At 51.6% G+C, this 112,819-nt stretch carries 107 protein-coding genes, 6 tRNA genes and 1 pseudogene (1 of these 114 running past the window's edge); 58 read left to right on the forward strand and 56 right to left on the reverse strand.

The features are described from left to right. Positions 1-203, reverse strand: partial view of an arsenate reductase (glutaredoxin) gene (gene arsC / locus FCN78_RS03735; RefSeq protein WP_077658799.1) — the 5' portion only. 154 nt of this gene lie to the left of the window's left edge; 203 of the gene's 357 nt are visible here — the first part of the coding sequence; it begins with the start codon at positions 201-203; its stop codon lies off the left edge, out of view. Between the two features lie 23 nt (positions 204-226). Then, positions 227-1,726, reverse strand: coding sequence for a beta-barrel assembly-enhancing protease (gene bepA / locus FCN78_RS03740; protein ID WP_077658800.1), 1,500 nt, complete (start codon positions 1,724-1,726; stop codon positions 227-229). A 125-nt stretch (positions 1,727-1,851) separates the two neighbouring features. On the opposite strand from bepA, the gene FCN78_RS03745 reads away from it, so the two are divergent. The 3 genes from FCN78_RS03745 (at position 1,852) to FCN78_RS03755 (ending at position 4,703) form a co-directional block, all read left to right on the forward strand. Next, entirely contained in the window at positions 1,852-2,070 is a 219-nt protein-coding gene (locus tag FCN78_RS03745; RefSeq protein ID WP_069361117.1) for a sulfurtransferase TusA family protein, read from the forward strand. A gap of 10 nt (positions 2,071-2,080) precedes the next feature. Then, positions 2,081-3,160 (forward strand): AI-2E family transporter, encoded by a 1,080-nt coding sequence (locus FCN78_RS03750; RefSeq protein ID WP_069361116.1) that lies wholly within the window; start codon positions 2,081-2,083, stop codon positions 3,158-3,160. 106 nt (positions 3,161-3,266) lie between these two features. Continuing rightward, positions 3,267-4,703, forward strand: coding sequence for an FAD-dependent oxidoreductase (locus tag FCN78_RS03755; protein ID WP_077658801.1), 1,437 nt, complete (start codon positions 3,267-3,269; stop codon positions 4,701-4,703). Positions 4,704-4,781: 78 nt separating this feature from the next. Here FCN78_RS03755 and bcp read toward each other — a convergent pair whose 3' ends face one another. Further along, positions 4,782-5,252, reverse strand: a complete 471-nt coding sequence (gene bcp, locus FCN78_RS03760; protein WP_046073724.1) for a thioredoxin-dependent thiol peroxidase — start codon at positions 5,250-5,252, stop codon at positions 4,782-4,784. A 267-nt stretch (positions 5,253-5,519) separates the two neighbouring features. On the opposite strand from bcp, the gene dapA reads away from it, so the two are divergent. The 3 genes from dapA to purC are packed head-to-tail and all read left to right on the forward strand — an operon-like array spanning position 5,520 to position 8,214. Further along, complete coding sequence (dapA, locus tag FCN78_RS03765) at positions 5,520-6,398, forward strand: 4-hydroxy-tetrahydrodipicolinate synthase (RefSeq protein WP_077658802.1); 879 nt, start codon at positions 5,520-5,522, stop codon at positions 6,396-6,398. A gap of 15 nt (positions 6,399-6,413) precedes the next feature. After that, complete coding sequence (gene bamC, locus FCN78_RS03770; protein WP_077658803.1) at positions 6,414-7,442, forward strand: outer membrane protein assembly factor BamC; 1,029 nt, start codon at positions 6,414-6,416, stop codon at positions 7,440-7,442. Between the two features lie 58 nt (positions 7,443-7,500). Beyond that, the gene (gene purC, locus FCN78_RS03775; protein ID WP_069361112.1) at positions 7,501-8,214 is read left to right on the forward strand and encodes a phosphoribosylaminoimidazolesuccinocarboxamide synthase; all 714 of its coding nucleotides are present in this window, start codon (positions 7,501-7,503) and stop codon (positions 8,212-8,214) included. A 69-nt stretch (positions 8,215-8,283) separates the two neighbouring features. On the opposite strand, the gene FCN78_RS03780 is transcribed toward purC, so the two are convergent. From FCN78_RS03780 to FCN78_RS03795, 4 genes are read right to left on the reverse strand one after another with little or no spacing between them, the layout of a single operon-like run. Then, positions 8,284-8,478 carry a DUF2897 family protein gene (locus tag FCN78_RS03780; RefSeq protein WP_077520278.1) on the reverse strand — a complete coding sequence of 65 codons (195 nt, stop codon included), beginning with the start codon at positions 8,476-8,478 and terminating at the stop codon, positions 8,284-8,286. Then, a complete protein-coding gene (locus FCN78_RS03785) occupies positions 8,466-9,161 on the reverse strand; it encodes a M15 family metallopeptidase (protein ID WP_077658804.1) in 696 nt (231 codons plus the stop codon). Before FCN78_RS03785 ends, FCN78_RS03780 begins: the two co-directional genes overlap by 13 nt. Continuing rightward, positions 9,161-10,294: a succinyl-diaminopimelate desuccinylase gene (dapE, locus tag FCN78_RS03790; RefSeq protein WP_069361109.1), complete on the reverse strand. Its 1,134-nt coding sequence runs from the start codon at positions 10,292-10,294 to the stop codon at positions 9,161-9,163. Before dapE ends, FCN78_RS03785 begins: the two co-directional genes overlap by 1 nt. Before the next feature lie 38 nt (positions 10,295-10,332). After that, positions 10,333-10,677 carry an ArsC family reductase gene (locus FCN78_RS03795; RefSeq protein WP_077485435.1) on the reverse strand — a complete coding sequence of 115 codons (345 nt, stop codon included), beginning with the start codon at positions 10,675-10,677 and terminating at the stop codon, positions 10,333-10,335. Positions 10,678-10,901: 224 nt separating this feature from the next. Here FCN78_RS03795 and FCN78_RS03800 point away from each other — a divergent pair, with 224 nt between their 5' ends. Then, complete coding sequence (locus FCN78_RS03800) at positions 10,902-11,180, forward strand: winged helix-turn-helix domain-containing protein (protein ID WP_025740011.1); 279 nt, start codon at positions 10,902-10,904, stop codon at positions 11,178-11,180. Here the strand turns inward: FCN78_RS03800 and FCN78_RS03805 are convergent. Together FCN78_RS03805 and FCN78_RS03810 are read right to left on the reverse strand one after the other, a co-directional pair. Then, positions 11,177-11,557: a DUF1499 domain-containing protein gene (locus tag FCN78_RS03805; RefSeq protein WP_158014675.1), complete on the reverse strand. Its 381-nt coding sequence runs from the start codon at positions 11,555-11,557 to the stop codon at positions 11,177-11,179. The genes FCN78_RS03800 and FCN78_RS03805 overlap by 4 nt on opposite strands. Positions 11,558-11,622: 65 nt before the next feature. Next, positions 11,623-11,967, reverse strand: coding sequence for a DUF2956 domain-containing protein (locus FCN78_RS03810; RefSeq protein WP_077658806.1), 345 nt, complete (start codon positions 11,965-11,967; stop codon positions 11,623-11,625). 121 nt (positions 11,968-12,088) lie between these two features. On the opposite strand from FCN78_RS03810, the gene FCN78_RS03815 reads away from it, so the two are divergent. Further along, positions 12,089-12,538 carry a DUF2919 family protein gene (locus FCN78_RS03815; protein WP_158014611.1) on the forward strand — a complete coding sequence of 150 codons (450 nt, stop codon included), beginning with the start codon at positions 12,089-12,091 and terminating at the stop codon, positions 12,536-12,538. 68 nt (positions 12,539-12,606) lie between these two features. Here the strand turns inward: FCN78_RS03815 and crr are convergent, their stop codons facing one another. The 5 genes from crr to cysZ form a co-directional block, all read right to left on the reverse strand. Further along, on the reverse strand, positions 12,607-13,116 hold the full coding sequence (gene crr / locus FCN78_RS03820; protein WP_069361104.1) for a PTS glucose transporter subunit IIA: 510 nt from the start codon (positions 13,114-13,116) through the stop codon (positions 12,607-12,609). Positions 13,117-13,155: 39 nt separating this feature from the next. Then, positions 13,156-14,883 carry a phosphoenolpyruvate-protein phosphotransferase PtsI gene (gene ptsI, locus FCN78_RS03825; protein ID WP_069361103.1) on the reverse strand — a complete coding sequence of 576 codons (1,728 nt, stop codon included), beginning with the start codon at positions 14,881-14,883 and terminating at the stop codon, positions 13,156-13,158. A 50-nt stretch (positions 14,884-14,933) separates the two neighbouring features. Beyond that, the gene (ptsH, locus tag FCN78_RS03830) at positions 14,934-15,191 is read right to left on the reverse strand and encodes a phosphocarrier protein Hpr (protein ID WP_069361102.1); all 258 of its coding nucleotides are present in this window, start codon (positions 15,189-15,191) and stop codon (positions 14,934-14,936) included. A gap of 317 nt (positions 15,192-15,508) precedes the next feature. After that, positions 15,509-16,477 (reverse strand): cysteine synthase A, encoded by a 969-nt coding sequence (gene cysK / locus FCN78_RS03835; protein WP_069361101.1) that lies wholly within the window; start codon positions 16,475-16,477, stop codon positions 15,509-15,511. Between the two features lie 170 nt (positions 16,478-16,647). Then, entirely contained in the window at positions 16,648-17,406 is a 759-nt protein-coding gene (gene cysZ / locus FCN78_RS03840; RefSeq protein WP_077658807.1) for a sulfate transporter CysZ, read from the reverse strand. Between the two features lie 309 nt (positions 17,407-17,715). Between cysZ and zipA the strand changes: the two genes are divergently transcribed. The 3 genes from zipA (at position 17,716) to gltX (ending at position 22,390) form a co-directional block, all read left to right on the forward strand. Continuing rightward, positions 17,716-18,678, forward strand: coding sequence for a cell division protein ZipA (gene zipA, locus FCN78_RS03845; RefSeq protein WP_069361099.1), 963 nt, complete (start codon positions 17,716-17,718; stop codon positions 18,676-18,678). 111 nt (positions 18,679-18,789) lie between these two features. Beyond that, a complete protein-coding gene (ligA, locus tag FCN78_RS03850) occupies positions 18,790-20,799 on the forward strand; it encodes an NAD-dependent DNA ligase LigA (RefSeq protein ID WP_077658808.1) in 2,010 nt (669 codons plus the stop codon). A 166-nt stretch (positions 20,800-20,965) separates the two neighbouring features. Continuing rightward, positions 20,966-22,390, forward strand: a complete 1,425-nt coding sequence (gene gltX / locus FCN78_RS03855) for a glutamate--tRNA ligase (RefSeq protein ID WP_077658809.1) — start codon at positions 20,966-20,968, stop codon at positions 22,388-22,390. A 72-nt stretch (positions 22,391-22,462) separates the two neighbouring features. On the opposite strand, the gene FCN78_RS03860 is transcribed toward gltX, so the two are convergent. Next, positions 22,463-23,713 (reverse strand): uracil-xanthine permease family protein, encoded by a 1,251-nt coding sequence (locus FCN78_RS03860; RefSeq protein WP_077456927.1) that lies wholly within the window; start codon positions 23,711-23,713, stop codon positions 22,463-22,465. A 260-nt stretch (positions 23,714-23,973) separates the two neighbouring features. On the opposite strand from FCN78_RS03860, the gene FCN78_RS03865 reads away from it, so the two are divergent. After that, a complete protein-coding gene (locus FCN78_RS03865; RefSeq protein ID WP_077658810.1) occupies positions 23,974-25,134 on the forward strand; it encodes a DUF2066 domain-containing protein in 1,161 nt (386 codons plus the stop codon). Between the two features lie 96 nt (positions 25,135-25,230). Here the strand turns inward: FCN78_RS03865 and FCN78_RS03870 are convergent, their stop codons facing one another. From FCN78_RS03870 to miaB, 6 genes are all read right to left on the reverse strand, one after another. After that, positions 25,231-25,809, reverse strand: a complete 579-nt coding sequence (locus tag FCN78_RS03870) for a lipid-binding SYLF domain-containing protein (protein ID WP_069361094.1) — start codon at positions 25,807-25,809, stop codon at positions 25,231-25,233. Between the two features lie 73 nt (positions 25,810-25,882). Then, positions 25,883-27,448 carry an apolipoprotein N-acyltransferase gene (lnt, locus tag FCN78_RS03875; protein ID WP_077658811.1) on the reverse strand — a complete coding sequence of 522 codons (1,566 nt, stop codon included), beginning with the start codon at positions 27,446-27,448 and terminating at the stop codon, positions 25,883-25,885. Further along, positions 27,435-28,307 (reverse strand): CNNM family magnesium/cobalt transport protein CorC, encoded by an 873-nt coding sequence (gene corC / locus FCN78_RS03880; RefSeq protein ID WP_069361092.1) that lies wholly within the window; start codon positions 28,305-28,307, stop codon positions 27,435-27,437. The genes lnt and corC overlap by 14 nt, the downstream gene beginning before the upstream one ends. An 18-nt stretch (positions 28,308-28,325) precedes the next feature. Next, complete coding sequence (ybeY, locus tag FCN78_RS03885) at positions 28,326-28,796, reverse strand: rRNA maturation RNase YbeY (protein ID WP_077456919.1); 471 nt, start codon at positions 28,794-28,796, stop codon at positions 28,326-28,328. After that, on the reverse strand, positions 28,793-29,878 hold the full coding sequence (locus tag FCN78_RS03890; protein ID WP_167483326.1) for a PhoH family protein: 1,086 nt from the start codon (positions 29,876-29,878) through the stop codon (positions 28,793-28,795). The genes ybeY and FCN78_RS03890 overlap by 4 nt, the downstream gene beginning before the upstream one ends. A 54-nt stretch (positions 29,879-29,932) precedes the next feature. Further along, positions 29,933-31,357 (reverse strand): tRNA (N6-isopentenyl adenosine(37)-C2)-methylthiotransferase MiaB, encoded by a 1,425-nt coding sequence (miaB, locus tag FCN78_RS03895; protein ID WP_046073700.1) that lies wholly within the window; start codon positions 31,355-31,357, stop codon positions 29,933-29,935. A gap of 283 nt (positions 31,358-31,640) precedes the next feature. Between miaB and FCN78_RS03900 the strand changes: the two genes are divergently transcribed. After that, positions 31,641-32,801, forward strand: coding sequence for a 2-octaprenyl-3-methyl-6-methoxy-1,4-benzoquinol hydroxylase (locus FCN78_RS03900; protein ID WP_077658812.1), 1,161 nt, complete (start codon positions 31,641-31,643; stop codon positions 32,799-32,801). A gap of 27 nt (positions 32,802-32,828) precedes the next feature. After that, the gene (locus FCN78_RS03905) at positions 32,829-33,440 is read left to right on the forward strand and encodes an HAD family hydrolase (RefSeq protein ID WP_077658813.1); all 612 of its coding nucleotides are present in this window, start codon (positions 32,829-32,831) and stop codon (positions 33,438-33,440) included. Positions 33,441-33,501: 61 nt separating this feature from the next. On the opposite strand, the gene FCN78_RS03910 is transcribed toward FCN78_RS03905, so the two are convergent. The 8 genes from FCN78_RS03910 to lolB all read right to left on the reverse strand — a co-directional run bounded on the left by FCN78_RS03910 (position 33,502) and on the right by lolB (position 38,398). Beyond that, positions 33,502-33,576: transfer RNA gene (locus FCN78_RS03910), tRNA-Gln, on the reverse strand. Between the two features lie 17 nt (positions 33,577-33,593). Next, positions 33,594-33,680 (reverse strand) — tRNA-Leu (locus FCN78_RS03915). 50 nt (positions 33,681-33,730) lie between these two features. Then, a tRNA-Met gene (locus tag FCN78_RS03920) sits at positions 33,731-33,807 on the reverse strand. Positions 33,808-34,077: 270 nt separating this feature from the next. Further along, the gene (gene ychF / locus FCN78_RS15825; protein WP_069361086.1) at positions 34,078-35,169 is read right to left on the reverse strand and encodes a redox-regulated ATPase YchF; all 1,092 of its coding nucleotides are present in this window, start codon (positions 35,167-35,169) and stop codon (positions 34,078-34,080) included. Between the two features lie 24 nt (positions 35,170-35,193). Beyond that, on the reverse strand, positions 35,194-35,784 hold the full coding sequence (gene pth / locus FCN78_RS15830) for an aminoacyl-tRNA hydrolase (protein ID WP_046073696.1): 591 nt from the start codon (positions 35,782-35,784) through the stop codon (positions 35,194-35,196). Between the two features lie 193 nt (positions 35,785-35,977). Next, positions 35,978-36,925, reverse strand: coding sequence for a ribose-phosphate pyrophosphokinase (locus FCN78_RS03930; protein ID WP_046073862.1), 948 nt, complete (start codon positions 36,923-36,925; stop codon positions 35,978-35,980). 32 nt (positions 36,926-36,957) lie between these two features. Then, the gene (gene ispE, locus FCN78_RS03935; RefSeq protein ID WP_077658814.1) at positions 36,958-37,815 is read right to left on the reverse strand and encodes a 4-(cytidine 5'-diphospho)-2-C-methyl-D-erythritol kinase; all 858 of its coding nucleotides are present in this window, start codon (positions 37,813-37,815) and stop codon (positions 36,958-36,960) included. Beyond that, the gene (gene lolB, locus FCN78_RS03940; protein ID WP_077658815.1) at positions 37,808-38,398 is read right to left on the reverse strand and encodes a lipoprotein insertase outer membrane protein LolB; all 591 of its coding nucleotides are present in this window, start codon (positions 38,396-38,398) and stop codon (positions 37,808-37,810) included. Before lolB ends, ispE begins: the two co-directional genes overlap by 8 nt. Before the next feature lie 298 nt (positions 38,399-38,696). Between lolB and hemA the strand changes: the two genes are divergently transcribed. From hemA to FCN78_RS03990, 10 genes are all read left to right on the forward strand, one after another. Continuing rightward, positions 38,697-39,956 (forward strand): glutamyl-tRNA reductase, encoded by a 1,260-nt coding sequence (gene hemA, locus FCN78_RS03945; protein ID WP_077658816.1) that lies wholly within the window; start codon positions 38,697-38,699, stop codon positions 39,954-39,956. 11 nt (positions 39,957-39,967) lie between these two features. Further along, positions 39,968-41,056, forward strand: a complete 1,089-nt coding sequence (gene prfA / locus FCN78_RS03950; RefSeq protein ID WP_069361082.1) for a peptide chain release factor 1 — start codon at positions 39,968-39,970, stop codon at positions 41,054-41,056. Then, positions 41,056-41,901, forward strand: a complete 846-nt coding sequence (gene prmC / locus FCN78_RS03955) for a peptide chain release factor N(5)-glutamine methyltransferase (protein ID WP_077605528.1) — start codon at positions 41,056-41,058, stop codon at positions 41,899-41,901. Before prfA ends, prmC begins: the two co-directional genes overlap by 1 nt. 31 nt (positions 41,902-41,932) lie before the next feature. Further along, positions 41,933-42,316 (forward strand): SirB2 family protein, encoded by a 384-nt coding sequence (locus tag FCN78_RS03960; RefSeq protein ID WP_069361178.1) that lies wholly within the window; start codon positions 41,933-41,935, stop codon positions 42,314-42,316. A gap of 2 nt (positions 42,317-42,318) precedes the next feature. Continuing rightward, entirely contained in the window at positions 42,319-43,128 is an 810-nt protein-coding gene (locus tag FCN78_RS03965; RefSeq protein WP_077456901.1) for a SirB1 family protein, read from the forward strand. 31 nt (positions 43,129-43,159) lie between these two features. After that, positions 43,160-44,011 carry a 3-deoxy-8-phosphooctulonate synthase gene (gene kdsA / locus FCN78_RS03970; RefSeq protein WP_069361079.1) on the forward strand — a complete coding sequence of 284 codons (852 nt, stop codon included), beginning with the start codon at positions 43,160-43,162 and terminating at the stop codon, positions 44,009-44,011. 254 nt (positions 44,012-44,265) lie between these two features. Further along, positions 44,266-45,612, forward strand: coding sequence for a Na+/H+ antiporter NhaC family protein (locus FCN78_RS03975; RefSeq protein WP_077658883.1), 1,347 nt, complete (start codon positions 44,266-44,268; stop codon positions 45,610-45,612). 272 nt (positions 45,613-45,884) lie between these two features. Beyond that, a complete protein-coding gene (ushA, locus tag FCN78_RS03980) occupies positions 45,885-47,558 on the forward strand; it encodes a bifunctional UDP-sugar hydrolase/5'-nucleotidase UshA (protein ID WP_077658884.1) in 1,674 nt (557 codons plus the stop codon). A 98-nt stretch (positions 47,559-47,656) separates the two neighbouring features. Continuing rightward, complete coding sequence (gene ybaK / locus FCN78_RS03985) at positions 47,657-48,130, forward strand: Cys-tRNA(Pro) deacylase (protein WP_077658817.1); 474 nt, start codon at positions 47,657-47,659, stop codon at positions 48,128-48,130. A 17-nt stretch (positions 48,131-48,147) separates the two neighbouring features. Beyond that, a complete protein-coding gene (locus FCN78_RS03990; RefSeq protein ID WP_077599564.1) occupies positions 48,148-48,765 on the forward strand; it encodes a LysE family translocator in 618 nt (205 codons plus the stop codon). A 70-nt stretch (positions 48,766-48,835) separates the two neighbouring features. On the opposite strand, the gene smrA is transcribed toward FCN78_RS03990, so the two are convergent. Beyond that, the gene (gene smrA / locus FCN78_RS03995) at positions 48,836-49,420 is read right to left on the reverse strand and encodes a DNA endonuclease SmrA (protein WP_077658818.1); all 585 of its coding nucleotides are present in this window, start codon (positions 49,418-49,420) and stop codon (positions 48,836-48,838) included. 145 nt (positions 49,421-49,565) lie between these two features. After that, complete coding sequence (locus FCN78_RS04000; RefSeq protein WP_046073685.1) at positions 49,566-49,703, reverse strand: DUF3149 domain-containing protein; 138 nt, start codon at positions 49,701-49,703, stop codon at positions 49,566-49,568. 308 nt (positions 49,704-50,011) lie between these two features. Between FCN78_RS04000 and FCN78_RS04005 the strand changes: the two genes are divergently transcribed. The 3 genes from FCN78_RS04005 (at position 50,012) to FCN78_RS04015 (ending at position 50,525) form a co-directional block, all read left to right on the forward strand. Further along, positions 50,012-50,103, forward strand: a tRNA-Pro gene (locus tag FCN78_RS04005). A 53-nt stretch (positions 50,104-50,156) separates the two neighbouring features. Then, positions 50,157-50,233: transfer RNA gene (locus tag FCN78_RS04010), tRNA-Pro, on the forward strand. Between the two features lie 215 nt (positions 50,234-50,448). Beyond that, positions 50,449-50,525: transfer RNA gene (locus tag FCN78_RS04015), tRNA-Pro, on the forward strand. Between the two features lie 53 nt (positions 50,526-50,578). Here the strand turns inward: FCN78_RS04015 and FCN78_RS04020 are convergent. Both FCN78_RS04020 and FCN78_RS04025 read right to left on the reverse strand, forming a co-directional pair. Then, positions 50,579-51,016 carry a DUF411 domain-containing protein gene (locus tag FCN78_RS04020; RefSeq protein WP_077658819.1) on the reverse strand — a complete coding sequence of 146 codons (438 nt, stop codon included), beginning with the start codon at positions 51,014-51,016 and terminating at the stop codon, positions 50,579-50,581. A 12-nt stretch (positions 51,017-51,028) separates the two neighbouring features. Continuing rightward, positions 51,029-53,971 carry a cation transporter gene (locus FCN78_RS04025; protein ID WP_077658820.1) on the reverse strand — a complete coding sequence of 981 codons (2,943 nt, stop codon included), beginning with the start codon at positions 53,969-53,971 and terminating at the stop codon, positions 51,029-51,031. 103 nt (positions 53,972-54,074) lie between these two features. Between FCN78_RS04025 and cueR the strand changes: the two genes are divergently transcribed. Beyond that, the gene (gene cueR, locus FCN78_RS04030) at positions 54,075-54,536 is read left to right on the forward strand and encodes a Cu(I)-responsive transcriptional regulator (RefSeq protein ID WP_077658821.1); all 462 of its coding nucleotides are present in this window, start codon (positions 54,075-54,077) and stop codon (positions 54,534-54,536) included. A gap of 3 nt (positions 54,537-54,539) precedes the next feature. On the opposite strand, the gene FCN78_RS04035 is transcribed toward cueR, so the two are convergent. From FCN78_RS04035 to tesA, 3 genes are all read right to left on the reverse strand, one after another. After that, entirely contained in the window at positions 54,540-55,394 is an 855-nt protein-coding gene (locus FCN78_RS04035; protein ID WP_069361174.1) for a thioredoxin family protein, read from the reverse strand. Between the two features lie 432 nt (positions 55,395-55,826). After that, positions 55,827-56,654, reverse strand: coding sequence for an SDR family oxidoreductase (locus FCN78_RS04040; RefSeq protein ID WP_077599615.1), 828 nt, complete (start codon positions 56,652-56,654; stop codon positions 55,827-55,829). A 29-nt stretch (positions 56,655-56,683) separates the two neighbouring features. Continuing rightward, a complete protein-coding gene (gene tesA, locus FCN78_RS04045) occupies positions 56,684-57,298 on the reverse strand; it encodes a multifunctional acyl-CoA thioesterase I/protease I/lysophospholipase L1 (RefSeq protein ID WP_077658822.1) in 615 nt (204 codons plus the stop codon). Here tesA and FCN78_RS04050 point away from each other — a divergent pair. Together FCN78_RS04050 and FCN78_RS04055 are read left to right on the forward strand one after the other, a co-directional pair. Beyond that, a complete protein-coding gene (locus tag FCN78_RS04050) occupies positions 57,297-57,983 on the forward strand; it encodes an ABC transporter ATP-binding protein (protein ID WP_077520248.1) in 687 nt (228 codons plus the stop codon). The genes tesA and FCN78_RS04050 overlap by 2 nt on opposite strands. Further along, positions 57,973-60,414, forward strand: a complete 2,442-nt coding sequence (locus tag FCN78_RS04055; RefSeq protein ID WP_077658823.1) for an ABC transporter permease — start codon at positions 57,973-57,975, stop codon at positions 60,412-60,414. The genes FCN78_RS04050 and FCN78_RS04055 overlap by 11 nt, the downstream gene beginning before the upstream one ends. 129 nt (positions 60,415-60,543) lie before the next feature. Here the strand turns inward: FCN78_RS04055 and FCN78_RS04060 are convergent, their stop codons facing one another. After that, positions 60,544-61,440, reverse strand: a complete 897-nt coding sequence (locus tag FCN78_RS04060; protein WP_077520246.1) for a TIGR01777 family oxidoreductase — start codon at positions 61,438-61,440, stop codon at positions 60,544-60,546. A 226-nt stretch (positions 61,441-61,666) separates the two neighbouring features. Here FCN78_RS04060 and FCN78_RS04065 point away from each other — a divergent pair, with 226 nt between their 5' ends. The 5 genes from FCN78_RS04065 (at position 61,667) to FCN78_RS04085 (ending at position 66,547) form a co-directional block, all read left to right on the forward strand. Next, positions 61,667-62,392 (forward strand): DUF1538 domain-containing protein, encoded by a 726-nt coding sequence (locus FCN78_RS04065; RefSeq protein ID WP_069361069.1) that lies wholly within the window; start codon positions 61,667-61,669, stop codon positions 62,390-62,392. Then, positions 62,389-63,171: a DUF1538 domain-containing protein gene (locus tag FCN78_RS04070; protein ID WP_069361068.1), complete on the forward strand. Its 783-nt coding sequence runs from the start codon at positions 62,389-62,391 to the stop codon at positions 63,169-63,171. The genes FCN78_RS04065 and FCN78_RS04070 overlap by 4 nt, the downstream gene beginning before the upstream one ends. Before the next feature lie 9 nt (positions 63,172-63,180). Beyond that, entirely contained in the window at positions 63,181-63,531 is a 351-nt protein-coding gene (locus FCN78_RS04075) for a P-II family nitrogen regulator (RefSeq protein ID WP_025674528.1), read from the forward strand. Further along, a complete protein-coding gene (locus tag FCN78_RS04080) occupies positions 63,528-63,950 on the forward strand; it encodes a CBS domain-containing protein (protein WP_077658824.1) in 423 nt (140 codons plus the stop codon). Before FCN78_RS04075 ends, FCN78_RS04080 begins: the two co-directional genes overlap by 4 nt. A gap of 221 nt (positions 63,951-64,171) precedes the next feature. After that, positions 64,172-66,547: a DUF4238 domain-containing protein gene (locus FCN78_RS04085; RefSeq protein ID WP_077658825.1), complete on the forward strand. Its 2,376-nt coding sequence runs from the start codon at positions 64,172-64,174 to the stop codon at positions 66,545-66,547. 340 nt (positions 66,548-66,887) lie between these two features. Here FCN78_RS04085 and FCN78_RS04090 read toward each other — a convergent pair. Then, a pseudogene (locus FCN78_RS04090) lies at positions 66,888-67,088 on the reverse strand (addiction module antidote protein); the annotation flags it as partial. 186 nt (positions 67,089-67,274) lie between these two features. Beyond that, a complete protein-coding gene (locus tag FCN78_RS04095) occupies positions 67,275-68,816 on the reverse strand; it encodes an MFS transporter (RefSeq protein ID WP_077658826.1) in 1,542 nt (513 codons plus the stop codon). A 346-nt stretch (positions 68,817-69,162) separates the two neighbouring features. Between FCN78_RS04095 and FCN78_RS04100 the strand changes: the two genes are divergently transcribed. The 5 genes from FCN78_RS04100 to FCN78_RS04120 all read left to right on the forward strand — a co-directional run bounded on the left by FCN78_RS04100 (position 69,163) and on the right by FCN78_RS04120 (position 73,968). Continuing rightward, positions 69,163-69,474, forward strand: coding sequence for an ArsR/SmtB family transcription factor (locus FCN78_RS04100; RefSeq protein ID WP_077658827.1), 312 nt, complete (start codon positions 69,163-69,165; stop codon positions 69,472-69,474). 384 nt (positions 69,475-69,858) lie between these two features. Next, positions 69,859-70,770, forward strand: a complete 912-nt coding sequence (locus FCN78_RS04105; protein WP_077658828.1) for a beta-keto acid cleavage family enzyme — start codon at positions 69,859-69,861, stop codon at positions 70,768-70,770. Then, positions 70,767-71,723, forward strand: a complete 957-nt coding sequence (locus FCN78_RS04110; RefSeq protein WP_077658829.1) for an L-carnitine dehydrogenase — start codon at positions 70,767-70,769, stop codon at positions 71,721-71,723. Before FCN78_RS04105 ends, FCN78_RS04110 begins: the two co-directional genes overlap by 4 nt. Then, positions 71,723-72,184 carry a thioesterase family protein gene (locus tag FCN78_RS04115; protein WP_077649095.1) on the forward strand — a complete coding sequence of 154 codons (462 nt, stop codon included), beginning with the start codon at positions 71,723-71,725 and terminating at the stop codon, positions 72,182-72,184. Before FCN78_RS04110 ends, FCN78_RS04115 begins: the two co-directional genes overlap by 1 nt. Positions 72,185-72,213: 29 nt before the next feature. Next, entirely contained in the window at positions 72,214-73,968 is a 1,755-nt protein-coding gene (locus FCN78_RS04120; RefSeq protein WP_235607540.1) for a BCCT family transporter, read from the forward strand. 141 nt (positions 73,969-74,109) lie between these two features. Here the strand turns inward: FCN78_RS04120 and FCN78_RS04125 are convergent, their stop codons facing one another. Continuing rightward, positions 74,110-75,081, reverse strand: coding sequence for a GlxA family transcriptional regulator (locus FCN78_RS04125; protein WP_077658831.1), 972 nt, complete (start codon positions 75,079-75,081; stop codon positions 74,110-74,112). A gap of 271 nt (positions 75,082-75,352) precedes the next feature. Between FCN78_RS04125 and FCN78_RS04130 the strand changes: the two genes are divergently transcribed. Together FCN78_RS04130 and FCN78_RS04135 are read left to right on the forward strand one after the other, a co-directional pair. Then, positions 75,353-76,726: a hemolysin family protein gene (locus FCN78_RS04130; protein ID WP_069361058.1), complete on the forward strand. Its 1,374-nt coding sequence runs from the start codon at positions 75,353-75,355 to the stop codon at positions 76,724-76,726. Continuing rightward, positions 76,723-77,739, forward strand: a complete 1,017-nt coding sequence (locus FCN78_RS04135; RefSeq protein ID WP_077658832.1) for a CNNM domain-containing protein — start codon at positions 76,723-76,725, stop codon at positions 77,737-77,739. Before FCN78_RS04130 ends, FCN78_RS04135 begins: the two co-directional genes overlap by 4 nt. 124 nt (positions 77,740-77,863) lie before the next feature. Here the strand turns inward: FCN78_RS04135 and metQ are convergent, their stop codons facing one another. The 3 genes from metQ to metN are packed head-to-tail and all read right to left on the reverse strand — an operon-like array spanning position 77,864 to position 80,436. Beyond that, entirely contained in the window at positions 77,864-78,679 is an 816-nt protein-coding gene (gene metQ / locus FCN78_RS04140) for a methionine ABC transporter substrate-binding lipoprotein MetQ (protein WP_069361056.1), read from the reverse strand. Between the two features lie 46 nt (positions 78,680-78,725). After that, on the reverse strand, positions 78,726-79,412 hold the full coding sequence (locus FCN78_RS04145) for a methionine ABC transporter permease (protein ID WP_069361055.1): 687 nt from the start codon (positions 79,410-79,412) through the stop codon (positions 78,726-78,728). Next, complete coding sequence (gene metN / locus FCN78_RS04150) at positions 79,402-80,436, reverse strand: methionine ABC transporter ATP-binding protein MetN (protein ID WP_077520233.1); 1,035 nt, start codon at positions 80,434-80,436, stop codon at positions 79,402-79,404. The genes FCN78_RS04145 and metN overlap by 11 nt, the downstream gene beginning before the upstream one ends. Positions 80,437-80,683: 247 nt before the next feature. Between metN and FCN78_RS04155 the strand changes: the two genes are divergently transcribed. Continuing rightward, entirely contained in the window at positions 80,684-81,322 is a 639-nt protein-coding gene (locus tag FCN78_RS04155; RefSeq protein WP_077456717.1) for a LysE family translocator, read from the forward strand. Between the two features lie 7 nt (positions 81,323-81,329). Here the strand turns inward: FCN78_RS04155 and FCN78_RS04160 are convergent, their stop codons facing one another. From FCN78_RS04160 to FCN78_RS04170, 3 genes are all read right to left on the reverse strand, one after another. Beyond that, the gene (locus tag FCN78_RS04160) at positions 81,330-82,469 is read right to left on the reverse strand and encodes an amidohydrolase (protein WP_077658833.1); all 1,140 of its coding nucleotides are present in this window, start codon (positions 82,467-82,469) and stop codon (positions 81,330-81,332) included. Positions 82,470-82,598: 129 nt separating this feature from the next. Continuing rightward, positions 82,599-84,746, reverse strand: a complete 2,148-nt coding sequence (gene pta, locus FCN78_RS04165; RefSeq protein ID WP_077600122.1) for a phosphate acetyltransferase — start codon at positions 84,744-84,746, stop codon at positions 82,599-82,601. Between the two features lie 105 nt (positions 84,747-84,851). Continuing rightward, on the reverse strand, positions 84,852-86,048 hold the full coding sequence (locus FCN78_RS04170; protein WP_069361050.1) for an acetate kinase: 1,197 nt from the start codon (positions 86,046-86,048) through the stop codon (positions 84,852-84,854). A gap of 355 nt (positions 86,049-86,403) precedes the next feature. On the opposite strand from FCN78_RS04170, the gene yfbV reads away from it, so the two are divergent. Beyond that, the gene (gene yfbV / locus FCN78_RS04175) at positions 86,404-86,853 is read left to right on the forward strand and encodes a terminus macrodomain insulation protein YfbV (protein WP_046073658.1); all 450 of its coding nucleotides are present in this window, start codon (positions 86,404-86,406) and stop codon (positions 86,851-86,853) included. A gap of 117 nt (positions 86,854-86,970) precedes the next feature. On the opposite strand, the gene FCN78_RS04180 is transcribed toward yfbV, so the two are convergent. The 3 genes from FCN78_RS04180 to FCN78_RS04190 form a co-directional block, all read right to left on the reverse strand. Then, positions 86,971-87,939 carry a ChaN family lipoprotein gene (locus FCN78_RS04180; RefSeq protein ID WP_077658834.1) on the reverse strand — a complete coding sequence of 323 codons (969 nt, stop codon included), beginning with the start codon at positions 87,937-87,939 and terminating at the stop codon, positions 86,971-86,973. A 15-nt stretch (positions 87,940-87,954) separates the two neighbouring features. Continuing rightward, positions 87,955-88,782, reverse strand: coding sequence for a 23S rRNA (guanine(745)-N(1))-methyltransferase (gene rlmA, locus FCN78_RS04185; protein ID WP_077658835.1), 828 nt, complete (start codon positions 88,780-88,782; stop codon positions 87,955-87,957). Between the two features lie 130 nt (positions 88,783-88,912). After that, on the reverse strand, positions 88,913-89,413 hold the full coding sequence (locus tag FCN78_RS04190) for a YfbU family protein (RefSeq protein WP_077456705.1): 501 nt from the start codon (positions 89,411-89,413) through the stop codon (positions 88,913-88,915). Positions 89,414-89,613: 200 nt separating this feature from the next. On the opposite strand from FCN78_RS04190, the gene FCN78_RS04195 reads away from it, so the two are divergent. Then, positions 89,614-90,261 carry an energy-coupling factor ABC transporter permease gene (locus FCN78_RS04195; RefSeq protein ID WP_077520338.1) on the forward strand — a complete coding sequence of 216 codons (648 nt, stop codon included), beginning with the start codon at positions 89,614-89,616 and terminating at the stop codon, positions 90,259-90,261. Between the two features lie 148 nt (positions 90,262-90,409). Continuing rightward, positions 90,410-91,600 carry an MFS transporter gene (locus FCN78_RS04200; RefSeq protein ID WP_077456703.1) on the forward strand — a complete coding sequence of 397 codons (1,191 nt, stop codon included), beginning with the start codon at positions 90,410-90,412 and terminating at the stop codon, positions 91,598-91,600. Between the two features lie 62 nt (positions 91,601-91,662). Here the strand turns inward: FCN78_RS04200 and focA are convergent, their stop codons facing one another. Then, complete coding sequence (focA, locus tag FCN78_RS04205; RefSeq protein ID WP_069361045.1) at positions 91,663-93,111, reverse strand: formate transporter FocA; 1,449 nt, start codon at positions 93,109-93,111, stop codon at positions 91,663-91,665. A gap of 197 nt (positions 93,112-93,308) precedes the next feature. On the opposite strand from focA, the gene FCN78_RS04210 reads away from it, so the two are divergent. Continuing rightward, the gene (locus tag FCN78_RS04210) at positions 93,309-94,214 is read left to right on the forward strand and encodes a LysR substrate-binding domain-containing protein (RefSeq protein ID WP_046073653.1); all 906 of its coding nucleotides are present in this window, start codon (positions 93,309-93,311) and stop codon (positions 94,212-94,214) included. A gap of 76 nt (positions 94,215-94,290) precedes the next feature. Here the strand turns inward: FCN78_RS04210 and pflA are convergent, their stop codons facing one another. Next, complete coding sequence (gene pflA / locus FCN78_RS04215; RefSeq protein ID WP_069361043.1) at positions 94,291-95,031, reverse strand: pyruvate formate lyase 1-activating protein; 741 nt, start codon at positions 95,029-95,031, stop codon at positions 94,291-94,293. A 330-nt stretch (positions 95,032-95,361) separates the two neighbouring features. Between pflA and FCN78_RS04220 the strand changes: the two genes are divergently transcribed. After that, positions 95,362-96,984, forward strand: coding sequence for a methyl-accepting chemotaxis protein (locus tag FCN78_RS04220; RefSeq protein WP_069361042.1), 1,623 nt, complete (start codon positions 95,362-95,364; stop codon positions 96,982-96,984). 166 nt (positions 96,985-97,150) lie between these two features. Here the strand turns inward: FCN78_RS04220 and pflB are convergent, their stop codons facing one another. Next, on the reverse strand, positions 97,151-99,427 hold the full coding sequence (gene pflB / locus FCN78_RS04225; protein WP_069361041.1) for a formate C-acetyltransferase: 2,277 nt from the start codon (positions 99,425-99,427) through the stop codon (positions 97,151-97,153). Positions 99,428-99,560: 133 nt separating this feature from the next. Then, positions 99,561-101,072, reverse strand: a complete 1,512-nt coding sequence (locus tag FCN78_RS04230) for a DUF3360 family protein (RefSeq protein ID WP_046073649.1) — start codon at positions 101,070-101,072, stop codon at positions 99,561-99,563. A 427-nt stretch (positions 101,073-101,499) separates the two neighbouring features. Here FCN78_RS04230 and FCN78_RS04235 point away from each other — a divergent pair, with 427 nt between their 5' ends. From FCN78_RS04235 to FCN78_RS04255, 5 genes are all read left to right on the forward strand, one after another. Continuing rightward, positions 101,500-102,729 (forward strand): tetratricopeptide repeat protein, encoded by a 1,230-nt coding sequence (locus FCN78_RS04235; RefSeq protein ID WP_077658836.1) that lies wholly within the window; start codon positions 101,500-101,502, stop codon positions 102,727-102,729. A 428-nt stretch (positions 102,730-103,157) separates the two neighbouring features. Continuing rightward, the gene (locus FCN78_RS04240; RefSeq protein WP_069361038.1) at positions 103,158-103,928 is read left to right on the forward strand and encodes an ABC transporter ATP-binding protein; all 771 of its coding nucleotides are present in this window, start codon (positions 103,158-103,160) and stop codon (positions 103,926-103,928) included. 84 nt (positions 103,929-104,012) lie between these two features. Next, on the forward strand, positions 104,013-104,789 hold the full coding sequence (locus tag FCN78_RS04245) for an ABC transporter substrate-binding protein (RefSeq protein ID WP_046073646.1): 777 nt from the start codon (positions 104,013-104,015) through the stop codon (positions 104,787-104,789). A gap of 38 nt (positions 104,790-104,827) precedes the next feature. Beyond that, complete coding sequence (locus FCN78_RS04250) at positions 104,828-105,568, forward strand: ABC transporter permease (protein WP_069361036.1); 741 nt, start codon at positions 104,828-104,830, stop codon at positions 105,566-105,568. A 6-nt stretch (positions 105,569-105,574) separates the two neighbouring features. Then, complete coding sequence (locus tag FCN78_RS04255; RefSeq protein ID WP_069361035.1) at positions 105,575-106,252, forward strand: ABC transporter permease; 678 nt, start codon at positions 105,575-105,577, stop codon at positions 106,250-106,252. Positions 106,253-106,335: 83 nt separating this feature from the next. Here FCN78_RS04255 and xthA read toward each other — a convergent pair whose 3' ends face one another. Further along, on the reverse strand, positions 106,336-107,139 hold the full coding sequence (gene xthA / locus FCN78_RS04260) for an exodeoxyribonuclease III (protein WP_077456689.1): 804 nt from the start codon (positions 107,137-107,139) through the stop codon (positions 106,336-106,338). A 118-nt stretch (positions 107,140-107,257) separates the two neighbouring features. After that, positions 107,258-107,458, reverse strand: coding sequence for a hypothetical protein (locus FCN78_RS04265; RefSeq protein ID WP_077456687.1), 201 nt, complete (start codon positions 107,456-107,458; stop codon positions 107,258-107,260). 538 nt (positions 107,459-107,996) lie between these two features. Here FCN78_RS04265 and FCN78_RS04270 point away from each other — a divergent pair. The 5 genes from FCN78_RS04270 to arsJ all read left to right on the forward strand — a co-directional run bounded on the left by FCN78_RS04270 (position 107,997) and on the right by arsJ (position 112,229). Next, positions 107,997-108,332 (forward strand): metalloregulator ArsR/SmtB family transcription factor, encoded by a 336-nt coding sequence (locus tag FCN78_RS04270; protein ID WP_077456745.1) that lies wholly within the window; start codon positions 107,997-107,999, stop codon positions 108,330-108,332. A 63-nt stretch (positions 108,333-108,395) separates the two neighbouring features. Next, the gene (gene arsB / locus FCN78_RS04275; protein ID WP_077658837.1) at positions 108,396-109,457 is read left to right on the forward strand and encodes an ACR3 family arsenite efflux transporter; all 1,062 of its coding nucleotides are present in this window, start codon (positions 108,396-108,398) and stop codon (positions 109,455-109,457) included. A gap of 106 nt (positions 109,458-109,563) precedes the next feature. Continuing rightward, positions 109,564-109,905, forward strand: coding sequence for a metalloregulator ArsR/SmtB family transcription factor (locus FCN78_RS04280; protein ID WP_021024015.1), 342 nt, complete (start codon positions 109,564-109,566; stop codon positions 109,903-109,905). An 11-nt stretch (positions 109,906-109,916) separates the two neighbouring features. Next, positions 109,917-110,924 (forward strand): ArsJ-associated glyceraldehyde-3-phosphate dehydrogenase, encoded by a 1,008-nt coding sequence (locus FCN78_RS04285; protein ID WP_077520221.1) that lies wholly within the window; start codon positions 109,917-109,919, stop codon positions 110,922-110,924. An 81-nt stretch (positions 110,925-111,005) separates the two neighbouring features. Continuing rightward, positions 111,006-112,229: an organoarsenical effux MFS transporter ArsJ gene (gene arsJ, locus FCN78_RS04290; protein ID WP_077658838.1), complete on the forward strand. Its 1,224-nt coding sequence runs from the start codon at positions 111,006-111,008 to the stop codon at positions 112,227-112,229. Positions 112,230-112,277: 48 nt separating this feature from the next. Here arsJ and FCN78_RS04295 read toward each other — a convergent pair whose 3' ends face one another. Further along, complete coding sequence (locus FCN78_RS04295) at positions 112,278-112,631, reverse strand: DUF4168 domain-containing protein (RefSeq protein ID WP_069361029.1); 354 nt, start codon at positions 112,629-112,631, stop codon at positions 112,278-112,280. Between the last annotated feature and the right edge of the window lie 188 nt (positions 112,632-112,819).

The following is a 112,819-nucleotide window of genomic DNA, read 5'->3' on the forward strand; positions in this document are numbered from 1 at the left end:
TTGTAGTCCGCTTCTTTGGTTCGCATCATCTCCCGAAACGAGCTGAGCCCGAGTTGCTGTTTTAACATCGATAAGGCTTCAGCAGAAAGCGGGTTGTCGAGATACTTGATAATAGTCGGCGTCACATCGTTGGACTCCAACAACTTGAGAGTTTCACGGCTTTTGGAGCAACGCGGGTTGTGGTAGAGAGTTATAGCGGTCACAACAATGATCCTTTTTGAGTGAATTAACGGTCGCTAAGCGCTTTAAAGCGGGCTTGTTGGCGACGTAGTTGATCAAGACGCGCATCATACCGTGCCTGCGCCAAGCTACCTAACTCAGCGAGCTGGGCGGCTTGGGTATAATTGCGAATGGCTTTGTCCCATTGTCCGCGTAAGGCATAACGCTCACCTTGGGCGGCCAGCTCACCGTCTCGATGCGTACCGGTACTTTCGTACGCTTGTTGTAACAAAAACCAACCGTTGCTGTCATCTGGATGCTGGTGTGTATATCGCTCCAGCATGGAGATCGCGTCGTCCCCTCGCTTGGCTTTGACGAGGGTATAGGCGCGATTGAGCAATAATACGCGGTTGTTTGGTTGATGGTTCAACGCCTGCTCGAGGCGTGATAGTGCCTGATCGTAGTGTTTCTCACCGATGTTTAAATCGGTCATCGCATCGATGAAAAATCGATTATTAGGTTGCGCCTTAATCAGTGGGGTTAATTTTTTCCGCGCATCGTCAAAACGACGCGCGTCAATATCAAGCAGCGCCATCCCGTAGTTAAGGCTTTGCTTTTCGGCCGGCGAGGCCTCTTTATGACGTCGTTCAAACCAGTCTATGGCCGAGCGACTGGCGATGCTACTATATCGTGCGACGATCCGCGCGCGCGCAAGTTGATAATCGGGCGAGACAGGTACCCGTTTTTGTGGGTATTGGCGGGCACGAGCGCGAGAGTCAGTGATCCGTGAAGCCGGTAAAGGGTGGGTGCTGAAGTACTCGGGCATTTGGCTGGCGTAACGGTACTCATCCGCCAGCCGTGAGAAAAATCGCGGCATGGCTTGCACATCAAAATCAGCACGTGCGAGGGTTTCAATTCCGACGCGGTCGGCCTCTTCTTCGTTACGGCGGGTAAAGTTTATTTGGCTTTGCATACTCCCCGCCGTTGCTGCATGAGCTGCGGCAATCCCTGCTTCAGGCGCTGCAATCGCGAGCATTAAAGAGCCGACTAAAGCGGCAACCGTTAGCGGCGAGGTTTGTGCCTGCGCTTCCATGCTGCGCGCAAGGTGGCGTTGGGTCACGTGCGCAATTTCGTGCGCCATCACCGATGCCAGTTCGCTTTCTGTCTTGGCATGCAGGAAAAGCCCAGAATGCATGGCTACATACCCGCCAAAAAAGGCAAACGCATTGATCGCTTGGTTATCGATTAAAATAAACCGAAAGGGTGTACGAACATCGTTAGCATTCGCCACCAGTCGATGACCTAAGCCGTTAATGTACTCGTTGAGCAAAGGATCGCTGATGATGGGCTTGCTGGCTCTTAGCATCCGCATATAGGCATCACCAAACTCTTTCTCTTTGGCCACCGATAAGGTACTGACGGCAGCGGTACCGATATCCGGTAAATCACTTTGGTATGACTCAACGCGGGCAGACACAGGCGCGCTCGCTAACACCCCCGCTAATGCATAACAGAGCAGGCGGCGAGCTTTGCTGCCTTTGTGAGAGCCAAGTGCGCGTGATGACATAAGTATGATGACCTTTAAATGCAGGGTGTACTTAGGTACAGACCGATAAAACCCGTTAGGGTTTCGTTGGCGTTCTATCTAATGTCCATTACAATACTGACGATAATACCGACCGGTGAGCCAGAATGGAATCTCAAACACTTGATTTGCGAGAACATGTTTGCCCAATGGCGCTATTGCTGGCAAAGCGCGCCGCCGCGTTATTGCCGTCAGGTGAGCAATTGGTGATTTTACTCGGTGATCAAGGGGCGAAAGACGATATCCCCAAGTATTTTAAACGCGAAGGCTTCAGCATGCAGTGGTTAGACACGCCAGCTTCGCGGCTACTCATCACAAAGAAATAGCGGGCTTTTTATGTTTGATATGTTACATCGCTGGTATCGGCGACGTTTTTCTGACCCACATGCGGTAAGCCTGGTGGCGATCCTCCTTTTTGGTTTTATTACCATCTACTTTTTTGGCAATTTGCTCGCCCCATTGCTGGTGGCGATCGTGATGGCCTATCTACTCGATTGGCCGGTCAATCGTCTCTGTCGGTTGGGGTTGCCCCGCGTGTTGTCAGTGCTGGTGGTATTGACTGTGTTTGTCAGCTTAACCTTGATGGCATTATTTGGGTTGGTGCCGACCATATGGAACCAAGGGGTCAGTTTGGTCGCTGATGTGCCAAATATGTTTAACAATATGCAAGCACTGATGCTGAGTTTGCCAGAACGCTACCCAGAGCTGATTAATCCGCATATGGTCAACACCTTTGTCGACACCTTGCAAAATAAAGTGCTTAACCTTGGTGAAACACTGGTAAAAGGTTCATTGGCGTCTTTGGTCAACTTAGTCGCGGTAGCGGTATACCTGATTTTGGTGCCGCTGCTGGTGTTCTTTTTGCTCAAAGACAAAGCGCAAATGCTGGCGATGTTTAAAGGCTTGTTGCCGCGTAATCGTCGTCTTGCCTCTCGAGTCGGGCATGAGATGAATCAACAGATCTCCAACTATATCCGCGGCAAAGTGACTGAAATCATTATCGTCGGGGTGACCAGCTACTTGACCTTTAGCCTGTTAGATCTTCGCTACGCGGTGCTACTCAGCGTGGCGACGGGCTTTTCTGTGCTGGTGCCTTATATCGGCGCGGCGATTGTCACCCTGCCGATAGCGATTGTTGCTTTGTTCCAGTGGGGACTCGAGCCTGGCTTTTGGTATGTGATGATCGCCTATGGTGTTATCCAAGCGCTGGATGGCAATGTGCTCGTCCCCGTGCTTTTTTCAGAAGCGGTGAATTTACATCCCGTCGCCATCATAATAGCCGTACTGGTTTTCGGTGGACTCTGGGGCTTTTGGGGGGTATTTTTTGCTATTCCATTGGCGACCTTAGTGAAAGCGGTGTGGCAAGCGCTGCCGGTGATTGAGCTGGATGACGATCCCAAGGCAGAGATTGAGTGATCCATCTTGTTTTCACGCCCCTAATTAAAGGGGCTGAGCGGCAGGTAAACATCGACACGCCGTGATCAGTTTGGCCCATAGAAGTAGTAATGAGAACAGGGTTGGCATGGCAGAACACAGGCAAGAAAAAACGCAAGTAGAAAAGTTTCGCGTCGCGGTGATAGGTGGCGGTGTTGCAGGAACCACAGCAGCAATGCGCTTGGCTGAGCGCGGCGTGGATACCCAGGTGTTTGAAGCGGGCACCGGCTTGGTCAGTGGGCCGCCGATTTGTCATCTGCACGCGGGCGGCAATTTGTATCGTGAAATCTCGCTCGATCAATGCCTGATCTTACTTGAACAGTCGGTAGCCACGGTGCGCATGTATCCGCATTCGGTTAATCGTCGACCGACAGTCCTTGCTGTTCCTCAGCAAGACCCAGGCTCGCTCGACAGTGTGATTGCACGTTTAGAAACCCTGCGCGAGCGCTACGCGCAATTGGTTGAACTGGATAGCGATAATAAAGTCATGGGCGAGCCGAGCGATTATTTCCGTTTGTATCAGCAAGAGGAATTGGAAGCACTGCGCGCTCAAAACTATCAAAGCGTGACCGATGCCGCGGACCAGTGGATGTGGCCTGTCGCGCAATCGCTCGATTTAAGTGCAATGAAATACCCTCTGGTGCTGGTGCAAGAATACGGGCTTAGCGTCTTTCGCCTAGCAGCGGAAGCGCAATTGACCCTTGCTGACGCGCCGCATTGTCAGCTTAATTTCAATCACAAAGTGATGGATACTCAGCCCATCTCGTCAGGGTGGCGGGTAACCTATCAAGACCAGACTGGCCAGATACAAAGCACTGAGGTTGATTATCTGATCAATGCGGCTGGATTCCGTACGGGCACGATCGATGATATGGCCGGGTTTGGTCGCAAGCGTTTGGTGGAATACAAAGCCGCGTATATCGCGCACTGGACAAGCACCGAATATCAATGGCCAGAGATTATTGTCCATGGCCAGCGGGGCACGCCACAAGGGATGGCACAATTGACCCCTTACCCGGATGGTTTTTTCCAACTGCATGGCATGACCCAAGATGTTACCTTGTTTGAGCGTGGTTTAGTGAAAAGCTCTGCGGAGTCGGCGCAACCGACTGTCGATGCACGTTATGTGAAAAACATCGATAAAGGCTGGGACTGGCAAGAAGTGTGTGAACGCACTGATCGCGCGATTGACCACTTTGGCCAGTGGTTACCGGCATTTAAGCAGGCGGAAGTCGGCGGCAAACCCTTGTGTGGTGCGCAGCAAATCCCCGGGGATGATCCTTCCTTACGTGCCTCGGATGTGTCGTTTGATGGTGAGCGTTATGCACGCTTTGAAATTGTTAAAGCGTCGTCGGCGCTGACGGCCATCAATAAAGTACTGGCGCAATTTGAAGATGCGGGTTGGATCTCGCCTACCTCTTATCAGCCACTGTCGCGCCCCAACACCGCGAAAATAATCTATACCGCTTGCGAGCTTGCGATACGCCGCGGATATCCGGAGGCGTTGGCAAAGCCTGTCGGTTAATCATACAAAAAAGCGCACGGTGGCCGTGCGCTTCTAGTCTGTAGGCTGCTCTGCCCCCAACGCTAACGTGGACTGACGTTACGCTTGGTTTAAGTAATCAAGTACCACTTGGTGGTGGTCCTTGGTTTTAAACTTATTGAACACATGTTCTATCTTACCGTCTTTGCCGACCAAAAAGCTTAGACGATGAATCCCATCGTATTCTTTGCCCATGAATTTTTTCGGTCCCCAGACACCGAACGCATCGGCGACGGCATGATCTTCATCGCTCAACAGCGTGAAGTTAAGTGCATCACGTTCAACAAAGCGGGCCAGTTTTTTCACCGGATCGGGGCTTATGCCAAGCACCACGGTGTCAAGTGCATCCAACTCAGCTTTGGTATCGCGTAATGAGCAGGCCTGCGTTGTACAGCCCGGTGTCATCGCCTTTGGGTAGAAATAAACCAGAACACGTTTGTCGCCTTTGAATTGGCTAAGCGTGACGGTGTCGCCATTTTGGTCTTGCAGTGAAAAATCGGGCGCTTGGGCGCCTTCGGTGATTGTTTGCATGCGCTGCGTTTCCTTTTTGTCGGTCAACCGAATCCACGATGATAGAGGGTGCTCGAGATTACGCAAGTTTTTGATAATAGGATCACTGACTTGACAGGATTTGACTGCCCATTGACGCAGGCTCCCCCCTTCTTCGATTATAACGTTAAGACACATTGTCTATCGATGAAAAAATGTCGATTAAGACATGCCTAGACGCAGGGTTATTCTTGTGTTTGCCCAGCGCCAAAAGTAACATTGCAAGCATCACTAATAAGGGAGACGAACATGGTTTCTGGAAGCATTGTGGCGCTCGTCACACCAATGGATGCACACGGCGAAGTTGATTACGTTAGCCTGGAAAAACTGGTCGAGTTTCATATCCAATCGGGCACTGATGCGATTGTCGCAGTGGGCACGACGGGTGAGTCGTCGACAGTAACCGTGGATGAGCACATTAAAGTTGTGCTAAAAACCTTGGAATTTGCTAATGGGCGTATTCCGGTTATCGCGGGAACTGGTGCCAATGCCACCCACGAAGCCATCACTTTCAGTAAAATGTTTGCTGGCTCGGGCGTGGCGGCCTGTCTAAGCGTGACCCCTTATTACAACAAACCGACCCAGGAAGGCTTGTTCCAGCATTACAAAGCCATTGCTGAAGCCACTGACCTGCCGCAAATTTTATATAATGTCCCCGGGCGTACGGCGGTCGATATTCAACCGGAGACAGTGGCGCGATTGGCTGAGTTTGACAATATTATTGGTCTTAAAGATGCAACTGCTGATGTAAGCCGAGTCGCGATCCATCGGGAACTTTGTGGCGATGATTTCCTCTTATTCAGTGGCGATGATTTAACGGGCCTAGATTTTGTCTTGGCTGGGGGGCATGGCGTTATCTCTGTGACCAATAATGTGGCAGCGGCGCAAATGGCGAAAATGATCAAACTGGCGCGCGCGGGTGACGCAGAGCAAGCACATGCCATCAACGAAACCTTGATCCCCCTACATCGCCACCTGTTTGACGAAGCCAATCCGATCCCAGTGAAGTGGGCAGTCCGCGAAATGGGCTTGATTGCGGATGGACACCTTCGTCTGCCATTAACTGAATTAAGCGAGCACTTGCGTCCAGATGTGCGAGAAGCACTGCGTGTAGCAGGTGCGGTGTAAGCCGTTGGAGTGTCAATGAAACCAGTATTTAAGCTCGGCCTTTGTGCCATCATGGCCACCAGTGTGGTGGCCTGCAGTGGTGGCGTCGAGCAGCGTCGTCAAGCCAAAGATGACTTTGGCTACTTGCAAACAACCCCGTTGTCGCCATGGCAAACCTTGCCGGATCAAGCGCCGTATTTTTCCACCAATTATCAGATCCCGACACAAGACTTTAATGGTGAAGTGGGTCAGAACGTTGATATTCGTCCGCCGCGCCAAGTGCTGGACTTAATCCCGGGCGCACGGATACAACGTGATAGCCGCGGTGTCACCCTTGCGGTTGCCAATGAAAAGCAACTCGATAAAGTGTGGCAAACGGTGGAGCGTTTGGTCAGCGAGCAGACCATTCCAGTGGCCTCACAAACCGCAGACCAAGTAGAAACCGGTTGGATTGCTTGGGAAAAAGAAGACAGCGCCCATCAAGCACGCTTCCGTCTATCGCGTCTTGAGCAAGGTCGCCGTTTTGCGCTAGGGGTGAATATGATTGACTCGCGCGCGAAAGCCAGCGATGAGCCACTCACGCCTGCGTTGCGTGAGCGCTACAACACCTTGATGACCAACCTTATCACGGTCAGTCACGATGCGGCCTTGCGTGCCGAAGCGCGCCGTCTGGCCGAGCAACGTCAAGCAGATATTCCGATTAGCTTTGGTACCGATCGCAGTGGCCTGCCAGTGATTATTGCTCGTGCGCCCTATGATGTAGTGTGGGAAAAGCTGCCAGCCATCATTAAGCCTTTAGGGTTCACGGTAGAAAGTCGTAACCAGTCGCAGGGCACGGTAAAAACCCGTCACGTTGCGCCAAGTGATGAGCGTTGGCAATCTCTTGGCGTTGATCCGATTTCGTTCCCAGACAACAGCTATACCTTGTTGCTAGGCGATCTCGGCAACCGCACATCACTTAACGTCACCAACAGCGATGGCAAACCCGTTGATGAGGCGACGTTAGAAGCGCTGAGTCCAGCGCTAAAAGCGGTCATTGCCCAAGTGAGTCAAGTATCAGAGTAATTTTATAGGGACGCGGTGAGCGTCCCTTACTTTTAGCGCCTAATGGAGAGTATAGGTAATGGAAAAACGTGCTGAGTTGTATCGCGGTAAGGCAAAATCTGTCTATGCCACAGAGGATGAGCACCGCTTTGTTCTGCACTTTCGCAATGACACGTCTGCGTTTGATGGCGAACGTGTCGAGCAGCTTGAGCGAAAAGGTGAAGTGAATAACAAATTTAATCACTTCATCATGCAAAAGCTTGAGCAGGCGGGCATCCCCACCCAAATGGACCAATTATTGTCCGATACCGAGTGCGTGGTGAAAAAGCTAGATATGATCCCAGTAGAGTGTGTGGTGCGCAACATCGCGGCCGGATCGCTTTGCCGTCGCCTCGGCGTCGAAGAAGGTACGGCATTGACGCCACCGACCTTTGAACTGTTTTTAAAAAACGACGCACTGCACGATCCTATGGTCAATGAATCCCTGTGTGAGTCTTTGGGCTACGCGACACAAGCACAACTGGCGACGATGAAATCACTGACCTATAAGGTGAATGATGTTCTCAAAGCCTTGTTTGCCGACGGTGACTTATTGCTGGTCGATTACAAACTTGAGTTTGGTGTTGATCATCAAGGCAATATTGTTCTGGGTGACGAGTTTAGCCCCGACGGTTGTCGATTGTGGGATGCCAATACCCGAGAAAAACTGGATAAAGACCGCTTCCGCCAAGGCCTAGGTGGTGTTGTGGATGCTTACATCGAGGTGGCAAAGCGTATCGGCCTTACCCTGTAATTTTTGGACTCAAAAAGCAAACGTTTGCTTTTTGAGTGAGAAAAATAGCGCCATTAACGTGGCGCTATTTTAGTCTTTGTGTTCATCAGACTGCGATGGCTTGCTATCCGCATCGTTTTCCTTGGATGACGCGGTTTTGTCTGGCTTGTCTTTATACTTAAGGCCAAATTTTGCGTTGGCGGTGTACTTGAGTGCCATGATATTACTGACCACCACGGCAACTACGATGGCAATAATGACATAAGGGTTGGTTAGCCATTCCATTGTTCCACCTCGCACAAGTTAGTGACGTAGGTTGAATATATCCAATCCAACTGCTCAAGAATAGTCTCTTTACCACAAATAGGCGCATTGCTGATCGCGCTGGCAAGCATGTCTTGGCTCAATGCTGACAAGAGGGCGGCGCTGGTGGCGATATGGCTGATATGCCAAGGCTCTCTCGCAACCCCACCTTTATCTTCGGCATAAGGCAGGAAGAACCCCCACTTGGGGGCATGCACTTTGAGCCATTGTGAGAAGGCCGCTTGAGGGCCATCATCATATTCTGGTGGAGTTAGCGCCAACCTTTGATCCGGCCCCAGTGCGCGCTTGTCATACACGTCTATGTCTGTGCCCCAATGGTGGCGGCTTGCCCCTGGCAAGGCTGACCAGCGCAGTATCGCTTTGACCCGCGCTGCCTCTGACAATGTTGACACATCTAACGGTCGACTCTCAGTATCTAACACTGGCTTTTCGCCATTAAATTTACCATTCCAAATGGCTAACTGGCGCGCAAACGAGCGATAGCCGCTGGCAATCATGAGCGCGAACCCCGCTTGCGATGCCGCCTGTTGTAAGGCGGCAAAGTCGGCGAGTACCGCTTGGTGCAAGCAGGGCGCATTAGGTCGGCTGTTAATCGGTGTTAGCGCGGAGGCGTCTTGCCCTGTGAGCTGTGCGGGTGTCGGCATCAAGGGAGTGCTTTCTCCAAGACCTTTTGATACATGTCAGTCAGCTTTTCTAAATCCGGGATGCTCACACACTCATTGACCTTGTGGATAGTGGCATTCACCGGACCTAGTTCAATCACTTGCGCTCCCATTTGCGCAATAAAACGTCCGTCGGAGGTGCCGCCAGTGGTCAGCAATTCTGGTGTTTGATGGTTCACCTCTTCCACCGCAGCCACCACTGCATCCAGTAACGTGCCTTTATCGGTTAGGAAAGGGTCACCACTGTGCGTCCACTCAAGGGTATAGTCGAGCCCATGGGCGTCTAAAATCGAGTAAACCCGCTTTTTGATGGTTTCACTGTCCAACTCTGTACTAAAGCGGAAGTTAAACTGTGCATGGCACTCCCCCGGAATGACATTGGCCGCGCCCGTGCCGGCCTTGATGTTGGGGATTTGAAAGCTTGTGGGCGGGAAAAACGCATTGCCTTTATCCCACAGTGTTTGCGCAAGCTCGGTGAGTGCTGGCATCGCCTGATGCACCGGATTAGTCGCAAGGTGAGGGTAGGCAACATGCCCTTGTGTGCCTTTGACGTAGAGATCCCCTGTGATGGATCCGCGACGGCCGTTTTTCACTACATCACCGACATGGTGGGTGCTGGACGGCTCACCGACAATACACATGTCAATCTTTTCGCCGCGCGCCATTAGAGTATCGACCACACGGGTAGTGCCATTGATAAACGGGCCTTCTTCATCAGAGGTGATTAAAAACGCCAGTGAGCCAGAGTGGTCTGGGTGCTCGGCAATAAAACGTTCAACGGCCACAACCATGGCGGCCAGTGAGCCTTTCATGTCGGCGGCGCCACGTCCGTGGAGATGATCATCAATCACCGTCGCTTCAAACGGCGGTGTGTGCCATTGTTCGTGCGGCCCTGAGGGAACCACATCGGTGTGGCCGGCAAAAGCAAAAAGAGGGCCTTCCGTTCCCCGTCTGGCCCACAGATTGGTGGTATCTTCAAACACCATGGTCTCAATGGTGAAGCCCAAGGCTTCTAATCGCGCAATCATTTGATCTTGGCAGCCGGCATCTTCCGGCGTGACCGATTCTCGGTTTATCAGATCTTTCGCTAAAGCCAGCGTGGCAGAGTCAGTCATCAGGGTTTCCTTACAACAAAAATGAATCGGCTATCACATTACGCGAAAATATCAGCGTATTGATTCTCTTTGAAGCCGAGATAATAGCTACCGTTGTGTACGAGCAATGGGCGCTTAATGATCGCTGGATTATCAAGCATGATCGCGATTGCGCGGGTTTGATCTAAATTGGCTTTTTGCTCATCACTCAATTGGCGGTAGGTGGTGCCACGTTTGTTGACTAGCGCTTCCCAGCCGAGTGCTGAGACAAACGTCTGCAGCATTTGTGCGTCTAGGCCATCTTTTCGATAGTCGTGATATTGATAGTCGATACCTTGGTTATCCAACCACTTTAGGGCTTTTTTTAGAGTGTCGCAGTTTTTGATCCCAAATACAGTTGTCATGGTCTTATCGTGCTTGTTGGCAAAGGTTTAAGAGTGACACTGCTGGTTAATGAACGCAACACCTAGCGTGGCAGGCATGTGCGTCATTTGATGGCCCAAGAATGTGTGAAATGCGTAGGTAAATGCGCCTGCAGCACGTCGATTTGATGGCGTTTTGATCAAACGCAAAGCCTCTTAGTAGGCACCATGAATAATGGGATCATTCGTAATTGTTGGAGGTTCATATGGAACTCAACCCGGTATTTGCTCGGCGCTTGTATCTCGCCGCACTGGTAGAAGAGATGGAGCGCCCAAACGTGCCGCGTTTGATTGAGGCAACAGGCTGGCCACGCCGCACGATCCAGGATGTGCTCAAATCATTGTCAGGGCTAGGCATTGATATGACATTTATCCAAGATGGCAAGCGCCATAACGATGGTTATTACCAGCTAAAAGACTGGGGCCCGTTTCGTCGCGATTGGGTCGAGGATAAAAAGCGAGATATTCGCTCTTATATCAACTAATGCGCACCAGAGGGTGTGACTAATTTCGCCTCAATGAGTGTACGGCGAATAGCATCTGCACGCCGACGGTTTGCGCCAAAGTCGTAATAGCCGACACGAGAGGCAGAGCGAAGCGCAATCTGGTCTCCGTTGAGTGAGACTTCAACATCATCGACAAAGCGCAACACCCGGGTGGTGAAGCGTAAGTGTGCGTAGTTGTCTTGGGCTGAAACGAGTTCTGCATGGGGCATTGAGGCAATTTTCTCAACAATGTTAGCCAAGGCAACGTCGGTGTTAGCCAGCCGCAAAGGCGCTAACTGAAACGTTGCGCGCGTGTCTTCTGTTGAAACACAATTAGGGCTGTCACCACAGGCAGTGACAGGCGGTTGTTTTGCCATGGGGCCTCCTTTTGAGCAGCCGAACAGCGTAAAAACGACAATGAGGCCGAGCAGATTTTTTCCCATTATGCCCCCACGAGCGCGTAACCAATAAATCCTATCCAGCTTAAGACGAGTAAAAGCCAAGGTAAATGGCGGTAGCCTTTATCCTGTGGGGGTGGTTGAGAGGAAGACGCAGGCTCGCGAGGTTGTTCGACGGTCGGTGTCGCCTTTTGCTGTTTCTTTCGTGCTTTATCCTGTGCTCGCGCCTTTGCCTTTTGTTCTTTTTTGTACTGCGCAATCCCTTTCTCAATCCCCTGAGCGATCAGTTTTGTCTGAGCCTTGGTTTGTCCGGGCTTTTGCGTGGCTTTGGCAACGCGCATGGCGTCTTGTTGCGTCTCGGGCGAAATCGTTGCTTTTGCTTTGGCCATGAAGGCTCCATATAACGCTAAATAAATGGCTCGCCCCTAGGATAACAAATTTTGCTTTTGCGCTTGCAGTTTTTATCGCATGTCGCCATGGTAAATGCGTGACTTCTCAATCAAAAATCTTATGGACACGTTTCATCATTTCGACGACAAAGGGTACATCAAAGCGCCCCAGATCGCCGTGTTGTGCCTACTACTGTTAAGTCGCGCATGGTGGCTACTGGCGATGGCTGGAGTGAGCCGAGAGCAGGGCAGCGAGCTGCTCGCGCTGGTTTATCCTGACACGTCTGCGTTTTATCTCAGCTTAGTGATTGGTTTAGTGCCGCTTGCGCTATTACTGTTGGTGGGAAGCTGCGACAAGGCGCCTGAATGGTTAACACAGCATTGGCACTTGGGTTATTGGTGGGTATGGCTGTTGTGGACGTGGGAAGCCTATCAAGTGGCGCATACGCTCACGATGACGGGGGGACGATTTGATTGGTTGCTTGCCTTGCATGGGCTTTGGTTAGTATGGGCGAGTCTTTATTGGCTGAGAAGCCGGCGAGTGAAGCGCTTTTTTTACCAGTTCACATAAACAGGACAAGCATCGGGCATAAAAAAACGCAGCACGAGGCTGCGTTTTTCTTCACTAAGAAATCTGAATTACTTAGTGACGCGCAATACAGAGGTTTCGCCTACAGTGACGGCACCAGAGAGCTTAGTTAGCTCTTTGATTTCGTCCATGTTAGAGATAACCACTGGTGTCAGTGTTGATTTGGCTTTCTCTTCGAGCATGCCTAAATCAAATTCGATCACGGTGTCACCGGCTTTCACCGTTTGACCTTCTTCCGCAATGCGTTTGAAACCTTCGCCTTTTAGCTCGACGGTGTCGATACCAAAGTGTACGAACAGCTCAACGCCGTCATCTGACTCAATTGAAAAAGCGTGGTTGGTTTCGAAAATCTTACCGATAGTGCCGTTAACTGGCGCAACCATCTTGTCGCCTGATGGTTTAATCGCAACACCATCACCGACGATTTTCTCAGCAAACACAACGTCAGGTACGTCTTCGATGTTGACGATCTCACCCGACAATGGGGCGATAATTTCAATGGCACTTGCGTCGTTGCCGTCTTCAGACACCAACTTCTTCAGTTTGTCGAACAGACCCATAGTGTTGCTCCTAAGCAGTGATTCTTTGCTGATTGTATATTAGCAAGCGGTTTTTTCCGCAATAAATTTTTCGACATAGGCCTCGATTTCTGCCGCAGTTGGCAAAGTGAGTGCTTTGTCGGCCATCGCTTTCACATCAGCAAAGTTGGCATTACGGATAATCTTCTTGATGCGAGGGATAGAGATGGCACTCATACTAAACTCATCCAAACCCATTCCCATCAATAGTAACGTTGCTTTCTCGTCACCTGCAAGCTCTCCGCACATCCCGGTCCATTTACCTTCCGCATGTGAGGCATCAATCACTTGCTTGATAACCGTCAATACAGCAGGAGACAGAGGGTTATACAGGTGCGAAATCAGCTCATTACCACGATCGACCGCCAAGGTATACTGAGTCAAATCGTTGGTGCCAATGCTGAAGAATTCCACTTCTTTCGCGAGGTGGTGAGCGATCGCAGCCGCGGCTGGCGTCTCAACCATCACACCGATTTCCAGATCGGCGTCGAAGTCGTGACCTTCTTGGCGCAGTTCTGCTTTGTAGGTCTCGATCGCTTCTTTCAGCTCTCGGATTTCTTCGACAGAAATGATCATCGGGAACATCACACGGATTTTACCGTGCGCCGAAGCACGAAGAATAGCACGAAGCTGATCGCGAAGAATTTCGCGACGATCGAGGCTAATACGAACTGCACGCCAACCCAAGAATGGGTTCATTTCTTCCGGCAAGTTCATATAAGGCAGATCTTTGTCACCGCCGATATCCATGGTGCGGATGATCACAGGATGGCCATCAATCGCTTTCGCTACCGCTTTGTAAGCTTGGTATTGCTCTTCTTCAGTCGGAAGCGCGTCGCGGTCCATAAACAGGAACTCGGTGCGATAAAGCCCCACACCTTCACCGCCGTTACGGTTTACGCCGTCACAGTCTTTGACCGTGCCTACGTTACCGCACACTTCGACTTGGTGACCGTCAAGCGTAATGGCTGGCAGATCTTTAAGCTTCGCCAGTTCCGCTTTCTCGGCGATGTGTTGGTCACGAATCACTTTGAATTTGCTGAGTTCTTCGTCTGAAGGGTTGACAACGATTTGGTTGTTAATCGCATCAAGCACCAGCATGTCGCCGTTTTGTATTTTGTTGGTCGCATCATTGGTGCCTACAATCGCTGGCAACTCAAGCGAGCGTGCCATGATTGAAGAGTGTGAAGTGCGACCACCAATGTCGGTGATGAAACCAAGCACATAATTCAGGTCAACCTGTGCTGTTTCTGAAGGCGTCAGGTCGTTTGCAACCAGGATCACTTCTTCGTTGATAGCGCTCAACGACACCATATTGATGCCAAGTGCGTTTTTGACGAAGCGTGAACCGATGTCACGGATATCCGCGGCACGCTCTTTCAGATAATCGTCGTCGAGTGACTCAAGCGTGACCGCTTGTTCTTCGATAACGCTATAGATAGCGTGATCAGCGGTCGCTAGGTTTGACTTGATGAAGCTGACGATCTCTTCTTCGAGTTCCTCATCTTCAAGTAGCATGATATGACCTTCGAAGATAGCTTCTTTCTCTTCGCCGAAGGTCTCCCTTGCTTTGTCCTTGATCGCTTCGAGTTGCGTCTTAGACTGTTCGCGAGCATCCAATACGCGCTGAATTTCTTGATCGATTTGAGACGCAGCAATCTTATCTTTATTGATAACAACGTCTTCTTCTTGCAGCAGCAGTGCTTTACCAAAAGCAATACCAGGTGATGCCAGGATGCCTGAAATCATAGCTTTACCTTACGTTTATCCAACTTAAAACCGATAGAAAAAGAGCCGGATTACTCCAGCTCGTCCATCAGTTTTACTAGGTGATCAACGGCTTGTTGTGCTTGCGCACCTTCAGCAGAAATAGTCACCATAGTGCCTTTGGTCAAGCCAAGGGTTTGAAGTTTAAATAGGCTTTTTGCGCTCGCGCTCTTACCGTTAGATTCAACAGTGATGTCAGCGTCGTAGCTTTTCGCTTCTTTAACGAACTGCGCCGCTGGACGAGTGTGTAGGCCGTTTTCTGCAGTAATCTCAACTTGCTTCTGATACATGATTCACCCCGTTTCTGTATTTTTTTAAATCTATGTATTAAATATAAGGTTAGCTTAACCGCTAACGGGCGACTTCGCTATCCGTTGACGCTAACCTAACCAAGAAATCGACCTGATAGCTTAATCCATGTCAATTTCGTGTCATCTTTTTGCCATTTTTGACCTTCCACTCATTAGGCGCGAGGGCTTTTATTTTGATGCGGAAAATAAAAAGGCAGACGTGTTTTACTAAAGCTTAATATAAAAATCAAACAAAAAAGGCCCAATTTGGGCCTTTGCGAATAGGGGGTTGTAAAGGCTTGTTGGCTAACCTGCTGTTACTGCTCAGTTTCCAGCTCGGTGAACATGCCAGCAAACAGTGGCGAGCTGAGATAACGCTCTGCTGCACTTGGCAAAATTGTGACGATCTTCTTATTTGCAAACTCGGGAAGCTCGGCAATTTTGTTAGCCGCAACTACTGCGGCACCTGAAGAAATCCCGCCCAAGATGCCTTCTTCTTCCATCAGGCGGCGAGCCATGGCAATGGCTTCGTCTGAGCTGACAGACACCACTTGGTCAACAAGCGTGACATCCAAGTTTTTCGGCACAAAGCCCGCGCCAATACCTTGAATTTTGTGAGGGGCAGGTTGCACGTCTTGTCCCGCGATGGTTTGCGCAATCACTGGCGACTCGGCAGGCTCGACGGCGACTGTGGTAATGGCTTTGCCTTGGGTGTTTTTAATGTAGCGGCTGACACCGGTTAGGGTGCCACCAGTGCCAACACCGGATACAAACACATCGATTTCGCCGTCAGTGTCTTCCCAGATTTCAGGCCCAGTGGTCTTTTCATGGATTTCAGGGTTGGCGGGGTTGTCGAACTGTTGCAGCATCAGATATTTACCTGGCTCTGCTGCCATGATTTCTTCCGCTTTGGCAATCGCGCCTTTCATGCCTTTTGGCGCTTCGGTCAGCACCAGCTTCGCGCCCATGGCTTTGAGCAGTTTACGGCGCTCAAGGCTCATTGACTCCGGCATGGTTAGGGTCAGCTTATAACCACGTGCTGCCGCGACATAGGCAAGCGCGATACCCGTGTTACCACTGGTCGGCTCAATCAATTCGATACCGGGTTTGAGGGTGCCTTTTTTCTCTGCATCCCAGATCATATTGGCACCGATACGGCACTTGACGCTAAAGCTTGGGTTGCGTGCTTCAACTTTGGCCAGCACGTTTGGCTTCGCCACGCGGTTTAGGCGAACTAGCGGTGTGTTTCCGATGGTTTGTGTATTGTCTTCGTAAATCTTGCCCATTGTATCGTTCCTTCATGACACCGATTTTAATCACCCTCCAAGCATATCTCTGCTGCTTGGTTTTGAAAGGATCGGTTGGTTATATCTTATTGTGACATTAACCAATAACTGATTGGTTAAACGAAAAAAGCCCACATTGTGGATGTGAGCTTTCGCGTAGACGGTCCAGATTAATGGCGCCCCAATGAGGATTTGTGTTTATCCACCCACATAGCGGTTGCGCCGCATACTGCCGCAGGCATCACCAGTAGGTTGAGAAAAGGAGTCATGGTAAACAGCATGACTATTGCGCCAAAGCTAAGCGATGCGCCCCGTTGTTGGTTTAACGTCTGGCGCATGGCGGGAAACGACACCTTGTGATTATCGAACGGATAATCACAGTATTGAATCGCCATCATCCACGCGCTAAACAAAAACCAGATCACTGGCCCCACGGTTTGTCCAACCGCGGGGATCCATAGCAGCAGTAAAAAGCCTAATGCTCTGGGGATGTAGTAGGCGAGTTTTTGCCACTCTCGTTTCATCACCCGCGGGATATCTTTAATGATACCAGCCAAGCCATCATCCGGTGCCCGTGTGCCTGACAGCTTTGCCTCCACATGCTCGGCCAGCAAGCCATTAAAGGGCGCGGCTATCCAGTTTGCCAGTGTGCTGAACACGTAGGAGAATACGACCAAGATAGCAATCACCACTAAAGGCCAAATCAAAAAAGAGAGCCAGGACAACCACTCAGGTAGACTGGCCATCCAATGTTCGATCCAGTCACCCACCTGCGAAAGCAAATAGATGAACGCGCCACCCAGCAGCAACACATTGATCAAAATAGGAATGATTACAAACCGGCGTAAGCCGGGTGCCATCATCAGAGAAAAGCCTTGGAACAGATAACCAGCACCACTTTGGGGGCGAGGGCGAGCATAATTCGCCATGATATCTCCTTGAGAACAATGTCGGTCACAACAAGCCGCATACATGCGGTCGATACAAAAATAACGGTGTGCGCTATATTACGGGGGGAATCATTGCGATGACAACGACCCAATAATGGGAAAGTTTAACGATTTGTGTGTCTTGATTCGTTAAATTCTCCCCAACTTTTGATACAGTTAACTAAGTTGACCATTAACGCATTGCGTCAGCCAACAGGCCCCGCTTATGATCACACTAACCTTTGCAACCTGGTTGGCGTTGTGACATAAGCGAATCAAAACGCTGAACATAGATAGATTTGAGAATCGATGATGCAGGAATTGCGCCTTGTACTGATTGTGTTGGGGGCACTAGCAATCGCAGCTTTGCTTTTGCATGGCCTCTGGACAAACAAGAAAGAAAAGACGACCAAGTTTGGTGAAAAGCCGTTGGGAAAGCTGGATGACGACAGTGACGATCAAAAGTTTGACCAAGATGGTATTGGCGCCGTCAGAGTCGTCAGTCGCGCTAAAAGCGAAAGCGACAAACCTGTGCGCCAAGAGCCAGCGATGAACTTTGGGGAGAAACCTGACGTCGACCCCTTGTTCGCTGGGCAACCTGGCCCCCAGTCTGAACCTGAACAACCCCTGTATCCTTCAATGTCCGCCACTGACGATGAACCTTCGTTTTCAGCCGCCACCCCGCAAGCGGCAAATCACGATAATGAAGAACCAGAGATGCCGCAGGCACACGCGACCATGGCTGATGATGAGCCATTAGCGCCAGCGCAAAGCGCGCGTCAAGGTGATACAGAAACGGCTGAGCAGGGCGAGTCGCAACACAGTGATGAATCGCCACAGGCGGATGAAGCCGCGGATGAGACAGAAGTGCTGGTTTTGCATGTGCACGCGAACAATAGTGACGTATTCACTGGCCTTGAACTGATCCCGATCCTTGAGCAATACGGCCTCCGTTTTGGTGATATGGGTATTTATCATCGCCACTCTGATCTATCGGGGAGTGGAAAAGTCTTATTCAGTGTGGCCAATATGGTCAAACCCGGTACCTTCGATGTAAGCCATAGCGAAAGCTTTGAAACGCCGGGTATTAGCTTTTTCATGACCCTGCCGTGTTACGGTGAGCCAGAGCAAAACTTTAAGCTTATGCTGCAAACGGCCCAGCAAATTGCGGACGAGTTGGGCGGATTAGTGCTGGATGATTCACGCACCATGATGACCCCGTCACGATTGGATGAATATCGCGAGCGCGTCAAAGCCTTTATGGCCAAATAGCCTGCGCTAACGCGACCACGGTTTAAGCATACAGCGGGACATGGCTCCCGCTGTCTGTGATTTATCGATATACTTGCCCGCAACCGACTCCGCTCAGACGACGAATCAAACATGGCTTACAGCAAACAACAACTCGATGATTTAAAGCACCAGCTTAACTATCACGCCTACCGGTACTACGTTGAAGACAGCCCAGAGCTGCCCGATGCCGAGTACGACCGCCTGATGCAAGACTTATTGGCCATTGAGGCGGCACACCCTGAATGGATAACTAGCGACTCACCGAGTCAGCGAGTCGGTGGCGCACCGCTTAGCGCGTTTGAGACGGTCACCCACGAGTTGGCGATGTTATCTTTGGGGAATGCCTTCAGTGATGACGATCTGGCTGACTTTGAACGCCGTGTTAAAGATAGACTCGGTGATGGCGAGCCGGTCACCTACACCTGTGAGCCCAAGCTCGATGGTTTAGCGGTGAGCCTGATTTACGAAAATGGTGAGCTGGTTCAAGCTGCGACGCGGGGAGATGGCACCACCGGCGAGAACATCACCCACAACGTCAAAACCATTCGCAACGTCCCCCTTACCTTACAGAAAGGGGATTGGCCAACGCGGCTCGAAGTGCGTGGTGAGGTCTTCATGCCGAAAGCGGGCTTCGAGGCACTTAACGAGGCCGCGCTTAAAAAAGGCGATAAAACCTTTGCCAACCCGCGCAATGCGGCGGCAGGCAGCCTGCGTCAACTGGACCCCAAAATCGCCGCTAACCGACCATTGAGTTTCTATGCCTATGCGGTGGGCGTGATGTCGACTCCCTTCGGCCAAGGGCAAAGTGAGCGCTTACAGAAGCTCAAACAGTGGGGCCTAGCGCTCAGTCCAGAAGTGAAACGGGTGGAAGGCCTAGACGGCGTGAAAGCCTACTACCAAGACATTATGGCGCGCCGTGATGCACTGCCCTACGAAATAGACGGTGTCGTCATCAAAGTTGACAGCATTGCCAGCCAAGAACGGTTAGGGTTTGTGGCGCGCGCGCCTCGTTGGGCGATAGCTTACAAATTCCCGGCGCAAGAAGAAATCACCACTGTCAACGATGTGGAGTTCCAAGTGGGCCGCACTGGGGCCATTACGCCAGTTGCCAAGCTTGAGCCTGTGTTCGTGGGCGGCGTCACGGTCAGTAATGCCACCTTGCACAACGGTGATGAAATCGAACGGTTAGGCGTTCATATTGGTGATACTGTGGTGATCCGCCGTGCCGGTGATGTCATCCCTCAAGTTGTTGGTGTGGTGGAAAGCCGGCGTCCTGATCAGGCACAACCAATAGTGTTTCCCGATGCGTGTCCGGTCTGTGATTCAGCGGTGACCCGTATCGAGGGGGAAGCGGTCGCACGCTGCACCGGCGGATTAATTTGTCTGGCACAGCGCAAAGAAGCGATTAAACACTTTGCGTCTCGTAAAGCCATGGATATTGATGGCTTGGGCGATAAAATCGTCGAGCAGTTAATCGAAAAAGAACTGATTGAGACGCCAGCCGATCTCTTTACCTTGACGCCCGGTCGGGTGACGCAGCTCGACAGAATGGGGCCAAAATCAGCGCAAAACTTGGTTGATGCACTGGAAAAAGCCAAAGCCACCACCTTGCCACGCTTTATTTATGCCTTGGGCATTCGTGAAGTGGGCGAGGCGACCGCGCAAAATCTCGCTTTGCACTTTCATACCCTCGACGCGTTGCGCGCGGCCGATGAAGAGGCTCTCATTAACGTGCCGGACGTGGGTGCGATTGTCGCAGGCCACATCGTTCGCTTCTTTGCCGAGCCGCACAACCAGAGTGTGCTAGAAGCCCTACTGGCAACTGGGATCCACTGGCCCGAAATCAGCGCGCCGTCAGAGCCAGATGCGCAACCGTTAGCCGGTAAAACCATTGTCCTGACGGGCACCTTATCGCAAATGTCTCGCAGTGATGCCAAAGCGGCGTTACAGGCGTTGGGCGCGAAAGTGACGGGCAGTGTCTCGGCAAAAACCGACATGTTAGTGGCGGGGGAGGCCGCAGGCTCCAAACTCACCAAAGCGCAAGATCTGGGCGTCACTGTACTCGATGAAGATCAAATGATTGCCATGCTTAATCAGTAGCTTTATCCATCACGCTGTGTGCGAGCGACTCGAGCGAATCATCGCGCACAGGTGCAATAGTTTACATGGCCATGTTCCGTGTCTGAGCATGGCCGGATTGTGGAATTTACCTGTACTGGTAAACTAACCGTTACATATTATTCTCAGCACTGGGATAGGGATCCTAATGACGATTAAAACCCGCTTTGCCCCCAGCCCAACCGGCTTTTTGCATGTTGGTGGCGCGCGTACCGCACTTTACTCTTGGCTAGCAGCACGCAGCCAAGGTGGTCAATTTGTGTTGCGTATTGAAGATACAGATATCGAACGTTCAACCCAAGAAGCCATTGATGCCATTCTAGAAGGCATGAAGTGGCTGGGCCTTGATTGGGATGAAGGGCCGTACTACCAAACGAAACGCTTTGATCGCTATAACGAGCTTGTTGATCAGCTGTTGGCAGAAGACAAAGCCTACAAGTGTTATGCCCCCAAAGAGCTGCTAGAAGAAATTCGTGAAGAGCAAAAAGCGAATGGCTTGAAAGCACGTTACGATGCCAATCATCCTAAAGTGATGGCGGCCAACAGCCAAGCAAACGCTGACGACCCACACGTCATTCGTTTCCGTAACCCCAAAGACGGCAAGGTGGTGTTTGATGATAAGATCCGCGGTCGGATTGAAATTGCGAACAGCGAGCTTGATGACTTGATCATCCGCCGTACCGACGGCAGCCCAACCTACAACTTCTGTGTGGTGGTTGATGATTGGGATATGGGGATCACCCAAGTGGTGCGTGGCGAAGACCACATTAACAACACCCCGCGTCAGATTAATATTTATGAAGCGCTGGGTGCGCCTGTCCCTGAGTTTGCCCATTGCTCGATGATCCTCGGTGACGATGGTGCCAAGCTGTCTAAACGTCATGGTGCAGTGAGCGTCATGCAATACCGCGATCAAGGTTTCTTGCCACAAGCACTGCGTAATTATTTAGTGCGTCTGGGCTGGTCTCACGGCGACCAAGAAATCTTCTCGATGGAGGAGATGATTGATTTCTTCTCCCTAGAAGCGATCAGTAAGTCAGCCTCTGCCTTTAATACGGAAAAATTGCGTTGGCTGAACAACCATTACATCAAAAATGGTGATCCGGCTGAGGTCGCGTCACACTTGCAGTGGCACCTGGATCAACAGGGTATTGATGCGTCCACAGGGCCGGCTCTGACTGACGTGATCCAGCTGGTGGGTGAGCGTTGTGACACCCTAGTGGAGTTGGCCGAGCAAAGCCGTTACTTCTATCAAGACTTTGATGAGATTGAGGCAACCGCCGCCAAGAAACACCTGCGTCCAGTCGCGCTTGAGCCATTGCAAGTAGCCAAAGGCAAGATTGAAGCGTTGGATGAGTGGACAGTGGATGCTCTAAAAGCCGTGATCGCGGATACCTGTGCCGATCTCGATGTTGGTATGGGTAAAGTTGGTATGCCATTGCGTGTTGCAGTCACTGGTGGTGGTCAATCACCCTCGGTGGATGCGGTGATGCACCTGATTGGTAAAGACCGTGTGGTGGCGCGTATCGATCAAGCCATCAAAGTGGTTGAAGCTCGAGCCGCACAAAGTTAAAAAAGTCGCCAAACCGCGGCACAATCAAAAAAGGGCGCTGCGGCGCCCTTTTTAAGTGTGTCATCGCCTGTCTTAATGCGACTCTTCTTCCATCTGTGCGCTATCAACGATGTGGTTCTCGCCCATTTGACGAGGCAGCACCCAGTTAAGCACGATGGCGACCAAGCCACACAAGCTGATGCCTTGTAAGCTGAAATCGCCAATGCCAAAGGCCATCCCGCCAATCCCAAAGACCAAGGTGACGCCGACAATCGCGAGGTTGCGCGAGTCGTGAAGATCTACTTGATTGCGAATCAAAGTATTCAGACCCACGGTAGCGATAGAGCCAAACAGTAGGATCATAATGCCGCCCATCACCGGCAAAGGAATGGTCAGTAGTAGGGCTCCCAGTTTACCCACAAACGCCAGCACAATGGCGGTGATCGCCGCGTAGGTCATTATTTTCGGATTAAATGCTTTGGTGAGCATCACCGCGCCGGTGACTTCACTGTAAGTGGTATTGGGCGGAGCACCAAACATGGATGCAGCGATCGTCGCCGCGCCGTCACCTGCCATGGTGCGGTGCAAACCGGGCTTTTTCAGGTAGTCTTTACGGGTGACATTGGAAATTGCCAGCATATCGCCCACATGCTCCACCGCGGGCGCAATGGCCACGGGGATCATAAATAAAATGGCGTTGATGTTAAATTCTGGCAAGGTAAAGGCAGGCATCATCAACCAGCTGGCATTGGCTACCTGGGTAAAGTCGACAATGCCCATCACCAGGCTGGCCACATAGCCAACCGCAATACCGGCCATAATGGGGACCAATTTGAAAAAGCCCTTGGCAAAGACACTGACCGCAATGGTGGTCAGTAATGAAAGCAGGGAAATCCAGATAGCGATATCACCGGCGATGAGTTGCTCACTGCCGTCGCCACTTTTACCCAGCGCCATATTGACGGCGGTAGGGGCCAAACCAAGCCCAATCACCATAATCACAGGGCCTACCACCACGGGAGGAAGCAATTTGTGAATAATGTCTACGCCTTTCACGCGAATAATGCCCCCCATGATGAGGTAGATAACCCCGGCAGCCATTAGTCCACCCATGGTGGCGGGAATACCGAAATTGTTAACGCCGTACAGAATGGGAGCAATAAAAGCAAAAGAAGAGGCGAGAAAAATAGGAACAGAGCGGCGGGTAATAACTTGAAAGATTAGGGTGCCTATTCCGGCACCAAAAAGTGCGACGTTTGGGTCAAGCCCGGTTAAAAGCGGGACTAACACCAAGGCTCCAAATGCGACGAACAGCATTTGTGCCCCTTGTAAAACTTGCATCATGATCTCACCTCCAAAAAAAATCGCGCAATGCTAGCACAAAGCGTTTCTGTGATTCCTGTCATGTTTTTAAATGTGAGACCGATAGCAAATAAATGATGTAACGGATTTCATTGATAGGAGGGAATCGTGAAATAGACCGTTTTACAGTGGCACCTATCACTATATCGCGTTTGCCCTATCTTTTTTACAAATGAGGATTGCTGAACCTAGAGTTGTCAGCTTATGATCGCTGGACTCCCATTTATCCATGTGGAAAGACTATGAATCGATTTGTGTTGGCCTTCATTGCCTGTATATGGTTGCCTAGCGCGCTGGCAAACGACCTTTATCACGCCAGCGTTCCGCTTGATAATGGCGCGCAAACCTCCCAACAAGCGGCAAAAAAACAAGGGTTAAGTGCCGTTCTGACCAAGGTGTCCGGTCAGCGGAACTTGTCTGACAACCCAGCGGTTAAACAAGCGCTGCAAGAGGTAGATAGCCTAATCACCCAGCTCGGTTATGGTGAACATGAGCAAGGAGCGGATGGCGCGACGCAGCGCACGTTAGAAGTTGGGTTTGATAGCCAGCAGGTGCGTGAAATATTGCGTCAAGCGGGGCTCCCATTGTGGGGAAGTCCGCGCCCGTCGGTGCTGGTGTGGCTGGTGGATGACCGCGGCCTTGAACGGCAAATTATTTGGGAGCAAAGTGAGCGCCCAGTGATAGATGAGCTGCGCCAAGCGGCGGCATTACGTGGGTTGCCTGTGCTTATTCCTGTGGGCGATTTTGATGACCTGATGGCGATTTCGAGCAGTGATTTGTGGGGCGGGTTTATTCAGCCCGTTGAACAGGCCAGTGAGCGTTACCAACCAGACGGTATCGTGATTGCCAAACTGACCGACCAGGGGATTCGCTGGCAGCTTTTTCCTGAAGCAAACCAAATGCAAACCAATCAAACGCGCGGCCAGGCAAGCGATGCCAGCGCAATGATTCATTCATTGGCCGACTATTACGCGCAGCAAACCGGCGTCATCCTGGATCAAGACGAAGACAGTGCGTCTGTGGTTATTGCGATTGGCGGCATTGAGAGCGGAGATGATTACGTCGCACTCGAGAAAACACTGGCAAACTTGAATGCGGTACAAAGTGTACATTTACGCAAGCTTAATGATCACACCCTGGTATTCGATGCGCAGTTGGCCGCGTCACAGCAAGCTCTGATTAAAGAGCTAACCGCCAACCGAGAAGTGCGGTTGATGACCATGCAGGAGCAAGAGGCTTATACGGCAAGGACATCGCCAACCGCCAGCGAGTCGGCAAATACCGCGCAGCCGGCTGTTGAGCTGGAACAAGGTGATCAGGCGGTCGAACAGGGGGAGAGCGATCTTGTTCCCGAGCCACAACCGTCGGCGGAAAAGCGTCTGTGGTTTGTTTGGCAGCCGTAACAATGTACTGGCAACGCCACGCTAAAAAGGCTAGCCAATACGGCTAGCCTTTTTGATGCGCAGATAAGGCGTTTTACGCTCTGTACGCGTCAGTGACTACCAGTTGGTAGGAGTAAATTGTTGACCGGCGAGGGCGGCTTCTACCATCAGTCCTCCCTTTGCATGGGTAAAGACAGTCAGGCCATTGACGTAATAGGCTTTCGACTGACGGTTACTGGCGGAGGCTGAGGTGCCAGAGGTACCGGTTTGCGCCGATGCCCCCTCGGTCAATGCGGTGGCAGACGCTTGCGCGCCGAGTTCCACTTGCCCTTGCATAAAGCGGTCATACGCTGGTTTGTCTTTAAAGAAAACAATTTCACTGAACGCTTGGCCACCAAAGGTCAGCCCGACCGATACCTGTTTGAGCGCCGCGGCACTGACCGGCGCATCTTGACGATAAACGACGCCCTTACCATAGGCACCACCTACCCAAAAACCCCCTTTGCCGACAGAAGGAAAGACGGCATAGCCGTAGGCGTTATCAAAAAAAGGTTGGGTTTGTGGGTACTGCTTAAATTGTTCGCGTGCGAGGTTGGCTTGACGCACCTGGTCTTGCTGCGAGCTGGTCGCGCAACCGGTCAATGCCGTCAGTGCGACAATGACCAATGCAAACCAGCGATGAGAACGACGTAACATGGTTATCTCCTTATGGCGTTAATCTAAATGACCAAAAGCACAATCAGGTTACGTCAGTCTCTTGCTGGCAATGTCAGAGGTTTGTTGAGATTTTACTTGGTTTACGGGTATCGCGGCGCCAAACCATTACGCCCAAACAGCCACTGATCATGACCCAAAGCCACAGCGGCGTATTGCCCCATTGGCGGTAAGGCGTGATGCCTTCTGTCCCGGTTATCTGCGTGGTCAGCACCTGGGTTTCAAACTGAGGCAGCGTCGCTTCAAGCTTGCCGTGCTCATCCACCAAGGCCGTGACACCGTTGTTGGTGGCCCGTATCACTGGTAGGCCAAATTCAAGTGCGCGCATTCGAGCAATTTCAAGGTGTTGCCAAGGGCCAATTGAGCGACCAAACCACGCATCATTCGATAGCGTAATAATTGCGTCGCTGTCCGCGTTCAAGTTGTCGCGGATTTGCGCGGGAAAGGCTATTTCATAGCAAAGCGCGGTAATGTAGTCCCAGCCGTTGGCGGGCAGGGCGGGCTGAACCGGCTCACCTGGTGAAAATGATGACATTGGCAGGTTAAACAGCGGCGCGAGCGGGCGTAATAGCCCCTCAAAGGGCACAAACTCGCCAAACGGTAGCAAGTGATGCTTGCTGTATTGGGTGGGGGCCGGATAGCGATACGCTGGCGTCCCTGCGCCCAGTGCCAGTACATTGTTAAAGTACGCGCCCTGCTCATTTTGGTCGAGCGCGCCAGTGATCACCGTGGTTTGATTATGCTTGGCGGCTTGATCAAGCTGGGAGAAAAAACGGGGCAGTTCGCGTTCTAGAGCGGGAACGGCGGCCTCTGGCCAAATAATGACATCACTGTCCCAATGCTGGCGGGTTAAATCCAAGTATTTCATCAGCGTCGGCCAGCGTTGATCAGAACGCCATTTCAGCGCTTGCGGCACATTGCCTTGAATTAACGAAATTTGCTGTTGTTGGTCGGTTTTTGTTACCCAGTTAATGCTGCCGAGGCCATAGCTGACCGCGACCAGCCCTAATCCCGCGGCGACCGCACCATAACGTGCTTGTCCTTGCCAGTGACCCCAGCGAGGCGTGATGAGTGCGAGCAGGCCTGCCAGTACGACCAACACGAGTGTGATCCCCTGTACCCCGAGCACAGGAGCAATGCCAGCCAGTGGGCTGTCGATTTGGCTGTAGCCAGGCCATAACCAAGGAAAGCCGGTAAACACCCAGCCTCGAAGCCAATCAATCACCAGCCATAAGGCGGGGGCGAGGATTAACCACTTGATACCGGGCTGACGAATGGACAGCTTGTTGACCAATGCGCTAAATAACGCCGGGTAGAGGGAGAGATAAGCAATCAGCAGTGCCATCAACGACAAGCCGGCGATGGCAGGCATGCCACCAAAATGATCGATGCTGACGTAAACCCAGCTAACGCCGGTGGTAAATTGGCCGAGTCCCCAGCAAAATCCCAACCACGCACTGCGCTTGGGCGAGGCGTTTTGTAGCAGGGTGAATAAGCCCCACAAGGCAACCAGCATCAATGGCCAGTACGAGAAGGGAGAAAAAGCGAGGGTGGCGGAGGCACCAAAAGCGGCAGCCAGTAATGACTGCCCGCTTTGGTATAAACGGTTAGGCGTTTTCACTGTTAACTTCGCTACTGTCTGGGATAGTGACTTGTAGCTGAATGATACGACGACTATCGGCGGCCGTCACTTTAAAGTGATAATCACCAATGTCGACTTCTTCACCGCGATCAGGGAGATGACCAAAGCTGGTCATCACCAGACCACCGATGGTGTCTACCACATCGTCTTGGAATTGAGCACCGAAATGCTCATTAAAGTCTTCCAGGGTCGTCAGGGCTTTGACCGAGAAGGTATGACGGCTGAGCTGGCGAATTTCCTGCTCGTCTTCGTCATCGTACTCGTCTTCGATCTCACCGACGATCTCTTCGAGAATGTCTTCAATGGTCACAACCCCTGACACGCCCCCAAACTCGTCAATGACAATCGCCATGTGATAGCGCTCTTCTTGGAACTCTTTGAGCAAACGATCCACGCGTTTACTCTCAGGTACCACCACAACGGGGCGTAACACTTTTTCGATGTCAAAGTCTTCGGCATCTGGGCGCAGGTAGCGCAACAAATCTTTCGCAAGCAAAATGCCTTCAACATGGTCTTTGTCATCACTGATCACAGGATAACGAGAGTGTTGGGCATCAATAATAATATTAATGATCGCTTCCAATGACTGCGATCGTTCAACGATTACCATCTGCGAACGGGGTATCATGATATCTCTCACACGCATGTCAGAGATTTGCATTACACCTTCCAGCATGTCCCGAGTGTCATGATCGATCAGGGCGTTTTGCTCTGAGTCTCGAAACAAGTCCACCAGTTCTTGTCTGTCTTTTGGGTCAGCTTGGAAAAACTGACCCAGCCGCTCGAAGAAGGTCTTCCTACTCGGACCGTCTGAGTTTTGCGAATTATCGTCGTTCATTCAATTTCATTCAGTTGGTTAACGCTCGATGAAGTCGTTAGCATAAGGGTCACTGACCCCCATAGCGGCGAGAAGCTCTCGCTCCAGCGCCTCCATTTGCTCGGCTTCATCATCCTCAATATGGTCGTAACCCAGTAAGTGTAAGCTACCATGGACAACCATATGTGCCCAATGATCCATCAGTGCTTTGCCTTGTTGTTGTGCTTCTTGTTCAACAACTTGGCGACACACGACCAAATCACCGAGTAAATCAATCTCCACCCCAGGAGGGGCATCAAACGGAAAAGATAACACATTTGTGGGTTTATCTTTGCCGCGATAATCGCGATTGAGGCTTTGGCTCTCGCCTTCATCGACGATACGTATCGTCACTTCCGCTTGGGGCCGAGCGGTGCGCACCGCCTGCTCAAACCAAGCTTGGAGCTGATCGTCACTGGGCAAGCCTTGTTCGCTTTCACAGGCAATTTGCACATCGACATAGTAGCTCATGACGGATCCTGTGAGTCAGTGGTGGCAGGCTGCGCAGCCACTTGCTGGGCTTCACGCGCTTCTCGACGACGTGCCTCGGCTTCTTTTCGCGCTTTGGCGTCTTCCGCTTCCCACTTATCGTAGGCTTGAACAATGCGGGTGACCACATGGTGGCGGACGACATCATCTGCTTGGAAAAAGTGGAAGCTAATTTCGTTCACGTCCGCGAGTACCTCAATCGCATGGCGCAGGCCTGAGCGCGCATTGCGCGGTAAGTCGACCTGGGTCACGTCACCGGTGATCACGGCCCGTGAATTAAAGCCAATCCGCGTCAAGAACATCTTCATCTGCTCGACCGTGGTGTTCTGGCTCTCATCCAAGATAATAAAGGCATCGTTCAAGGTTCGGCCACGCATATAAGCAAGAGGTGCCACCTCGATCACGTTACGATCGATCAATTTCTCGACCCGTTCAAAGCCGAGCATTTCAAAGAGCGCATCGTAAAGGGGACGTAAGTAGGGGTCGACCTTTTGGCTCAAGTCACCGGGCAAAAAGCCCAGCTTTTCACCGGCTTCAACCGCAGGACGCGTCAGGAGGATACGACGGATCTCTTGACGCTCAAGCGCATCCACCGCCGCCGAGACAGCAAGGTAGGTTTTCCCCGTCCCCGCTGGGCCGATACCAAAGGTGATGTCATGATTGACCATGTTGGCGATGTACTGCGCTTGGTTGGGCGTACGCGGTTTGATCACCCCTTTTTTGGTCTTGATGTTGATTTCTTTACCGTAAGGAATGCTCGACTCGGTGTTTTGCTCCAACACGCCCGACTCTTTGATCGCCAAATGAATCGCTTCGGGCTCAATGTCTGGCGAGCTACCACGCACAGGGGCGGTGTCGACGTATAAGCGCTTTAAAATATCGACCGCGGCATTGGCTGTATGGGGTTTGCCCATCACAGTAAATGCATTATGGCGGTGGCTAATTTCCACACCCAAGCGACGCTCAAGCTGTTTGATATTATCGTCAAACGGGCCACATAAGTTGGCAAGACGGGTGTTGTCGGCAGGTTCTAGGTTCAGGTCAAGAGAGATGATTTTAGACAAGATTATCCTCGCTTTCGGCGCCGGTTACCCGGCGCCGTTGAATTGATGAACGCGTTATGGCGTGAAAACACCAACACCAAGCTCGTTTTCGTTGCGCGTCTTCGCCATGATTTCGGTTGGCGAGACGGCGACACGCAAGTCCATATCTTTTTCGGTACGAACCAGCTCGCCGCGCAGCGAGTTTGGCATCACTTCAGTTATTTTGACGTCAACAAATTGGCCAATCAAATCGACAGAGCCTTCAAAGTTGACCACTCGGTTGTTCTCGGTACGACCACGCAACTCCATCAGATTTTTGCGTGATGGGCCTTCAACCAAGATACGTTGTTCGGTATCCAGCATCATGCGTGAATAGCGCATGGCTTGGCTGTTCACTTGTTGTTGCAAGCGGTATAAACGCTCTTTTTTCACTTGCTCTGGGGTATCGTCTGGCATATCTGCAGCCGGCGTGCCTGGACGAGACGAGTAAACAAAGCTAAAGCTCATATCGAAATCGACATCTTTAATCAATTTCATGGTCGCTTCAAAATCTTGCTCGGTTTCCCCCGGGAAGCCCACGATAAAGTCAGAGCTGATGGTGATATCCGGACGCGCCTGACGCAATTTACGGATTTTTGATTTGTACTCAATCGCCGTGTGCGGGCGTTTCATCATGGTCAAAATCCGATCTGAGCCGCTTTGTACCGGCAGGTGCAAGAAACTTGCAACCTCAGGGGTATCACGATACACCTCAATGATATCATCGGTAAATTCCACCGGATGGCTGGTGGTGTAACGGATACGGTCAATACCGTCAATGGCCGCGACATAACGCAGCAACTCTGCAAACGTGCACACATCACCGTCGTGAGTGTCGCCGCGGTAGGCGTTTACGTTTTGTCCCAACAGGTTCACTTCACGCACACCTTGTTCAGCCAGCTGTGCAATTTCGAACAATACGTCATCCAGCGGGCGGCTGACTTCTTCGCCACGGGTGTAAGGGACCACGCAGAACGTACAGTATTTTGAGCAGCCTTCCATAATTGAGACGAAGGCGGTCGGCCCTTCTGCACGAGGCTCAGGCAGACGATCGAATTTTTCGATCTCTGGGAACGTAATGTCCATCACTGGCGCATGATCCGAGCGTGACTGCTTGATCATCTCTGGCAGGCGGTGCAAGGTCTGTGGGCCAAAAATCACATCCACATAAGGCGCACGCTCACGAATATGGTCGCCTTCTTGAGTTGCCACACAGCCACCGACGCCGATCACCAGCTCTGGGTTTTTGTCTTTGAGGGTTTTCCAACGCCCGAGTTGATGGAATACCTTTTCTTGTGCCTTTTCTCGAATCGAGCAAGTATTGAGAAGGAGAACGTCTGCGTCTTCTGGTTGTTCGGTCAGCTCATAGCCACCGGCAGAATTGAGCAGATCTGCCATTTTGGATGAGTCATACTCATTCATTTGGCAACCCCAGGTTTTGATCAGCAGTTTCTTAGCCATGTAACTTCACGCTCATTGTTAATCTTATGGACGACATTACCCTTTCAAGCTGTATGGTTTTTAATCAGTCAATCAGCTTGGCAAGCCGCGTATTGTACTGCTTTCCAATATCGCTGACCAGATCACAGGTTCGGAGAAATCATGTCGATCTGGCTAAACGTTTGAGCGGCCGCGACAAAGGCCCGCTCGGAAAAGCGAATTCGCCCTCACTTTGATCGGATTGATATCGAATTCTCGTTTACCTTCAGTAGAATGCTTGCATCAACGGCACAAAGAGACGGTCATGAATCAATTTGAAGTTATTATAGTCGGCGGTGGCATGGTTGGCGCCGCGGCGGCACTTGGGCTTGCTCGCCAAGGTCGCCAGGTGGCGTTAATTGAGCGCCAGCCCCCTGAGCCTTTTGAACCTTCACAACCGATGGATTTGCGCGTTTCGGCGATTTCTCAGGCATCGGTGAGCTTGCTCAAGGATCTCGGTGCGTGGGCCAGTGTTGAAGCCATGCGTGTTTGCCCGTATCGCCGCCTAGAAACTTGGGAAGCGGAAGACAGCCGTGTGTGTTTCAGTGCTGACCAACTCGACTTGCCACAATTAGGATATATGGTCGAGAACCGCTTGATTCAACTTGGTCTGTGGCAACAGTTTGCTCGTTTTGACAATTTGCACCTCGTCTCACCGGCCTCGATCACGGGTATGATGCAGGCGGGCGAGCTGCATCAAGTCCAATTAGAGAGTGGTGACACCCTGAGTGCCCCTTGGCTTATCGGCGCGGATGGTGCCCACTCCAAAGTGCGAGACTACGCGAAAATCGGTCTCACTAGCTGGGATTATCGTCAGCATTGCATGCTCATCCATGTCGAAACCGCTGCGCCCCAACAAGACATTACCTGGCAGCAGTTTTTCCCCTCCGGACCACGCTCGCTGTTGCCGCTTTGTGGCCACAATGCCTCGCTAGTGTGGTATGACAGCCCAGCGAGAATTCAACACTTGTGTCAGCTTAATGCCGAACAGCTTAAAGCCGAGATAGTGAGCCATTTCCCACCACAAGTGGGCGACGTCACCCCAATCAACTGGGGCGCGTTTCCACTGACACGTCGTCATGCTCAGCAGTACCATCGTAATGGGGTCGTAGTGATTGGTGATGCCGCCCACACCATTAACCCGCTGGCAGGGCAAGGGGTGAACTTAGGCTTTAAAGACGTCGCTGCACTGCTGGATGCCTGTGCCGATGCGGGCGCAGAATGGCAAGCGGAGTCAACGTTAAAGGTATACGAAAAAGCACGCCGTACGGATAACATGATGATGCAAACCGGAATGGATGTGTTTTATACCGCGTTCAGTAACCAAGTGACGCCTTTAAAACTAGCACGTAATGCGGTGTTTAAACTGGCTGAACACAGTGGCCCGGTGAAAACGCAGGTGTTGAAGTATGCTCTAGGGCTTTAGTCTTGGTGACAAGAACAAGGACGTGATATGGCTAACTACCAGAACATTATTTTTGATATTGGCAATGTGATCGTGCGTTGGTCACCAGAAGAAATTATCCGTTTAACCTTAGGGGACGCGGCGGATGCCGACGCGCATGCCAATCAAATCTTCCAGAGCGATACCTGGCAAGCGCTGAATCGTGGCACGCTCACCGAGGCGCAAGCCAAGCAGCGTTTTGCCGATGACACGGCGCTAAGCCCCGCGCAGCTTGAGGCGCTGTTTTATTACATCAAACAGACTCAGATTTGTCTTTACGGCAGTGTTGATTTGCTTCGCTCGGCCAAAGAGGCCGGATACGGGGTTTATTCGTTAACCGATAATGTGCGCGAAATCGTGGCGTTCTTAAAACAGCGCTATACGTTTTGGTCACTGTTTGATGGTGCGATTGTGTCAGCGGAAGTGGGCTGTTTGAAACCCGAGCCCGCCATCTATCAACGCTTGTTGGATGATTACCATCTCGACCCAGCTTCTTGCGTGTTTTTGGATGACAAAGTCGCGAACGTCGAAGGCGCGAAAGCGCTGGGCATGGCGGGCATCCCCTTTACCGATGCACAGCAAGGTCGCGCCGAACTCGCCAAGCTGGGGATTGTGATTTAACGGATGCGGTAAACATGAACGCTAAACGCAAAAAAGCCCACATGATGTGGGCTTTTTAATATGGCTGGGGTACCAGGATTCGAACCTGGGAATGACGAGATCAAAACCCGTTGCCTTACCGCTTGGCGATACCCCAGTAGGCGTTGCCTAACTTGGTGCGGAGAGAGGGACTTGAACCCTCACGTCCTTTCGGACACTAGCACCTGAAGCTAGCGCGTCTACCAATTCCGCCACCTCCGCAAAAGGTGGGTAACTCGGCAATAAAAACGCTGCCAAATTACAAAAATAAATGGTGGCTACGACGGGATTCGAACCTGTGACCCCATCATTATGAGTGATGTGCTCTAACCAACTGAGCTACGTAGCCACGCTGTAAGGCGAAAGCCTTAAGACGGAACGGATTATGCGGATCGAGAGCTAGAGCGTCAAGTATGGCTGGCCATTTTTTTATTATTTTCATCTCGTTGGCTGCATTATTCACCAGTTTGTGCTGGTTTTGCCAACAATATGCGCCCAAGGCTTACGCTTAGCCTGTGGTTAGCGCGATTCAAATAAAAAAAAGCCAGCCCGCAGGCTGGCTCAAAATCAATAGGGTGGGGTCTCGACAACACACCCAGAGGGGCTTAACGCTTGCGCGTTAAACGTTGAAACGGAAGTGAATGACATCGCCGTCTTTAACAATGTACTCTTTGCCTTCCAGACGCCACTTACCGGCATCTTTGGCACCGCTTTCGCCATTGTTAGCAATGTAATCATCATAGCCAACCACTTCGGCGCGGATAAAGCCTTTTTCAAAGTCGGTGTGGATTTTACCTGCCGCTTGTGGCGCGGTAGAGCCGATCGGCACCGTCCAAGCACGCACTTCTTTCACCCCTGCGGTGAAATAGGTATGCAAGGTTAGCAGCTCGTAACCGGCGCGAATGACGCGGTTTAGGCCCGGCTCTTCTAGACCCATTTCATCTAAGAACGCGGCCGCTTCTTCGGCGTCCAGCTCGGCAATTTCGCCTTCAATTTCCGCACACACAGCCACCACGGTCGCGCCTTCTTTAGCGGCGATGTCGCGGACTTGGTCCAAGTACGGGTTGTTTTCAAAGCCATCGTCGTTGACGTTGGCAATGTACATGGTGGGCTTGAGCGTCAAGAAGTTGAGGTATTGCACCGCCGCTTCTTCTTCTTTGCTCAACTCGACCGAGCGCAACATGTTGCCTTCTTCTAGTACAGGCAGCAGTTTTTCCAATACCGTCAGCTCAAACTTGGCGTCTTTGTCGCCGCCTTTGGCTTTTTTAGCGTTGCGCTGCATCGCGCGCTCACAGCTTTCTAGGTCGGCGAGCGCCAGTTCGGTGTTAATCACGGCAATGTCATCAGCAGGATCGACTTTGCCCGACACATGAACAATATTGTCATTCTCAAAACAGCGCACCACATGGCCAATGGCGTCGGTTTCACGGATGTTGGCCAGGAATTTGTTACCCAGGCCCTCACCGCGTGATGCACCCGCGACCAAACCGGCGATATCGACAAACTCCATGGTGGTCGGTAGCACTTTTTGTGGGTTCACAATCTTGGCTAACGCATCCAAGCGTAAGTCAGGCACAGGCACCACGCCCGTGTTTGGCTCGATGGTACAAAATGGAAAGTTAGCGGCGTCAATGCCCGCTTTGGTCAGTGCGTTAAATAGTGTGGATTTACCTACGTTTGGTAGGCCCACGATGCCACATTTAAAACCCATGAGATGGTAACCCTTTAATCAAAATTACTGTGCTTTGAAGGTATGTAAACGATTTTGCGCTTTAGCAAGATCGTCTTTGAGCAGTATTTCAAGGCTGCGAACCGCCTCATCAGTGGCCTGTTCTAACAGACTCTGCTCATTGGCGGGGGCTTTGGTAAGCACATATCCCGCCACCTTATCCTTGTGACCCGGATGGCCAACACCAATCCGAAGTCGATAAAATGATTTATCATTTGCCAGTTTGCTGATGATGTCACGCAGGCCATTATGGCCACCGTGCCCACCACCTTGTTTAAACTTGGCCACACCGGGTGGTAAGTCTAGTTCGTCATGCGCCACCATGATGGCGTCGACGGGAATATTGTAAAAGTTCGCCAGTGCTTGCACGGCCTTCCCGGACAAATTCATGTACGTGGTTGGGATCAACAAACGCAGATCTTGCCCGTGGACATTGATACGGCCCGTCAAACCAAAGAATTTCTTTTCTTCTTTTAACGGTGCATTGTGGATCCGCGCAAGCTCTTGCACGACCCAAGCGCCCGCGTTGTGGCGTGTTTGGGCATATTCTGGCCCTGGATTGGCCAATCCAACTAGTAAGCGGATCTGATTACTCACGACGTTTCTCGCTATCTGTCTACTCATCGTAGCCGGTGAGCATCGCGCCCACGCAAAAAGGCGACATATCCTACCATTGTTGTGACTAAAGGGTCGAGCCAGCACCGGTAAATGGCCGATAAAAAAACACCCTGCACAAAGGCAGGGCGCTTAGGCGCGGTTGCTGTGGCTAACTCAATGCCTAGTGGCTAACTTACGAGTTAAACATCGCAGAGATAGACTCTTCGTTGCTGATACGGCGAATTGCTTCGGCCAGCATGCCAGAGAGCGTTAATTGCGATACGCGGCCAGTGGCCTGGATCTCGGCGCTCAGTGGGGTAGAGTCAGTCACCACGATTTCATCAATCACAGACTCAGCGATATTCTTCGGAGCATCGCCAGAGAAAACGGGGTGAGTCGCGTAAGCGAAGACGCGCTTAGCGCCGCGGTTTTTCAACGCTTCGGCCGCTTTACACAGGGTGCCACCGGTATCAATCATGTCATCAACGATGATGCAGTCACGCCCTTCAACATCGCCAATCAAGTGCATAACCTGTGAGACGTTGGCACGTGGACGGCGCTTGTCGATAATCGCGATGTCAGTGTCATCCAGCAGCTTCGCAGTGGCACGCGCGCGGACAACGCCGCCAATGTCAGGAGACACAACCACAGGGTCTTCCAGGTTCTTCGCCAGCATGTCTTCAAGCAGAACAGGGGTACCAAAGATGTTATCGACCGGTACGTCGAAGAAGCCTTGGATTTGTTCAGCGTGGAGATCAACGGTCAGGACGCGGTCAACACCCACGTTAGAAAGGAAATCTGCAATGACTTTTGCGGTGATAGGAACACGAGAGGAGCGGACGCGGCGGTCTTGACGGGCATAACCAAAGTAAGGGATCACAGCGGTTATGCGGCCAGCCGATGCACGTCGAAACGCGTCTATCATAACGACCAGTTCCATTAAGTTGTCATTGGTCGGGGCGCAGGTGGACTGGAGGACGAACACGTCACTACCGCGCACATTCTCGTTAATCTGAACGCACACTTCACCGTCAGAAAAACGGCCTACAGTGGCGTCACCCAGTGACATGTAAAGACGGTTTGCGATACGTTGGGCGAGAACGGGTGTCGCGTTACCAGCGAACAGCTTCATATCAGGCACGGTGGAAACCTCGGGTTGCATCCATTTAGTAGTCACTGACCGACGGTTTGTTGCTGCAGCACATCAAGTAGGGGTGAACGATTCAACCCACGTGCAACAAACCCTGTCAGCCAGTTAGGCATAGTGTCGAGTGTGGCCTGGGCATCTTGTGCAGTGTCAAACTCGGCAAACACGCACGCGCCTGTCCCAGTCATCCTAGACGGCGCGTATTCTAGCAGCCACGAAACAGCCTTATCAACCTCGGGGAATTGTTTACGGGCTATCTTTTCGCAATCGTTTTCGTATTTTTGTGCCATAAGCGCAGAAACTGTGCGCTTTGGCGTGTTTCGTTGCAACTGAGGGTGAGTGAAAATGGCTGCGGTGGAAATAGACACGTCAGGCTTCACCACCAAGTAGTATTTCTCGCGTGGCGCAACGGGCGTAAAGACTTCTCCAATGCCTTCAGCCACTGCCGCCTGCCCATAAATGAAAATCGGCACATCGGCACCTAGCGTCAGGCCGAGTTGCGCCAGCGTTTGTTGGCTTACTTGGGTTTGCCACAAATGATTGAGTGCAACCAGCGTGGTGGCCGCATCGGATGACCCACCGCCCAGACCGCCGCCCATGGGGAGACGTTTTTCCACATCGATGTGCGCGCCTTGTTGGCATCCTGTATGCTGCTGCAACGCTTTCGCGGCTTTGACAATCAAGTTGTCGTTTTCACTGACCCCCTCTATCGCGGGACTGAGGCTGATCGTGCCACTCGCGTTCGGCGTAATAGCTAGTGTGTCGCCATGGTCGAGAAACTGAAACAGGGTTTGCAGCTCATGATAACCATTGTCGCGACGGCCGGTGATGTAGAGAAATAAGTTAAGTTTGGCAGGCGCGGGCCAAAAGGTGGGTTCAGTCATTATCGAGCGTCCAATCAGAAATCATCAATTTAACGGTTTGCTGGTCTCGGGTCAGGGTAATACGTGTGGGGAGCGCAGGCTGCGTGTCAGCGCTGTAGTCTTGATAGTCAATGTCCCAGCCTTGCGCCCCGTTGAGGGTCGCAACACGGTTATCTGACCCCAGCGAAAAGCTATCTTGTGCGCGTGGTAGTCCAATGAGCCAAGGGGCAAGCGCGTCGATAGGTAAGTGTGCCCCAGTCAAATAGGCGACCAAACGGGCCGGATCGGTATCTTGATAGCGATCACCTTGGTCATCAATTAAGACCGCACCTTGTTCATTCATGGTTAACGACAGCAAGGTGGTGCCGAGAAAGTTGGTGAGCCGCAGTTGAGATTGGGCGGGCGAATACCGCCAGTACAAATTGGCAGAAAAACGTGTGCTCGGGGCAATAAACGCGACCTTACCCCGTGCGGTGTAGCTATCCACCGATACCAAGGCGTCGCGATGACTCTGCCACTCAGTCGTGGGGGCTGGGGCAGTGGCACACCCCGCTAGTAGCGTTAAAAACAGTGCCAAGACGCTCACGCGTATAGAGGAGAACATCAAACCGAGTATCCTTTTTGTTTTCGTCAACCGACCGCTTGTTGTCGTTCGCCGACTCCAATCGCTGTGTAACGCTACTTTGCCACAAGCGCCGGACGGAGAGAAGCCAGTCAAGCGCTTGGTTGTGTGGAGGAAATAAAGGCATGTTAGCTGTTGTATACCTTTACATCGATTTCGCGAGGCTTCACATTTCCGTGCCACGAAAATGCTGCGATACAATGTTCGCTTTAATTCGCGGGGGGCATCAAGTAAAATCCTCCGCTCCAATCCTTACTGGTGCTGTCGGTAACAACGCTTCATGAGCCTGTTAGTTCTCGGAATTAATCACAAAACGGCCCCCGTCGAGCTGCGGGAAAAGGTCGCCTTTTCGCCGCAACAACTTGAGCAGGCGTTAGGGCAGCTTTCCGAGCATCCACAGGTGCGCAGTTGCGTGATCGTTTCAACCTGCAACCGCACTGAGATTTATGCGGAGCTAAATCAGCCGGGTGTTGGGGTATTAGTGGAATGGCTAACGCGCTTTCATCAGCTCAGTAGCGATAGCCTGATGGCCAGCATTTATTACCATGAAGAGCAATCTGCGGTGAAGCATCTGATGCGGGTAGCCTGCGGGTTAGACTCCTTGGTGTTAGGCGAGCCGCAAATATTGGGGCAGGTCAAGCAAGCGTACGCCAGTGCCGGGAAAGCGGGAATGATTTCTGGCTCATTGGAGAAATTGTTTCATAAAACCTTTGCAGTGGCGAAGCGGATCCGCACCGAGACCGAGATTGGCGGCAATGCGGTATCAGTGGCTTTTGCCGCTTGCACATTGGCGCGCCAAATTTTTGAGTCGTTATCGGACGTGACAACCTTGCTAGTGGGCGCCGGCGAGACCATTGAGCTGGTGGCCAGGCATTTAAAAGAGCATCAATGCAGTCAAATTATATTTGCTAACCGCACACAATCACGCGCGCAGGCACTTGCCGAACAATTTGACGCCAAGATGTCGGGGCTTGAGGCGCTTCCAGAGCAACTCTGCCAGGCCGACATCGTGATTAGCTCGACGGCCGCGCCCATGCCATTGATTGAAAAGGCGATGGTCGAAAAAGCCTTGAAACAGCGGCGTCATCAACCCATGTTGCTGATTGATATTGCTGTCCCGCGTGACATTGATGAAAACGTGGGCAGTCTCGCGGATGCGTACCTATACAGCGTGGATGACTTACAGTCGATTGTGGAGCACAACCGCGAGCAGCGAAAGTTAGCGGCGATTCAGGCCGAAGCGATTGTGACCGAAGAAAGTGCTGATTTTATGCGCTGGCTGCGCTCACGCGAAGCGGTAGACAGTATCAAGCAGTACCGCACACAGTCTGAACACATTAAACAGGCGGAATTGGAGCAAAGTATTCAGGCTCTAGCCAATGGTGCTGACGCAGAGAGCGTATTACGCCAGCTGAGTAACCGCCTGACCAATAAACTGATCCACCCCCCCACGCAGGCGATGCAGCAAGCTGCACAAAATGGTGAGCCGGATAAACTGGCGGTGATGCGTGTTTGTTTGGGGCTGGACAGTGACAACTAACGAAGAGATATATGAAAGCATCAATATTAGCCAAGCTAGAGTCGCTATCTGAGCGTTACGAAGAAGTTCAGCACCTGCTCGGCACCCCAGATATCATTAATGATCAGAACAAATTCCGCGCGTTGTCGAAAGAGTATTCGCAGCTGGAAGAGGTGATCAAGTGCTTTACTGAGTTCAAGCAAGCGCAAGAAGACTTGGCGGCTGCCCAAGAGATGGCCAACGAAGATGACGCAGAGATGCGTGAAATGGCGCAAGAGGAAGTCGCGCAGGCTGAACAAACCATTGAGTCACTGACCGATCAGCTCCAGATTTTGCTATTGCCGAAAGATCCGAACGATGACCGCAATTGTTTCCTAGAAATTCGCGCCGGTGCCGGTGGGGATGAAGCCGGGATTTTTGCCGGGGATTTATTCCGCATGTATAGCCGTTATGCTGAGCAGCGCGGCTGGAAACTGGAAATTATTAGTGCCAGTGAAGGGGAGCACGGCGGCTTTAAAGAAGTGATTGCCCGTGTTGCTGGAGAAGGTGCGTATGGTGTGCTCAAGTTTGAATCTGGCGGCCATCGCGTGCAGCGCGTGCCCGCAACAGAATCACAAGGGCGCGTGCATACCTCGGCCTGTACTGTGGCGATTTTGCCAGAAATCCCAGAAGCGGAAGCGCCAGAGATTAACCCAGCCGATCTGAAAGTTGATACCTTCCGTGCATCCGGTGCCGGTGGTCAGCACGTCAACACCACAGATTCTGCCATTCGTATTACTCACTTGCCGACTGGCACTGTGGTGGAATGTCAGGATGAGCGCTCACAACACAAAAACCGCGCCAAAGCGATGTCGGTACTGGCAGCACGCTTGATTAAAGCGGAAGAAGAAAAGCGCGCCGCAGAAGAAGCGTCAACGCGCCGTAACCTGCTGGGCTCGGGTGACCGCTCAGACCGTATTCGCACCTACAATTATCCGCAAGGGCGGGTATCGGATCACCGAATCAACCTGACCTTGTATCGTCTCGACGATGTCATGCAAGGTGACCTGGATAGCCTGGTCGACCCGGTGATTCAAGAGCACCAAGCCGACCAACTTGCCGCCTTGTCTGAGCAGCAATAATGACAGCGACGATCAGCGCATTACTGGCCGATAGCACCACAGAGCTGACCGCTTTATCGGGCGGCGCTGCAGGCGTCGACGTTAGGGCGTTGCTCTGCCATGTGTTAGGACAACCAAGCAGTTACCTTTATACCTGGCCAGAGCGCAAACTCACCGCCGCACAATTAGCGCAATTTCGTCAGTTGTTTGCTCGTCGTCTACAAGGCGAGCCCGTGGCGTATATTTTGGGTTACCGCGATTTTTGGACCTTACGACTCAATGTGTCACCGACCACCTTGATCCCGCGCCCTGAAACCGAGCTGCTGGTGGAACAAGCGCTGGCCGTGTTGCCTGCCACGCCTTGCCGTGTGCTGGATTTAGGCACCGGAACGGGGGCTGTGGCTTTAGCCATTGCCAGCGAGCGGCCTGATGTCACCGTTGTGGGCGTTGATCTGATGCCTGAAGCGGTTGCCTTGGCAAGCCGAAATGCGCACGACAACCACCTCTCAAACGCCCACTTTATTCAAAGCGACTGGTTCAGCGCACTCAGTGATATGAATCGGTTTGAGGTGATTGTGAGTAACCCACCGTATATTGACGGCGATGATCCACACCTTCAGCAAGGCGATGTCCGCTTTGAACCCGCCAGTGCTTTGGTCGCCGAAGAAAGTGGCTTAGCCGCGATTCGTCACATCGGCCAAACCGCACCCACGTATCTGGTCGATGGGGGCTGGTTGATGGTCGAGCATGGTTATAACCAAGGCGAAGCGGTCCGGGCGGCATGGAAAGACGCCGGCTGGCCCGATGCCAAAACCCAACAAGATTACGCTGGGCTCGATAGAATCACCTTGGCACAGCGACTTTAACTGACACTGATAGGAAGCAGGAATCGTTATGATCTACATGGCCCTTAAGCACACCCACTTACTTACCGTGGTGTTAAGCCTTTCGTTATTCGTTATCCGATTTGTCTGGGTGATGCGTGGCAGTGAGATGATGAATAAAAAATGGGTCAAGGTCACCCCGCATGTGGTCGATACCCTATTACTAAGCACCGGTGTGGCGCTGATTTTTGTGACCGGGTTTATTCCCTTCACCGAATCCGGCGCGTGGCTGACAGAAAAGCTGACCTGTGTCTTAGCTTACATTGCCTTGGGCTTTGTCGCCTTGCACTACAGCCGAGGCAAACTGTTCCGCACTGTGGCCTTTTTAGGCGCATTAGGGTGGGCCTATGCCGCGGCGAACCTTGCACTACTCAAAGTTCCTCACGTAATGGGATAAACATGATGCCATTAACCGATCAACAATTAGACACGCTCACACTGGCAGAAGGGGCGGCGACTCTGAACCATGCCATCGACTCGTCAGTCGATGTGCATCAGATTAAAGCGTCGCTGGATCGCCTTGCCGACGAAGCCGAGCACCAGCTTGGTGCCGAGCCCGATATGGCATTACGACTGGATGGCCTGTGTCGTCTTTTTTATCACCAGTGGCAATTTAAAGGCGACATCGAGCAGTACTTTTCATCGGATAATGTCTTTATTAATAAGGTGTTAGAGCGTAAAACTGGGATCCCAGCTTCATTGGGCGCTGTCTTCTTATACCTGTGCGAGCGCTTGTCGCTGCCGGTTAAGCCAATGGCGTTCCCCAGCCAGCTGGTGCTGCGTATTGATGAGTTAGAGGACGCCCCCGTTTTCATCAACCCGTTTAACGGCGAACGGGTTAACGAGCGCATTTTGCGTGGCTGGCTCAAAGGAAGCCAAGGCCCACTTGCCGAGCTTGAAGCGTCGCACTTGCAGCCAAGTGACAACCCCACCATTATCGGTCGTTGGCTTACTGTGGCGAAAAGTGCGCTATTACGGGAAGAAAAATACGCCATGGCGCTGCGTTGTAGTGAGCTTGCGCTAACCTTTAGCCCTGATGATCCTTACGAGATTCGCGACCGCGGCTATATTTTCCAACAACTGGATTGCGATCGTGTGGCGGCGACTGATTACGAGTATTTTATTGAGCAATGCCCGGATGATCCGGCAGCAGAGCTGCTAAAAATGCAAGTAAAAGCGCTTAACGAAGAGCAACCGACGTTACATTGATGCGTGATCACGCATGACTAAGGATACCTGTATGACGCAAAAAACCGTCCACATTGGTGACACTCCTGTTGCCAACGATCGCCCGTTTACCTTGTTTGCTGGCATGAACGTGCTGGAATCACGCGATTTGGCCATGCAAATTTGTGAGCATTACGTCAAGGTGACCGACAAGCTTGGCATTCCCTATGTTTTCAAAGCTTCATTCGACAAAGCGAACCGCTCATCAGTGCATTCTTACCGTGGCCCGGGCATGGAAGAGGGGCTCAAGATCTTTGAAGAGCTAAAAAGCACTTTCGGCGTCAAAGTGATTACTGACATCCACGAGCAATATCAAGCGGCACCGGTAGCGGAAGTAGCAGATGTGATCCAGTTGCCCGCCTTCTTAGCGCGCCAAACCGACTTGGTTGAAGCCATGGCCAAAACCGATGCGGTGATCAACGTTAAAAAACCCCAGTTTATGAGCCCTGGCCAAGTCGGCAACATCGTCGACAAATTTGCCGAGTGCGGCAACGAGAAGGTGATCTTGTGTGAGCGTGGTAGCTGCCACGGTTACGATAACTTGGTGGTGGATATGCTCGGCTTTGATGTGATGAAAAAGGCCTCTAACGGCAGCCCGATCATCTTTGATGTCACCCACGCGCTGCAATGTCGTGATCCACAAGGCGCGGCGTCTGGTGGCCGCCGTCAGCAAACGGTTGATCTAGCCCGTGCGGGTTTAGGCACCAAAATTGCTGGTTTGTTTATCGAAGCACACCCAGACCCAGACAATGCCCGTTGTGATGGCCCGTCAGCGCTACCGCTAGACAAACTCGAGCCTTTCCTCGCACAAATGAAAGCGCTGGATGATGTGATTAAAAACTTTGAAGAGATTGATATCCGCTAATTAGCGGTCGATCGATACCGATAAGAAAGCTGCCGAAATGGCAGCTTTTTTTGTCTGTATTGAAACACAATAGGTCAGCCAGTGACGGGCGCGGTTCCTAGGATAAAAGGGAAGGTCAGCTGTTGCTGAGTAATGAGTCAGCAATCTAGACAAGCAATCAAGATATTTAGATGTTTAGACGTCCATTTGTTGACTGGACGGCTAGAGGTCTGTATCTTGATCACAGTTTTAAAAGAGGTATGAAAAAAACTGCCATGACAACATCAGCAAACACCGCACCGCGGCCCTCGGCGCTCGCACTTCTCCCGCTACTTTTATTTTTAACCCTTTTTATCGGAGCGGGGGTGTATTTTACTCTAGAAGGTGCGGACTACGCGTTTTATCAGCTTCCTGCGCACGTCGCTATTCTGCCTGCAGTGATCCTGGCCATTGGCTTGAGCCGTGAGCGCCTGAACACCGCCATTGAACAATTTATTCGCGGTATGGGACACGGCGACATTATTGCTATGTGCTTAATTTATCTGCTCGCCGGTGCTTTTTCCGCGGTCGCCGATGCCACGGGTGGGGTAGAGGCCACGGTCAATCTGGGACTGACCCTGATCCCAGAGAGCTTGATCTTACCCGGACTATTTGTGATTGCGGCGTTTATCTCTACGGCAATGGGCACCTCGATGGGCACCATTGCCGCATTAGCGCCTTTTGCATTGAATATGGCGACAGCCACGGGGCAGGCACCGGCGGTGATGGCCGGTGTACTGCTAAGCGGGGCGATGTTTGGTGATAACCTTTCTTTTATCTCTGACACCACCATCGCTGCGACGCGCTCACAAGGCTGTAGCATGCGTGACAAGTTCAAAGAGAACGTGGGGATAGCCATTCCCGCCGCCATCGCCGCGATTATTCTGTTTGTATTTAACAACCAAAGCGCACCCGTCGACGCACCAGAGAGCATTAACTATCTGGCGGTATTACCCTATTTGTCGATCATTGTATTGGCGCTGGCGGGATTAAACGTGTTTGTGGTGCTCACCGCTGGGATTGCCTTGGCGCTGTGTGTGGGGTTAATGAGCACCCCTGACTTCACGTTGCTGACCTTCAGCCAAGAGGTCAAAGCAGGTTTTGCCAGCATGCAAGAAATCTTTGTCTTGTCGCTGATGATTGGCGGGATCGCCGAGCTGATGCGTTGCCAAGGTGGGCTGAGCTTTTTGACCCAGGCGGTGAATCGGGTGATCGCTCGGTTTGAAAAAAAACGTGGCTCGCATCACTCCCGCGCGAGTGAATTTGGTATCGCCTTGTTAGTGTCTTTTTCTAACTTGTGTACCGCCAACAACACGGTTGCGATTGTGGTCTCTGGGCAAGTGGCGAAAAACATCGCCAGTGAGCACGCGGTGCTGGCCAAACGCAGTGCCAGCTTGTTGGATATCTTTTCCTGCGTGGTACAAGGCCTGATCCCTTATGGCGCACAAATCCTGCTCCTCGGTGCCAGCTTTGGCTTGTCGCCGTTGGTGATTGTTAGCCACTCTTACTATTGTTTCTTCCTCGCCGCGTCGGCATTGATTGCGGTGATTAGCCGCCGATGGTGGCAAGCGCGTCGCGCTTAATCGCCATGGTTGACACATCACGGCGCTGTCTTTTCTTGTCTAGATAGGTAAGCAAAGGCTGCGCCGTTTTTGATCTGTCTAGAGTTCAGACTCTATAAATTTTGTCTCGATCACCAAAGTCGCCTTGCCTAAGCGTTGTAAGGTGATCGCAGCAACAAAAATATGAAATCACTCAGCACCATAGCATCAATTCTTTTAGACTAGACAGCGTTTTATAACCACCGACAATGATGTCGATGGTGGTTTATCCATCGCTAAAAAGGTCTATGATCATGAAGGAACGTCTTTGTTTAAAGGCAGCGGTCAGCGCTGCATTAATTGCCTCATTGGCAGGCTGTGCCAACTCTGGTTCAGAGACACAAGAGCAAGGTTGGGCGCCAGATACTACTTATAAACTCACCATTCTTCATACCAACGATCACCACGGTCGTTTCTGGCACAACCGCTATGGCGAATACGGCATGGCAGCACGTAAAACCTTGATTGATGATCTGCGCGCAGAAGCCAAAGCGGAAGGCAGCGAAGTACTGCTCCTGTCGGGCGGCGACATCAACACGGGCGTACCAGAGTCAGATTTGCTGCAAGCGGAGCCTGATTTTAAAGGGATGACTCAAATTGGTTACGATGCAATGGCCATTGGTAACCATGAGTTCGATAACCCGCTCAGCGTGCTTGAACAGCAAATGCAGTGGGCTGACTTCCCGATGCTTTCTGCCAACATTTACGACAAAGAAACCGGTGAGCGTAAGTATCAGGCTTACGAGATGTTTGAGCGCAATGGGTTGAAAATTGCGGTTGTGGGTCTGACCACCGAAGACACGGCCAAAATCGGTAACCCAGAATACATTGGTTCTCTCGACTTCCGCGACCCGAAAGCCGAAGCGAAAAAAGTGATCGCCAAGCTGAAAGAAACCGAGAAGCCCGACATCATTATCGCCGCGACCCATATGGGTCACTACGCCGACGGTAAGAGCGGCGTGAATGCCCCAGGCGATGTGGCGCTAGCACGTTACATGGATGACGGTGACCTCGACCTTATCATCGGCGGCCACTCACAAGAGCCTGTGTGTATGGAAGGCCCGAACATGTATAACAAGACCTTCGAGCCTGGGGATGCATGTACGCCAGACCAACAAAATGGCGCGTGGATTATGCAAGCTCACGAATGGGGTAAGTATGTCGGTAAAGCGGAATTTGAATTCCAAAACGGCGACCTTAGCCTGGTTAGCTATGACCTGATCCCGGTTAACCTGAAGAAGAAAATTAAGGTTGATGGCGAGAAAAAACGCGTCTTTATTCAAGATGAAATTGAAAAAGACCAAGCGCTGTATGACTTCTTGAAGCCTTACCAAGACAAAGGGCAAGAAAAGCTGAGCGTGAAAATTGCCGAGAGCAACGGCAAGCTAGTGGGCGATCGCAACATTGTGCGCTTCCAGCAGACTAACCTAGGTCGTCTGATTGCCACCGCTCATATGGAACGCGCCAAAGCAGACTTTGCGGTCATGAACTCAGGCGGTGTGCGTGACTCTATCATTGCCGGTGACATCACCTATAAAGACGTGCTCAAAGTGCAGCCGTTTGGCAATATGGTCACCTATACCGACATGAGCGGTAAAGAAGTGATGGATTACCTGAATGTGGTGGGAACCAAGCCAGTTGATTCGGGTGCTTACGCGCAATTTGCGGGTCTGTCGATGGTCGTTGAAGACGGTAAAGTCCATGACGTGAAGATTGGCGGTGAGCCCATTGATATGGATAAAACCTATCGCTTCACCGTGCCAAGCTTTAACGCTGCAGGCGGCGACGGCTATCCAAAACTGACTAATCACCCTGGTAACGTCAATACTGGCTTTGTTGATGCAGAAGTATTGAAAGACTATCTGGAAGCCAACAGCCCAATCGATGTTAATGACTATGCGCCACAAGGCGAGATCGTTTACAAATAAATGGCTGTAAGATTGTCAGAACAAAAAGCGGTACCGATGCGGTGCCGCTTTTTTTATGTAATCATTAGTGACGGGTTTACAAACAAGTGGCAAAAACGATGACGCCTGCAATTAAATTAGCAGAAAAACAAAGCATTGCGTTTGAAGTTCACCAGTACCAGCACGATCCGAATAACCTTAATTTTGGTGAAGAAGCTGTCCAAGCGTTAGGGCAAGACCCGGCTCGGGTATTCAAAACACTATTGTTTTGTATTAATGGTGACAGCAAGCAGCTAGCGGTGGCGGTTGTCCCCGTCAAAGGTAGCCTCAACCTAAAAGCCGCTGCCAAAGCCGCGGGTGGCAAGAAAGCAACCATGGCCGATCCGCAAGTGGCCCAGCGCACAACAGGCTACCTGGTCGGAGGGATCAGCCCCCTAGGCCAGAAAAAGCGGCTACCGACGCTTGTCGACAGCTCCGCGCAGCAGTTTGAGACTATTTGTGTCAGTGCTGGGCGGCGTGGATTGGAAATCGAACTCTCACCGGACGATCTGCTGTCTTTGACGGCGGGGCAATATGCCGCGATTGGCGAATAAATAAGAAGGATACACAGATGACTCTTACCATTTGGGCGTCGCTCGCGTTGGTTTGCATGCTTGGGGCGATGTCGCCCGGGCCGAGCTTGGTGGTAATGGCAAAGCATAGCCTTGCCAATAGTCGCTTACATGGCATTGTGGCTTCATGGGCGCATGCCTTGGGGGTTGGCCTCTACGCGCTTATTACGATGTTAGGGTTGGCGGTTATCTTTAAACAATCCCCGTTGCTTTTTACCGTCATTGCCTATGCCGGCGCTGGCTACCTCGCTTGGCTAGGGGTGAAGTCCTTGCTGAGTAAGGGTGGGGTGGCAGCCAAACTAGAAGCGGGACAACCCGCCAGTTTAGGCGAGGCGGCACGTGATGGGGCGATGATCTCGATGCTCAACCCAAAGCTGGCACTATTTTTTATTGCCTTGTTTAGTCAGTTTGTTGCAGTGGGCACGGATTTATTTAGCCGCAGTGTGATTGTGTTGACACCATTATTGATTGATGGGCTTTGGTACACCTTGATAGCCTTTTTGTTATCCAGCCCTGCCATTGTCGACAAGCTACGTCACCACGGCGTGTGGGTGGATAAGCTTTCAGGCGTGGTATTGATTGCGCTGGCGGTACGTGTGGTGGTGACGCTGCAATAGTGAGGCGCAGCTAGAGGCAACAAACAGACGCGTTAATAAAAAGACTGGCAGCCCGCCAGTCTTTTTGCAGTTAGGGGCGGTGACTTAAGTGGCGCTCGCGGGTTTCTAGCTTTTTCTCTTGGCTTTTTTTGATCATCACATATAACGCGCCGGTACCGCCTTGATGACGCAGTGCCGAGTGGTAGCAGAGCACATCTGAAATTTGTTGTAGCCACTGACAGACATAGCTTTTCATCATTGCCTGTGGGTTACTACGCTTGCCTTTTCCATGCACAATGATCACGGTGCGCACATCCATACGCTGGCATTGTTTTAAAAAACGTAAAATTTCATCTCGGGCTTTTTCCAATGACATCTTGTGCAGGTCGAGCCTTGCGTTGACGTCATATTTGCCTAGTCGTAGTTTACGAAACACGCCATCCTGTACGCCATCGCGCTTGTAGGCCATCACCTCGTCGGGCTTAACCATCTGGGCGTACTCGAGTGACAGGTATTCAGGATCGCTGTTTGCCAGTTTCTGTGCGGCCTGTTGGCGTGCAAGCTGGGCCTCAGTGGGCTGATGCGAGCCTGTTTGCTCCTCAACCGTGTCCTGCTTGATGGGTGCCACGTCTGACATCATTTCTCGAAACAGCTCAAATTCATTTTTATCACTCATCACTACAGTGCCATGTGCGTCGTGGAGTCATTTGGGGACAGTATAAACGAAAATAAAAAAAGAAACCTAGAGCCACACTCTGTGACCAACCATGCAACTCCAGGTTAAGCAAGTTTGCTTAAAGATAGGTAGGCAATAAAACAGGTTATTGAGGTTTGGAAGTCATCACTTTGTAGACAAAATAGCCGCCGAAAAAGCTGATCAGGCCAAATGTACAGATGATGACAATCATGGATGACAAGCCCACGGCGTTGCCGAAAAGTAGATCAAGCCAAAAGTCCATAGTCTGTACCCTCGCGTCCGTTAATGTAGGGTCAGGATGCCAATAGGAAGCGGGTTGAATACTGATCAGGATCAAGAGAAATGGCGAACAAATTATCAACATTTGTTAACAACGATCTGATCACAAACTGCGCGCAACTGATGCGACTTTCACCGTTTAGAGCGGTTGAATGAAAAAATAAGCCGCTAGGGCTTGAGGTTTCTCGGTGCTTGAGTATGATAGGCGACTTCAGCAGCGAGGATGCACTTAAGCGCATACTAAGCTGCTTGACAAGTTCGATGCCTGTTCGTAAAACTTGTTAGATATGTCGGTGAATAGCGCAGTTTGGTAGCGCATCTGGTTTGGGACCAGAGGGTCGGGGGCCGGAAGCCGGTCCAATCGAATCCTTCTTCACCGACCACTATTTTTAAGCTCGGTAATCTAGGATTACTTGGCTGATGTAAAGAACATTGTCGGTGAATAGCGCAGTTTGGTAGCGCATCTGGTTTGGGACCAGAGGGTCGGGGGTTCGAATCCCTCTTCACCGACCATTATTCAGTTAGTGGAGAGCGCGTTTGGTCGGGGGCCGGAAGCCCGGTCGCATCGAATCCCTCTTCACCGACCATTATTCAGGTAGTGGAGAGCGTATTTGGTCGGGGGCCGGGAGCCCGGTCCCGCGGGGGCCGCCCCATCAAATCCCTCTTCACCGACCATTATTTTAAAACTGAGTGATCGAAGGTTACTTGGTAGACGTAAAAAGCATTAACGGTGAATAGCGCAGTTTGGTAGCGCATCTGGTTTGGGACCAGAGGGTCGGGGGTTCGAATCCCTCTTCACCGACCAATAAGAAACCCCAGCCGAAAGGCTGGGGTTTTTTCGTTATGCTGACGGTGAGCTTATGGCTTTGGGTAATGCTGGAAGGCTTGCGTGTTGCCTGCGTCATCAAACGCCATCACTGTGTAGGGCTGGTGGCGTTCGCCATATTCCATGCCCGGCGAGCCGATCGGCATGCCGGCAACAGCGAGACCTTCATAGCCTGTGTGGGTAGCAAGAAGCTTTTTCACTTCTTGCGCGGGCACATGGCCTTCAATCACATAGCCGTTGATACGTGCGGTATGGCACGATTGCATCTCCGCGGGCACGCCCATTTCTTGCTTGATGGACGCCATATCGTCATGCGGTTTAACCTCCAGCTCAAAACCGGCTTGCGCCATATGCTCAACCCAATCGTCGCAACAGCCACAGCTGGGAGATTTATACACCACACCGCTTGCCGCCATCGCCGAGGTGCTCATCAGGCCCACGACTCCAGCAAGTAGTTGTAAACGCTTCATTCTCGCTCCTTGTTACTTATTGTCTGATTTTATTTTGAAAAAACGTAGTCGATTGGCGTTGGTGACAACCGTAATCGAAGATAGCGCCATCGCGCCCCCTGCGATAACTGGGCTCAATAACATCCCGGTGAATGGGTAAAGGATGCCGGCCGCGACTGGGATCCCTAAGGTGTTATAAATAAAGGCACCAAAGAGGTTCTGCTTCATATTGCGCACGGCGGCTTGAGATAAAGCAATCGCGTTAGCCAATGCCCCCAGGTGCTGGTGCATTAGAGTGATTTGCGCACTTTCTATGGCAATGTCACTGCCACTGCCCATAGCGACACCCACATCGGCTTGTGCGAGTGCAGGGGCGTCATTAATGCCGTCACCGACCATCGCCACACGCTTGCCTTGCTGTTGCAGCTGTTGAATTTGTTCCGATTTACCATCGGGTAGCACCCCAGCAATCACGTGATCAATCCCTAGCTGACGACCAATGGCATTGGCTGTATCAGGATGGTCACCAGAGAGCATGATCACTTCGAGCCCTTGCGATTGCAGGTTGGCAATCGCCTCAATAGCATCGTCGCGAATAGGATCACTGACGCCAATCAGCGCTTGCACACTGTCTGCATTGGCAAGATAGATGGCAGTCTCGCCACGCTGAGTCATGGCGTCGATGTCACTTTGATAGGAGGCAGTCTCGATCCCTTGTGCGTCCATCCAGGCTTGGTTGCCAATGAAGTAACGCGTACCATCAATTTGCGCCTGGATCCCCTTGCCAGACTCGCTGTTAAAGTCGTTTGACGTTGGCAGTGAGAGATCCTGTGCCTTGGCATCATTAACAATGGCCTGCGCCAGCGGATGCTCGGAGTGTTGCTCCAGCGAGGCGGCGATCGCCATCAAACGCGCTTGGTCGCCGTTAATCGCTTTTACATGGGTCACTTCCGGCTGGCCGCGTGTCAATGTCCCGGTTTTATCAAACACTAGGGTATGGAGCTTGGCCGCAGTTTGTAGCGCATCCGCATCACGAATTAATACCCCGACTTCGGCAGCGCGACCGACCGCCGCGGTGACCGATAAAGGCGTGGCGAGGCCAAGCGCACATGGACAAGCGATAATTAGCACCGTGGTGGCGGTGACTAGCATGTAGCTGACCGACGGCTCGGGGCCGACAACATACCAGATAGCCGCTGTAACCAACGCAATAGCGACCACGATGGGTACAAACACCGCGGAAATGCGATCGGCAAGCTTGGCCAGCTCGGGCTTACTGCTCTGTGCCTCGCGCACCAAATCGATAATACGCGCCAGCATGGTATCGCTACCCACACCAGTGGCTTTAAACGTCAGGCTCCCTTTTTGGTTGACTGTCCCCGCGTGCAGCGTGTCTCCCTGTTGTTTGCTGACCGGCACGGGTTCACCCGTGAGCATCGACTCGTCAATATAGCTGCTGCCTTCGACCACTTCACCATCTACCGGCACTTTCGCACCCGGTTTTACCCTAAGCGTCATCCCTTGTTTGACTTCATCAAGCGGACGCTCTGTCTCCTGGCCGTTCTCGATAACCAGCGCCGTGGGCGGCTGCAAATCAAGCAGCTGGTCAAGCGCTTTGGAGGTGTTGGCACGTGCGCGCGCCTCAATCGCGTGGCCTAAGCTGATTAAACCAATGATCATCGCTGAGGCTTCAAAGTACACATGACGCGCCTGCTCGGGGAACAAGGCAGGTGCGAGCACCACCGCGGTAGAATACAGCCATGCTGCGCCTGTCCCGAGCGCCACTAAAGAATCCATGGTGGCACGTTTGTGCTTCAGCGCTTGCCAAGCATTGGCGAAGAAATGACGCCCCCCGGTGGCGAGCAGCAAGAGGGTAAGGATGGCCACCGCGCCCCACGCCCACTGATCTTGGCTGGATTGAATGGTCATACTGCCACCCAATATTCCCCAAGCCATAATCGGGCCACCCAGGCCCAAGCCAGCGATCGTGCTGCGTTTAAAGTTTTTCAATTCCGCGGCTTGTTGGTGCTGCTGGCGCTCGCGACGATCATTGTCATCCTCGACTTTCTCAGCGCCATAGCCGGCGTTTTCCACGGCCTCAACGATAGCGTCAGGTGAGGCATCACCTTTTACAATCGCACTGCGCTCGGCCAGATTCACACTCACATTGGCCACGCCATCCACACTGCTGATGGCAGTTTCAACACTTTTGACACAGCTTGCGCATGTCATGCCAGATAACACAAACTGCATACGTGAATGGCTGGATGAGGTCTCAGTGCGTGGCGGCGTTTCGGCCTGTTGGTCAACCTTAGTGGTCGCAGTTTGAGGTTGATGCGGCTCGGTGGATGAGGGCGTTTCTTGGCTGGGGTCGATGAGTGTGGCCTCAAAGCCTAAAGATGTGATCGTTTCAATCAGCGTCTCGGCGCTAAGCGTCGTGCGTACGGTCGCCGCGTCTTTGCTGACTTGGTAGTCAAAAACCGCATCGTTTTCATCGAACGCACGCTCTACTTTCGCCACGCAGTGACCGCAGCTTAACCCCGATAATGCCAATTGATGCTGATAACCGACTTGATAGCCAAGGTTCTCAATGGTTTGGATGATGGACGCCAAGCTCAAGCTGGTGTGAATATCTGCATGAGTTTTACTGACCGAATGAGAAAACACCGTGGGCTGCTCGTCCAGCGCTGCTTCGACCTTGGCCACACAGCGGCCGCAGTTTAGCCCGCTTAAGACCAAGTGATAATGCTCACCGACCTGATAGCCGAGCGCTTCAATCGCGTTGACTGCTTGGCGTAGTGGGTACTCAGTGCTCTCACCCAGGGCTTCTAACGACACTGACTGGGTATCAATGTTCTCAATGCGAATCCCGTCGATACCCTCAAGCGCTTTTGTCGCTTTTTTCACACAGCCTTGGCAGCTTAAGCCACTCAGCGGCAGTGTGTAGTCGGTGATGTGAGTGTCGGTGGTGGTCATTGCCTCTCCTTATCGCCTGACATGATTCGATGTTGGCGTTTGTCGCAACGCCAGTTAGGCTAAACTGTAAACCTTATAGCTACTGGAAGGTCAAGCGAGAAAAATGAAGATTCAACAAGTGGCAGAGAAAACTGGCCTCACCAGCAAAACCATTCGCTTTTACGAGCAGAAAGGGCTGATCACGCCGCCGCATCGAGCGGAAAACGGCTATCGCGATTATCGCGAGCAGCATATCAATGAGCTGCAAATGATCCGCCGTGCGCGATTAGTGGGCTTTACCTTGGAAGAAAGTGCGGATTTGTTAGCGTTATCGCGCGATCCGTCGTTACGCAGTGCCGATGTCAAAGCGCGCGCCGAGACAAAATTGGTAGAGATTGATGAGAAAATGGCAGAACTGGCGGCAATGAAAACCACACTGCACGCTCTAACGCAGGCCTGTCCGGGAGATGGTGACGCGCAGTGCCCGATTATCGAAGCACTGCGCGGTGACAGTGAGCTAGGCGAGTTAGACTCCAGCCCCTCAAGTTGTTGTGCGTCAGGGGCTGAACCGCCCGCGACAAACTAGCATTTAGTAAAGCAGCGAATAGAGCTGACGACGATAACGCGACGCGACTTCATTGCCTTGGCCGAGTGCGGTAAGAATATCCATCAGGGTTTTCTTGGCTTCACCCTCGCCATGATTCATATCGCGGCGAAGAATCTTCATCAGTAACTCCAGCGCCTCTTCACTGCGATTAATCTGATTATATTGCACCGCCAACTCATAAGCGACGTTGGCGTCGTCTGGGCTTTCCTCGAGTTGGGCCTGAAGGCGGCGGATTTCAGGGGCATCAATCGCTTGGTTATGCAGCTCAATTTTTGCCACCAAGCTTTTGTAGGTGGCATCTTGATCTTGCATCAGCACGGTGTCGAGCAGCGCTTGCGCCGCATCAAACTGATGGGTCTCGACCAAGCATTCCGCCATCGCCAGTTTATACTCGCCTTTATCGCCGTGACTGGTTTCCAGTGGCTTTAAAATGACCAAAGCATCGGTATAGTTGCCTTCGGCCATGAGCTGACGTGCTTGCTCGAACGCTTGATCTTCTTGACTAGGTAGGTGCTTATCAAGCATTTCGCGCACTGTGTCGTAGTTTTGTGGGCCAGCTAAACCGTCTACCGGCTGACCGTCTTTAAACAGCGCCAGAGTTGGCAGCGCACGGACGCCAAATTGCGCGGCAATCATTTGTTGCGCTTCGCAATCGATGGTTGCAAGGGTAAAGGTGCCATGACTGTCGTGAGCAAGTTGTTCGACGGTGGGTTTTAGCTCCACGCTTTCGGGCATCATGTTCGCCCAAAAGTACACCAATACGGGCGTGCGAGACGATGACTCGAGAATTTGCTGAAAATTATGCTCGGTTAATTCGACAATATAGTTTGCGTTCATCATGGATCCTGACCAAGTGGATTTTCCTTAAGGGTGGGGGCAAACGTGCAGAAATTCAAGCAACTGGGCTTGTATTTGGGCGTGTGATGGCGGATCGAACCGAAAGGTGAAAAGGGGCGAAACGTAACAGCTACGAAAAAGCCACCCGAAGGTGGCCTATTTCGTCGGTCTGCAAGCGAAGTCATTACAAAGCAAGTGCGAGTTACAACACGAGCACCACGCACAAAGCGACGCTCAAGCAGAGCCAGTTCAATTGATGCAAGGTCATCAGCCGGCTCCTTTATGATTGTTATCGAGGATGTTGCGTTGTCGATGGACAGTGTCCTAACGGACGTTGTCCACCAGTGACTACCAGATTAGCGCTCGTCTATGACAAAAGTATGACAAATGCGACAGCAGCCACGCTTTTGTGGTGGTTTTTTCGCTGTTGCATTAACCGCCTTTGAGCAATACCCGATCGAGCCAACGACTGGGAAGGAGCCGTTTGAGGATTGCCATCCAAACCGTCGGTTGGGTCACGCGATAACGCACTTTGGGGCGAGGCGAGAACAAGGCATGCGTCAGCGGCGCGACAAGCGCGTCGGCAGGCAACGTATATTTGTTGCCGCCTTCGTCCGCCGCGAGGCGGTCAAGTTGGGCTTGGTAGGCCTGCTGATGACGGCTTTTATTGAGGTCGACCCAATGTTTAAAGGCGCTGAGCGCATTGGCACGAAATGCCGTTTCAATTGGGCCAGGCTCAATCAAGCTCACCTTAATCGGTGTGTCGCTCAGCTCTAAACGCAAAGTATCGGTCCAGCCTTCGAGGGCAAACTTGCTGGCGTTATAGGCGCCGCGATACTTCAATGCCACGATACCCAGCACCGAGCTGTTTTGCACAATGCGTCCTTCGCCGTAATTAAGCAGCATAGGCAATAAGGCTTGGGTTAAATGGTGCCAGCCAAACACATTGGTCTCAAACTGAGCGCGTAAGGCCTCGGTGGGCAAATCTTCCAGCGCGCCGGGTTGACCATAAGCACCGTTATTAAACAGCGCAAAGAGTTTGCCGCCGGTCATTTGCTCGATTGTGTCGACCGCTTGGTTGATGCTGGCCGTGTCTGACACATCTAACTGAATACAAGTTAGGCCTTCTTGCTGTAAACGGCTGACATCGTCAGCCTTTCGGCAACTGGCGATCACCGTGTGTCCTTGCTCATGCAAGGCTTTGGCGCAGGCATAGCCGATGCCGGTAGAACAGCCGGTGATTAAAATGGCGTTATTCAGCGGTGAGGCAGTGTCCATAAGATCCTCATTCATGATTCGGTTGCGTCAGACAAGTAAGGCGCGAGTTTTTCTGCCATAAAATCGGCAATCCAAGGTTGTGCGGCGGGCATCGGGTGAATGCCATCATCACGCATCCATTCAGGCTTTTGGATCACAGTCTCCATAAAAAAGGGCAGTAATGGGGTTTGTGTTTGCGCCGCCAGTGTAGGATAAATATCAGCAAACCCTTGTGCATAGCGCTGACCATAATTAGGCGGGATTTGGATTTGCACCAACAAAGGCGTGGCATCGGCCGCGCGAGTTTGGGTGATCAATTGCTTAAGGTTGTCTCGTATACGTTTAAATGGCCAACCGCGTAGGCCATCGTTGCCGCCGAGTTCAATCAGCACCCATTCGGGCTGGTGGCGTTCTAATAATTGCGGCAGACGCTGCAGGCCATTGGCGGTGGTGTCGCCGGAAATACTGGCGTTAATCACCTCAACCTCGACATTATGTTCTTCGAGCGCGCGCGGTAGCTTAGCAGGCCAGGCTTGTTCAGCCGCCATTTGGTAGCCAGCGCTTAAGCTGTCACCAAGGACAAGGAGCGTTTGTGCACTGGCACTGCTCACCCACAAAAAACACAACAAAGTAAGGATGCGTAACATGGCCTCTCCTGTTATTCGAGCCGAAAAAATTGCAAAACATGTCGTGACACGCGAACAGCCGCTTACCATTCTGCAGGATGTCTCGCTACAAATCGAGGCAGGCGAGTCGATTGCATTAATGGGTGTGTCCGGCGCAGGGAAATCCACCTTGATGACCTTGCTTGCCGGATTAGATACGCCCAGTGAAGGCGAGGTCGATCTGCTTGGCCACAAGCTTTCCACCTTGGATGAAGATGCGCGCGCGGCGCTGCGAGCCGAATCGGTGGGGTTTGTGTTCCAAAGTTTTTTACTGGTGCCCTCACTGAACGCGCTTGAGAACGTGATGCTGCCGCTGACCATTCGCGGAGAGGAAGAAGACGACACCCGCGCCAAGCAACTGCTGGCCTCGGTAGGGTTACAAGGACGGGAAACACACTTACCTTCACAGCTCTCTGGCGGGGAGCAACAACGGGTGGCTCTGGCGCGCGCCTTTATTATCCGCCCGCACGTGTTATTTGCCGATGAGCCGACCGGCAACCTCGACCAAAAAACCGCGGCGACCATTATCGATTTATTGTTTGAACTAAACGAAAAGCATGGCACCACCTTGGTGTTGGTCACTCACGATCCGGCGCTAGCCAAGCGTTGTCAGCGTACCTTGATGATGGACAGCGGCAAACTACAGGAGCGAGTGAATGGCGAGTAAAAACGGACTACTCAATCGCTGGGCGTGGCGCGAACTGTTACACGGGCAAATTTGGCCAGTGGCGGTGGCGCTGGCACTGATCATCACCTGTGTGTTTGCGCTGTCGGCATTGGCCGATCGCATTGAAAACGTGCTCACCCAGCAAGGGCGCAACCTGATTGCCGCCGATACCGTGCTGCGTGCTCGTCAGCCGCTCAACACCGAACAAATTGAGGCGTTTAAACAAGCCGGTGCCACGGTATCTGCCCAAACCCGCTTTGGCACCATGGCATTCAGCGAGCAAAAGATGCAGCTGGTGAGCGTGAAAGCGGTGGATAGCCTGTATCCGTTGCGTGGCGACTTGGTGCTGGAGCAAAACGGCCAAGCGATTGGCGGTGACCGACGTATTCAACCCGGTGAGCTATGGCTGTCTGAGCGGGTGTTCAGTTTGCTGAGCGTCAAACCCGGCGACAGCGTCTCGATTGGTAACCTTGATCTCAACGTCAGCGGTACTTTGGCCGCCGAGCCAGAGCTGTCATTTAACCCCTTTAGCCAAATGCCCGCGGTGATGATGCATCGCGATGATGTGCCTGCCGCTGGCGTGGTACGCGAAGGCAGTCGGGTGCGTTATCGCTACTTTTTAACCGGTGACGAGCCCAGCCTAAGCGCGGCTAAAGCCAGTTATACACTGCAAGATGGTGAGCGCTGGGTGGATGAAAACACCTCTGATCGCACTGGGGATATGCTGGATCGCAGCCGTCAGTACCTGTCGTTAACCGTGGTGCTGGTGATTGTGATGGCCGCGGCCACCTTAACCTTAACCTGTCAGCACTATGCTAAAAGCCGCGCCGATTTGGTGGCGATGCTAAAAAGTTTAGGCGCCAGCCAACAATGGGTGCGACGCTGGTTGGCACGGCAGTTAACCTTATTGTTTGTCCTTGCCACCGCCGTGGGGTTAGCGGCGGGTTACACGCTTGAAGTGCTATTGCGCTTGCCGCTGACCGATGTGCTGCCCTCGCCACTACCAAGCTATGGCTGGGTGCCTTGGGTGCTTGCGCCCGGCGTCGCGCTTTTGGTGGCGCTGCCTGCCTTGGGTGTGCCGCTGCTTAAACTGCTGGATGCACCCGCGTTAGCGGCGGTGCAATCGCAGGCGGCTCGTGGGCGTCGCCGTCGCGGCACCGCGGCTGTCTTGATTGCGATACCGGTAGGGGCGCTTGCGCTGTGGGCGTTCGACAACACCTTGCTATGGACAGTGCTGGGGGCGATGGCGGTGATGATCGTCTTGCTGGCGCTGGCAGGGTTAGGGCTGCTTAGGTTGGTGAAATCACGGGTGCGCGCGCCGTCGGTCAAGCTCGCTCTAAGCCGAATTACCCGCAACAAACTGGCTAGCAGCGTGCAGTTAGGGGCGCTGGCGATCTCCTTTATGCTCTTGGCGATTATCTGGCTGCTGCGCACCGATTTGCTTGCCGATTGGGGACGGATGCTGCCACCCGATGCGCCTAATGTGTTTGCGGTGAATATCGCCCCCAGTGAGCAGCAAGACTATGTAGGTGAACTCGATGACGCTAGCCTGATGCGCTCCGATGCCTACCCCATAGTGCGTGGCCGGCTGGTGGGCAAAAACGGTGAGCGTTATCAGCTCCCCACCGATGAAGCCGAACGTGATGAAGCCGATGAGGCTTTGCGCCGCGAGCTTAACTTCACCTGGCGCGAAACCTTGCCATCACACAATGAGGTGATTGCCGGAGACTGGCCAACCGAGAATGGTGTATCAGTGGAGGCCGACATTGCCGAGCGCTTGGAGATTGAGATTGGCGACAGCCTGACCTTTAGCGTGACCGGCCAAGACTTTACCGCCACGGTGAACTCGATTCGTGAAGTAGAGTGGCGCAATATGCGGCCTAACTTCTATTTTATTTTCGACCGCGAGACGCTCGCCGACAAACCCGCCAACTGGCTGGTGAGCTTCAGGCTCGATGAATCGCAAACGCCCTTGCTCAATCGCTTGGCGCGGGAGTATCCGACAGTCACGCTGCTTGATTTGCGCACCATGAGCAGCCGTATTCAGTCGATTTTGCGTCAAATTGGCTTGTCGCTTTCGGTGTTGGCGGGGCTGGCGGTGATCAGCGGCCTGTTACTGCTGCTCACCTTGCTGCGTATTAGCTTGAGCGAGCGTCAGCAGGAGATAAACCTCTATCGCACCTTGGGCGCGAGCCGCACTCGTATTCAGCGTACCTTATGGAGCGAGTACGGTGTGATGGCCTTGGTGTCTGGCCTTATGGCGGTACTCGGCGCAGAAGCGGCGATGGTTGGCTTGCTTAAGTGGGGCTTTGAAATGGAGGTACGCCTGCACCCAGAGCTTTGGGCGGTGTTGCCGGTGTTGGCGGTGGCGCTGGTGTTTGTCACGGTGGCCTCGATGCTGCGTAAACTGATTGATCCGCAACGGCGTTAACCGGGGCGGTAAGCATCCTTGTTTCACGCATAACAAAGCGGGTATCAAGAAAGTTGATACCCGCTTTTTTGTATACAACGTCTAGCAAAATCCGGCTAATAACACCGCTTGTGCGAAAGACAAAAGCCGCTACTTAAACAAAGACTGCATCGCTTCTTCCACCTTGGGGTGCTGGAAATTAAAGCCCGCGTCCTCCAACGCATGGGGTAGGGCGCGCTGGCTATCGAGCAGCAAGTGCGAGGCTTCCCCCATCATGGTTTTAATCGCCAGAGTAGGGACAAAGAACACGTGTGGGCGTTTTAAAGCACGGGCAAGCGCCTGACTAAAACGTTTATTGGTGACCGGCTCTGGCGCGGTGCAGTTAAACGGCCCTTTAAGCTCAGGGGTATTGAGCAGGTGGATAATCGCGCCGACCATATCATCAATATGGATCCACGGCATGTATTGCTGGCCTTTACCAATGGGGCCGCCAAGGCCAAGTTTATACGGCAGCATCATCCGTTTGAGCGCGCCACCTTCAGCGCTTAACACCACGCCGGTGCGCAGCAAGCACACCCGCGTCTGTTGCGAGGCACCTTTCAAGGCAATTTTTTCCCATTGATGACACACATGCTGGGCAAAATCATCGGCATGAACCACCAAGGTTTCGTCAAAGCTGCGATCTTGCTGATCGCCGTAATATCCTACTGCCGAGCCGCTGATAAAGGTGTGAGGTGGGGTGCTGCTGGCATGGATTTTCTCGACCAGCTTTTCCGTTAATCCCCAGCGACTGGTGCAGATGATGCCTTTTTGTTGCTCACTCCAGCGTTTATCGGCAATCGGCTCGCCCGCCAGATTGATAACCGCATCAATATCATTCAGGTGAGGGAGGTCATCAAGGCGCTCTAACGGCGTGACTTTATCGCCAAAGCACTGGGTGACCTTTTGCTTCGAGCGCGATAACACAGTGACCTGATGCTCGGTCAGCAAGCGAGGAATTAACGCCTGACCAATCAGGCCAGTGCCGCCAGTGATTAACAGTTTCATGCCTGATGTCCTAACGTCGAGTAATGGGTGATATAGATAACGCTAAGAGGGTTTTAGACTTAGCGCAAGTGATTGCTTTGTATCCTGTTACGTACCGCAACCAAAATCGGTTTGATCGCGCAGTTTTCTCCTCTGCCCCTCGCACGCCAAATTGGGAGTGCTAACATAAATATGCGCATAAAAAGTGTGCTTTTCATTTTACTACGCAGGGAGTCATGTCGCCTACATGCAAGCGTTATTCAAATCATTGCTAGGAAGCTTTCGCGATCTCTTACCCATCATCCTAGTGATCGGCTTTTTTCAAGTGATTGTCCTGCAACAACCGCTGCCCAACTGGATTTCGATTACCTTTGGCTTGGTGCTGGTGGTCGTGGGGCTGACCTTATTTGTATACGGCTTAGACATGGGGCTATTCCCGATTGGCGAATCCATGGCACATTCGCTGGCACACAAAGGCAGTTTAGGGTGGTTAATTGCGTTCGCGTTTTTGCTCGGTTTTGGCACCACTATTGCGGAACCCGCACTTACCGCGGTGGCGGCGGAAGCGGCAGATGTCGCCGCTAACGGCGGGATGATAAACACCACAGAGGCAGCCAAAGATAGCTACGCCAATGGGCTGCGGCTAACCGTGGCGCTTTCGGTCGGTTTTGCGATTGTGCTGGGGGTGGTGCGAATTATGAAAGGCTGGCCGATCCACCGTTTAATCATTGGCGGCTATTTGTTGGTGGTGGCAATGACCATGGTCGCACCGCCCAGCATTATCGGCATTGCCTATGACTCGGGTGGGGTGACCACCTCGACCATCACGGTGCCATTGGTGACCGCGCTTGGCGTGGGGCTGGCGACCGTGATCAAAGGGCGTAACCCCATGGTGGATGGCTTTGGCTTGATTGCCTTTGCCTCGCTATCGCCGATGATCTTCGTGATGGCCTACGGCATGGTGGTGGCATGAACAATCCACTCACTCTGTTTCTCGACACCTTTTTCTCCACCGTGCGCGATGTGATCCCGATTATCGCGATCATCTTTGGCTTTCAGCTGTTTGTATTGCGCAAAGCGCTCAACAACCCCAAACGGATCTTTCTCGGCTTTTTCTATGTGATCTTGGGCTTGAGCCTGTTTTTAATGGGGCTGGAGCTGGCGCTATTCCCGCTGGGATCGTCGATGGCCGAGCAGCTGACCGCTCCCGATTTTGTCGGCGCAGCGCTCAAAGCCGGCGGCGAGATTAATTGGCAAGCCTACTACTGGGTGTATCTGTTTGCCGCGGCGATTGGCTTTAGCACCACAGTGGCTGAGCCCTCGTTAATTGCGGTGGCAATCAAAGCAGCCAAGGTTTCGGGCGGGGCGATCCGGGTGAATGGGTTGCGCGCCTCGGTGGCGCTCGGGGTGGCAATGGGGATTGCCTTGGGGTGCTATCGCATTGTGGTGGGCGATCCGCTCCATTATTACATCATCACCGGCTATGTGGTGGTGGTGATCCAAACCTATTTTGCTCCGCCGTTTATCGTGCCTTTGGCCTATGATTCTGGAGGGGTGACCACCTCAACCGTGACCGTGCCTTTGGTGACGGCGCTCGGGCTGGGGCTAGCCTCTACCGTACCGGGAAGAAACCCGATGCTTGATGGTTTTGGCTTAATTGCGTTTGCTAGTTTGTTTCCGATGATCACCGTGATGGGTTATGCCCAAATCACAGCCTATTTACAGAAAAAGCACGCACAGCGTTCATCGTAAGGAGAGCCTATGCGGTTCAAATTAATCATGGCGTTTATTGAAGATGCCAAAACCGATGCGGTGCTCGATGCCGCCAGACAAGCCGGCGCTACCGGCGCGACCATTATTAACAATGCGCGTGGCGAAGGCTTGGTGAAAAAGAAAACCTTTTTAGGGCTGACGCTGGATGTGCAGCGGGACGTAGCCATCTTCCTAGTGGAAGAGCACTTAGCGCGCACCATACTTGAAACCATTAATGATGTAGGCGAGTTCGATGCCACCTCCGGCAGTGGTATCGCGGTGCAAATTGATGTGGAAGATGCCGTGGGCGTGGCCCACCAAATGCGAGAATTAACCGAAGTGGTGAAGGACGAGTTATGAAACAACATAAAACGGTAAGAGATGTGATGCATGCCCATGCCGTGTGTATTGATGGGCTCACCACAGTCGAAGAAGCGATCCGCATTGCACGCCAAGAAGATGTCAAAGCACTGATTATTAATAAACGCGATGATGGCGACGAGTTCGGCCTGGTGTTAATGAACGACATTGCCAAAAAAGTGCTCGCCAAAAACCGCGCACCATCACGGGTGAATGTTTATGAGGTTATGACCAAACCCGCGCTTAGCGTCTCCCCCGATATGAATGTGAAATACTGCGCCCGTTTATTCGAACGCTTCGGCATCAGCCGCGCCCCCGTAATCGAAAACGGCCAAGTCCTTGGCATGGTCAGTTATAACCTGATCGTGATCTACGGCATGCTCGCCGAAGAAGTGGATAGTCAGCATAGGAAGGATTAGGGTAGGTGTCACTGTGATTTTTAAGGGAGTAGGGGCTAGCTCATTTATGCCCCAAAGCGTCTCAGCCGAGGCATTATGATGGCGCGGTTAAGTCGTTTATATCCTAACATTGGTAATGTGACGTACTTTGAGTAACTAAATTGCTTGTCCGCTTCCGGTAACTAAATTGTTGCGATACGCTACCCATATGTATGAAGATGCTTTGATATGATGGCGATAGAGTGACTAAAACAAGAGATAACCATTTTGTGCCGCAATGGCACCAAAAAGGCTTTATGGATGAGCGAGATAATCAGCTTTGCCACTTAATGCGCCGAGACATTGACCTGAAGAATGGTGAAACCAAAACGGTCTATTCCAAGAAATGGCAAACTTCCGCTCAACGTTTCTATAAAAAAGATCTCTATTCAACATTTTTGGGAACAGAAGTTAATGATGAGATCGAACAAAAACTCTTTGGTCCTATTGATGACAATGGCTGTAGAGCTATTCGTGCATTCCTAACTGACGACCAATCTCAATGGCATCAGAATTTTCAGAATCTATTCATTTATCTTGATGCTCAAAAGCTAAGAACACCAAAAGGTTTAGACTGGGTTCAGAGTAAATACCCAGATCTAACTCAGCTACAACTCATGATGGAAATGCAATCTCTGCGGTCTATGCACTGTACTTTTTGGGCTGAAGGTGTACGGGAACTAGTATCTGCTGAGAATTCTGACGTTAAGTTTATAGTGTCAGACCATCCAGTGACAATTTACAACTATGCCTGCTCTCCAGATTCTGAGTTGTGTGGATACCCTAGTGATCCTGATATCTCCTTAAAGGGGTCGCAAACCATATTCCCTTTAGATAAGAATCGATGTTTGATTCTGACGAACCTTGAATATGCTCAGGACCCAGATAACGCAAATCCGCTTCAGCAACGAACCAATGCCACCCGTATTCGTCAAAGCATGGTCAACACCATTGAGTTTATCAACTCTCGTAAATTAACCTCGGACGAAGTGAGAAAAATTAACTACGTTATTAAAAGTAGAGCTCAATCATCAGTTGCAGCAGGCAAAGAGGAATGGCTATACCCTGAAAATGATTTAACTTGTGATTGGGCTGATATAAGGCACGTCCTGTTGCCTCCTTCTGGTGAACTGCACAGATATGGTGGTGAAATGTTTGCCAAGTTTGAAGATGGCTCCGTGCACTATCAGGATGCATTTGGCCGGATTACACCTCCAAATGATTACCTGAACAAGAATATCGACGAAGCTCAGATTGGTAGAAATTCCCTTTGTGGTTGTGGCCGAAAGTACAAGAATTGTTGTCGTAACGTTCCTGTAGACCTGCGCGCTACTTGGGATGTCGCAAGTATTCGTGAGCGAAATCTAGCATTTTGCAACTGTATTCGTAATGTTCTTGGTTTAGATAGCGGTAAAACATGGTTGGATGTCAGGCGCGAACTATCTGACGATCAGATATCCAAAATCTACGGTTTCTATTCATCCTTGTGGCCTCGTGAAACTGATATTTACTCGCTGCTGCCCAAGCCCGATGGAAAGTTTAGAGGGCTGTATACAGGCCCAGTAGACGTGCGGGTGATTGGTGCTCATGCATTACCGTTGGCGTCTGTATTTGACGAATTTTTGATAGAATCACCAATAACCAACTCTAACAATATCAGGCCAGAGTTTAGCCCTAAACAATCACCAAGTAAGTATAAATATCAAGCATTAAAGGACTTCCTATTCATGCTTGAGATAGAGCCGTTTATTGGGCTTGGCCTAGTTAACCTTATTCCCAATCCAAGCGAATTTGATCTCAGTCTAATGAGAGCCATGATGGACATGGCTAGGGATCGGGCTCGCCCAGACGAGATAATCTGCGAGCAAGATCGGCGGCTATACCTTCGTCTTTCAACTGAAGACTTGCTAAATTCAATGGCGATGATGCCTAGAGGCGCGAAAATCCAAGTACTAGTGCATCAGTTTGGGTTAACTGAAGAAATGGCAACAGATAGCATTTCAAAATTAGAACGCTATGCAGAGGCTTCACCACTGATGATGTTGCAACAGATGAATGCTGGAGAAGGCGGGCAGTTCATGCAGTTTAGAATGGGGCCAAATTATGAAATGGCACTGTTTGTTGCACAGGTAACAGGTTCAGTAATAATCACAGACAGTAATTCGAGATGGCGAGAATTAGTTTCAGCACAACACAGGGAGCAGGGAATAATAAACTATCCATGGAATGATGCTTTGAGTCAATTAAGCTCAATTCCTATCGATTACCAGTTCCTAGAAACGTTGCAGAAATCTCAACGTCACTTCTCTATAGCCAGAAATCTTATACAGACGGCAGATCGTATGGTCTTGGGCGACGATCGTGATGTAGCTAAATTGACTCGATTAGCTGGTCAGGCTAGAGAGCTTGTTGACCAACTCGGACAAGTTAACGATCAGTTAGTGACCAGCTCATTCAAAGTACTCAGCCCAGAGGGTGGATTCTATGACAGTAATGTTCAACGGTTATTGGCTCAGTCTAGATGTCTGAGATATGACAATCGAGTCAGGTCGATTTACGGTATTGGTCTTCCAGAATAAACCATATTAAGAGCCGACAGCTAGTTCGGGTAAGTACAGAACTATACCACCTATGCTAGACACGCCTTTAGGAGACTTTCCATACCTAAATTAATTCATAATTTGCTAAATTAGCAAGACCGTCTAAACAGTTTTGTTCATTTATAAGCTAAAGTCTCAATGGCTTACCCTCTAGCGCCACTCCACCAAGCAGCCCGCACTATTCAGCGCGGGCTCACTCATTTGATGGATTGTATCGGCTGGTTTAACAACTTTTGACAGCAGCGCCGCAGTGACTACTGCGCGTTTGTTGACTTAGACCAAGCCTCGACTCCACTCCCTAAGGCATCCACAATCGCCATCAGTGTCTTGAGGGATTGCCTTTTTGGCTGAGTGTGCGGTAGAGCGTTTCTCGTGAAAGACCGGTTTGCTTGGCAACATCTGCCATTCTTATGGCGCGTGCGATCACACCCAGAGCATCGGCGATAAATGCGGGGTCGCACGCTGGCATCTCTTCATCTAAGTAAGCTTGAAGTGCTTCTTGATTGTCCAAGAATGCCGCTGGAGCAAAAGTGCGTCATGGAGGTTTGGGCGTTGTTATCATAACGGTCTGTCTTCATGCGAATAAGTCAATCGGGTTGCTGATGACAGTGTAGAGAAAGAACAGGAACGCCACTCGATTCTAACCGAATGGCGTTACAGGTCGAAATTTTATCAGTGTTTTAGCGATAGCTCATCCATGATGAACCTATATATCTGATGCTTCAGCAGGTGATCGTTTCGGCTCTTTACGCAAGAGTCCGAATACCATTAAACTAACCAGTAAGGCGATTGATCCGAGTACAACATTTGTGGCTGTAAACGCATAGTTATAGGTGCGAATCACTTCTTTTAATAGAAACTCTTGATTGACTCCAGAGGTTGCTTCAACCATCGAAACAAAGTTACCGGATGTAATGCTATTCACCCATTCGCCGATGTTTGGTAATTCAAGTGCACGTAAGTTAACTGGAACAATCTCAGACAAAGTTGAACTGAGTAATGACCCATACAAGGCGACTGCAATGGCTTCACTTCCTAGTCTAAAGGTATTCAATAATCCTGCTGCCATACCTATTTCATTTGAATCAACACAACTTAGCGCTTCTCCATCTACAAGCCCGGCGGACATTCCCATCCCTATCCCGATTAATAATAAAGAGATAGATAAAACTGGGAGGTTAAGAACAATATCAATGGATGATAACAGTAGTGATGTTCCTATCAACATGCTTAAAATACTTATATACATTAGAAGCTTAGAACTCACTCCTCTTGATGCCAATTTTCCGGCAATCAAAGGAAATATTAGAACTGGTGACGTTAGAAAGATCATCATTAGTCCAGCTTTTGAGGCTGGTAGTTGCATAGGGCCTGTCAGATAGGTCGGGAAATAGGTTAACAAGGTGACGAAAGTGAAACTCGCGACGACCGGAACTAAAATAAACCCTAAAAACTTACGATTTTTAAGTAGGCTTAAATTAAGTACAGGGTTTTTGGCTAATTGAGCACGGATAAGAAATAGAATAAAAAGTATAGCGCCGCTGGCTAGCGTTAGCAGGCTTTCTGAGCTTTCCCATCCCCAGTCATAACCTTTTGACAGAGCAAGCATCAGCAAGAACATACTTGAAATGAAAAGTAGTGAACCCAAGAAATCTACTTGTGAAAGGCGTACATCCGCTGCTTCATCTGAAGGGATTTTAGTACTAACCAGCAGTACAGAAAAAAGCGCGACTGCATGCATGGCGAAAATTACTTGCCAGCTCCACATTTCTAACAATAGTCCTGAAATTGTAGGACCTAATGTAATGCCTAACCCTGCTGTCGTCCCAAATAATGCGAATGCTTTGGTACGTTGATTTCCTTCAAATACATGTACAAAAATGGCACTACCACATGAGAAAATTGCGGCTCCTCCTACACCGGCTAAAGCTCGAAAGATATCGAGCCACAGGGCATTGTTGGCCAAAAAAGAACCAACTGATGCTAATGTGTAAATCAATGCACCAGCAATAAAAGAGCGCTTTCGACCAAAAATATCAGAGAGTTTCCCCCAAATCAGTGTAAAACAAGCGAACGTCAGGTTGAAAGCATTCACCACCCATTGAAGACTTGCAAGGTCAGATTGCATATCTGCACTAATATAAGGCAGTGCAATCGCGGTACCTGAAATAGAGCTTGGTACAACAAATACAGCTAATAGTACGGAAAATAAGATAAGTAGATTTGTATTTTTATTAAGTGTAGTCATAGATTATAAACCCTATAGACTTGTCATTATTGGTAGGTTGTCCGGGCGTCTTAAAATAATACCCTCCGACCATGGTATAGAGCCGCCTTCCACTGAGCTGCGCTGCAGTTGATTTAACTTCGAACAAATTGTTGCACCTTTAAGGTCCATCTATACCTCTTACCTCTCTGTGCGTTACTAAAGATGTCGTAACGCTTTTACGTATTCATTTCAAAGTTTGAAAAAATGCATTCATATGAGAACATACAGGTGTTTTGGTATCATCGTACGTTCGATAAGTTTCGAACCTTACATATGTATGAAAAGCATGTCAATGTGTTTGTATTTTTGAGCAGGTAGGAATGTCATGGCAAAAGTTGAAACAGGAACGCAGAACAGCGGAGATGAGCTGCTGGAGATCTTGAAGGCGCTTGCACACCCCATTAGGTTAAAAATCATCGTTGACTTAATCAGTGATGAGGCTGATGCAGAAAGGCATTGCACCTCTTTTGGCCTCACGGTTACGAAAGCAACGCGGTCACATCATTTTAAAATTCTGAAAGATTCAGGCCTTATTACTCATGTTGATCGTGGCAACCGGTCGTTCGCTAAACTTCGCAGGGAGGAGTTAGAAGCGGCTTATCCGGGGTTGTTAAATATGCTAAAAAGCAGCTACTGACTGTGCATGCATGTTTTAGTAAACAATCGCTAATAATATGGACACTGCCACTCACCTACAGATAACAGTTGGTGAGTTATACGAGGAAGACGTCATCGTACCCTCAGAGATAGCTTTAGCTAAACCATTCACACCACCAGAAAGCCTGCGCTATTCAGTGCGGGCCTTGTCATTTCAGTGTGTTGAGCCTGCTGGATGACCACTCCACCGCTACTTCACCGTCAAATATTCTCATCGCTGCGTTGTAAACCGTGTCGTTTTCTTGAACGAACTCCTCTTCTCACTATGTCTCTTTTTGCTGCTTTTATGTCGCGTAGTGTCAAGTTATGACGCTGTATTCCCGACACACTGTGGCCAGTTTAATCAAGCGACAAGAGGCCGAACATGAATCGCAGCGTCATCCTTACCTGCGCCGTCACCGGTGCGGGCGATACCACGGGCAAAAACCCCAATGTGCCAGTCACGCCAAAACAGATTGCCGATAACTGTATTGAGGCGGCGCGTGCTGGTGCCAGTGTCGCTCATATTCACGTGCGTGACCCTGAAACAGGCGGCATTAGCCATAATATTGATCACTTCCGTGAGGTGATGGAGCGCGTTCGCGAATCAGACGTCGATATTGTCATGAACATCACCGGCGGTGGCGGCGGTGATTGGATGCCGGACGCTCAAGATCCAAGCCGTGGTGGCCCGGGCACCGATATGCAAACCCCAGCCGAGCGTCATGCGCCAGTGGGCGAGCTATTGCCTGAGCTGTGCACCTTAGATTGCGGCAGCCTGAATTTTGGTGACATGGTGTACATTAACACCGCCGACTGGCTACGTGAGCAAGCCCGTATGGTGCAGGCCGCGGGCGTGAAAGCAGAGCTGGAGTGCTTTGACTTAGGCCACGTTTGGTTTGCCCGCCAGCTACAAAAAGAAGGTTTGCTCGAGGGCGATCCGTTGTTTCAGCTTTGCTTAGGCATTCCTTGGGGCGCAGAAGCGGACACCGAAACCATGTTGGCCATGCGCAATAAGCTGCCTGAAAACGCCAACTGGGCGGCGTTTGGAATTGGTCGCCATCAGATGCCGATGGTGGCGCAAGCCATGTTGCTGGGTGGCCATGCCCGCGTGGGCTTGGAAGATAACCTCTACTTAGAAAAAGGGGTAATGGCGACCAACGGCGGCTTGGTAGAAAAGGCGAGCACCATCATTGAAAACCTTGGCGGTCGTATTATGACGCCCGCACAAACGCGCGCTGCGCTGAAACTGGTTGATCCTAAGACGGGTAAGCCGGTTGAAGGAGGTGACCAATGAGCAAGCAGTTAGCGGTCATCGGCACTGGTGTGATTGGTAATGGTTGGATTGCGCGTGCCTTGGCGCAGGGCTGGGACGTGATTGCCTATGACCCTGACCCACAAGCGCCCACTCGCACCCGTGCCTTTGTGACCAATGCCTGGCCATCGTTAGAAAAACTGGGCCTTGCCGAAGGCGCGGATCCTGCTCGGTTAACCTTTGTTGATAGCCTTGAGCAGGCGGTGAAAGAGGCCGACCTGATCCAAGAGAACGTGCCGGAGCGCATTGATATTAAGCGCGAGACCTTGGCGGCAATTGATGCTGCTGCGGCGCCAAGCGCGATTATTGGCTCATCGACCTCTGGCTTTAAACCCACCGAGCTGCAGACGGATTGCCATAACCACCCAGGGCGGGTGATGGTAGCGCATCCTTTTAATCCGGTGTATTTGTTGCCGCTGGTTGAATTAGTGGGCGGCGAGGCTACTCAATCGGATCATATTGACTGCGCCCATGCACTTTACCAAGCGCTGGCAATGCGTCCCTTGGTGGTTAAGCGCGAAATCGAGGGGCATATTGCAGACCGCTTGATGGAAGCGCTATGGCGTGAAGCCTTGCACCTGGTTAACGACGGGGTGGCCACTACTGAAGAGATTGATGCGGCAGTGGTTTATGGCTGTGGCCTGCGCTGGTCACTGATGGGCACCTTCTTAACTTTCCATCTGGCCGGTGGTGAGCAGGGCATGCGCCATATGCTAGAGCAGTTCGGTCCGGCGCTAAAACTGCCGTGGACCAAGCTGGAAGCGCCTGAGCTGACCGATGATCTGATTGATAAAGTGGTCGAAGGCTGTGAACACCAAGCCGCGGGTCGTCCTGTTTCTGAGCTAGACCGTCGCCGTGATGCGTTTTTGGTCGAGCTTTTAGACTTGGCGCAGAAGTATTGGCCCGAGGCTGAAGGTTTGGAAGGGCGCATCTAATGGCACTGTTAACGATAGACGTCGCCCCCGACTGGGTCGATTATAACGGACACATGAACGATGCCGAGTATGCGCGCGTGTTCTCGCTGGGTGTCGATGCACTAATGGCTACCATTGGCTTGGATGACGCAGGCCGCACCCAGCATGGCTATACCATTTATACCCTAGAAACCCATTTGTGTTACCGACGTGAGGCGCATCAAGGCCAGACCTTGGTGGTCGACGTGACCGTGTTAGCGCGTGATCAAAAGCGTCTGCATGTGTTTATGCAAATGCGTGATAGCCAAGGTGAGGTGCTGGCCACCAGCGAGCAGATGCTGATGGGCATCGATACGCAAACCGGTCGCCCCGCACCGTTTCCGGATGCTGTCTCCAGCCTGATTGAGCGGCTGCCTACCGCATCCGACAATGAGTGGCCCCAGCTTGCTGGGCGTCGCATCGGCCTACCCAGTAGGCAGTGAGCGCGTCGTCACCAAGATGGTGAGCCATCATGAGGTCCCGCCCAGCAGAGCCTGGGCGGATTACGGGATCGCCGGCCCGACTTCCGGCTCAAGGAGGAATCATTATCGCTACTTCAACACCCCCAAACTCACCCCAACGTGGTGACAGCCAGCAGGCTGCTACCTCGACCGATTATATGGTCACCGAGCTTGCGCAAGGTGGCTTCTTCCAAGGCATGCACCGCGGCATGACCATTTGTTCAGCCGTATTGGTACTGGCGTTTGTGCTGTTCACCGGCTTTCAATCCGAGACGGCCAGTGTCTTGTTCGGTGCCACGCGCACCTGGATTGAAAGTACCTTTAGTGGCTACTACCTGGTCACCGTGATGCTGTTATTGACCGTGTGCGGGTTTATCGTTTTCAGCAAGTACGGCAACGTGCGGCTCGGCCCTGACGACAGTCGTCCAGAGTTTAGTAACTTCTCTTGGTTCTCGATGTTGTTCTCTGCCGGCATTGGTATTGGCATCCTGTTTTTTGGGGTGGCCGAACCCATCTTTTATCTCGATAACACCGGTGGATTTGGTTATCCCAACAATCCCCACGCCGACATGGCGGGCGCGGCGGCCATTGGCTATGAGCGCGCCATCGATGCGCTGCGGGTCACCGTGTTCCACTGGGGGCTGCATGGCTGGGCCATCTATGTGATTGTCGGTATGTCGCTGGCGTATTTTGCCTACCGTAAGCAACTCCCTTTGGCCCTGCGCTCGGCGCTTTATCCTTTTATCGGCGATCGTATTTTCGGTGCCTGGGGCCATCTGTTTGACATCCTTGGGGTGCTGGGTTGCGTGTTTGGTGTGGCGACGTCGCTCGGGCTTGGCGTGAGTCAAATGGCCGTGGGGCTGGAGCGCTTGATGGGAATCGCCTCTGGCTTATCGACCCAACTGGTGTTGATTGCGGTGATTTCGTTTATCTCGATTGTGTCGGCGGTCTCTGGTGTGCGCCGCGGGATCCGTATTATTTCGCAGATGAATATTTGGGTGTCGGTGTTTGTGGTTGGCGTCTTTTTAATTGGCGGCCCCACACTGTGGTTGTTCGGCGCGTTTGGTGAAACCTTACTCGACTATGCGATTAACTTTATCCCGATGGGGCTGTGGTTTGCTGATGAGCCGGGTACGGTAGATTGGCAGCAGGCCTGGACTATTTTCTATTGGGGCTGGTGGCTTGCCTGGGCGCCCTTTGTAGGGTTGTTTATTGCGCGTATTTCCAAAGGGCGCACCCTGCGTGAGTTCGTGTTGGGGGTATTGTTTGTGCCTACCTTGCTGATCTTTGTCTGGTTGGTGATTTTTGGCGGCAATGCGATTTACCAGGAGCTGTATGCCAGTGGTGGTGTGGGCAGTGCCGGCATTATCGACTTGGTTAATGCTTGGGAGCTGCCAGCGGCCTTATTTGCGGCAGCTGATGGCATTGTTGGCACTGGCACGTTCGGCTGGATACTCTCGGCTCTGATGGTGTTCTTGCTGATGAGCTGGTTTGTGACCTCGTCGGACTCGGGCACCTTGGTGCTGACGACAATCTTATCTCTGGGTGACGAGGAGCCGCCGCGGCGTTTCCGTGTTATTTGGGGCGTAGTAATTGGCTTGGTGGCAGCAACGCTGCTAATGGCCGGCGGCCTTAAAGCGCTACAGACGGCATTGATCGCCGCCGCCTTGCCACTGAGCGTGGTGATTCTGGTGATGACCACCGGGGTGTTGATCTCACTGTTTGGTGAGTCGCGCCGCTCGCTGGTCGCGCCTAAAAAAAGCTAGCCGCCAAAAATAGCTGGCCGCGAAAAAATAGCGGTTTAAGGCGTCGCACCAAGACGCGCTAAACGCGAGACAAGCTGCTCATTCTGTTGCCGATTAGGGTGGCGGGGTGAGCGGCTTTTTATCTATCTTGTTTTTCTTCTTTTACTGGCTTTGGGCTTTGCGCATCTGGCGCGGTGACACACCGTAATGGCTGCGAAACGCGCGGGAAAAACTCGAGCTTGAGCTAAAGCCACACGCCAACCCCACGGACAACACATCGAGATCGGTTTCTTTTAGCAAGTAGTGGGCACGCTCTAGCCGCAACCCCAAATACCAGCTTCGTGGTGACTGGTTCAGCTCGCTATCAAAAAGCCGTTGCAGATGGCGAAGTGAGATACCACTGCGCTGAGCCACCTCGGCCAAAGGCAGGGGGGATTCTATATGGCGTTCCATCACATCCACCGCGTCGACCAGACGTCGGCGATGGGTGCCTAAACGGCGGGCGAGTGTCATTCGCTGTTGATCGCGCCGAGTACGAATGCGCTCGTGCACTAGCTGTTCAGAGACGTCGATCGCTAACTGGGTGCCGTGGCGACGCGCAATCACATCCAGCGCCATGTCCATCGCCGCTGCGCCCCCTGCGCATGAAAAACGCCGCCGTCCCAGTTCAAACAGCTCATCTGAGGTGCTTACCTCCGGAAAGCGCTCTTGAAACGAGGGCAGGCTTTCCCAATGTAAGGTGACCCGCTCACCCTTGAGCAAGTCGGCAGCGGCCAGCAAAAAGCAGCCGGTATCGAGCCCGCCGAGCGCGCAACCTGCCGCATCAAGGCGGTGCAGCCAGCGCATTAAGGGGCGACTTAAATAGGCTTCAGGATCAAAACCGCTACACACGGCCAGCGAGGGCAGGTCATGCACGGCATCAATCGCTTTGTCGGCCAGCAATGACATACCGTTAGACGCCTTCACTGGTTTGCCATCTTCACTGATCATTTGCCAATCAAATAGCGGCTTGCCACTGATCTGGTTGGCAATACGCAGTGGCTCGACGGCAGAGAAAAAGGCCATCATCGAGAAGCGGGGCAGTAAAAGAAAGCCGATGCATTCTGGCATCGAGCCTGTGTATTCAAGACGCATGACCGCAAACGAACAAAGAATGGTAGAAATAATGATGAGGGGCAGCCACTAGCCGGGTCAAGATAAGGTGAGCATTTGATTGATAAAAGTATTAAATCGTTTGGCTGCCAAACGCGTGACGGTGAGGTGTACAAAAATTAACTAGACTGTATCGATATCACCAGAATATACTCCGATTCCTCTTTCTACATAAGGCATATTTTGTGGATCCAACACGCGTCGATTGTCACTCCCCTTCACTGGTACGTTGTCACCAACAAAGGATGCAGTCATGATTGAACCTATGATTACCCTCCTGCTCGGTCTTTTCTTTATTTTGTTAATTATTGCCGCCAATGGCTACTTTGTGGCGCAAGAGTTTGCCTATATGGCGGTCGATCGCGCAAAGCTTGCGACCTTAGCCGCGACGGGCGATGCGTCGGCAAAACGGGCGCTGGCGGTGACAAAACGGACGAGCTTTATGTTATCTGGCGCGCAGCTTGGTATCACGGTCACCGGCTTGGTGTTGGGCTTTGTTGCCGAGCCGTTGGTCGGCGAGTCGATGGGCGTTTTATTGCAACAACTAGGCTTGTCGCTGGAAGCGGGGATCGCGATTGGCACCATGGCGACGCTCGCGGTGGCGATGATTGTGCAAATGATTTTGGGTGAGCTTTACCCGAAAAACTTAGCCATTGCCAATGCTGAACCCATGGCGCGTATGATGTCGCGTTCGACACTGATTTATATGTCGGTGTTTGGTTGGATCATCAGTTTCTTTGATAAATCCGCCAACCTGGTGCTACGGATGGTGGGGATTCAACCGGTGCATGATCTTGATATGAGTGCCTCAGAAGACGACTTACACCATATTATTGCCGACTCGCGAGAGAGCGGGGATTTGCCGGTGGAGTTGTCACTGATGATGGATAGGATCCTGGATTTTCCTGCGCGCGATGTTGAGCATGCGATGGTGCCGCGTTCGCAAGTTGATTGGGTGTCGCCAGAAACCAAGCTGTCCGAATTGTTGGCGCTGATGGCGCAAGCCCACACTCGTTATCCTGTGCTTGATAATAATGATGCGCCTGTGGGCGTGGTTCACCTGTCAGATGTCCTCGCGAAAACAGAGGCGGATTCAAATGATACCGTGGCGTCAGTGATGCGTCCTGCCAGTGTCCTCCCCACATTAATGCCGTTGCCAAATGCGCTGGATCAGTTGGTGCGCACGACCAATCAACTGGCGTGTGTGATTGATGAATATGGCGGCTTTGCTGGCGTATTAACGATTGAAGACTTGGCCATGGAGATCGTGGGGGAAATTACCGACGAACATGATAGTGATCATGCCGAGGCGGTTGTCCCTGAAAGCGACAATATTTGGTTAATGGACGGTGATGTGCACATCGACGAAGTGGAGCGTGCGATTGGTTATGATCTGCCGCGGGGTGATGTCGAAACCATAGCTGGCGTATTGATTGCGGCGTGTGGCGCATTGCCAGCCGTAGGGGATACGGTGACCATTGCGCTGCCGATTGACCCATCCGAACTGGCGGAGAGTCAACCAATTATGCGCCATCTTGAAGTGGATGTATTAAGCATTGAACGGCACATTCCCACGTCGGTGCGGGTCACGCTTATTGAGCAGCCCATTGTGGAGGATAATCAATGACCGATCCTTTAGTGGTCAGTGTGGTCACGCTGGCTTTGATTGTGTTGAGTGGCTTTTTTGTCATTATCGAGTTTGCCTTGATGGGCGCGCGTCGACATCGTTTGGAAGAAATGGCGGTAGAGAGTGGGTCGGCGCGGGCAGCGCTGCGTGGCATGAATGATTTGACCTTGATGCTGGCAGGGGCGCAATTAGGGATCACCTTTTGTACCTTTGCGCTAGGGGCGGTCACTAAGCCAGCGGTGGATGTCTGGGTAGGGCCCGTCTTTCTCGCGGTTGGCTTACCCGCTTGGGCGGCTGATGCGGCGGCCTTCGGATTTGCGCTGTTTGTGGTGACATTTTTGCACCTCGTCGTGGGTGAGATGGCACCGAAGTCTTGGTCGATTGCTCATCCAGAAAAGTCAGCCTTGGCAATCGGTGTTGTCTCGCACGCTTATGTGTGGCCGTTACGTCCGTTACTTCGCTGGATCAATCGTATTGCCAATCGCTTGGTGAAAGCCTCAGGGGTTGAGCCGGTAGAAAGCGCCGCGGTCGGGGGACAAGATATTCAGACCATTCGTCAATTGGTTGAGCATTCTGGGCAAGTGGGAACCTTGCAACCAGCGATTCAACGGCAATTGTCGGGGTTGATCGATCTGAGTTCGATTGCAATCGAAACCTTGGTCACCCAGGGGCAGGTGATGGCACATGTTGATAAACATGCAACGGTGGCAGAGGTGCGTGCTGTCGCCGTGGCGTCAGGGCATCTGCGTATTTTAATGACTGGCAACGAGGGGCTAAAGCCGTTGGTGGTGCACGTGCGGGATACGCTACTCGAACCGGCAGACCGACTCGCACGCGATGTCGCTCGCAATGCATATGTGTTAGATGCCAACACGCCCATCTACGAAGCGCTAGCGCGCATGCGTGAGGCCAGCGTTCAGCTTGCGGTGGTCAGTAAAGAGGGGGAAATGATTGGCGTGGTGACGCTGGCAGATATTTTAAAACGCGTGCTTCCGGTCACGGCAGCAAGTTAACCCGCTATTGGCCAAGATTAAAAAACGCCACAGTTACTTCACCAGTCACTGTGGCATTTTGTTTAGCTATCGATACTCGTTAGCGTCGAGGCGTTCGTCTGAGCGAACATATTGTGACGCTAGCTTACCAGCCTTTTACCACCGCGCCGTCAAAGACTTCCATTGCGGCGTTATAAACCGCGTCAGTTTGGTAGGCTTTAACAAAGGTTTTCACGTTTTCAGCGTCGACGTTGTCTTTGCGCGCCACAATCAGGTTCACGTAGGGTGACTCTTTGTCTTCAACAAAGATGCCGTCTTTGTTTGGCGTTAGGCCCACGCCGGCGGCAAAGGTGTTGTTGATGATAGCCAAGTCTACGTCTTCCAGCGAGCGAGGCAGTTGTGGGGTTTCTAGCTCGATGATTTCTACGTTTTTGGGGTTCTCAACGATATCCAGCTTGGTGGCGTTGATGCCTGCGCCTTCTTTAAGCTTGATGATGCCTTGTTGCTCAAGCAATACCAGTGAACGGCCTAGGTTCGATGGGTTGTTTGGCACGGCAATTTTACCACCTTCTGGTAGATCCTCGACGCTATCTAGCTTGTAAGAGTAGGCCGCAATCGGATACACAAAGGTGTTGCCAGCAATCGCGAACTCATAGCCACGATCTTTGATTTGTGCGTCCAAGTAAGGTTTGTGTTGGAAAGCATTCACGTCGACTGAACCATCGTCCAGTGCCGCGTTCGGCGAGACGTAATCGGTAAAGGTGATTAGCTCTACATCAAGGCCGAGCTTTTTCGCTTCTTTCACCGCGTGTTCAGCCACTTGTGCTTCTTCGCCGGCCATCACGCCCACGGTGATGCTGTTATTATCGGTCGCGGCTTGTTCTTTCTCACCGCAGCCAGTCAGCACCAAGGTAGAGGCAAGGCCAAGCGTGGCGAGTAGCGTTTTAATGGTGGTTTTCATTGTCTGTCTCCCTGTTTGCAACATATTCGTCATTATTGTGTTTGATTTAGCGGTGATCGGCGCGTCGCACCAAGTAATCACCAAAAGATTGAATCGCTTGTACTAAGACCACCAGCATCACAACGGTGATCAGCATGACGGTGGTATCAAAGCGTTGATAGCCGTAGCGGATGCCCACATCTCCAAGGCCGCCGCCACCGACGGCACCGGCCATGGCCGAGTAGCTCACCAAGGTGACCAAGGTAATGGTGGCGCCATTGATGATGCCTGGCAGTGCTTCAGGTATCAGCACTTTATAAATAATCTGGAACGGGTTCGCGCCCATCGCTTTGGCCGCTTCTTCTAGCCCTGCCGGTAGTTCCAGTAACGCCCCCTCAACCAAGCGGGCAATAAATGGAATCGCGCCGACGGTCAGTGGCACAATCGCCGCCGCGGTACCGATCGAGGTGCCAACCACCATGCGGGTAAAGGGAATAATCGCGACCAGCAAGATAATAAAGGGGATGGAGCGACCAATGTTCACGACTGCGCCAAGCACCTGGTTAACTTGTGGTTGACCCAGCAAACCACCGGGTTTGGTCACATGCAGTAACACGCCTAGTGGGATGCCAATCACAAACCCCATGATGCCGGAGGCAAACACCATATACAGAGTTTGGCCGGTAGCCTCGAGGAGCAAGTTGATAAGGGCGCTGTTTTCATTAACCCATTGGGTGAGTTGATCAATCAACATAGCCAAGTACCTCCGTGTTGACATGGTGCTTGTTGAGGTAAGTAATGGCGTTTTCAACCGCCTCTTTGGGGCCCATGATCTCCGCGAGGAGTAGGCCGAATTTCACGCCACCGGCATAGTCGATATCTGAGCTTAAAATGCTGATGTCGATATCAAACAGGCGTGAGATCTGGCTGATTAATGGGTCATCGACAGTCGCACCGGTAAACTCGAGGCGCACTAACGGGTAGCTGCCTTCAAAGTATTCTTGTTGTAAGCGCTGGGCGAAATCATGCGGCACTGACAAGTCGAGGGTTGAGCGAATAAATTGTTTCGCCAAGTCGGATTTGGGGTGCGCAAAAATCTCGCCCACCGGGCCGGATTCAACCAGCTCACCGTCGCCAATGATGGCGACGTCGTCACAGATACGTTTGACCACGTCCATTTCGTGGGTGATCAGCAAAATGGTGAGGTTGAGCTTTTGGTTGATGGTTTGCAGCAGTGACAAAATCGATTGGGTGGTGGCCGGATCCAGTGCGCTGGTGGCTTCATCACAAAGCAAGACATTAGGGCTTGGCGCCAGTGCGCGGGCAATGGCGACACGCTGTTTTTGTCCGCCACTGAGGCTGGCAGGATACACATCACGCTTATCGGCCAAGCCGACCAGATCGAGCAGTTCGCTTACGCGGGTTTCTATCTCATCGCGGCTCGAGCCACTTAGCTCAAGCGGTAGGGCGATATTGTCGAAAACGGTGCGTGACGAAAGCAGATTAAAGTGTTGGAAAATCATCCCGATTTTACGGCGCGCTTGGGTCAACTGGCGGCTGGGTAGCGCGGTGAGGTTTGTCCCACCCACTTTGACTGAGCCGCTGGTTGGGCGCTCGAGCAGGTTAACCATCCGGATCAGGGTACTTTTCCCAGCACCGGAGGCACCGATCACACCAAATACTTTCCCCTTGGGAATAAATAAGTTGATGTCATTAAGGGCATGAATTCGGCGCTCCCCGAGTTCGAATACCTTGTTGAGGTTGGTTATCTCAATCATCACATGTCCTTGGCGAATAATTTGATCACAGCAGACTCACTCAGCGGCTTGTGCCACATTCTTGCTGTCGCTCTGGTTATTGATGCTATGAGTTAGTCAAAATTAAGTCAATGGATATTTTTACTTCTGGACGTCTAAATGGCAATAAGTCCAATCGCTTGGTTATAAACTCAACAGTCAGCTTGATCTCAAACGATAAAGGGCGTTTACTAGAGGCCCCTGTAGTGCTTTGTTCTGATTACGCTTTATGCCAACTGCTTTGATTGATACCACCATGCTTTCCTTGTTTATCCCGACCTTTTTCCTCGTCTCGGTGACGCCTGGGATGTGTATGACCCTCTCGATGACGCTGGGAATGACCATCGGGGTTAAGCGTAGCCTGCATATGATGTGGGGCGAGTTAATTGGCGTGGGGCTGGTGGCGATTGCCTCGGTGATTGGAGTGGCGGCGATGATGCTTAATTATCCGTCTATCTTTCAGGTTTTCAAATACGTCGGTGGTGCCTATCTGGCGTTTATCGGGGTGCAAATGTGGCGATCTCGCGGGAAAATGGCCATTCCTGAGGAGGATGACGCTAGCCCCAGTGAAGCGTCTGCGTGGTCCTTGGCGGCCCAAGGGTTTGTCACCGCGATTGCTAACCCGAAAGGCTGGGCGTTTATGATCTCACTGTTGCCCCCGTTTATTAATCCTAAATTAGCGCTGCCTAGCCAGTTAAGTGTGCTGGTGTTGATTATTCTGCTGACCGAGTTTAGCTGTTTGATGCTGTATGCCAGTGGCGGTCGCACGTTGCGCCAATTTCTGCAGCAAAGAGGCAACGTGCAATTACTCAACCGTGTCGCGGGCACCTTGATGGTGGGTGTTGGCGTTTGGCTGGCGCTGGGGTAGGGCGTGATTAGCCTGTGATGCAGCCGTGATGCTCAGCGACCAACGCGGTAAAGAGCGCTTTGGCGGTGGGGAGGATCGCATCTGGGAAATCATAATCAGGGTTGTGCAGCTGTGGATGATGCTCACCACTGCCAATGCCAAATAACGCCCCTGGCCAACGAGCAAGAAATTCGGCCACATCCTCCGACCAACGCATGGGCTCGGTGAGCCTGTGAACGGCTAACCCTAACGACTGCGCGGCATTGACCACATGCTGCGTATGGTGCGTGCTGTTCTCGGCCGCGATAAAGGGCTCATGCCAGCAAACACTGACCGTTAATCCTGCCCGAGCCGCCAGCGTGTTCACTTTGTCGATTAAGTCGGCCTTCATGGCGTGAAAGCAGGCGTTGTCATCACTGCGTAACGTGGCCATCACGGTCGCCTGGCCGGGGGCGACGCCGTAGGCAGGCTCTCCTAACTGGGCGTGAACCAAGGTGACGAGGCTGTTGGCGTCAGGGTAGGCGTCGGGCAGTTGTGTCAGGGTATGCAGCACGCCTGTCATCGCACTGGCAGGGCTGATCCCACGCTCTGGGTAGGCGGCATGAGAAGTTTTTCCGTACAACTCAATAGCGACTCCGGTCGAGGCACAGGCAAAGGTACCGGGGCGTACCACGATTTGATGCTGACTAAAGCCGGGGAGATTGTGAAAGGCGTAGACGTTATCAATCTGCGCGTTGGTAAGTGCGGGGGACTCGCACATACGCGCTGCGCCTTCGCCGGTTTCTTCGGCAGGCTGAAAGGCGAGCAGCACAGTGCCACGAGCGGGTGGCGTGTGGCGAAGCTCGGCGGCGACGGCCAGCAACGCCGCGGTATGACCATCGTGGCCACAGGCATGCATCACGCCTGAGTGCTGGGAACAATAAGCCAGTGATCCAGGCTCTTCAATCGGCAGCGCATCGAAATCGGCACGTAGCAAGGTGGTGGGCCCTGGTGCCGCGCCTTGAATGGTGACCAGGATCCCGTGACCGCCGACATCAGTGGCAGGGTGAAAGCCAAATTGCCGCAACTGGGCAGCGATAGTGCGGGCGGTGAGGGCTTCGTGGTTAGACAGCTCAGGGGTTTGGTGCAGGGTATGCCGTAGTGTGACGGGATCGAATTCGTTAGCCATCTTCGACTCCAAAACCAGAATGGATACGCCATGCTAGATCGCGTTGGCATGTAACGTTGTGAACGCAAACGCAAAAAAGCCAGCAACGGGTGCTGGCTTTTGTTTTATCTCGACAGGGCGTTGTGCAAATTACACTTGGCCGTTGTCTTCCGCTTGTTTCGCTTGGATAGCGGTCAGTGCCACTGTGTAAACAATGTCATCAACCAATGCGCCACGCGACAGGTCGTTCACCGGCTTGCGCATGCCTTGCAGCATTGGACCGATAGACACCAGCTCAGCAGAACGTTGTACCGCTTTGTAGGTGGTGTTACCTGTGTTCAAGTCTGGGAAGACGAACACGGTCGCTTTACCGGCAACCGGTGAATCCGGTGCTTTCGACTTAGCCACATTTTCCATGATGGCCGCGTCGTATTGCAGTGGGCCGTCAATCACTAGATCAGGGCGCTTCTCTTTGGCAAGACGGGTGGCTTCGCGAACTTTATCTACGTCAGCCCCTTTGCCTGAGCTACCGGTCGAGTAAGAGATCATTGCCACGCGCGGCTCAATACCGAATGCGGCGGCAGAATCGGCTGATTGAATTGCGATTTCAGCCAGTTGTTCTGCGTTTGGATCCGGGTTAATCGCACAGTCACCGTAAACCAGCACTTGCTCAGGCAGCAGCATGAAGAAGACCGACGACACCAAAGAGGCGTTCGGCGCTGTCTTGATGATCTGCAGCGGTGGGCGAATGGTGTTAGCCGTCGTGTGCACGGCACCGGAAACCAGACCGTCGACTTCGTTGGCTTCTAGCATCATGGTACCCAGTACCACTGTGTCTTCCAGATGCTCTTGCGCAATCACTTCGGTGATGCCTTTGCTCTTACGCAGCTCAACCAAGCGGGCCACATATTTGTCACGCGCTTTCACTGGATCGATGATTTCGACACCCGCGCCCAGGGTGACGCCTTGCTGATCGGCAACACGTTTAATTTCTTCTGGGTTACCTAAAAGCACACACTCAGCAATTTTACGCTCGGCACAGATAGCGGCGGCCTTGATGGTGCGTGGCTCGTCACCTTCCGGCAGCACAATGCGTTTGGCGGCTTTACGCGCAAACTCGGTGAGCTGATAACGGAAGGCCGGTGGGCTGAGGCGACGCTCGCGGTTAGAGCCAGAGCTTAGTGACTCAATCCAGTTGCCATCAATGTGGCTGGCTACATGGTCGTTCACAAACTCAACACGCTCTTTGTCGTCAGCCGGGACTTCGAGGCTGAAGCTTTGCAGGTTGAGCGAGGTTTGCCAGGTGTTCCCTGCAGTGGTGAACACCGGTAGGCCCGTTTCAAAGGCACGATCACACAGTGCTTTGAGCTGGTCAGGGATGGCATAACCACCTGTCAGCAACAAGGCACCGATTTCTACGCCGTTCATCGCAGCTAGACACGCGGCGACGATCACGTCAGGGCGGTCAGCCGAAGTCACGAGCAAGGAGCCTGGGCGGAAGTGTTCAACCATATTAGGGATTGAACGCGCACAGAAAGTAATGCTCTTGATGCGACGTGAGTGAATTTCGCCTTCGTTGATAATGGTGGCGTTCAAGTGCTTGGCCATATCGCTAGCACGAGTGGCGATCAGGTCGATTTTCCATGGCACACAACCCAGTACACGGATTGGGCTGGAGTTGAAAATCTGCATCACTTCAACGTTGGTTGGACGTGCGCCGTCCGCTTCGTCAAAGATTTCTGACAGATCAGGGCGGGTGCGGCCAGCATCATCCACAGGCGCATTGAGCTTGTTGATGATCACGCCAGAGATATTGCCGTTTTTGCTGCCGCCAAAGTTGGTGCAAGCAAACTCGATACGCTCTTTTAGCTGGGCTGGGTTGTCGGTACCTGGTGTGGTGACAAAGACAATTTCTGCATCCAGCGTCTTAGCAATCTCGTAATTGATTTGGTTGGCAAACGGATGGTTACGCGTGGTAACCAAGCCTTCAACCAATGCCACTTCGGTGTTTTGGGTGGCGTGTGTGAAGCGTGCAAGTACTTCTTCAAGCAACACGTCTTCTTGATCAGAGCGCAGCAGATTTTCGGCCTGGTTCATCGACATTGACTCGGCGACTTTCATATCACTGTTGGCGTGAATGATTTCCGTCGTCAGGTCTGTCACATCGGTGTCGCTACCGTGATGTGGCTGGGCAATGGGTTTAAAAAATGAGACGCGAACGCCTTTACGCTCCATCGCTCGCATGACGCCGAGGCTGACACTGGTCAGGCCGACGCCGGAGCCGATTGGGATTAGCATAATAGTACGGGACACGTTGACTTCCTCTCACTATCTGATTGGCGTGCCGGACAGGCCGGCACAAATATAAAAACGGCTGAGTGGAATCAGCCGTTGGGAATGGTCTTACAGGCCAGTTAGGCGCGCAGTGTCTTGCGCAATGACCAACTCTTCGTTGGTTGAAATCACCATCGCAGGTACACGGCTTTCGTCTGTGGTAATCACGCCTTCGCCACCAAAGCGGGCTTTCAGGTTGCGCGCTTTGTCGACATCAACACCCAGTAGCGACAAGCGCTCAAGTACTAGTTCGCGGATTGGACCTGAGTTCTCACCGATACCGCCGGTAAAGACAATCGCATCAAGACGGCCGTCTAGGGTCGCGGTGTAGCTGGCTACGTACTTAGCAAGGCGGTGACAGAACACATTCATTGCGCGAGTGGCTTCTTCTTTCTCGCCATAGTTGTCTTCGACAAAGCGGCAGTCAGAGGTCACTTCGGTCAAGCCTTGCAGGCCAGACTCTTTGGTCAGCATGGTGTTGATTTGCTCAACGCTATAGCCCAGTGCATCGTGCAGGTGGAAGATAATTGCAGGATCTAAATCACCAGAGCGGGTGCCCATGACCAGACCTTCCAATGGGGTCATGCCCATTGAGGTGTCGACGGATTTACCGTTTTTAATCGCACAAACTGACGCGCCGTTACCCAGGTGGCAGTTAATGATGTTGACTTCATCAACAGGCTTGCCAAGCTGCTCAGCGGCGGCGTTAGCGATAAAGTAGTGCGAGGTACCATGCATGCCATAGCGACGGATGCCGTGCTCTTTATAAAGGTTATAAGGCAGCGCATACAAGTAGGCTTCTTCTGGCATGGTTTGATGGTATGCCGTATCGAATACCGCCACGTTTTTCAGCGCTGGGAAGGCTTTTTTCGCCGCTTCGATACCTACGATATGGGCTGGGTTGTGCAGCGGTGCAAAGCTGGCTGCATCGTGGATCCCTTTCAGTACATCGTCCGTAATTAATGCTGACTGAGTAAAGTGCTCACCACCGTGAACAACGCGGTGGCCGATGGCACCTAGGTTCTCGGCAAGCTCAGGCTTAGAGGCAAGAATGGTATCAACAATGAAGTTCAGTGCTTCATTGTGTGCGGCACCTTCGCCGAGTTGGGCTTCATGCTTACCGTCCATTTTCCACTTAATGCGGGCTTCTGGGAGGTGAAGGCATTCGGCTAGACCGGTAAGATGCTCATCGCCTGATTGAGCGTCGACAATGGCGAACTTCAAAGAGGAGCTTCCGCAATTGAGTACGAGAACCAGCTTGGACATGTATGACTACCTATGTTTCGTAAGACAGAGTGTATTGAACAAAAAGGATAGTGGACAAACAGAGACACTACCTTTTTAAAAAAAGAATTATCTCATGCGTTGTCGCGGGGAAGAACCATCTTTATCCGTCCTGGATAAATGAACGCTCCGTCGAATACAACCAGATTAGGTTGCGAGACAATCGAATCCGAGCAACAATGATAAAGTGCGCTAAGGATAGCGGGACTTGATACAGATAACAAAAATTTTTTGAGCAATACTGGTTAATTTTGAAAGTTTTTAAACAGTTTGTTTAATTTTTATTGTAAAAGTTGAGTGACAGCGAGTCGAGTCACACTGAGTAAGTGAGGTAGGTATGACAACGAATAAGTCAATCTGGCGCTGCCTGCAAGACGGTCAGAAGTACATGCAGGAATGGCCAATGAGAAAGGAGTTGGCACCGGTTTTTCCCGAAAATCGAGTGATCACCATGACTCGTTTCGCGATTAAAGTCATGCCTGCCGTGGCGGCAATCAGTGTATTGCTGCAGATGTCGGCCAATAATGTGCAAGGGCTACCGCAAGCGGTGATTGTGGCCTTATTCGCGTTAAGCCTGCCGGTGCAAGGTTTGTGGTGGTTGGGTAAGCGTCGTGATACGCCTCTGCCGCCGGCGCTTGCGGGTTGGTATCGCGAGCTGCATCAAAAGATCACCAGCGAAGGCCATGCGATGCAGCCCATTAAAAGCCAACCTAAGTACAAAGAGCTTGCACATGCGTTAAGCCGCGCGTTTAAAGTGGATCGCGCCGCGTTGGAGCGCTGGTTCTAACAGACACGCGGCGTCGTCGCGATCGAATAGCTATCGACTAGGTATAGAGAAGAATCGACAAAAAACGCCGACCAGTTGGTCGGCGTTTTTTGTCTGTGGAAAAGCGTGAGCGCTGAGCTATTTGGTTACGCGCTTACACTGCGCGTCACCTTGCCCCTGCATTTGGCTCACCGCTTGACGCATTTCATCCATCGACAGCCAACGCTGTGGCATGGGCAGTACGTGCAAGCGCAAGTCTGGCGCGTCGTCGCTCAGCATGGCTTGGTCGCTCACCGCGGTGATCAGTGCAATGCGCAGTTCAGGGTTGCGGGCGTGAATTTGTGCGGCGGTTCCCAACCCCTCAGCCACGTGAAAACGCCCGGCGACATGCACAATTTGGCTGTTGGGGTGAGAGTCATGATACGCGACGATGCTTTCGGCCATGGTGGCATCCCACGCAAGCTGAGCGGCATATTGCGCGTCTGTTTGGCTGGCGCTGCCATGGTGCATATTGGCCTTAAACTTGCGCTTATAGGCAGAATCTTGGGTATCTACGGTGTCAGCAAACCAGCTACGCTGTTGCTCGGACAGACTATCCAGGTAGGACAAACCTTGTTGACCAATACAGCGCACCAGTCGCTTGGGGGCGTTGGCAGCAATCACCTCGATTTGACGTTGCTTGGCCAGCTCAATTAAGGGGCGGTAGCTGCCGTCATAGTTATCCCAGGCATTGGCCTGTCGTTTTAACGTGTCTTCGCCTATCTCGCCAGCAAGATATTGGTTAAGGACTGGCTGTGCATCGCGACTGAACTGCTCCATCGACAGGGCCACCGAATGCTCTGAGGCGAGCTGACTGAGTAGTTCAGTTTGAAAGCGGTGTACACCAGGATGGCCGTGCCACTCGCCAATAAGCACCACATCGGCATCCGCAACTTGAGCGGTCACTTGGGTCAGGCGCAATGGCTCGCCGTTTGCGCGGGTGACTTGGTAGTCAAATAAGGTGGCAAGCGCATCGGTTTTCGCATGGAGCGCTGAGCTAGTGAATGCGATGCAGGCTGCGGCGAGCAAGGTATTGATGAGACGAACCGATACACGACCTTGTTTCATGGCTTTTCTCCTTGGCTATGATTGCTCTGCGGCGTGATGACGATATACGCGCAGGGTGAAGTCGGCGTCGCACTCAAAGGCCTCGCTGTTGGCTAAGGTGTCACGCCACTCATCTGATGCGCGCCAAGCAAAGGGCGTCATCTGCAGTAGCGTGAGGGCTTGCTCGCCGGCTAATGTCATCGGGTAATGTAGTGAGTGCTCACTTTCCAGCTGGAAGCCTGACAATGACTCCGGTGGCGTTTCGTGTAAGCGCACTTCTTGATAGATACCGGCTTTTAGCTGAAATAGATGACGTGGACCTGGCGTGACCGTCACTACCACGCCGCCAGGCTTAATCACGCGATCTAACTCTTCACCGTTACAGGGCGCATAAATGCGTACCACACCATCAAGGCTGTTGTCGGCAAACGGCAAGCGCTGGGAAGAGGCGACCGAGAACTGACACTGTGGATACCATTTGGCCGCATAACGTACCGCCACTTTGGCAATATCTAATCCGTGTACCGACCATTGTTGCGCTGCGGTTTGATCGGCAATTGCGTGGGTGTAATAACCTTCGCCACAGCCCACGTCTAAGATGGTTTTGTGCTCGCCATCGAGCGCTTGGGTGAGGGCGTCAATCATCGCTTGGCGCATGGGGGCATAATGACCGGCATTTAAAAACGCCCGACGGGCTTGGGTCATGGCTTTATTATCGCCCGGATCTTTAGAGCGCTTAAATTGTACCGGAAGCAGATTGAGGTAGCCTTCTTTGGCGCGGTCAAATTGGTGATTGTTAGCGCAATAGGCGCCACGTGACCTAGCTTGCAGGGGCTGTTGGCACAGCGGGCATCGATAAATCATGGTTGTTCGGTGTGTTAGCGTGAATGGGCTTAAGGGTACGGGCTTGCGAGGCGTTCGACAAGCGCGGCGCGAGCAAATTAAACAGCCGCCTGGTGGGCGGCTGGCAATAAAGAGGGTTGCTTGCTCTGGTTTAGGCGGCGAGGATCTGCTCAATCTCGGTTAAGCTTAAGTGGAATTGGCGCGGGCACTCACGCCACACGTTCAGCATGCGACGGTACTTTTCCAGCATGGGCATTTGGCTGTTAAAGCGGTGCTCGCCTTGATCAAATTGCGGATAGAGCCCCTCTGTATCGACAAGAAAGCGGACATAATGCACTAAAGCACCTTCAGTGGCGGCGTCAAAGCCCCAGAACTGCACGCGACGTGGTGATAAGGCGGCTTGGTTGGCGTCGTCCAGAAGGTTGTAAGAGGCCTGTATCGCATGGTGCATTTCCATGATATCGATGATCTCACGGCATTGGGTTTCACATAACGCCTCGAACTGGCTGATCACTTCCGCCATTTGCAAGCCGTAACCGCGCTCAATAATGGTTTGTAAGCGGCGATACTTTTCGCTATTAGAGGGATCGAGGTGGCACATTAATTGGTATTGATTAGATAAAATCAGACGTTGTGCAGGGGTCATATCCATCGCGGTTGGCCTCTTAACTTTCAAATGTACAATAGTCGTTCATCAATTGATGAGGGAATAAATAAAGACTACCACCTCAATGAGGGGGAAATCTTGATCTGAGCTATGTCCGTAGCACGTTTATCACCCGCTAGTGGTTGTGTCAGTCAAAGGTATAAAAGGTCAGTGACTAGGGATTGAATATGTTTGAGTTCGCCGAAATGAGCGGTTGGCAATGGGGCGGCTGGTTATTGTGGGCAGCGGTGCTGTATCGGACCTACCCACCAGAGTTTTTCGCTAAGCTGCGCCAGGAAACCGGGTATCAGCATTTGGCGTTTTCCTCCGCGGTGGTGTTGTTTGCGCTGTGGGCGCTCCAAGCGGGGATCAAAGAAGGCCTGGATATCCACTTTTTAGGCGTGACCACCTTAGCCTTGTGTCACGGCTGGCGCATTGCCATTTGGATTGCCACTGTGCCATTGGCGTTGATGGCGGTGTTTGGTTTTGTTCCCGTTGCTGATGTGGGCATGACCGCATTGACCACGGCCGTGCTACCTATCACCTTTAGTTATGGCATTTTCGCGCTCAGTTACCACTATTTAACCCGGCATTTGTTTATTTACATCTTTATCGCTGCATTTATCGGCGCGGCGCTCACGATAGTGTTCCAGCTGTCAGTGACCTCGTTGTGGTATTGGTTAGCCGATAGGCACAGCTGGCAAGAGATTGTGCATAACTACCTGCAAATTGCGCTACTGATGTGGTTCCCTGAGGCGCTATTAAACGGTATGGCAGTGACGGTGATGGCGGTGTACCGCCCGCATTGGTTGCGTACCTTTTATGACCGTGAGTATTTATCGCCAGAGCGTTGATGGCAAAGCCTTAGGCGTTTACAGGGTATATCGATTAAATTTTCTTATTGAGACGAACAAAAAAGTTCGCTGTATTTATTCTGGATAATGGTACATATTTGCGGCCCCGGCCGTCCGTGCCACTTATCTGAGAATTGAACAAACTGTCATGAACAATCTATCCTCTGCACAAAATGGCAGCGGCGTAGCCCTGTCTGTGTTTCCATGGGTGCCACTAGTGAGCTTATCGGCATTTGCGGTCGCGAGTGGTTACTTGATGAGTTTGATTCCATTGGCGTTAATGCCGCTTGGGATGCCAGCGGAATTGGCCGCTTGGCTGGCGAGCGCCTTTTATGCGGGACTATTGTTCGGTGCTTTGTGGAGCGCCCGTATCGTTGCGCGTATGGGGCATCGTCAGGCATTAGTTTTGTTTATGAGTGTGGTGTTGCTGTCTATTGCCGCGATGGCAACGATCAAAGCACAGGGCGTATGGCTAGTGTCACGATTTGTGGCCGGTATCGCGGTCGCAGGCGTGTTTGTCACCATTGAGTCATGGTTACTGATCGCGGATTCTGATCGTCAGCGCGCCAAGCGTTTAGGCTTTTACATGGCAGCCTTATATGGCGGTAATGCCTTGGGTCAGTTGGGCGTCGGTTATGTCGGTGTGACAGGGGCCCAGCCTTATTGGTTGATTGGTAGCTTGGTCACGGCAGCGATTATCGTGCCCTTATTTATGCGTCATGGTGAGCCATCGCAGGCGATGATGGGCGCTGTTGAACACTCGGGCACCTTAGGAGCCATTCGTAAAGCTGCCTATATTGCCTGTATCGTGTCGGGGCTCACGTTAGGCGCGATCTATGGGTTATTACCCCTTTATCTTGCTGAACGTGTCGACGATCACCAACAGATTGGGGCAATGATGGCGTTAGTCATTATGGGCGGCATGGGTGTTCAGCCGTTATTGGGTGCCATCTCGACGAGAGTCAATCGAGTCCTGTTGATGTTCTATTTCTGTGTGGTGGGATTGCTTGCCGTGGCCACCATTACACTTGCTAACAGCAACGTGTGGCTTGGTGTTGGACTCGTGATGCTTGGTAGTGCCGTGTTTGCCATTTATCCTACCGCGATTGCTTATGCGTGTGCCACGTTGGCACCGGGGAAAATTGTCGCGGCCACTGAGGCGCTTCTCCTCGCGTACAGTGTTGGATCCGTCAGTGGTCCGGTATTCGCGCAGCAAGCATTTTCGGGTGAGCAAGGATTGATGATGTACTTAGCCAGTTGTTTGCTCAGTACGGCGGTGTATATGTGGGTCGCTTACTTAAGAGGACGCCGGCAGATGACTAACTGGAGTGCCGCCTGACAACGGCGAGTGCGAAAAACAACACGCCTCAGAACTGCGCTGAGGCGTGCTTTTGCGTTTGATTAGGCGCTAACAAGTCCCTCTTTAGCATCGGCAGGGAGAATATCCATGGCGTTGCCGTATAACGGTGCCAAAGCCCGAACCACATCTGAGCGACTTATCACCCCTACCAAGCGCTCGTCTCTCATCACCGGATAAATATAAGGGCGTGATAAGGTTTGCGTTTTAGCGCGTTCTAATGCCGACTGGGTGGTAAAGCGCGTAGCAATGCCCGCATCACTGACAGGGTACAGTACTTGGTTGTCAATGCTCATATACTGCGCCAGTTCAATCACCGATTGGTCTGCCTCAACGGTTTGTACCTCAGTGCGCATTAAGTCTTCGACTTTGGTGTCCATATCGGGTTGGTAATCATTCCACCATAAATCGACGAATACATCTTGCACCGAGAAAAAGCCGACTAATTCATTTTGCTTGTCGACCACCGGTGCGCCTTGTAACTGATAGCGGTTGAGTTGCTCTAATGCATCGGCCACAAACTGGTGGCTTTGTAAGGCGCAGTGAACAGGCTTCATGTTTTTTTCAATGGTTAAGGTTTCTTGGGTCATAGTAGGTCTCTCAGAATAATTTGCAGACGGGAGCGTCAATGCAGAAATGTGTGCGGTTTTGTGTTCTCTTTCTGGATTAATAATTAGCCAGTACCCCATGCCGACAAGGCCTGCGCCGCCGACAATATTGCCGAGGGTGACAGGGATTAAATTGGCACTGATAAACTGGATCAGGTTTACGTCACTAAAGGCTGCGGGAGAGCTGCCCACCGCTTGCCAAAAGCTGTCTGGTGCGAAGGTGGCGATGCTCATGCCCAATGGCACCATGAACATATTGGCCACACTGTGTTCAAAACCGGTGCTGACAAACATGGCGACAGGCAAAATCACCATCACGGCTTTGGTCAGCGGATTTTGCGAGGTGAATGTCATCCAAATCGCCAAACAAACCAACAAGTTACAAAGCACACCAAGAGAGAATGCTTGCAGCCAGCTGTGATGCAGTTTGTGCTGAGCCACATGAAGAGCGTTGAGCCCCCACTGCCCATCATCAAGCTGGTATAAACCCGCCGCCATCACGATCAGCACCAACAAGAGCGCGCCACATAAGTTGCCGATATACACCCTTGCCCAGGTATAAAGCAGGTTGCGTGTACTGATTTTGCCGTTGGCGCGCGCGAGCATGGAGAGCACGGTACTGGTAAACAATTCCGCGCCGCCCAGTACCACAAGAATTAATCCCATGCTAAAGGCCAGCCCGCCCATCAAGCGGGTGAGTCCCCAACCGGCTGTGCTCCCCGTGGTCACCGTGAGGTAAAACACGAACGCCAACCCGATAAATAGACCAGCCATCATCGCCAACCCGACGGCCATACGAGTCGATTTGCGCGGTTTACTCTCAGCGTATTGCTCGGCTTGCACCAGCAGTGCAGCGGGGCCGTCAGTGTGGATAGGGGTTACCATCGGCTGCCTCCTCTTTTGGCAATGCGTGCCCGACCTTGAAGACAAAAAAACATACTGGTTGTACTCCTTTTTAGACTGAATGTGAATAAATCCAGCCTATTCGCCTGGTTATCAGGAGTAAAATTGATATTGCTTAGGGTAATAATCACAAAAACTGATAATCTGATGTCATCAAAGTCAGACAGTAAGGATCCTAGATGCGCTACTCACTCAAGCAGCTCGCTGTGTTTGAGGCGATTGCCGCGATGGGCAGTGTGAGCCGTGCTGCCGACCATTTAGCGTTAACGCAGTCGGCGACCAGCATGGCGCTTTCACAGCTCGAAAAGCTACTTGGTAGGCCGCTCTTTGAGCGCCAAGGCAAGCAAATGCAGCTCACCTATTGGGGAGCATGGTTGCGACCAAAAGCACGACAACTGCTGTTTGATGCGCAACAAATTGAAGCAGGATTTGATGGACAGCACATTATTAGTGGTGATATTGCCTTAATTGCCAGTCAGACCGCCGCAGAGCACCTAATCCCAGACCTTATCAGTATTATTGATAGTGATTTTCCCGAGCTGAGAATCGACTTTACGGTGAAAAATACGCAAAAGGTGATTGATAGTGTGCGCCGCTATCAACACGATTTAGGGATCATTGAAGGCCGTTGTGATGACAGCCGGTTGAAACAACAGGTGTGGTGTCATGATCATTTGGTGGTGGTGGCAGCCAAGCATCACCCTTACGCGCAGCGCGATCAAGTAAGTTTGGCGCAACTTGAGCAAGCGCAGTGGGTATTGCGAGAGCCGGGGGCCGGGACACGGCATAGTTTTGATAGTGCCATTCATGGCGTTATCGAAGATCTTGATGTGCGGCGAGAATATGAGCAGGTGCCGGTATTACGTACCTTGGTGGCCAATTCCAACTACCTCAGCTGCTTACCCTATCTTGATGTCGAGAAGTGGATAGAGCGCGAAGAGCTGGTGGCGCTGAATGTGCCGGAGCTAAATATGCGCCGGACACTGTCGTTTATCTGGCGAGCGGATGCCGCCGATAATCCCTTGCGTGATTGTATTATTCGAGAAGCCATTCGGATGACCAAAGCCCGCCGTCGAGAGATGTAAGTATCAAGGCGCGAAAAACAAGGATAAAAAAGCCGGCCACGAGGTGACCGGCTGATGGGGGCTGAGGGGCGTCAGGTTAATACATGACGTTATGACCATAACTGGCAATAATCGCTTTGACGTTATCCATCACTTCTTTTGATGGGGGCGAGACGTCTTGCAGTTCGTAATCATGGCCCAGTGCTTCCCATTTGTGTGCACCGAGCTGGTGGTAGGGAAGTAACTCGACTTTTTCGATGTTATCCATGTCTTGAATAAATTGGCCGAGACGATGGGCAGAGTCATCATCATCGGTATAACCAGGGACGACCACGTAACGAATCCAAGTTTTTTGCCCAATTTTGTGCAGGTATTTGGCAAAGTCGAGCGTTCGTCGGTTTGATACACCGACTAAATCTTCATGAACCTCATCATTGAGCTGTTTGAGATCCAGCATCACCAAGTCGGTCGCATCAAGGACTTCATCAATCACCGGGGTGTGTTTGCGAATATAGCCGTTGGTATCTAAACAGGTGTGGATCCCTTCCGCGTTAGCGGCTTGGAAAAAATCACGCACAAACTCAGGTTGCAACATGGCCTCACCGCCAGATGCGGTCACCCCGCCACCAGAGGCGGTAATAAAATGGCGATAGGCACGCACATCTTTCATTATTTCATCCACGGTGACTTCTTTGCCGCCATGCGTGTCCCATGTATCACGGTTATGACAGTATTTGCACCGCATCAAGCAGCCTTGCATAAAGACAATAAAGCGGATGCCAGGGCCATCTACGGTGCCACAGGACTCAAACGAATGGATGCGACCAATTGTCGACATAGCTGTCTCCAGACTGCGAATGGCTATGCCGTCATTTTATTACAAACCCAGTGTGAAGATAAGGGAATTCCCGGCTTTTTCGCACTTCTCGCCTTGTATTGCCCCCTCATTACACGCCCGACTCAAGCTTGATCACAGTTCCAATTTTTTATTGCCCAATGAGTGAGACGTTAACCAGATAAATTCCATACAGATTTTGTGACTTTTCCCTTTTTTGTCCAAACTGACGTGCGACACGTCGCCAAAGCGATACATGCTTATGCCAGGTTGCATGCAAGCAGGGATATGCTTGGTGTCAGGCTAGGATCAAAGCAAATGCTAGGACTTATAATGAAAAGAATCAGTGATCTGAGAGTGAAAAATAAGCTTGTTGCACTAATGCTGGTTGCCGTTGTGTTGCTGGCAGGGATCAGCGCGTACACCATCAACAAAGAGCGGGAGCAATCCTATGCTGAGCGGACGGCCTCGTTGCGCGCCAATATTGAGGTGGCGCAAAGTGTGGTGGCCTATTACCGACAGCAGGCACCACAAATTGGCGAACAAGAAGCCAAAGCACAAGCGATCGCGCAGCTTAATAAACTGCGTTACGACAGTAATAACTACTTTTGGGTGCTTAAACCTGACCTTACCATTGTGAACCACCCGCTAAAGCCTAAGCTAAACGGCACCAGTGCGGATGGGCTGACCGATGGTGAAGGGAAGCATCACTGGCGTGAGATGGTGGAAGTCAGTCAAGGTGCGCAGGGTGGTGTGCTTGATTATACCTGGCGCTCACCTGAGGGCGAGATGAAGCCGAAAATCTCCTACGTTAAAAGGGTTGATGGCTGGAATTGGATTATTGGCTCAGGCGTGCATGTCAGTGATATTGAAGCACGGGTGATACAATCTGCGTGGCAAATCGGTGGTTTAACCCTGTTATCTGGCGCTATCTTGCTGGTAGCCGGTGGGTTTGTCAGCCGCGATATTGTGATGCCATTGGATGAGCTGGTAGAAAAATTCGATCGCATTGCGGGTGGCGATCTTCGGATAGAGTGTGGCTATACCCGCCACGACGAAATAGGCAAGCTCGCTCGACGGATGGATACCGCGATGAGCAGTGTACGAGAGGCGTTGCGCGTCGCGCATGACGAAGCCAAACAATCGTCGACCATGGCGTCTTCAATAGCGTCGGCCAGTGAGGAAAGTGCACAAAGTATTCAATCTCAACGTGCGCAACTTGAGCAGTTGGCCACGGCGATGAACGAAATGACGGCCACCGTGGCCGATGTTGCCGATCACGCCGAGCAAACCGCGCAAGCCACCAATGACATTTCCTCAATGGCGGACGATGGCAACCATAAGCTAGACAGCACGGTGGCCAGTATTCGTGAGGTGGCTGAGCGTATTGCCGCGGCGGATAAACTGGTGAATCAAGTGAAACAAGGCGTGATGGAGATCAGTGATGTGGCGACGGTGATCCAGGGCATCTCTGAACAAACCAATCTCTTGGCGCTTAACGCCGCCATTGAAGCGGCCCGCGCCGGTGAGCAAGGCCGAGGCTTCGCGGTGGTCGCTGACGAAGTGCGCTCGCTTGCACAAGGCACGCAAAAATCGACCACCCAAATTCAAGGCACCATAGAATCACTGACCAACAACGCGATTGAAGCGGCAGAGGCGATGACATCAAGCCATCAATCCAGTGAAGACAGTGTCAATACGGCGCTAGAAACCCAAGAGCAATTGAAAGCCATGGTGAGTGCCTTGCATGGCTCGAATGACCGCGTGGTACAAATTGCCGCCGCGGCAGAAGAGCAGGGGACGGTGTCAGAAGAAATGAACCAAAACGTGAGCAACATTCACAACTCAGCCAACGAAATTAGCGGTGCCGCCTCGCACCTTGCTGAGCAAAGCCAACTGCTTGCTGATTCAGCCCGTGAGTTGGATAGTAAGTTGGATCGCTTTGAAGTGGTGTAACCGCTGATTATCCCTGGCGGGTGTGTTGACTCGCCGTTAGCCGAGGCCGACGCGCTGGAGGCAAGTCTGGATAAATCGGGGAAACAGAGCGATAAATAGGCCGATAAACAAAAACCGCCAGCATTGCCGGCGGTTTTTTCTTTGAGCGTTAACCCTTCTTTATCGCTTACAGTGAAGAGGTAAAGGTACGGGTAATCACGTCTTGTTGCTGCTCTTTCGTCAGCGAGTTAAAACGTACCGCATAACCTGATACGCGGATAGTCAGTTGAGGGTAGTTCTCAGGGTGATCCATCGCGTCCAGCAACATTTCACGGTTCATCACGTTAACGTTCAAGTGCTGGCCACCTTCTTGGCCGCTTTCGTGGTGGAAGTAACCATCCATCAAGCCTGCCAAGTTAGCGCGTTGTGCGTTTTCGTCTTTACCCAGTGCATTTGGCACGATAGAGAAGGTATAAGAAATACCGTCTTTGGCGTGGGCAAATGGCAGTTTACCAACAGATGTCAGTGACGCGACGGCGCCTTTTTCATCACGGCCGTGCATGGGGTTAGCACCTGGGCCAAATGGCATACCGGCTTGACGACCGTCAGGAGTGTTACCCGTTTTCTTACCGTAAACCACGTTTGAGGTGATTGTCAGGATAGATTGAGTTGGAACTGCATCACGATACGTTCTCAGTGAACGGATCTTGTTCATGAAGCGCTCGACCAAGTCACAGGCAATCGCATCAACACGCTCGTCGTTGTTACCAAATGCTGGGTATTCGCCTTCGATATCAAAGTCGATAGCAATACCGTCTTCGTCACGAACTGGCTTCACTTTGGCGTATTTAATCGCGGCTAGTGAGTCAGCCGCCACCGAGAGACCGGCGATACCGCATGCCATGGTGCGATGTACATCACGGTCGTGGAAGGCCATCAGCGCCGCTTCATAGCTGTATTTGTCGTGCATGAAGTGAATGCTGTTCAGCGCAGTCACGTATTGTTTTGCTAACCAATCCATCAGGTGATCCATGCGGTCCATGACTTTGTCATAGTCCAACACTTCATCGGTCATCGGCGCGTGCTCAGGAGCAACTTGGATTTTCAGCTTCTCGTCAATACCACCGTTGATGGTATAAAGCAGCGTTTTCGCCAAGTTGGCACGGGCACCGAAGAATTGCATCTGCTTACCAACAATCATTGGCGAGACGCAACATGCAATCGCATAGTCGTCATTATCAAAGTCAGTGCGCATCAGATCGTCGTTCTCGTACTGGATAGACGAGGTGTCGATCGAGACTTTGGCACAGAACTTTTTGAAGCCTTCCGGCAACTGCTCAGACCAAAGCACGGTGATGTTTGGCTCTGGGCTTGGTCCCATGGTGTATAGGCTGTTTAGGAAACGGAAGCTGGTACGTGAAACCAGTGGACGACCGTCAACACCCATACCGGCAACAGATTCCGTTGCCCAAATAGGGTCACCAGAGAAGAGGTCATCATACTCAGGCGTACGCAGGAAGCGCACCATACGCAGCTTCATCACGAAGTGATCGATCAGCTCTTGCGCTTGCTCTTCAGTCAGTTTACCCGCTGCGATATCGCGCTCTAGATAGATATCGAGGAAGGTAGAGGTACGGCCCAGTGACATGGCGGCACCGTTTTGGGTTTTCACTGCACCCAAGTAACCGAAGTATGTCCACTGAATGGCTTCTTGCGCGGTTTCGGCTGGGCGAGAAATGTCACAGCCGTATTTTGCGGCCATTTCTTTCAATTGACCCAGTGCGCGATGCTGCTCTGCAATTTCTTCACGCAGCTGCATGGTCATTTGCAGATCTTCGCCGTTTTCGAATTTCTCTTGCAACGAATCGAATTGGGCTTTCTTGTCTTTCATCAAGAAGTCAATACCGTACAGCGCAACGCGACGGTAGTCACCGATGATACGGCCACGGCCATACGCATCAGGCAAACCGGTCAACACGCCAGATTTACGGCACTTCAGGATTTCTGGGGTATAAATATCGAAAACACCTTGGTTATGGGTTTTACGATATTCCGTGAAGGTTTTCTTCACTTGTGGATCGAGTTCACGGCCGTAGGCGTCGCATGACCCTTGAACCATGCGGATACCACCATATGGGAGCATCGCGCGTTTGAGCGGCGCGTCAGTCTGCAGACCAACAATCTGTTCCAGATCTTTCTCGATGTAGCCGGCGTCGTGAGACGTCAGGGTAGAAACCACAGACGTATCAAAATCAACCGGTGCATGCGTCGCGTTCTCTTGCTTGATGCCTTCCATCACGCGCGCCCACAGTTTGCGAGTGGCGTCAGTTGGCTCAGAAACTAGGAATGATTCGTCGCCCTCGTAAGGGGTATAGTTTTTCTGGATGAAGTCGCGAACATCAACTTCTTTGCTCCAGTTACCTTCAACAAATCCTTCCCATGCATTGGAAACGTGCTCAGACATGTTGCACCTACCTGTACTCTTTTCAAAAAGATATGTATTGGGACCAGGTTCAGTCATCGTATTTGTCAGTATGGCTGACGCCTGCGACCCATCGATTTATCCGGATACCCCGCCCGAAAGCGGGGCAATGTTATTACAACAAAGATGGAATGCCGGGAATCATTCCGACTGCCAACATGGCAGCAATACAAATGATCACTGTGGCGGTTGGAATCACCAGACGGTCAACGGTAGAGAGCGTTGTCGGGCGCTCTTTATCACCGATAAGGCCGTTGTTGTCCAAGAGCATAGTGACTGCCCAACCAAAGACTGGATTAACAGCCATGGAGGCGAAAATACAAATACCCGCTGCTTGGCTCGACTTAGCGTCTTTCACCATCTGCATGCCTGCTTCAAGCAAGGGCAAGAAAACACCTGACAGTAGCGCGATGGTCATCACGGGTGGCCAAGTGGCGACATCCATTGGATAGCCAATCAAGGCAACGGCAATACATAACAGGCCCAATACAATGGCACCGCCAGGGATGGGTCGACGCGCAATCGCCGCTGGAATCATGTAGGTTCCCCACGATGAGGTGATATTACCGCCACCCACTGAGGCCCCGACCATTTGACGAATAGAACAACCTGTCATGGTGTCATCCACGTCCATCAATACTTTTTCGGCTTTCTTAGGATAATTTAGTTCCTGGAATATACGGTGACCAAGAAAGTCCGGTGACCACATCGCCACGGCCAGCAGTGCAAACGGCAAAGAAGCAAGAAAGTGCGACAGGTTTGGAAGGCCGAGTTGCCAGCCTTGCTCGGTTGAGCCCCACCAGTACACCGGATTAAGGTTAGGTACACCCGGTTGAGTGACAAATTCTAGTGACGAGCCCGCACCCAGCGCGGTAGCAATTAATCCACCGGTGACCGCACAGACGGGAATCGCGAGCCAGCGTTTACCGATGCGCGCCAAGAAGGCATAGATCACAATCGACACGGCGAGAATCAAAATGGAGATATAGCCCATATCAATGGCCGCGCCCCATGCGAGCAGGCTCTCAATTTGGCCTTTGGCACCCCCAAAGCCCAAGAATATCAGCAAACCACCAGCCACCCCCTGGCTCGTTAAGTTCACTAATTTAGAGCCGCCTTTGAGATAACTGAGTATCAGGCCAAAGGCACCGATTAGAATCCCCAATGCCAATGGGTGCGCCCCTGCTAACGCGATGGTACCAACCAGTGGGATCATCGGTCCGTGGTTGCCCGCTAAGTTGGCGCGTGGGTTAATAAACCCGCACAACAGGACACAGAACAGAAGCGCTGGGATAAGCATTTCTACCCGCGCCACTTCGACGGCAAACGCTTTCCCTAGGGTGATGTGATCCCACGCGGCGGTTAAGCCATCCGCCCAAGACATCATCACGGCGGAGTACATGGCGATAATGCCGATAGTACCCGCTAGAGCAGGAACAAGGTCTTCGATTTCAAAACGGAAGTCACGGCCAGGCAGGTTCAAACCCCAACGGCGCGGACGCATAATTTGTAGTTCGTGATTCAGGTAGTCAGCGCGGGAGGCAAATGAAGAAGCCGGCTTGTGCTTCTTTTGATATTCGCTCTTTTCTTCGTGACTCACACTGCGGTCTTGAGCATGTGTTGCCATAATTTCCTCGTCGTACAGAAAGCAAACGCTTTCGAAACAGTGGCTTAGCCAGTCTTTATGTGTTTTTAACGCTGGCCTTATGGCCGTGTTCTGTTTCGTTATCAGCATGCTAACAACAGGGTGAGCGTAGAATGTTGACTTGGATCATTACCGTGTAATTTTTTTACGTGCTACGCCCACTTATGCCAAGGTTTTTACCGCTTTATTGGCCTTCTTTTGCCATCAAATCAGTCTTTGTGTAATTTAGTTACTAATCGAGGCGCCAAATATGTGCTACAAAACAGCAAGATAAACGCGCCCGGTGTAAAGCGGGCGTGGTGGCATCTTGAATCTGGGTCAATAAATAAAGACAGTCCCTGCGTGCTCGCTGTAGTGAATAAAAAAGATAGGTTATAGTCGATATATTGTCCTCTAAAAATGGATCCTTATGGTGCGCCGATTGTTCCGCCTTGTTGTTTGTCCTCGCATGCTGATGCCAACGTGGCGTCGTTTGAGCTTGGGCGCGTTATTGCTTTGCCCTGTCATGGTCGTGCAGGCGGCGGGGGTAGACACGGTGAGCGCCGCCATTCAAAACGGCGATTATCAAGATGCGCTTACCCAGGCGGACACCTTGCTGACCCCATCGGAGCAGCAGGCGTTAGTACCCTCTGAGCGTGCAGAGTTGCAACGTTTGCAAGCCATTGCCCACCTTTACCTTGATCAGCGTGCAGAAGCGTATCGCGCGTATCGTCAGGCGTTGACACTGAACGGACTGAGTAAAGCGAGTGAAGCGGATGCGTTGACGGCGGTGATTAGCTTGGCGTTTCGGGTCGAGCAATATGAAGAAGTATTGAACTATGCTCGCCAACTTCGTGATAAGCATACACTGCAGCCAACCTCTGCCCGTTTCGCGATGCAGGCTGCTTATGCGCTATCGCGTTTCGATGTGGCGATTGAGTATGCGCGCCAGCTGCAAAAACTCGGTGCGGAGGATGCCTTTATTCTGCAAACCAAAGGGCTTAGCGAGATGGCGCTATCACGCTTTAAGGCGGCAGCAGCGACATTCGATAAGTTGGTCAATCAACCCGATGTGGCCCCTCGTTGGTTAGAGCAGGCCGCACGCGCCCACGCCAAAGCGGGCTCGCACCAAACGGCACGTCAGTACTTAGCGCGCGCCCATGCCGATATTTCCCTTTATCGTACGCTATCGGCCTCGTTGCTAGAGCAAGATGCATCACAGCAGGCGTTGCGGTATTGGCAACAGGGATTACAGCAATTGACCCGGCTGCCCACGCGTGAAGAGCAGTTATTTCTGGTGCAGTGTTTGATTAAAACAGGCCAGCGCGTGGCAGCGCTAAACCGGATCAGTGAAGTAAATTTGAGCGAGCCAGATAAGCAAACGCTCAAACTACAGGTGATGCTTGCGTATCAGCTTAATCACTGGCAGGAAGTGATTGATACCGCGCAAGTGGCGCTCTCTTATGGTCTAAAAGATGATCGTATGCTTTGGCAGTGGTTATCCATCAGTGCGATTAAAGCCGGGGACTATGCGCTGGCAGACTATGCGTTAGAACAGTGGGAGGCGCGTGATCCCACCGGCCTTGCCGAGCGCTGGCGTGATACCTTAGAGCTGCTTAAAGCGAAGCGAGCGAAACGTCGCGACGCGCGTCTGTCATAAGGAGGTTGCCTACGTTAAAGGCGGCACTGTCTTTTTTAGTAGACGTTTAACTATGGTGTTCACAGTTTTGTTACGCACCGTGGATCGTATTGAAATGAAATAAATTGCACGTCTCTCCCCTCTAATGCCAATTTTTATCAGCTTTCTCGATAAAAAGAACCCGCTTTCTTCAAGTTAACTTCTATACTTACCTCGGTTAAAGCCGCTTTATCGCGGTTAATGGCTGACACAGCAATTGTTGGTTTTTTCAGCAGTAAATTTTACAATTGACTTTTTATGCAGTAATAGTGACTATAATGAATGCGCTTTAAAGGTTAACAAAATGTTGCTCATTGGATTGAGGGGTGATATTTTCGATCCATACTCAGTGCATTTGGTGCGCTTTAACCACAAACACAATAGATTTCACGGATGACAGGAGTTAGCGCATGACGGATGCTGTGGCGCTACAGGTAAAATCACTTAAAAAAAGCTTTGGGCAGCATCAAGTGCTCAAAGGTATTTCCCTCGACGCCCACCGCGGCGACGTGATTTCCATTATCGGCTCTTCCGGCTCTGGCAAGAGCACCTTTCTTCGCTGTATCAATTTGCTGGAAACCCCCACGGGCGGTGAAATTTGGGTCAATGGTGAGTTGATCAAAATGAAAAACAACCGTGCCGGTGAACCCGTTCCCGTCAGTGACAAGCAAGTGCAACGCATTCGTTCGCGTCTGGCGATGGTGTTTCAAGGGTTCAATCTTTGGTCGCATATGACGGTGCTGCAAAATGTTATCGAAGCACCCGTGCATGTGCTAGGCGTGCCCAAGGCACAAGCGATTGAAGAAGCAGAAGCGTTATTACACCGCGTTGGGCTTTATGAGCGCCGCGACTACTACCCAGGCCATTTATCCGGGGGCCAGCAACAACGTGCAGCGATTGCGCGCGCACTCGCGGTAGAGCCAGAAGTCTTGCTGTTTGATGAGCCAACCTCCGCGCTGGATCCTGAATTAGTAGGAGAAGTGCTGGGGGTGATGCGTTCACTGGCTGAGGAAGGGCGCACCATGCTGGTGGTGACCCATGAAATGAGCTTTGCGCGCGATGTTTCTAACCATGTGATGTTTTTGCACCAAGGATTAGTGGAAGAGCAAGGCAACCCCAAAGAGTTGTTTGATTCGCCAGAATCAGAGCGTTTGCAGCAGTTTATCTCATCGATTTATTAATCTATTTAGTAAAAATATCAATAGCATAACCATGCAATAGGGCAATGCCCTGACAACATCGTAAAAACGACAGGAGACAGGAAGATGAAAAAATGGCTAGTTGCCGCCGCTGTAATGGCCGCGGTTGGGTCAACCTCCGTAGCAGCCAAGGATTGGAAGGTCGTACGTTTTGGTATCGAAGGGGCGTATCCTCCATTTAGTTGGACCACTAACGAAGGCGAGCTGAAAGGCTTTGATGTCGATATGGCCAATGCACTCTGCGAAGAGATGCAGGCAAAGTGTAAGATTGTGGCGCAGGATTGGGATGGCATTATTCCATCGCTGCTGGCACGTAAATACGATGCCATTATCGCTGCGATGTCGATTACCGAAGAGCGGAAGCGAAAAGTTGACTTCACCAACAAATACGCGCTGATCCCTAATAAATTTGTGGCCGAAAAAGGCACGGATCTGACCTTTACCAAAGAGGGCTTAGAGGGCGTTAAAATTGGTGTACAACGTGCGACGACGCACGATAAATACCTGACTGATAACTATGGTGACTCGGTGGATATCGTTCGTTACGGCACCTTTGACGAAGCCTATCTGGACCTAAAAGCAGGCCGTATTGAGTCAATCCTTGGCGATGCGTCGGCACTCCAACAAGGGCTGCTCGACAAAGAGGGGGGTGACGAGTTTGCATTCATTGGCCCGTCACTCACTGACCCTGAGTGGTTTGGTGAAGGCTTTGGGATTGCGACACGTAAGCAAGACAAAGAACTGACCAAGAAGCTCAACCAAGCGATCGATTCGTTGCGTGAAAAAGGCGTGTATGACGAGATTGCTGCCAAGTACTTTGACTACGACGTTTACGGCGAGTAATAGGCAGGCGGGCAGCATGAAAGTGCTGCCCGATTCATATGATTGATTTGAAAGGTTACGAGTGGTCCCTGCTCGAAGGCGCATGGGTGACCCTTCAGGTTGCGCTGCTCTCGTTAGGTCTTGCCATGCTACTGGGTATGCTGGGTGCACTGGCGAAACTCTCCAAATTTGGCTGGCTGCGTGGGATAGCGACCGTCTATACCACAGTGATACGCGGGATCCCTGATCTGGTGCTGATGATGCTGATTTTTTACGGCGGGCAAATGCTGCTAAATAACAGTTTGTATGGCATCAATGAGTGGCTTAACGAATACATGGCCGGTCAAGATCCCAATCACGACTGGACATCTTATTTACCCGATTACATCGATGTGAGCCCATTTATTGCCGGGATCCTAACCATCGGGTTTATCTTTGGTGCTTACATGGCGGAAACCTTCCGTGGCGCGATTATGGCGGTGGATTCAGGAGAGATGGAAGCCGCACGTGCCTATGGCATGAGCAGTAGTTTGGCATTCCGCCGTATTCTGCTGCCGCAGATGATCCGACATGCGCTGCCAGGCTTTGGTAACAATTGGTTGGTTCTGCTCAAAACCACCGCGCTGGTATCAATCATTGGCCTTGATGACATGGTGCGAAAAGGGGCGCTGGCGGCCGGCTCAACCCAGATGCCCTTTACGTTTTACTTTACCGTTGCCCTGATTTTCTTGCTCTTTACCAGCATCTCGACCACGGGACTGCGCTGGATGGAGCGCCGTTTTAGCATTCACACGCGGTAGGTGACCATGGATTTTTCTCTTGTACTCGAAACCTGGCCGATATACTTAGACGGCCTTTGGACCACCGTGTGGTTGGTGGCTTCTGCGTTGGTGATTGGCTTAGTGGTGGCGGTGCCGGTGGCGGTGGCGCGTAATGCGCAATTTCCTTTATGGCGCTATCCCGCATGGGCGTTTATTTACTTTTTCCGTGGCACGCCGCTGTTGATTCAACTGTATTTGATTTACTACGGCTTAAGTCAGGTAGTGAATGTTGAAGATACCTTGTGGCAACATGCTTGGTTCTGCGCCTTGGTAGCCTTTGTGCTCAACACAGCCGCTTATACCGCTGAAATCATCCGTGGCGCCATCAATGGCCTTCCTAAAGGGGAAGTCGAGGCGGCGATTGCTTATGGCATGAGCCCCTACAAAGCTTTTTCGCGCATTGTGTTGCCGAGCGCGATGCGACGTGCGTTGCCCGCGTACAGTAACGAAGTGGTGTTTATGCTCCACGGCTCAGCGGTGGCAGGGATTATCACCATTGTCGATTTAACCGGTGCGGCTCGGATTGTGAACTCGCGATATTATGCGCCGTTCGAGTCGTTTTTGACTGCGGGTGTGTTCTATATGGCGCTGACATTTAGCATCCTTTGGATGTTCCGCTTAGCGGAGCGCCGCTTTCTGCGCCATTTAAAGCCGCTGAGCTAATTAGCTTAATCTCAAATAAGAAACGCCGCAGTGATCCCTGATCATCTGCGGCGTTTTTTTATCCAAAGTGCGTGCCTTGGGGCTTACTTAAAGGTCGCCCAAATCGGTGCGTGATCTGATGGCTTTTCAATCCCACGCAGTTCGTAGTCAATCCCCGCTTCAATACAGCGGCTGGCCAGATCTTGGGTGGCTAACACCACATCAATACGCAGGCCGCGATTATCGTCAAAGCCGCGAGAGCGGTAGTCAAACCACGAGAACTGATCGTTCACGCTAGGATGCAGGGCACGGAAGGTGTCAACAAACCCCCAATCCATCAGAGTGCTCAGCCACTCACGCTCTTCGGGCAAGAATGAGCACTTGCCGGTGCGTAGCCAGCGTTTAGCATTTTGCTCGCCAATGCCGATGTCATCGTCTTGCGGGCTGATATTGATATCGCCCATTACCACCAGCTGCTCACTCGGGTCACGGCCAGCTAAATAGGTCATGAGGTCTTGATAAAACTTCCGCTTGGCGGGGAATTTAGTTTCGTGGCTGCGGTTTTCCCCTTGTGGGAAGTAACCATTGAGCACAGTGATCGGCTTGCCGTGTTCGTCTTCAAAGGTCGCCATGATCATCCGGCGTTGAGCGTCTTCGTCATCAGTGGCAAAGCCTTTTTGTACGCTGATGGGGGACTTCTTACACAGCATTGCCACGCCATAATGGGCTTTTTGGCCATGAAAGTGCACTTCATAACCCATGGCTTCGACGTCAGCAAGGGGGAAGGCGTCGTCATGAACTTTGGTTTCTTGTAACCCGATCACGTCAGGTTGATGCTTTTCAATCAAGGCTTGCAATTGATGCAAACGAGCACGAATACCATTGATATTGAATGAAATGATTTTCACGTGTGAGGCTGCCTTTGTTGTCTTGTTAATAGCAAGACACTTTACCAGCTTCGTTCAATGAACGGAAAGGCGGCCTCTATTTCTACCGGTTATGGAAACGCGCGATATGGTCTAAGCGTTAGTGCGCGAGAGCAAACTCACCCAAGCATTCGCCTTGGCTAAAAATAGTGCCAAGCTCGGTGCTGGGATCAAACTGTAGCGTCGGTTGGGATAATGTTGGTAGGCGATGTAGCAAGTGCTTGAGGATAATATCCCCATTAAATTGATGGATCGCGACCTGCCAATTGGCAAGGTTAGGGAGTGAAAAGTTAACTATCAATGGCGTTCCTTACTGTTTTGTTTGTGTTGTTAGCGGTTTTCGTTTGTGTTTGCGTACGGCGTAAATGATACCAGTGACGCAGTCTGCCGTTAGTCGCGGCCATATTTTATCTCCATGAGTTAAATGATTATTGCTCTGCCCCCTCAGTGGTTATCCATCATGAGCCGCGCAAATGCGCCGGTCCCTTTGGAATGAGCGATCACCATCAATACAGTGATACCCACCAATGAGTGATAGCAAAAGGGTTGTTAACGGGTTATCAATCTAGGAAAAAAGCGAAAGTGGATTACTGCAGAGAGTCTATGCGGGAAATAGCGTGGTCTGTCTCGACTTTGACTTGATGTCTTTTGATGCTCCGTATCTAGAGCTTTAGCCACACTACAGCATTTTATGCGGATGTAAAGGGCTTTTTAGACCGCAACGAGATAGCGATAGTGCTGTGTTTGTCATTCTAGCCACTATTCTACTTGCTGTGTGATTTGACATATGGTTTTTCATATATATGATTTATCGTATATATTGAAAAGAGAAAATGCAGATGTGTCAAACGCTTAGTTTTTACAAGGCTTTATCCGAGCCCACTCGGCTGACCTCTCTATTGTTGCTCTCACAGCATGGTGAGTTATGTGTATGTGATCTGATGGAGGCGTTAGCCCTAAGCCAACCAAAGATTTCTCGGCATTTGGCGGAGCTACGTAAGCACCAATTGGTTGTCGGAGAGCGTCGAGGAAAGTGGGTCTATTATCAGCTTCATCCTGCATTACCTGAGTGGATGCGCGGTGTTTTGCACACTACCGCTATCAACAATCCTTCACTTCTCTCGCCTTTCACGCCACTGATGCAGGGAAAGACGGCTTGTGAGGATAATCAATAGTTAACCTATCGCATCATGATGGTGCTTATTATTCAACGTCAGTAATCACCAAGGATTTGTATTATGTCTCAATCTGAAACCTGTGCGCCGTCGGCCGCCCAAAAGATGGGATGGCTTGATCGGTATTTAACAGTATGGATTTTCCTCGCTATGGCCATAGGGGTCAGTATAGGGTGGGTCTATCCAGAAGTGGCGACCCTCAGTGAGCGCTTATCGGTCGGCAGCACCAATGTACCGCTGGCGATTGGCTTGATTTTAATGATGTATCCGCCACTGGCAAAAGTGAATTATCGCTTACTGGGCTCGGTCACGCGCGATAAAAAAGCCATCACGCTGTCGCTGATCATGAACTGGATCGTGGGTCCCATTCTCATGTTCGCGCTGGCGGTGCTGTTTTTACGTGATGAGCCAGGCTACATGGCGGGAGTGATATTGATTGGTCTTGCCCGTTGTATCGCCATGGTCTTGGTGTGGAACGATATCAGTGGCGGTAACAAAGAGTATGGCGCAGCCCTAGTGGCACTGAATAGTTTATTTCAGATCCTGACCTACAGTGTGATGGCATGGCTATTTATCACCGTTTTACCCCCCATGCTGGGTCTACAAAGTTTTGTGGTGGATGTGACCATGGGGGACATCGCGCAAAGTGTGCTGATTTACTTGGGTATCCCTTTTGTAGCGGGTTATTTATCACGCACCGTGCTGGTCGCTAAAAAGGGTGAGCAATGGTACGAAGATGTCTTTTTGCCACGTATCTCACCGATGACGTTAATCGCTTTGTTGGCGACCATTGTGTTGATGTTTAGCCTAAAAGGGGAAGCGATTGTTGCGTTGCCGCTTGATGTGTTGCGTATCGCTGTGCCGCTGGTGACCTACTTTGTGCTGATGTTCTTTATTAGCTCCTTTGTGGGCAAAAAACTGGGGATCCCGTATGACCGCAACGCGTCAATTGCGTTTACTTCATCCGGCAATAACTTTGAATTGGCGATTGCGGTGGCGATTGCGGTGTTTGGCATTCACTCTGATCAAGCCTTTGCAGGAGTGATTGGGCCGCTGGTGGAAGTGCCGGTGTTGATTGCCTTGGTGAATGTCGCGTTAAGGATGAAGCGGCGTTATACGATTTAATATGAAGCTTTTATGAATTCCGCCCTGTCCCAGTTGCATGCATGCTTGGGTTTATTAATATACGCATATCCATATATGCATTTAGTAAAGCGTTATGAGAGAGCCTATGTTGCCTCACCAGTTTTTCAAATTGTTGGCCGATGAAACGCGCGTGCGATGTTTGTTGCTCATTGCTCGTGAAGGGCAGTTATGCGTGTGCGAACTTACTGAAGCGCTAGATACCTCGCAGCCGAAGATCTCACGCCATTTGGCGCAACTGCGGGCCAGTGGTGTGTTGGTTGATACGCGCCAAGGGCAATGGGTGTTTTATCGCTTAGCCGCTGATTTACCCGGCTGGATGCGCAAACAAATTCAGGGGTTAGTTGATTCCAACTGCCTAAAAGACACTTATCAAGAAGATATTACGCGGCTTGCCAAGATGGCGTCTCGCCCTACCTGCTGCGTGTAAAGGAGAGAGCAATGACAATTAAAGTCGGGATTAATGGGTTTGGCCGTATCGGTCGTTTGGCATTACGGGCAGCATTTGATTGGCCAGAGCTCGAGTTTGTGCATATTAACGATGTGGCGGGAGATACCGAAACGCTGGCGCATCTGCTGGAGTTTGATTCGGTGCAAGGGCGCTGGCACCACGCGGTGAGTGCAGAAGGCAACCGCGTGCAGATTAACGGCCAAACACTGACGACAAGCCAAGAAAAAGCGATTGATGCCGTCGATTGGTCAGGCTGCGATGTGGTGATTGAGGCAACGGGAAAACACCGTGACGCAGATTTGCTGCAACAATACTTGGACCAAGGCGTAAAGCGCGTGGTGGTCTCTGCACCGGTCAAAGATGAGCGTGTGGCGAATATCGTAGTGGGCGTCAATGACGCGATTTTTGATCCCAGCAAACATCGAATTGTTACTGCGGCGTCGTGTACCACGAACTGCCTGGCACCGATTGTGAAAGTGATTCATGAAAAGCTGGGCATTGCGCAGTCGACCTTCACCACTATTCATGATTTAACCAATACCCAAACGATTTTAGACGCGCCGCATAAAGACTTACGTCGCGCCCGTGCGTGTGGCATGAGCTTGATCCCGACCACCACAGGTTCGGCGACCGCTATCGTAGAAATTTTCCCGGATCTAAAAGGCAAGATTAATGGCCATGCGGTGCGTGTCCCCCTTGCCAATGCGTCGTTGACGGATGTGATCTTTGATGTGGAAACCGATACCACCGCCGAAGAGGTGAATGCACTGTTGCAAGAGGCTGCCGACGGCGAGCTTAAAGGCATTCTTGGCTTTGAGGCGCGTCCTTTAGTCTCGATTGATTACCGTGGCGATCAGCGCTCTACTATTGTCGATGGTTTATCCACCATGGTAGTGGGCAAGCGTATGGTCAAAATCTATGCGTGGTATGACAACGAAATGGGTTATGCCACGCGTACCGCTGAGTTAGTGCGCAACGTCGGTCTTGTCGATCAGTAAGTGATACTTTGTAACGCTGGCGGTGCATGCAGTGCATCGCCTTTATTTACCGCTTTTATCAAACCTAAATAGACGGCGACTATGTTTGCTCAATTAAGCCAATCTGTACGCCAGTACATGCTGGTTACCTTTAACTATTGGAACTTCACAATCACCGACGGTGCCCTGCGGATGTTGGTGGTGCTGTACTTTTATGACTTAGGCTACGGCACCTTAGAAATTGCCTCGCTATTTTTGTTTTACGAATTCTTTGGGGTAGTGACCAATCTTGTCGGCGGCTGGTTAGGGGCTCGATTAGGGCTTAACCGCACCATGAATATTGGCCTAGGCATGCAAATTGTGGCGCTTACTATGCTGGCGGTACCCGCGGCGTGGCTCACCATCCCTTGGGTAATGGCAGCACAAGCGCTATCTGGGATTGCGAAAGATCTCAATAAGATGAGTGCCAAAAGTGCGATCAAAACCCTGGTGCCCGATAATGCACAGGGTGCGCTGTTTAAGTGGATTGCGATCTTGACGGGTTCTAAGAACGCGCTCAAAGGGGCAGGCTTTTTTGTCGGTGGCGCACTGCTGTCTTTCATTGGCTTTCAATACGCGGTGGCAGCCATGGCCGGTGTGCTGACTGTGGTCTTTATTGGCAGTGTGGTGTCACTAAAAGCGGATTTAGGTAAAGCCAAAAGTAAGCCTAAGTTTTCAGAAATATTTTCCAAGTCGCGCAGCGTCAATATCCTCTCAGCGGCACGCATGTTTCTCTTTGGTGCGCGAGACGTGTGGTTTGTCGTCGCCTTACCGATTTATTTGGGCAACACATTCGGCTGGAGCCATAGTATGGTCGGTGGCTTTCTTGCGCTATGGGTGATCGCTTACGGCGTGGTGCAAGGCATTGCCCCGAAAGTGACTGGGCGCCAAGCTGGCCATTCGCCGGGCGGTAAAGCGGCGTTAGGTTGGGCAAGTTTATTGGCCGTGGTGGCCGGCGTCATTGCTTATGCAATTGGTGAACAGTGGCATCCGCAAGGGGTGATTATCGTTGGACTCATGGTGTTTGGGGCGATATTTGCGATTAACTCTTCACTGCATTCCTACCTGATTGTCAGCTACGCCAAAGGTGACGGTGTGTCACTGGATGTGGGGTTCTATTATATGGCGAACGCCATGGGACGCTTAATTGGCACCGTGTTATCCGGTTGGATTTTCCAAGTGTGGGGGCTGGCAGCCTGTTTGTGGGTCTCTTTCGCCTTCTTGTTCATCACGACGGTGATTTCGCTGTGGTTACCCAAAACGCCGGCCGTGATAGCCCACACTTAAGCCAATAGGGGCAAGCATGCATATGCTTACCCCAGTTTCAAACTACGGCTACTCATTAAGCATGTTGCTAATTTTCTTCTGCAGCTCTTTATCTTCACGTGCTTGACGAAAAACAGCGTTATATTCTTCTATCGTCAGGCCCGTTGCTTCAATCGCTTGCGCCATTTCTTTTTGCGTCTGTGCCATTAGCGCTTTCGCTTTTTCTTCACTACGAATGCTCTCGAGCTTACTTTGATAGTCTTTAGACATTGAAACAACCTGTTCAGCGGCCTCTGCATAGCTGCTTATCACTTGGTCGGTCAGCTGATCCGCTGACAGTTCGTTTGTTTCGTTGGCAGCAAAACTTGGCAGACTGGCTGCAACAACAAACGCAAAAGATAGGGTCGCTAATAAACGTTTCATTAATACTCTCCTTTTATTCATCACGGTCACCCTAAAAGAGATGGAGAGTGACGGTCAAACGCGAATAAGCAATCAGACAAATTCTCACAAGATCATGACATTGTTGATGCTGTAAGGATTGCTCAGGTTTTTCGAATAACTCCAACAAGTTGCTCTGCCGACTTTCCCTCGCGCACTCCTTATACTGT

It is taken from the genome of Salinivibrio kushneri, from assembly GCF_005280275.1.
In the GTDB taxonomy this organism is placed as follows: domain Bacteria; phylum Pseudomonadota; class Gammaproteobacteria; order Enterobacterales; family Vibrionaceae; genus Salinivibrio; species Salinivibrio kushneri.

What these genes read in the sequence shown, in the direction of transcription:
- bepA (WP_077658800.1), bottom strand. Translation starts at nt 1,726, where the DNA reads ATGTCATCACGCGCACTTGGCTCTCACAAAGGCAGCAAAGCTCGCCGC.
- FCN78_RS03745 (WP_069361117.1), top strand. Translation starts at nt 1,852, where the DNA reads ATGGAATCTCAAACACTTGATTTGCGAGAACATGTTTGCCCAATGGCG.
- FCN78_RS03750 (WP_069361116.1), top strand. Translation starts at nt 2,081, where the DNA reads ATGTTTGATATGTTACATCGCTGGTATCGGCGACGTTTTTCTGACCCA.
- FCN78_RS03755 (WP_077658801.1), top strand. Translation starts at nt 3,267, where the DNA reads ATGGCAGAACACAGGCAAGAAAAAACGCAAGTAGAAAAGTTTCGCGTC.
- bcp (WP_046073724.1), bottom strand. Translation starts at nt 5,252, where the DNA reads ATGCAAACAATCACCGAAGGCGCCCAAGCGCCCGATTTTTCACTGCAA.
- dapA (WP_077658802.1), top strand. Translation starts at nt 5,520, where the DNA reads ATGGTTTCTGGAAGCATTGTGGCGCTCGTCACACCAATGGATGCACAC.
- bamC (WP_077658803.1), top strand. Translation starts at nt 6,414, where the DNA reads ATGAAACCAGTATTTAAGCTCGGCCTTTGTGCCATCATGGCCACCAGT.
- purC (WP_069361112.1), top strand. Translation starts at nt 7,501, where the DNA reads ATGGAAAAACGTGCTGAGTTGTATCGCGGTAAGGCAAAATCTGTCTAT.
- FCN78_RS03780 (WP_077520278.1), bottom strand. Translation starts at nt 8,478, where the DNA reads ATGGAATGGCTAACCAACCCTTATGTCATTATTGCCATCGTAGTTGCC.
- FCN78_RS03785 (WP_077658804.1), bottom strand. Translation starts at nt 9,161, where the DNA reads ATGCCGACACCCGCACAGCTCACAGGGCAAGACGCCTCCGCGCTAACA.
- dapE (WP_069361109.1), bottom strand. Translation starts at nt 10,294, where the DNA reads ATGACTGACTCTGCCACGCTGGCTTTAGCGAAAGATCTGATAAACCGA.
- FCN78_RS03795 (WP_077485435.1), bottom strand. Translation starts at nt 10,677, where the DNA reads ATGACAACTGTATTTGGGATCAAAAACTGCGACACTCTAAAAAAAGCC.
- FCN78_RS03800 (WP_025740011.1), top strand. Translation starts at nt 10,902, where the DNA reads ATGGAACTCAACCCGGTATTTGCTCGGCGCTTGTATCTCGCCGCACTG.
- FCN78_RS03805 (WP_158014675.1), bottom strand. Translation starts at nt 11,557, where the DNA reads ATGGCAAAACAACCGCCTGTCACTGCCTGTGGTGACAGCCCTAATTGT.
- FCN78_RS03810 (WP_077658806.1), bottom strand. Translation starts at nt 11,967, where the DNA reads ATGGCCAAAGCAAAAGCAACGATTTCGCCCGAGACGCAACAAGACGCC.
- FCN78_RS03815 (WP_158014611.1), top strand. Translation starts at nt 12,089, where the DNA reads ATGGACACGTTTCATCATTTCGACGACAAAGGGTACATCAAAGCGCCC.
- crr (WP_069361104.1), bottom strand. Translation starts at nt 13,116, where the DNA reads ATGGGTCTGTTCGACAAACTGAAGAAGTTGGTGTCTGAAGACGGCAAC.
- ptsI (WP_069361103.1), bottom strand. Translation starts at nt 14,883, where the DNA reads ATGATTTCAGGCATCCTGGCATCACCTGGTATTGCTTTTGGTAAAGCA.
- ptsH (WP_069361102.1), bottom strand. Translation starts at nt 15,191, where the DNA reads ATGTATCAGAAGCAAGTTGAGATTACTGCAGAAAACGGCCTACACACT.
- cysK (WP_069361101.1), bottom strand. Translation starts at nt 16,477, where the DNA reads ATGGGCAAGATTTACGAAGACAATACACAAACCATCGGAAACACACCG.
- cysZ (WP_077658807.1), bottom strand. Translation starts at nt 17,406, where the DNA reads ATGGCGAATTATGCTCGCCCTCGCCCCCAAAGTGGTGCTGGTTATCTG.
- zipA (WP_069361099.1), top strand. Translation starts at nt 17,716, where the DNA reads ATGATGCAGGAATTGCGCCTTGTACTGATTGTGTTGGGGGCACTAGCA.
- ligA (WP_077658808.1), top strand. Translation starts at nt 18,790, where the DNA reads ATGGCTTACAGCAAACAACAACTCGATGATTTAAAGCACCAGCTTAAC.
- gltX (WP_077658809.1), top strand. Translation starts at nt 20,966, where the DNA reads ATGACGATTAAAACCCGCTTTGCCCCCAGCCCAACCGGCTTTTTGCAT.
- FCN78_RS03860 (WP_077456927.1), bottom strand. Translation starts at nt 23,713, where the DNA reads ATGATGCAAGTTTTACAAGGGGCACAAATGCTGTTCGTCGCATTTGGA.
- FCN78_RS03865 (WP_077658810.1), top strand. Translation starts at nt 23,974, where the DNA reads ATGAATCGATTTGTGTTGGCCTTCATTGCCTGTATATGGTTGCCTAGC.
- FCN78_RS03870 (WP_069361094.1), bottom strand. Translation starts at nt 25,809, where the DNA reads ATGTTACGTCGTTCTCATCGCTGGTTTGCATTGGTCATTGTCGCACTG.
- corC (WP_069361092.1), bottom strand. Translation starts at nt 28,307, where the DNA reads ATGAACGACGATAATTCGCAAAACTCAGACGGTCCGAGTAGGAAGACC.
- ybeY (WP_077456919.1), bottom strand. Translation starts at nt 28,796, where the DNA reads ATGAGCTACTATGTCGATGTGCAAATTGCCTGTGAAAGCGAACAAGGC.
- miaB (WP_046073700.1), bottom strand. Translation starts at nt 31,357, where the DNA reads ATGGCTAAGAAACTGCTGATCAAAACCTGGGGTTGCCAAATGAATGAG.
- FCN78_RS03900 (WP_077658812.1), top strand. Translation starts at nt 31,641, where the DNA reads ATGAATCAATTTGAAGTTATTATAGTCGGCGGTGGCATGGTTGGCGCC.
- FCN78_RS03905 (WP_077658813.1), top strand. Translation starts at nt 32,829, where the DNA reads ATGGCTAACTACCAGAACATTATTTTTGATATTGGCAATGTGATCGTG.
- ychF (WP_069361086.1), bottom strand. Translation starts at nt 35,169, where the DNA reads ATGGGTTTTAAATGTGGCATCGTGGGCCTACCAAACGTAGGTAAATCC.
- ispE (WP_077658814.1), bottom strand. Translation starts at nt 37,815, where the DNA reads ATGACTGAACCCACCTTTTGGCCCGCGCCTGCCAAACTTAACTTATTT.
- lolB (WP_077658815.1), bottom strand. Translation starts at nt 38,398, where the DNA reads ATGTTCTCCTCTATACGCGTGAGCGTCTTGGCACTGTTTTTAACGCTA.
- hemA (WP_077658816.1), top strand. Translation starts at nt 38,697, where the DNA reads ATGAGCCTGTTAGTTCTCGGAATTAATCACAAAACGGCCCCCGTCGAG.
- prfA (WP_069361082.1), top strand. Translation starts at nt 39,968, where the DNA reads ATGAAAGCATCAATATTAGCCAAGCTAGAGTCGCTATCTGAGCGTTAC.
- prmC (WP_077605528.1), top strand. Translation starts at nt 41,056, where the DNA reads ATGACAGCGACGATCAGCGCATTACTGGCCGATAGCACCACAGAGCTG.
- FCN78_RS03965 (WP_077456901.1), top strand. Translation starts at nt 42,319, where the DNA reads ATGATGCCATTAACCGATCAACAATTAGACACGCTCACACTGGCAGAA.
- kdsA (WP_069361079.1), top strand. Translation starts at nt 43,160, where the DNA reads ATGACGCAAAAAACCGTCCACATTGGTGACACTCCTGTTGCCAACGAT.
- FCN78_RS03975 (WP_077658883.1), top strand. Translation starts at nt 44,266, where the DNA reads ATGACAACATCAGCAAACACCGCACCGCGGCCCTCGGCGCTCGCACTT.
- ushA (WP_077658884.1), top strand. Translation starts at nt 45,885, where the DNA reads ATGAAGGAACGTCTTTGTTTAAAGGCAGCGGTCAGCGCTGCATTAATT.
- ybaK (WP_077658817.1), top strand. Translation starts at nt 47,657, where the DNA reads ATGACGCCTGCAATTAAATTAGCAGAAAAACAAAGCATTGCGTTTGAA.
- FCN78_RS03990 (WP_077599564.1), top strand. Translation starts at nt 48,148, where the DNA reads ATGACTCTTACCATTTGGGCGTCGCTCGCGTTGGTTTGCATGCTTGGG.
- smrA (WP_077658818.1), bottom strand. Translation starts at nt 49,420, where the DNA reads ATGAGTGATAAAAATGAATTTGAGCTGTTTCGAGAAATGATGTCAGAC.
- FCN78_RS04000 (WP_046073685.1), bottom strand. Translation starts at nt 49,703, where the DNA reads ATGGACTTTTGGCTTGATCTACTTTTCGGCAACGCCGTGGGCTTGTCA.
- FCN78_RS04020 (WP_077658819.1), bottom strand. Translation starts at nt 51,016, where the DNA reads ATGAAGCGTTTACAACTACTTGCTGGAGTCGTGGGCCTGATGAGCACC.
- FCN78_RS04025 (WP_077658820.1), bottom strand. Translation starts at nt 53,971, where the DNA reads ATGACCACCACCGACACTCACATCACCGACTACACACTGCCGCTGAGT.
- cueR (WP_077658821.1), top strand. Translation starts at nt 54,075, where the DNA reads ATGAAGATTCAACAAGTGGCAGAGAAAACTGGCCTCACCAGCAAAACC.
- FCN78_RS04035 (WP_069361174.1), bottom strand. Translation starts at nt 55,394, where the DNA reads ATGAACGCAAACTATATTGTCGAATTAACCGAGCATAATTTTCAGCAA.
- FCN78_RS04050 (WP_077520248.1), top strand. Translation starts at nt 57,297, where the DNA reads ATGGCCTCTCCTGTTATTCGAGCCGAAAAAATTGCAAAACATGTCGTG.
- tesA (WP_077658822.1), bottom strand. Translation starts at nt 57,298, where the DNA reads ATGTTACGCATCCTTACTTTGTTGTGTTTTTTGTGGGTGAGCAGTGCC.
- FCN78_RS04055 (WP_077658823.1), top strand. Translation starts at nt 57,973, where the DNA reads ATGGCGAGTAAAAACGGACTACTCAATCGCTGGGCGTGGCGCGAACTG.
- FCN78_RS04060 (WP_077520246.1), bottom strand. Translation starts at nt 61,440, where the DNA reads ATGAAACTGTTAATCACTGGCGGCACTGGCCTGATTGGTCAGGCGTTA.
- FCN78_RS04065 (WP_069361069.1), top strand. Translation starts at nt 61,667, where the DNA reads ATGCAAGCGTTATTCAAATCATTGCTAGGAAGCTTTCGCGATCTCTTA.
- FCN78_RS04070 (WP_069361068.1), top strand. Translation starts at nt 62,389, where the DNA reads ATGAACAATCCACTCACTCTGTTTCTCGACACCTTTTTCTCCACCGTG.
- FCN78_RS04075 (WP_025674528.1), top strand. Translation starts at nt 63,181, where the DNA reads ATGCGGTTCAAATTAATCATGGCGTTTATTGAAGATGCCAAAACCGAT.
- FCN78_RS04080 (WP_077658824.1), top strand. Translation starts at nt 63,528, where the DNA reads ATGAAACAACATAAAACGGTAAGAGATGTGATGCATGCCCATGCCGTG.
- FCN78_RS04095 (WP_077658826.1), bottom strand. Translation starts at nt 68,816, where the DNA reads ATGACTACACTTAATAAAAATACAAATCTACTTATCTTATTTTCCGTA.
- FCN78_RS04100 (WP_077658827.1), top strand. Translation starts at nt 69,163, where the DNA reads ATGGCAAAAGTTGAAACAGGAACGCAGAACAGCGGAGATGAGCTGCTG.
- FCN78_RS04105 (WP_077658828.1), top strand. Translation starts at nt 69,859, where the DNA reads ATGAATCGCAGCGTCATCCTTACCTGCGCCGTCACCGGTGCGGGCGAT.
- FCN78_RS04110 (WP_077658829.1), top strand. Translation starts at nt 70,767, where the DNA reads ATGAGCAAGCAGTTAGCGGTCATCGGCACTGGTGTGATTGGTAATGGT.
- FCN78_RS04115 (WP_077649095.1), top strand. Translation starts at nt 71,723, where the DNA reads ATGGCACTGTTAACGATAGACGTCGCCCCCGACTGGGTCGATTATAAC.
- FCN78_RS04120 (WP_235607540.1), top strand. Translation starts at nt 72,214, where the DNA reads ATGAGGTCCCGCCCAGCAGAGCCTGGGCGGATTACGGGATCGCCGGCC.
- FCN78_RS04125 (WP_077658831.1), bottom strand. Translation starts at nt 75,081, where the DNA reads ATGCGTCTTGAATACACAGGCTCGATGCCAGAATGCATCGGCTTTCTT.
- FCN78_RS04130 (WP_069361058.1), top strand. Translation starts at nt 75,353, where the DNA reads ATGATTGAACCTATGATTACCCTCCTGCTCGGTCTTTTCTTTATTTTG.
- FCN78_RS04135 (WP_077658832.1), top strand. Translation starts at nt 76,723, where the DNA reads ATGACCGATCCTTTAGTGGTCAGTGTGGTCACGCTGGCTTTGATTGTG.
- metQ (WP_069361056.1), bottom strand. Translation starts at nt 78,679, where the DNA reads ATGAAAACCACCATTAAAACGCTACTCGCCACGCTTGGCCTTGCCTCT.
- FCN78_RS04145 (WP_069361055.1), bottom strand. Translation starts at nt 79,412, where the DNA reads ATGTTGATTGATCAACTCACCCAATGGGTTAATGAAAACAGCGCCCTT.
- metN (WP_077520233.1), bottom strand. Translation starts at nt 80,436, where the DNA reads ATGATTGAGATAACCAACCTCAACAAGGTATTCGAACTCGGGGAGCGC.
- FCN78_RS04155 (WP_077456717.1), top strand. Translation starts at nt 80,684, where the DNA reads ATGCCAACTGCTTTGATTGATACCACCATGCTTTCCTTGTTTATCCCG.
- FCN78_RS04160 (WP_077658833.1), bottom strand. Translation starts at nt 82,469, where the DNA reads ATGGCTAACGAATTCGATCCCGTCACACTACGGCATACCCTGCACCAA.
- pta (WP_077600122.1), bottom strand. Translation starts at nt 84,746, where the DNA reads ATGCTAATCCCAATCGGCTCCGGCGTCGGCCTGACCAGTGTCAGCCTC.
- FCN78_RS04170 (WP_069361050.1), bottom strand. Translation starts at nt 86,048, where the DNA reads ATGTCCAAGCTGGTTCTCGTACTCAATTGCGGAAGCTCCTCTTTGAAG.
- yfbV (WP_046073658.1), top strand. Translation starts at nt 86,404, where the DNA reads ATGACAACGAATAAGTCAATCTGGCGCTGCCTGCAAGACGGTCAGAAG.
- FCN78_RS04180 (WP_077658834.1), bottom strand. Translation starts at nt 87,939, where the DNA reads ATGAAACAAGGTCGTGTATCGGTTCGTCTCATCAATACCTTGCTCGCC.
- rlmA (WP_077658835.1), bottom strand. Translation starts at nt 88,782, where the DNA reads ATGATTTATCGATGCCCGCTGTGCCAACAGCCCCTGCAAGCTAGGTCA.
- FCN78_RS04190 (WP_077456705.1), bottom strand. Translation starts at nt 89,413, where the DNA reads ATGGATATGACCCCTGCACAACGTCTGATTTTATCTAATCAATACCAA.
- FCN78_RS04195 (WP_077520338.1), top strand. Translation starts at nt 89,614, where the DNA reads ATGAGCGGTTGGCAATGGGGCGGCTGGTTATTGTGGGCAGCGGTGCTG.
- FCN78_RS04200 (WP_077456703.1), top strand. Translation starts at nt 90,410, where the DNA reads ATGAACAATCTATCCTCTGCACAAAATGGCAGCGGCGTAGCCCTGTCT.
- focA (WP_069361045.1), bottom strand. Translation starts at nt 93,111, where the DNA reads ATGGTAACCCCTATCCACACTGACGGCCCCGCTGCACTGCTGGTGCAA.
- FCN78_RS04210 (WP_046073653.1), top strand. Translation starts at nt 93,309, where the DNA reads ATGCGCTACTCACTCAAGCAGCTCGCTGTGTTTGAGGCGATTGCCGCG.
- pflA (WP_069361043.1), bottom strand. Translation starts at nt 95,031, where the DNA reads ATGTCGACAATTGGTCGCATCCATTCGTTTGAGTCCTGTGGCACCGTA.
- FCN78_RS04220 (WP_069361042.1), top strand. Translation starts at nt 95,362, where the DNA reads ATGAAAAGAATCAGTGATCTGAGAGTGAAAAATAAGCTTGTTGCACTA.
- pflB (WP_069361041.1), bottom strand. Translation starts at nt 99,427, where the DNA reads ATGTCTGAGCACGTTTCCAATGCATGGGAAGGATTTGTTGAAGGTAAC.
- FCN78_RS04230 (WP_046073649.1), bottom strand. Translation starts at nt 101,072, where the DNA reads ATGGCAACACATGCTCAAGACCGCAGTGTGAGTCACGAAGAAAAGAGC.
- FCN78_RS04235 (WP_077658836.1), top strand. Translation starts at nt 101,500, where the DNA reads ATGGTGCGCCGATTGTTCCGCCTTGTTGTTTGTCCTCGCATGCTGATG.
- FCN78_RS04240 (WP_069361038.1), top strand. Translation starts at nt 103,158, where the DNA reads ATGACGGATGCTGTGGCGCTACAGGTAAAATCACTTAAAAAAAGCTTT.
- FCN78_RS04245 (WP_046073646.1), top strand. Translation starts at nt 104,013, where the DNA reads ATGAAAAAATGGCTAGTTGCCGCCGCTGTAATGGCCGCGGTTGGGTCA.
- FCN78_RS04250 (WP_069361036.1), top strand. Translation starts at nt 104,828, where the DNA reads ATGATTGATTTGAAAGGTTACGAGTGGTCCCTGCTCGAAGGCGCATGG.
- FCN78_RS04255 (WP_069361035.1), top strand. Translation starts at nt 105,575, where the DNA reads ATGGATTTTTCTCTTGTACTCGAAACCTGGCCGATATACTTAGACGGC.
- FCN78_RS04270 (WP_077456745.1), top strand. Translation starts at nt 107,997, where the DNA reads ATGTGTCAAACGCTTAGTTTTTACAAGGCTTTATCCGAGCCCACTCGG.
- arsB (WP_077658837.1), top strand. Translation starts at nt 108,396, where the DNA reads ATGTCTCAATCTGAAACCTGTGCGCCGTCGGCCGCCCAAAAGATGGGA.
- FCN78_RS04280 (WP_021024015.1), top strand. Translation starts at nt 109,564, where the DNA reads ATGTTGCCTCACCAGTTTTTCAAATTGTTGGCCGATGAAACGCGCGTG.
- FCN78_RS04285 (WP_077520221.1), top strand. Translation starts at nt 109,917, where the DNA reads ATGACAATTAAAGTCGGGATTAATGGGTTTGGCCGTATCGGTCGTTTG.
- arsJ (WP_077658838.1), top strand. Translation starts at nt 111,006, where the DNA reads ATGTTTGCTCAATTAAGCCAATCTGTACGCCAGTACATGCTGGTTACC.
- FCN78_RS04295 (WP_069361029.1), bottom strand. Translation starts at nt 112,631, where the DNA reads ATGAAACGTTTATTAGCGACCCTATCTTTTGCGTTTGTTGTTGCAGCC.